The organism is Empedobacter sp. UBA7494 (genome assembly GCF_002478465.1).
Lineage (GTDB): Bacteria > Bacteroidota > Bacteroidia > Flavobacteriales > Weeksellaceae > Empedobacter > Empedobacter falsenii_B.
Genome location: NZ_DLOC01000104.1, coordinates 1 through 84,884 on the forward strand (window position 1 = coordinate 1; position 84,884 = coordinate 84,884).

The following is an 84,884-nucleotide window of genomic DNA, read 5'->3' on the forward strand; positions in this document are numbered from 1 at the left end:
ATCAAAATGCACAACGGGTTTTACTATTAAAGGACAAAGGAACAATTTTCCATGACGCAAGTCAAGGATTTATAGTATTAGGAGAATTCGAGTTTTCTAAAAATGTTACCTTTTCTCATGATAAACTGGGTTTTAATAAGTTTTTAAGATGGGTGAATACTCAATAATTAAGAAAGCTGAATTAGTATTTCTTAAGGAAATTACGGGAGCTTATTCTAAAAGAGTAATAAACAACTAATTCCTTAATTAAATAAACAAATTACTCATTGTAAATTAAGAATAGAAAAACTTATAAATCGGATGAATATCTGAATAATAAAGTTCAAAACTACTAACCATTAAAGGTACTGGATTAATGACTATCGGAACGATGCTTACTGAAACGATGTGTTTTAAATGTTTAAAAAAATAAAGCAATTTTCGAGTTTTGTAGATTATAATTTTATGAGAAGAGAATTAGGAACATCAGTAAAAGAGCAAACAAAAATATCTAAAAAAAGGCAACAGATATATCCGTAATACCATATATTTTCCATTTATGGTAGCTTGTAGATTTAACCCAATAATGAAGGAAGTTTATACCAAAATAAATGAGAAAAATACATCAAAAATGATAGGCCAAGTCAGCAAAAACTGTTAGTTTGAATATATATTTAATGGGAATTATACAATTTTTGATACAGATTATAATAAAATAACCTCAGTAAAAACTGAGGCTACACAAGATTCTTTAACAAAGTAAAACTCCTTTAATTTTTGTAAAGATAAAATTTTGGTCTAAAATAGTTCTTTATTTAAATAGTACCTTTTCTATTGTGTTAAAACATGAAAAGCTTCTTCCAAGTTTTTATATTGTCCTTTAAATTCTTCTATCGACTGATCTGCAATAATTTTTCCTTTATTCAAGAGGATTACACGTGAACAAAGCGCTTCCACTTCTTGCATAATATGAGTAGAGAGAATGACTGTTTTTTCTTTTCCAATTTCTTTAATTACTTCTCTAATTTCAATAATTTGATTTGGATCCAAACCATTTGTAGGCTCATCTAAAATCAAAATTTCTGGACTCGAAATAATCGCTTGCGCCAATCCAACACGTTGTTTATAGCCTTTTGATAATTGATGAATTTTCTTATGTTTTTCTGGTGATAAACCTACTTTTTCAATGACTTCATCAATTTTTGATTTAGGCACATTTCTAATATTTGTTACAAATTCCAAATACTCTCTTACATACATATCCATGTACAATGGATTATTTTCTTGCAAAAATCCAATCAATTTTTTCGATTCAATTGGTTGCGTCGAAACATTAAAATCATTCACAGAAATTTCACCAGAATCTGCATTTATTGCATTGGTAATACTTTTCATCAAAGTAGATTTTCCTGCTCCATTTGGTCCAAGTAAACCAACAACTTCGCCATTATTTATAAAAAACGAAACTTTGTCTAAAGCCACCTGTTCACCGTATTTTTTTACTAAATCTGTAATGATTATTCCCATTTGATGAAAAATTTTCGATAAAATTAGCAAAAAAGATTTTGATAACTGATAAATTATTTTTTAGATTTGTAGAACAATTAGAAAAACGAAATGGCAACATTCAATTATTTTAACGCATTCTTTTTTTACTTTTTTGGATATTATCCAGGAGAGCAGGGACTGCGTTGTCAAAATTGATTGTTAACATTCATAATAAGATAATATAAAGTCCCGCAATTTGTGGGACTTTTTTTGTGGAAAAAAATGAAAGAAAGAGTTGCAATACAAGGTTACATTGGTTCATATCATCACGAAGCTGCCAATAATTATTTAGGAAATGACATCGAAATTGTAGAATGCGACACATTCAAAACTTTAGCAAAGTCACTTGCAAAGGGAAAAGTTGACAAAGCAATCATGGCAATTGAAAACACAATTGCTGGAGCAATTTTACCAAACTATGCGTTGCTAACGAAATACAATCTGAAAGTTGTTGGAGAAATTTATTTATCAATCCAACATCAATTGATGGTCAAAAAAGGAAAAACTTTAGACGATGTAAAAGAAGTTCGTTCGCACCAAATGGCATTGTTACAATGTGATAAGTTCCTTGAAAAACATCCAACATGGCGAGTTGTAAATGATATCGACACCGCATTAACAGCCAAAGATATTGTAGAACAAGATTTGAATGATGTTGCAGCAATTGCGTCGAGAAAAGCGGCAGAAGTATATGAATTAGACATTTTAGCTTCGAGTATTCAGACGTTTCAAGATAATTTTACTCGCTTTTTTGTATTGCAACGCGAGCATAACGATTACGAAGATTTCAACAAAGTTTCGATGCGTTTTTCTGTTCCACACCAGTCTGGTGCTTTGGTTGACGTGTTAAATCAAATTGCAGAATGTGGAATAAATATGGACAAAATACAATCTGTTCCGATTATTGAAAAACCTTGGGAATACTCTTTCCACATTGATATTACGTTCGAGCAAAAAGAACAATATTATGAATTGCTTGGAAAAATTGCACGAAAATTAACGGATTTAGAAATATTAGGCGAATATAAACTGGGGAAAAAATGATAGCAGAAGCCCAACGATTACAAAGTGTTCAAGAATACTATTTCTCGAAAAAATTACAAGAAATAGCGAACATGAAAACCGATATTCCAATCATTTCATTAGGAATTGGAAGTCCAGATTTACAACCTCATCCAGATGTGATCGAGGAATTAATCAAAAGCTCACAAAGCGGAATCAATGGCTATCAGAGTTATCGTGGAGTTCCAGAAATGCGCGAAGCTATGGCAAGTTTTTACAAAAACAAATTTGATGTAGACGCCAATCCTTCAACTGAAATTTTACCATTAATGGGATCTAAAGAAGGAATTATGCATATTTCGATGGCTTTTTTGAATGAAGGTGATAAAGTTTTAATTCCAAATCCTGGTTATCCAACCTATTCATCGGTTACAGAATTAGTTCAAGCAGAACCGTTGTTATACGATTTGAAAAATGAAAATGATTGGCTTCCAGATTTTGATCGGTTAGAAAAACTAGCCGAACAAAAACCCAAAATTATGTGGCTCAATTATCCACATATGCCAACAGGAGCCAAAGCTCCAAAAGATGTTCTTAGAAAATTAGTAGAGTTTGCAAATCGTCACAATATTTTAATCATTAATGATAATCCTTATAGTTTTATTTTGAATGATGAGCCGACAAGTATTTTAGAAATAGATGGTGCTAAAGATGTTTGCATTGAATTGAATTCATTAAGCAAAACCTTTAATATTGCAGGTTGGCGAGTGGGAATGGTGATTGGAAAAGAAAGTTTTATCAATTCTATTCTAAAAGTGAAATCAAATATGGATTCGGGAATGAATTTTGCGATACAAAAAGCCGCGACAAAAGCTCTTTTAGTTGATAATTCTTGGTACGATGAATTAACAAAAATTTACGCAGAAAGACGAAGAATCATTTGGGAAATCGCTGATATTTTAAATGTAAAATATAATCCCAATGCAGTAGGAATGTTTATTTGGGCGAAGCTTCCAGAAGGAAAAGATGATAAAGAATTTATTGATGAAGTTTTATACAATAAAAAAGTATTTATCACTCCAGGAAGTATTTTCGGAAGCAATGGTGAAGGATTTATAAGATTTTCACTTTGCGCACCTGTCGAGAAGTTGATTGAAGTAAAGAAAAGATTAGAAGCATGAAAACAATTTCAGTAATCGGTTTAGGATTAATCGGAGGTTCGTTTGCTTTAGCACTAAAAAAAGTTGGTGTTGCCGAAAAAATAATCGGTGTTGATCAAAATATTGAACATCAAATTCAAGCTTTAGAATTAGGAATTGTGGATGAAATCGCTCCTTTGAATGAAGCACTTTCTCAATCAGATTTAGTAGTGATTGCGGTTCCAATTAATTCAATTCAAAAAGTTTTACCAGAGATTTTAGATCAAATTAATGATAAAACAATTGTAATGGATATGGGATCAACAAAAGCTGGAATTTGTAAAAAAGTTGCAAATCATCCCAAAAGAAAACAATTTGTTGCCACACATCCAATCGCAGGAACGGAAAATTCTGGACCAAAAGCTGCTTTTCCTGAGTTGTTTTTAAACAAAGTTGCGATTTTGTGTGATGTTGAAGAAAGCGAAAAAGAAGCAGTAAAAAAAGTAAGAAAAATTTATCAATCGCTCTGGATGAATGTTAAAACAATGACTTCGGAAGCGCATGATGCGCACATTGCGTACGTTTCTCATCTTTCGCACATTACTTCTTTCGCCTTAGGACAAACAGTTTTGGAAGAAGAAAAGAATGAAGATGCAATTTTTGACATGGCTGGATCTGGTTTCGAATCTACGGTTCGTTTAGCAAAAAGTTCTCCTGATATGTGGACACCAATTTTGATTCAGAATCGAGAAAATTTACTCAATGCTATTGATGCTTATCAAACACAAATTTCGAAAATCAGAAAAATGATCGAAGAAAAAGACGCCGAAGATATTCATCAATATTTAAAAAACACAAACGACATACGTCGAATATTAAATAAATAAAGTCATTCTGAACTTGTTTCAGAATCAAATCAAAAATAAAAGTTGAACTAAATTAAGTTTGACAAGAAAATAGAAATAATTACTCTCAAATAAAATAAATATTAAATCTTAAATTTGTAAATGTTATGGAAAACAATAACTGGATAAAAGAATACGATAAACCAATGATTATCGCTGGACCTTGTAGTGCAGAAAGTGAAAAACAAATGATGACAATCGCTGAAGATTTGGACAAAGATTATGTGCAAGTTTTCCGTGCGGGAATTTGGAAGCCTCGTACTAAACCAAACTGTTTCGAAGGAGTTGGTGCAATCGGATTAAACTGGTTGAAAAAAGTAAAAGACGAATTCGGAATGAAAATCGCAACTGAAATCGCCAATGCAAATCACGCAAAATTAGCGTTAGAATATGATGTTGACGTTTTATGGATTGGTGCTCGTTCTACGGTAAACCCTTTTACAGTACAAGAAATTGCTGAAGCTTTACGTGATACAGATAAAACAGTTTTGGTTAAAAATCCTGTAAATCCAGATTTAGATTTATGGATTGGTGCTTTGGAGCGTTTAGAAGGTCAAGGAATCAAAAACTTAGGTGCTATTCACCGTGGTTTTTCAACGTACAAAAAGACAAAATACCGTAACAATCCACAATGGCAAATTGCATTAGATTTCAAAAACAAATTACCAAACGTGCCAATTATTTGTGACCCATCACACATTTGCGGAAACAGAACAGGATTATTTGATGTTGCACAGCAAGCTTTCAACTTTGAATACAATGGATTGATGATCGAAACGCACAATAATCCTGATGAAGCTTGGTCTGATGCAGCTCAACAAGTAACACCAGCTCGTTTATTAGAAATCTTAAAAGATTTAGAAATTCGTGTTTCTGATGATCCAGATGCAATTTACAAAACTGGAATTCAGAATTTACGTCATCAAATTGATGAATTAGATAATTCTATTTTAGATGCAATTGCTCAACGTATGAAAGTTGCAAACTCTATCGGAGAATTGAAAAAAGAACATAATGTGGCAGTTTTTCAGCCAGATCGTTGGAAACAAATCAAAGATAATTCTGTAAAAGCAGGAGTTTCTTTAGGTTTATCTGAGGATTTTGTTGACAAATTATTGCAAGCAATTCACCAAGAATCTGTTGCGCAACAAAACCAAATTATGGTAAAAAAAGAAGAAAAAATTTAAACAATATTGAAAGGAATTGTCATAAAATCTACTGGTAGTTGGTATCATCTTTTAACCGAAGATGGTGCAACCTATCAGGCAAGAATTAGGGGAAAATTTAGAATAGCCAATATCAAACATACCAATCCAATTGCTGTTGGAGATGAGGTTGAGTTTGAGATTGATAAAGATGATATTGCAGTCATTACAAAAATTCATGATCGCAGAAATTACATCATTCGAAAATCTGTTAATCTATCCAAAAAAACGCACATTATTGCCTCTAACATTGATGTTGCTTTTTTGGTTGTAACGCTTTCTAATCCCAAAACTTCGTTTGGTTTTATTGACCGTTTTTTGATTACTGCCGAAGCTTATCATATTCCTGTTGTAATTTTATTCAACAAGATGGATTCGTACACGGAAGATGAAATGGTTGAGTTAGAAATTTATAAATCAATTTACAATTCTATCGGTTACGAAAGTCTTGATATTTCTGCTGAAACTGGTCTAAATTTAGATCTTGTAAAAAATCGAATGAAAGATAAAGTAAGTTTGGTTTCGGGACATTCTGGTGTTGGAAAATCAACGTTGTTGAATACTTTAAACCCTGATTTGAACCTAAAAACGCACGAAGTTTCTGATTTTAATAGCAAAGGACAACATACCACAACTTTTGCACAGATGTACGAATGGCCTTTTGGAGGTTTTATTATCGATACGCCTGGAATTAAAGAATTTGGTTTGGTTCATATCGACAAAACCGAATTACAAGGTTATTTTCCTGAAATTTTAGATTTAAAACATAATTGTAAATTTGATAATTGTATACATGTTAACGAGCCAAAATGTGCCGTTCGAGATGCAGTAGAAAATGGTGAAATAGCAGTTTCTCGCTACGAAAATTATATCACTTTTTTAGAAGAAGATATTTATACCGAAAAATAATTAAAAGCCATTTCTTTCGAAATGGCTTTTTTATTTTCTCAAATTACGGTTTCACGTAAAAATAATTCAACTTCAAGTTTTATTTTTGTTAAAATTAATTGAATGAGCAATTTATCGGTACAAATCGCTTTAGATTTTGTGGAATGTACAAAGGAACAAAAAGAAAGATTTTTATTGCATTTAGAAGATTTAAATTGGAAACCATTAAATCCAAATAAATTGTGGACTGTTGAATTCGATAATTCTAAAAACAAAGAAAATAAACTAAAAAATATAGAACAAGAAATAATTAATGCAAAACAAATATCGAAGCTCTATGAGCTAGATTATATGATAATTGCAGATGAGGAAATCTATTTTAACCAACTAACTTAAACCTATAACGATTGCTTTCTAAACTTAAATTACAACAAGCGTTATAACACATTTAAAAGATGAGTTGTAACGCTTTTTTATTTGTTAATAATTTCTTAAATTTCAATCAATTTAATACCGATTAAAACAATATTTATGCGAGTGATTTTACAGCGTGTGCAACATGCTTCTGTAATGGTGGATGGAAAAATAACTGGAAAAATAGAAAGTGGAATTTTGACCTTGGTTGGCTTTGAACCTGATGATACGAAGGAAGATTTTGAATGGATTTCGAAAAAAATAATTCAACTTCGAATTTTCAATGATGAAAATGATGTGATGAATTTAGATGTGCAACAAACAAATGGAGATATTTTGGTTGTTTCTCAATTTACGTTACATGCCTCTACGAAAAAAGGAAATCGTCCGTCATATATCAAAGCGTCAAAACCAGCTGTTGCAAACGAACAATATGAAACATTTTTGAACGTTTTAGAATCAAATTTCAAACCTGTACAAAGAGGAATTTTTGGTGCAGATATGAAAGTCGAATTGTTGAATGATGGTCCTGTAACCATTTTTATCGATTCAAAAAATAAAGAATAACTTGATTAATAGATATTGAATGAAACAAACTCTACTTTTTTTAACTTTTTTGATTAGTTCATTTTCTTTTGCGCAAAACTATGCAGTTGATCAGATTCCAGACGATTTGATAAAAGATGCTTATGCTGTTGTGCGCAAAAACGAAGAAAAAATAGAACTTCTCAAAGTTGATGAACTAAAATATACGGAAGACGTTGTCGTAACAGTTTTGACTAAAGCAGGCGATAATTATGTTGGTGCGCAAGCGAATTATGATGCAAATACGAAAATTGACTTATTCGAGGCAACTTTGTATGATGCAAATGGAAAAGAAATTAAAAAATTCAAGACCAAAGATTTTGGTGACCAAAGTTATGTAACAGGTGGACAAATGTACACGGATGATCGCATCAAATATTTAAATTATACTCCAACAAATTATCCTTACACGATAAATTATAAAATTGTTACAACGAACAAAAATACACTTTGGATTCCGCGTTGGTCACCTATACGAGCAGCAAATTTATCAATCGAAAAATCGTCTTATCAATTTGTCAATAAAACATCTTCAACCATTCGATTGAAAGAAGATAATTTTAAAGGTTTTGACATTGCAAAAACAGGAAATAACAATAATTTGAGCTATTCATTAAACAATGTTTTGGCATTTAATGAAGAAGATCAAATGGTTGGAAGTCAAAAAATATTTCCTCGCGCTATTTTAGCTTCAAATCAAATCAATATCGATGGTGTTAAAGGAAATTTTGACAATTGGAATGATTACGGAAAATGGACTTTTGATAATTTAATTCGTACAAAATTAGATTTTACTCCAGCTCAAAAATCTGTTTTTCAAAATATGGTAAAAGAAGCAAAGTCGGATGAAGAAAAAGTTCAGATTTTGTACAAACATTTGCAAAATAAAGTTCGATATATTGGTGTACAACTGGGAATTGGAGGACTTTCGCCTTTTCCGAATTCTTATGTTGAGAGCAAAAGTTATGGCGATTGCAAAGCCTTATCTAATTATATGATTGGAATGTTAGATGCAGTGAATATCAAATCGTATCACACCATATTATTTGCTGGAAATCCAATTGATATTGATGAGCAAATGATGTATCAACAAGGAAATCACATGATTGTTTATATACCTCTAAATGGAAAAGATATTTGGTTAGAAGCAACAAGTCAAACAGCTCCTTATAATTATTTAGGTGATTTTGCAGGAAATAGAAAAGTATTAATTGTTGATGAAAAAGGCGGAAAAATTATTCCTTCACAACAATTCAAAACAGAAGATAATCAATTATTCGTGAATGGAAATGCAACACTTTTAGCAGATGGGACATTAAATTTTGATTTTTCTGAAACTTCCAAAGGTTTGATTTATGAGAATTTTGCAAGATTTAATCAATTAAGCGAGAAAGAACTTGATGTTCGTTTAAAAAATCGATTTTCTTACTTACAAGGAATATCATTCAAAAAGAAAGAATTTAATAATGATTGGAAAAATGCTGTTTTCACTTCAAATTTCGAGTTTTCAGCACCAAATTATGCTAAAATTCAAGGAAATAACATCATTCTGAATATTATTCCAGTGAATAAAGAAGAGACTTCTGTCAAAAAAATGAAAGATAGAAAGTTTGATTTCAACATCGAGACAGGATATGTTGACGAAGTTTCGTATACATTGACACTTCCTTCTGGTTATAAATTACCACAAAAATTTGATGCTATAATTGTGAAATCAGCTTTTGGTGAATATCAATTAGAAATCAATCCAAAAGAAAATAATGCATTCGAAATAAAACGTATTTACAAACAATTTTCAGGAACTTTCTCAAAAGAAAAATACAACGAATATGTAGAATTTAGAAGACAAATTTCGGGTTACGATAACACAAAACTACTTTTAGAAAAATTATAACACTAATATGAAAACAATATTTACGATTGTTGCGACAGTTGCAACCGTTTCGAGTTTTGCTCAAGATGTAAAATTTGGAAAACTATCTAAACAAGATTTCGAGAAAACAAAAAGTACAATTCAAGCTGACGCTCCTGCAGAAGTTTTATATGCTGACGGAAATTATAAAGTTAGTTTTAATACCAATCAAGGCGGTGTTGAGCAAACAAAGAAAGTTTTTTATAGAGTAATTGTTTTTGATAAGGATAAAACACCTGATGATGTTTTAAAAATAGAAATTCCTCTTTACAAAAGCTCAGGATCAGATCAAGATAAATTGATTACTTTAAAAGCGGTTACCTATAACCTTGAAAATGGAAAAATTATTGAACAAAAAGTTGAGAAAAAAGATATTTTCTTAGATAAAGTCCATCGTTTTATGGATAAACAAACGTTTACATTTCCAAATGTAAAAAATGGATCAATCTTAGAATATACATACGAAATTATTTCCCCTTTCTATGGAAATACTGATACGTGGTATTTTCAACAATCGATTCCTGTAGTTACGAGTAATTTCACGATGCAAAATCAAGAATATTTTAATTATCAACAAGATTTAAGAGGTGAATTTGCTCCTAAATTAACAAAAAATTCCAAAGAAGATACTTTTTCAACTACTTCTTTTGGAAACAGAGGTGTTACATCTTTTGGTGGAGATATGGGAAATCAAGGCGCGACATCAAGTAATCATAAATTAAAGATTGATACACAAACTTATTCATTAGTTAATTTACCTTCTTATTCTCGCGAAGCTTATGTGCTTAATCCGAGAAATATGTTAGCAAGTATTCAGTTTGAGTTAGCTTCTTTTGTGGTTCCCGGAAGAACCTCAGAAAATTTTTCTACAACTTGGGAACGTATTGGAAAAGATTTGATGGATCACGAAGAATTTGGTCGACAATTAAATGGAAATAACTTTTTAGATGAAACAGTAAACGCTACAATTGTTGGAAAATCTACAAATATTGAAAAAGCTCAAGCAATTTACAATTATGTAAAAAACAACATGGCTTGGAATGATTATTTAGGTCAATATACAGATAAAGGAATTCGAAAAGCATTTAACGAAAAATCTGGAAATTCAGCGGATATCAATCTTATGTTAACAGCTATGTTGCGTAAAGCTGGATTAGACGCAAATCCAATTGTTTTGAGTACGTTGCAAAATGGTTTAATCAATTATTCGTTTCCTTCACGTAGCAAATTGAATTATGTAATTGTTGGAGCAACAATAGATAATGAATTTTATTTAATGGATGCAACTGATAAAAATGCTCAAATTAATTTATTACCAATTCGAGCAATTAACGATCGTGGATTTATGGTAAATGAAAAAGGAATAAAAGAAGTTCCTCTTCGTAATTCGGTTATGACCAATGATAAAATATCAATTACGGCAGATTTAAAAGCTGATGGAAATTTGAAAGGTTTATTTTCTAATGTTCGTGATAATTATTTTTATATGTTTGATAAAAGTGAAATCGCAGATGATCCAAAAGCGTTTGAAAAAGAATTTGTAGAAGATTACAATTTTGAAATTTCAGAATTTAAAACACAAGATAACAAACAAAATGTAATTCGTCATCAATTCAAATTTGATGATGTAAAAGTAGATGTGGCTGGAAATAAAATATTATTCAATCCATTTTTATTTGTTGCGAATACAAAACATAATTTAAATCTAGATCAACGTAATTACAATATTGAGTTTGGTGCACCAACTACGAATACAAATACAATTAAAATTAAAATTCCAGAAGGTTACAAAGTCGAATCTTTACCAACTGAAAAGCAATTTACAATGCCTGATCAAGCTGGTGGATATGCATATAAAGTAATTGAAAAAGATGGTTTTATTATCGCTCAAGCCCAAAAAGTTATTCCATACAGTATTTTACCTGCACAATACTATAAACCATTGAAAGAATTTTTAACAAATATCATTAATGCAGAAAGTCAGCAAGTGATTTTGGTAAAACAATAAAAAAATATTCTAAACATCGAATAAAGCCAACTCCAAATACGAGTTGGCTTTTTATTTTTGTACCTTTAACTTTTAAAATTTAAAATAAGATGAGCCTTAAACAAGCACAAACAGACGTTGATAATTGGATAAAAGAACATGGTGTTCGTTATTTTAACGAATTAACAAATATGGCACAATTAACTGAAGAGGTAGGAGAAGTTGCACGTATTATTGCGCGTCGTTACGGTGAACAATCGGAGAAAGAATCTGATAAAAACAAAGATCTTGGCGAAGAATTGGCAGATGTTATTTTTGTAGCGCTTTGTTTGGCAAATCAAACAGGTGTTGATTTAGAATCAGCTTTTTACAAAAAATTAGATTATAAAACAAAACGTGACCACGATCGTCATCAAAATAATGATAAATTAAAATAAATATGATTGAAATTTCTGCTCTAAAATCTCCTATAAACAATCAATTAGCCATCACAGGTTCTAAAAGCGAAAGCAATCGTTTGTTGCTATTAAGTCAATTATTTGAGAATGTTTTGACATTAGAAAATGTTTCAAATTCAGAAGATTCTCAATTAATGCAAAAAGCGTTAGCGAACAAAACTGATTTAGTTGATATTCACCACGCGGGAACTGCCATGCGATTTTTAACGGCTTATTTTTCTATTCAAGATGGACGAAAAATAACGTTGACAGGTTCTGAAAGAATGAAACAACGTCCAATAAAAGTTTTGGTTGATGCCTTGAATGAGTTGGGTGCAGAAATTTCGTATCAAGAAAACGAAGGTTATCCACCTTTATCGATTGTTGGAAAAAAAATAACGAAAGATTCTATTACAATCCCTTCTAACATTAGTTCTCAATATATCTCTGCTTTATGTTTGATTGGAACGAAATTAGAAAATGGGTTAACGATTAATTTGGATGGAAAAATTATTTCTATTCCTTATATTCAAATGACAATTCAATTATTGAATAAAGTTGGAATTAATGCAATTTTCGAAGGAAATACAATCAAAATTCCTTTTACTGAAAACATCAAAGCTCAAACTTTACAAGTAGAATCTGATTGGAGTTCAGCTTCATATTATTATAGTTTGATTGCTTTATCGCAGAATTCTGAAATTAAAATCTCAACTTATTTCGAAGATTCTTTACAAGGAGATTCAGCTTTGCAACATATTTATGCAGAAAATTTTGGTGTAATTTCAACTTTTGAAAATGGAGTTTTAACATTGAAAAATGAAGATAATTTCATACCAAAATCTATCATCGAATTAAATTTAATCAATACTCCAGATATTGCACAGACGATTGCTGCAACTTGTGTGGGATTGAAAACAAAATGTCATTTAACTGGTTTAGAAACATTAAAAATCAAGGAAACAGACCGTTTAGTCGCACTCAAAAATGAGTTGGAAAAATTTGGAGCAATTATAACAATTACAAACGATTCATTAACGATAGAAGGTTATAATATTTTTGAAAAAACGCCTACTTTAGCAACATATAACGACCACAGAATGGCAATGTGTATGGTGCCTTTGGCTCAAATTTACCCAATTCGAATTGAGAATGAAATGGTCGTAGAAAAATCTTATCCAACATTTTGGGAAGACTGGAAACAATTAGGTTTTGAAATTAAATCGATTTAAAATATAACTAAAAAATCCACTTAATAAGCGGATTTTTTTGTTATATAAAGTAAGTTTTAGTCAAAATTCTGCATATTTACCAAATTGGCATAAACGCCTTTTTTCTCGATAAGTGAATGATGATTTCCTTGTTCAATAATTTTACCTGCTTCCATTACAACAATTTTATCCGCATTCTGAATTGTTGATAAACGGTGCGCAATAACCAAAGAAGTACGATTTTGCATCATATTATTCAAGGCAACTTGTACCAATTTTTCAGATTTCGTATCCAAAGCAGAAGTCGCTTCATCCAAAACCATAATCGGTGGATTTTTATAAACCGCACGCGCAATACTTAAACGTTGTTTTTGTCCTCCAGAAAGCTTGCTACCTCCCTCTCCTACTGACTCTTGATACTTTTCTGGCATTTTTACAATAAACTCTTCCGCATTTGCAATTTGCGCAGCATATTCTACTTTTTCCAAATTTGGAGATTTATCACCTAATGAAATATTATTAAAAATTGTATCATTAAACAAAATAGAATCTTGTGTAACCAAACCAAATAACAAGCGATAATCATTTAATTTTATATGTTTGATATCAATTCCATCAATCAAAATTTGACCTGATTTCACATCCCAAAAACGAGTAATTAAATTAGCCAAAGTCGATTTTCCAGAACCAGATTGCCCAACTAAAGCAACGGTTTCTCCTTTATTAATTGTTAAATTAAAATTCTCGATCACATTATGTTTTCCATAAGCAAATGTGACATTTCTAAACTCAATTTTATCTTCAAACACATCAATTCCTTTAGCATCTGGAACATCTTTTATCGAAACATCAGCATCTAAAACTTCAAAAATACGTTGTGCAGAAACTTCTCCTTTTTGTACATCTGATAATGCTTTCGAAAAACGTTTAATCGGATCTAATAATGTATAAAATGTTGCGATATAAAAGATGAATTGTGAACCGGTTAAACCATTTCCTTCTAACGATAATTTTCCTCCAAAAAATACAATTAATCCAATTGTAACAGCACCTAAAAATTCACTTGTTGGTGAGGCCAAAGCACGTTTTTTCATTACTTTTTGAAGATATTTTCGATAACGATTAATTGATTCATCAAAACGACCTTTTACTTGATCTTCAGCATTAAAAATTTTGATAATCTTAAGCGAAGAAAGTGTTTCGTCTACATAAGTAATAATGTTAGATAATTCGTCTTGTGCATGAGCTGCAGCTTTTTTCAGACTTTTTCCAATCAACGAAATAATTGTTCCCATTATTGGAAAAACTAAAATAGCGAAAATTGTTAATTGATAACTAACTGTAAACAATACCACAACGAAAACAATAATCATAATTGGCGAACGAACAATCTCTACTATTGAATTTAAGATGTTAGATTCTACTTCGTTTACATCACTTGAAATACGATTAATCATATCTCCTTTTCGTTTTTCAGTAAAATAAGCAACTGGCAAATCAATAATTTTGTTGTGAATATCAACACGTAAATCACGTGTCACACCCGAACGTAAGTCTACCAAACAAGTTTCTGAAAGAAAACTGAAAATATTTCGAAATAAAAATGCAATAATAAATATCACACACGAAATCGCTAACACATAAACTGGTCCTTGAGTTTGAGAAAGCTCATTCATATAATAAGCTGAATAATCTGAAAAAAATTGTTTCAGATTACCCAAATCACCAGAATAAATAGGTTTTGCGATAACTCCAGTTGTTTTTTCACCAAACAAAACACTCAAAATTGGCATCATAAAAGCCAATGCAATTACATTGAAAAGTGCATAGAGTAAATTGAATATAATCGCTGTAACAAACGAAGTTCTATATGGTTTTGCGTATGAGAACGCTCTTTTAGTTAAACTCATTGATGTATTTTAGAAAATCAAAACCTTAGTTTTGAAGCTACAAATTTACGTAAAAAAAATAATGACTATTCTTTTAGAAATAGTCATTATAGAGTAAAATTTTGTGGGTTTGATTACTCAGAGTAACCTTTTCGTTTTTGTTTTGATTTTTATTTAACTCGTTGCCAAGTTTGCGTTCTTCCTACAAGAGAAATCCCGATAAAACCTCTTACGTCTAATTTATCATTTCCGTTAAGAGACATTTTTGCTTTGTATTCCTTTCCACTATTAGGATCAATGATTTTTCCACCATTCCATTCCTTTCCATCTTTTTTAAGACCAGAAAGAATTTGCATTCCTAAAATTGGTTTATTTTTTAATGCGCCTGAACAATCTGTACATTTTGCATCTTCTTTTCCTTTTGTTAAAATCTTAGTGACTTTACCATAAAGTTTTCCATCTTTCTCGAAAATCTCTACGTAAGACTTCGCCTGTTTTGTTTCATCATCAATTGTTTTCCAAGTTCCAATTGGTGATTGCGCGTACATTAAAGATGTCAACATAAAGAATAATCCGAATAAAATTGATTTTTTCATATTTTTATCCTTTAAAATTTATTTCACTAAAATAACTATTTTTTAGTGTAAATAAAACACTATGCTTTATTTTTTATTAAAATAATCTTTTTTAAATACATAAACTCTTTTATAATATTAATTATCAGTCATTTAATTTGATAAATAATTTTAAATAAATAAACATATATTTTATTCATAAAAGTCAAGACAGTGTATTATTATGCTTACATAGCAATAATAAAAGAGAAAGCATTTTTATGGTTTTTGTCATTTTTTCGACAATTTCTTCTTCAAGAATAAAAAAATGAATACATTTGTCTACTATTTTTATAGAGTTTATAGATTGAAGAATGAATCAGCTTACGAAATACAGTTTACCATTTAGAAAACAAGAAGTAGAACCGTTGATAGAATCCATTATTTATGATGAGATTTTTCAACAACCAAATCCTTTGTATAAGAAAGAAGATTTACTCAATCAATTCAATTCTATCTTGTTAAAAATTGTTCCTGAGGAGAAGTCGAATCAAATTAGTTTATACTTTTTTGAACAATTCAAACAACTTAGACAAGAATTAGAAGAACTGATTTTTGTTTTTTATGCAAATGATCCTGCATCTAAATCAGAAATTGAAATCATTTTAGCTTATCCTGGTTTTTTCGCGATTGCAATTCATCGTTTAGCACATATTCTCTATAAATTAAATACGCCAATTCTTCCACGTTTTTTCTCTGAATATGCACATTCTAAAACTGGAATTGATATTCATCCTGGTGCTACAATTGGTAAAAATTTTTATATCGATCATGGTACAGGAATTGTGATTGGAGAAACAACATTGATTGGTGATCATGTAAAAATTTACCAAGGCGTAACATTAGGAGCGTTTTATGTTTCGAAAAATTTGGCTGATAAAAAACGTCATCCAACAATAGAAAACAATGTCACGATTTATGCTGGGGCAACTATTTTGGGAGGAACAACTGTAATTGGAAAAAATTCTGTAATCGGTGGAAATGTTTGGATTACAGAAAGTATAGAAGAAGATTCTGTTGTCTATCAAGAGAATAAACCGCAAATAAAAAAACAAAAAAAAGAACAACATATCAATTATATCATCTAAAACCTTACAACAATGATTTACAATAACGTATTAGAAACTATAGGAAATACACCAATTATTAAACTGAATAAATTATTTCCTAACCATAATGTTTATATTAAAGTAGAAAAACAAAATCCAGGTGGATCAATTAAAGATCGTATTGCTTTAGCAATGATTGAAGATGCGGAAAAAGCTGGAATTTTAAAACCTGGAGGAACAATTATAGAACCTACTTCGGGTAATACAGGAATTGGCTTATCATTTGTTGCAGCTGTAAAAGGTTACAAAATGATTATCACAATGCCAGAATCAATGTCAATTGAGCGTCGAAAAATTATGGAAGCTTATGGTGCTGAATTTGTTTTAACGCCAAAAGAATTAGGAATGAAAGGCGCTATTGCAAAAGCACAAGAATTAGCCGAAAAAATAGAAGGCGCTTGGGTTCCGCAACAATTTGAGAATAGTTCGAATCCGACAGTTCATTATAATACAACTGCAAAAGAAATTCTTTCTGATTTTCCACAAGGAGTAGATTATTTAATCACAGGAGTTGGAACAGGTGGACATCTTTCTGGAATTGGAAAAGCATTGAAAGAAATTAATTCTTCAACAAAAGTTATCGCTGTAGAACCAACCGATTCTCCTGTCATTTCAGGAGGAAATCCTGGTCCACACGCGATTCAAGGAATTGGAGCAGGCTTTATTCCAACTAATTTAGATACTTCAATTGTTGATTCTTCTATTCAAATTACAAAAGAAGAAGCATATGAATTTGCAAAAAAAGTGGCTAAAGTAGAAGGTTTATTTGTTGGAATTTCGACAGGAGCTTCGCTGGCTGCAGTTGCAAAAACATTGAATGAAGTAGACAAAGAAGCAAAAATATTAACTGTCAACTACGATACTGGCGAACGCTATTTATCAGTAGAAGGTTTATTTTAAATACTATAAAAATTTTTAAACGAGAGGAGATGTTGTCAAAATGTCTCCTTTTTTTATTCAATATAGTCAAAAAGTCAGTTTTTAGGTTTTATTTCTACTTTGGTATTTTTTTTGATGAAATACAACAAACAAAACCAATATAAAAAACTAAAAACCAATGGATTTTAATCAATTTACAATAAAGGGTCGTGAGGCGATTCAAGCAGCTCAGCAAATTGCAGTTGCTAAAAAAAATCAAGCAATAGAACCAGCTCATATTTTAGGCGGAATGATAGATGTTGATGAAAACGTATTATCATTAATCTTAGAAAAACAAGGTGTAAAAATGGATATGTTGAAACCAGAGCTGGATTTAGAAATCAATAAATATCCAAAAATTGAAGGTCAACAAGGAAATCATCTTTCCAATTCATCTAACCAAATTTTGCAATCTGCACAAGAAATTGCAAAAGAGATGAACGATGATTTTATCACATTAGAGCATTTATTATTAGGTATAATCAAGAATGTATCACCTGTAAGTCAGTTATTAAAAAATAGAGGTGTTACATTCGACAACACAAAAAAATTAGTAACAGAATTGAGAAACGGAGAAAAAGTAACTTCTGAAAACGCAGAAGGAACATATAATTCATTAAATAAATACGCTAAAAATTTAACAGATTTAGCAAAAGAAGGAAAATTAGATCCTGTAATTGGACGTGACGAAGAAATTCGTCGTGTTTTACAAATTCTATCACGTCGTACAAAAAATAATCCAATCCTTATTGGTGAACCAGGTGTTGGTAAAACCGCTATAGCAGAAGGTTTAGCACATCGTATCATCAATGGAGATGTTCCTGAAAATCTTTTGAATAAACAAATTTTTTCATTGGATATGGGAGCTTTGGTTGCGGGTGCAAAATACAAAGGTGAGTTCGAAGAGCGTTTGAAAGCCGTTGTAAAAGAGGTAACTGCTTCTAATGGAGAAATTATTTTGTTCATTGATGAGATTCACACACTTGTTGGTGCTGGTGGTGGTGGTGAAGGTGCAATGGATGCAGCAAATATCCTAAAACCTGCTTTGGCTCGTGGCGAATTACGTTCGATTGGTGCTACAACTTTGAATGAATATCAAAAATATTTCGAAAAAGATAAAGCTTTAGAGCGTCGTTTCCAGAAAGTAATGGTTGAAGAACCAGATGAAGAATCTGCAATTTCTATTTTGCGTGGAATCAAAGACAAATACGAGCAACACCATAAAATTGGTATTAAAGACGAAGCAATTATTGCGGCTGTAAAATTATCAACACGTTATATTACAGATCGTTTTTTACCAGATAAGGCCATCGATTTGATGGACGAAGCGGCTTCTAAGTTGAGAATGGAAATGAATTCTAAACCAGAAGATTTAGATAAATTAGATCGTAGAATTATTCAATTAGAAATCGAAATTGAAGCGATAAAACGTGAAAATGATGAGAAAAAATTGAATCTTTTGAAAGAAGAATTATCTAATCTTCAAGATGAAAGAAATCAATTGAATTCGAAATGGGAAGCGGAAAGAAATCGTGCCGATGAAGTTCAAGATTTGAGAAAATCTATCGAAAATATCAAATTCGAAATTGAGCGTGCAAAACGTGATTATGATTATGCAAAAGCTTCCAAATTAGAATTTGAAGACTTAGTTAATGCAAAAAATAATTTAGAAGAAGCTGAGCATAATCTTGAACAGAATAAACAAAACAAACTAGTAAAAGAGTTTGTTGATGCAGATGATATTGCAGAAGTTGTATCAAAATGGACTGGAGTTCCAGCTCAGAAAATGATGCAATCTGACCGCGAAAAATTATTGAATTTAGAAAGCGAATTACACAAACGTGTACTTGGACAAGAAGAAGCAATTACGGCTGTTTCTGATGCAATTCGTCGTTCTCGCGCAGGTCTTAGTGACGAAGGAAAACCAATTGGTTCGTTCTTATTCTTAGGTTCGACTGGTGTTGGGAAAACTGAGTTAGCAAAAGCTTTGGCTGAATTTTTATTCGATGATGAAAATGCAATGACTCGTATCGACATGTCCGAATATCAGGAGCGACATGCAGTTTCTCGCTTGGTTGGGGCACCTCCGGGTTACGTTGGTTACGACGAAGGTGGTCAGTTAACAGAAGCAGTTCGTCGTCGTCCTTATTCAGTTATTTTGTTGGACGAAATTGAGAAAGCGCATCCAGATGTTTTCAATATTTTGTTACAAGTTTTGGATGACGGACGTTTGACAGACAACAAAGGTCGTGTGGTTAACTTTAAAAATACGATTATCATTATGACATCGAATTTTGGTTCTCATACGATTTTGGATAAATTCTCGAATATTGACGAAAATAATGTGGCGCAAGTTTATGATGAAACAAAAGATGTCGTTTTTGAGGAATTGAAACAAAACTTTAGACCAGAATTTTTGAATCGTATTGATGAAATTATTTTGTTCCGTCCATTGAGTGAAAATCAAATTTCTGGAATCGTGAATATCTATTTAAGCGGAGTTGCTAAGAAATTAGCACAACGTGATATTACATTAGATATTACGCCAGAAGCTGTCGATTATTTAGCAAGAAAAGGCTACGATCCACAATTCGGAGCACGACCATTGAAACGAGTTATTCAACAAGATGTATTAAATGAACTTTCAAAAGAAATTTTAAAAGGAACAATAAATGATAATGATGCGGTTTTAATCGATTATTTCGAAGAAAAACCTGGAGATAATAAATTAGTTTTCAGAACTAATCAATAAGTATATTACGATTTTATTCATGTGTAAAAAAATCCGCTCGTTGAGCGGATTTTTTTATTTATTCTTTTTATAAAGCGGAACAGTGCTACACGCTTCACCAAACATTAACGAACTTACAATTGGTTGTAAACGTTCAATCAACTGAATATAAGCTGATTCTGGTACAGGTTTGTGAGAGCAACCTTTCACAATTATTTTTCCATCAACATAATCTTCATAAGGCAAATGATCTACAATTTCTGTGTACAAAATCGTATCCAAATCTTGTAAACTTCCATGTACAATTCGTTTCGCAATTGGCGACAAATAGGTTGCGACCAACAAATAAGCCCAAGACGGAACAATCGCATCCGCAGTACACGTTAACGCTACATATTTATCTTGATATTGTGTCCAATCATGATTTTTCAGATTTTCTCTAAAATCCTTTTCTCTAAGAATCAATTCTTCATATAACCAATCTTTCAAGTCAAAAACAACACGATCTCCATCAGGGTAATAATCCTGTAAATCAATTGTTACTAAACTACTATTGGCAACTTTATTTATAATTTCGTCTGACATTTTTCTTTGTTTGAAAGAGTAAATTTACGCAATAAAAAACATTGAAATCTACTCCACTTATAGATTTCTCCTATCTTTGTAAGAAGAAAAATGATTTCCATTGAAATACTATATCATTGCAGGTGAAGCTTCGGGCGATTTGCACGCATCGAACTTAATGAAAAAATTAAAATTAAAAGATCCACAAGCTGAATTCAGATTTTGGGGAGGAGATTTGATGCAAATGCAAGGCGGAACTTTAGTCAAACATTACAGAGATTTGGCGTTTATGGGTTTTGCTGAAGTTGTAATGAATTTAAGAACGATTTTAGGAAATATTTCGGTTGCTAAAAAAGACATCGAAACTTATCAGCCAGATGCAGTTATTTTAGTTGATTATCCTGGTTTTAATCTCAGAATTGCTGAATTTGTAAAAAGTCTTGGAATTAAAGTTTATTATTATATTTCGCCACAAATTTGGGCTTGGAAAACTGGTCGAGTTCATAAAATCAAAAAAGTTGTCGACAAAATGTTTGTGATTCTTCCGTTCGAAGAAGAATTTTATCAACGTTACAATTACAAAGTAGATTTTGTTGGAAATCCATTATTAGACTCGTTGAATAATCTTCCGTCAATTGATGAACAACAATTTAGAAAAGACAATAATTTAGACGAAAGACCAATTATTGCTTTACTTCCTGGAAGTCGAACACAAGAAATTAAAGTCAAATTACCTTTGATGCTTTCAGTGGAAAAAGATTTTCCCGATTATCAATTTGTTGTGGCGGGTGCTCCATCTCAACCAATCGAAAATTATAAAAAAATTGCAGGAAATGATTTGAAAATTGTAGAGAATAAAACCTACGATTTATTGCGCGTTTCTCATGCAGCTTTGGTTACATCAGGAACAGCAACTTTAGAAACTGCTTTACTGAAAGTTCCAGAAGTTGTTTGCTACAAAGGAAATGCAATTTCGTACGAAATCGGAAAACGTGTTGTAAAAAACATTCGTTTTATTTCGTTGGTGAACTTGATTATGGATGAAGAAGTGGTGAAAGAGTTGATTCAATATGATTTAACTTACGAAAATATCAAACGAGAATTAGATTTAATTTTAAATTCTCCTAAACGAGAAAAAATCATGAAAAGCTATGAAGAATTGTATCATAAACTTGGTGGAATTGGTGCTTCAGAAAGAACCGCTTCACTAATTATTGAGGACTTAAAAAAATAATTTAAAAAAAAGTAAAAGTTTGACGCAACCTTTTATTGTTTTTTTAATCTTGTAAGCTATAGATGTCATTCAGATCTAATTATTAAAATGTTTCAGGATTGACTTAATTAAAGTTTACACCTATTCTAACAAAGGTAATCCTCTTGATTTTCAAGGGGATTTCTTATTCTATATGTTAATTTCTTATTCTTTCACGCAACCTTTTCTAAAATCTATATCTTATTTTTATAACGATTAAAACTCATACAATGAAATTAATGAAAAGATTAAGCATGTTTGCTTTGGTAGGTATTTTAGGTTTATCAACATTTAGTTGTTTAAATAATGATGACTCAGATTATATGAATTATGGTTTTTTAGCAACAACGGCAATTAATGTTCATGAAGACTCTATTCAGCCAGTAGGAAAAACTACAAATATTCGAGTAACGTACGAAAAAACAAATTCTTGTCAAAATTTTATTCAATTTAGCTCTTTACAAGGAAGTACAACTTTTAAACACAACATTGGTGTTTATGCAAGTCAAAGTAATGGAAACTGCACGCAAGATACTTCGTACGAAACAAAAACTTTGAAGTTTACACCTAAAGAAGCTGGTGAGTACACATTAAGATTTTGGACGGGAAATAAACCAAATTCAACTGAACCAATTTATGACTCAATTGTGTTAAATATCAAAGAAAAATAAAGTCCAATAAGTTTTGAATAGTGACTCTCTTGAAATTTTAATCAAGCAATGTCAAGAACAAAATAGAAAAGCTCAAGAAGAAATTTATATTGAGTTTTCGTCTGTTTTGTTCTCGATCTGTCTTCGTTATGCCGAAAATCACGAAGATGCGCAAGATATTTTTCAAGAGGGTTTTATTCATATCTTCAATAAAATAAATCAATTCAAGTTCGAAGGATCTTTTGAAGGTTGGATGAAACGGATAATGGTAAATCTTAATTTAGAAAAACTAAAAAAGAAGAATAATTTACCTTTTGAAGATTTCGAAAATCTCATTATAACACAAGAAGATGACGACGAAGTTGAAGAAGATTTTGATTATCAACAGTTGTTAGAAGCCGTTCATAATCTTCCACCACAATATAGGCAAGTTTTTAACCTCTACGTTTTTGAAGAATATTCGCACCAAGAAATTGCAGAAATGCTGACCATTTCGGTTGGAACTTCAAAATCAAACTTATCAAGAGCACGAAATTTATTAAAACAAAAACTCAATCAATTAAAAACTGTCACAAAAGATGAACAAATTTGATCAACATATTAAAGATAAACTCTCGCAACCACAACTTCCTCCTTTGGATGCTTGGAAAAATATTCAAGAGAAATTAGACGAGAAAGAAAAGAAAAAACGCATCATTCCTTTATTTTATTGGATTGGTTCTACAGCAGCGTGTTTAGTTGCGGGAATTTCTATTTATTATTTTAATCAAAATGATGCGGTTAACGTTAATCATACTCCGACTAATGAAGTTGTAAAAACGAAATCGACATCTAAAGAATCCACCAAAAAAGATTGGAATAATATTGAACATACAAATGAAAAGTCTTTTGATAATAAGATTGTTTCTTCTGTAAAAAAATCGACTGAATCAAATCAAAAGATAATTCAAAGTTCAAGTTCATATTTTGAAAATATAATTGGAGAATCATCTTTATTTTCGAATATAATTCCAAATCAAAAAGAAGATAAAACACAAGAATTAGGTAAAACAAGTTCAACTCAAAAAGATAATTTTGTTCAAAATAATTCTATAAATACTCCAAAAAATGAAGTTTCTGAGAAAGAAGTTAAACTTAACATTTTAGAGGAAAAACCATTAGAATTAGTTCTTCAAGAAGAAAAAAAGAAGAAAAAAGAGAAAGTAGAAATCAAACAGAAATCTCCACTTCTGACGATCTCTTCGTACATCAATCCTACAAAAATGTTAGATTCTAAATCTATTTTAGCGGATGAATTTAACGATCATACTATCAAAAACAATTTGACTGTCACTTACGGTGCAAAGATTTCTGTCCGTATAAATGATAAGATAAATGTCCGTTCGGGAATTTCAAAAGTTGAGTTGGAACAAAATACAACCAATATAAATTCGGGAATCAATACAGGTGTTTATGCACTTTCTGCAAACATGCCAAAATCATCGAACAATATCACATATCATTCGAATATTCGAGTTGTAGATGATAATACATCACATACGACAATGACCATGTTGTCTTCTGAAACCAATACTATGGAACAAAAAGTTCATTATATCGAAGTTCCATTAGAAGTTGAATATAAATTGGCAAGTTTTGATAAATTCAATATTCTAGCAATAGCGGGAGGAAGTTATTATGCTGTAACGAAAAATTCTATTTCATTGGCTGATACTAATACAAGATCAAATTATAAATTAGGCGAAGCAAATAACTTAAATAATTCGAGTTATAGCGCTAACGCAGGGGTTAAGTTAGAATATAATTTATCAAATAAATCAAGTATAAATTTGGAACCAAATTATAGATATATGCTAAATCCATTGAAAAATGTAGATGCTAAAAATCCTTCTTTATTAGGATTGAATTTAGGTTTTTCAATTAAATTTTAACAAAAAAAAACGAAGATTATTCTTCGCCTTTGTTATTGTTTAGTTTGATTAGAATTGTATTATTTTCTTCAGTCATTTCCACTTTAGCTTCCTCAAAAGTTGGCTCACGCAAAATAGGATCTAAATTCTTAGAAAAACCATACGGTTCTTTACGCACACCCAAAAAACTTTTATCAAGCTGTTTATTATTGTTCGTATCCAAATACACTTTTACCGCATAAAATGTTGGCTCAATATCTTTAAAAAACGTTTCATACTTGTCTATATCAGCAACTGGAACGTACAATTTTTTGAATGCATTTTGACCTTTTGTATAATTTTCTACATTTCTATAAAACTCTATAGCCAAATTTCCTTTCATTTTCTTAAGGTTTGTGATTGATAGTTTTACATCGATTTGAGCCATTGCCATTTGAGTAAAAAATAACACAATTAATATAAGAATCTTCTTCATTTTTTTTATTTTTTTAATCAATTCATTTACAAATAATTAAAACCTGCTATTTGTAAAAAAATTTATAAATTATTAGGATGAAAAAGTATCTCTTTTTTACCCTAACAATTTGTTTCTCAATCGGAATAATTTTATCCGAATTATTAATTCCTGCTACAAATTTACGAATTATATTTTTTTCATTAATTACTTTACTTTTTATCTCTTTGTTAAAAAATAATAATCGTCAAAATATAATCACTTTTTTAGGTATTTCGATGATTTTAGGCTATTATATTCATCAAAATTATAATAGACATTCAAAAATTGATTTCGAATCTGTTTCGAAAATTCATTTACTAAAAGTCGTTTATAGTTCTAATTCTACCGAAAAATATACCAATTACGTTGTAAAAGATATTGAAACGACTGAGCAAATTTTACTTCATATCAAACCTCAACAACAAATTTTATATCCCAATGATGAAATCATAATTTTAGGAGAAAAAAGAGAAATCCAAAAACCGTTAAATCCATATCAATTTGATTATAAACGTTTCTTAAACAGAAAACGAATTTATTCTCAAATCTTTACAAATGAAATTATTTCTATTCACAAAGAAGGAAATGGATTTCGAAATTGGGTTGCCAAATCGAAAGTCAAGATTCGAAAAGAACTAACAGAACAAGGTTATTCCCTTGAAAGTAGAGCGATTATTTCGTCTATGCTTTTGGGTGATAGAACGGAGCTCTCGCAAGAACTCAATCAAAGTTATGTAGCAACAGGAGTTGTGCATATTTTATCCATTTCTGGTTTACATGTGATGATGATTTACATGATTTTACAATTCATTTTACAACCATTATTAAAGCTAAAACAAGGTCGGAAAATTAGAATAATTATTAGCTTAATATTTATCTGGATCTTTGCTTTTTATGTCGAATTACAACCGCCAGTTTTTCGTTCTGCGTTGATGATTACCATTTATTATATTAGCGAATTACTCAACCGACCAAAAAATATTTTCCACACACTTTCACTTTCTGCTTTTATCATTCTAGTTTTTCAACCTAATTATTTGTTTGATGTTGGCTTTCAATTGAGTTTTTCAGCGGTCTTTTTCATTGTTTGGCTCAATCCAATTTTTGAGTATTATTGGAAAGTTAAAAATAGTTTCCTGAAGAAAATCAAGATTATGATTGAAACAAGTTTATCTGCTCAATTAGGAACTTTACCAATTTCGGTCTTGTATTTTAATCAATTTTCAGGATTGTTTTTATTTGGAAATTTAGTCTTGATTCCTGCTTCCTTTTTTATGATTTGTGGCGGTATAATTAGCATTCTTCTCATCATTTTTGATCTTAATATTCCAATCTATACGTGGATTTTCAATCATTTTATTTATTATTCAAATCAATATATTTATTGGTTAGCAAACTTCAAGTTTATTGCGAAAGATGTTTACATCAGTTTATTTACCGCGATTTTGATTGGCGTTATTTTATATGCATCGAAACCTTTATTCCTAAAAAAATCTAAACTAGCATTATTTGTTTGTTTAATTTCTTTATTTCTAATGGAATCTGAACGATATTATCAAGTTTATCAACTCAATCATTCGAATGAATTAATTGTTTTTAATCAATACAAGAATAGTATTATCGGCATAAGAAATCAACGAAGTTTAGCAATTCTAAGCGAAAATCCTTTGGATGAAAAAACATATAATTTTACTATCAAACCTTATAAAATCCACGAAAGAATAAAAGATGTTAGTTTCTACTCTTATGATTCTAACTTTAAACATCAACATTTTATCAAACATCCAAATTCTATTGAAACGAAGTCATTTAACCTTTTATTAAATGAAGAACATTCTGATACTCCTTTTTATGTGTTAATTCATCAATCGAAGTTTTATTCTTTCGAAAATAATGAAAATTTAAAAAGGGTAATTGCTGATGCCAGCAACTACCCTTCTATTGTTAGAGAACTTGAAGAAACTTCTGATTCTGTTTTATGGAAAACCTCTCAACAAGGTTATTTCTCGATTAAATTTTGATATCGTTTATGAAATCTGTTGAATTACGATAGCCCAAAACAATTTTGTTAACATCTCCTTTTCCGTTCATCAAAACAGTTGCAGGATAGCTCAATTGTCCGTTTGTAAAGGCATACGCCATGTAATTCGCTTTAGCAGGTGCAATATAGGTGTACTGAATTCCCATAAATTTTACCATATCCTTTGTTTCCGCATCAAATTTTACCGCAATGTAATTTTTGTTTACATAATCTGCGACTTTATTATCTGTAAAAGTTTCTTTGTCCAAACGCTTACAGAATCCACACCAAGTTGTATAAAAATTAATCAATACAGGTTTTTCTGGATGTGCTTTCATTTCCTTTGTTGCTTCGTCTAATGATAACCATTTAATTTCTTGTCCAAAAAGAAATGATGATAAAATTAGGGCAGCGATTGCTAAGCTTGATTTCATAAATTTCAATCTTTATTATTTAACTCCGTGCATCAATTTTTTCATGACTGGATTTAATGCGATAACGATTAAACCTGCTACAATTGGTACAATTGTAAAGATTAAGAAGAAAGTTGATAACGAATATTCTTTGGTAATATTTTCGATTTGACCTCCTAAAATGGCTGCCAATTTGTTACCAATTGCAATTGCAAGGTACCACATTCCGAACATAAATGCAATCATACGTGCTGGAACTAATTTCGATACGTACGAAAGTCCAACTGGAGATAAGCAGAGTTCGCCCAATGTATGGAATAAATAAGCTAATACTAACCAGATGATAGAAACTCTAACACCTTCTGAAATTCCGTAAGAACCGAAAGCTAAGAATCCGAATCCGATTGCCATAATGATTAATCCTAAACCATATTTTACAGAAGCTGATGGGTTGTATTTAGAATCCCAAACACGAGAAACTAACGAAGCTAATGCAATGATGAAGAAAGAGTTTAATGTAGAGAACCAAGAAACGGTAATTTCTACTTGAGAATCTTTAATCTCTGCTACTTTCGCAGGAACAACTTCAGATGGTTTATTTTGATTTTTATATTCAGTATCTAATTTCACTAAACTTTCTGGAGAGACTAATACAAATTTATCTCCTTCTTTGTGAATATTAATATCAGATCCTTTTGTTAAAGCGTCTTGAGAAGCTAAATTAATTGTTTCAGTTACAATTTTATCTGTAGAGTTTGCCACATAAGAAGCCGTAACTGGTGTTTTATCAAAAACAGGTTGTCCTTCTTCGTTCATCACTTGTTTACCAGCGTCGTCTAATTTAGCCGTTTCAATTGCTTGGTAAGAAACATCGTAAGAGTGAGAAGTCCAGTTATAGTTTAACATCCAAATTGCAGCAGCCCAAATTCCTAAGAAAGTAAACGCTAAAACAACATTAGATAAAGCCGCTTTTTTAAATGTTTGTTTTGCTAATAAAATCAATACATACGAGATGAACAATAATGGAACAACTGTTAATAATGTATTGAAAACGTTGAATGCCATTGCAGCACCTCCAATTAAGTTACGTTCTGTATTATCACGCGCAAAGATTACTAATGATGTAGCTCCTTGTTCGAAAGACATCCAGAAGAAGATAACGAAGAAAGCAAAAATAATTACCGCAATCATACGATCACGAACCACTTTTGTATAATTTGCCAAACGACGAATTACCACAAAGAAGAACAAGAATAATGCTACTAAAATAACGACATTTTGTCCTGATAATCCTCCGATAGAGAATGGGAATAAGTTAATTCCACCAATTGCATTTAACGGATCATTGAACGCATATCCTAATCCTAAAAGCGTCATAATAACGATCAATACTTGATCTAATACTGTAAAAGGATTTGGTTTTTCTCCTGGTTCGTATTTTGGTGTATCATCATCAGCAGTAATTTGATTTCCTGTTTTTGAAGGAACCTCACCGATATACCCAAATAATGGTTTTGCTAACCAGAACTGTAATGTTCCTAATAACATGAAGATTCCAGCTAAACCAAATCCCCAGTGCCATCCTACTTTTTCTGCTAAGAATCCACACAACATCATTCCGAAGAATGCACCAGCGTTAACTCCCATGTAGAAAATTGTATAAGCACCATCCTTTTTCTCAGGAAAGTCTTTGTACATTTCTGATAAGATAGATGTCATATTTGGTTTAAAGAATCCTGTTCCAATAACCAAACACGCCAATCCTAAATATAAAAAGATAGGTGTATCAAAAGCCATGAATGCATGACCAAGAGTCATAATAATCGCACCAATTACAACTGCCCATCTATAACCTATGTATTTATCGGCAATAATACCTCCAAAGATGGGCGTAATGTATAATAACATTGCGTATGTTCCATATAAAGCAGTTGCTTTTTCTATAGACCATTCCCAACCTGGATTTAACCCAATAACTGCAGCTGTTAAAAACTGAATTAATAAAACGCGCATTCCGTAGAATGAAAAACGCTCCCACATCTCTGTAAAGAAAAGCACGAACAACCCTGACGGATGCCCAAGTACTTTTGAATCAAAGAAATTTTCTGATTTTGAACTCATGTTTGTTTGTTAAAAGTATTTCTTAAAAGTTATTTTACGTCTTGCATTAATTTGCGAATTAATGGGGATAAAGCGATTAATAATACACCTGCAATTAAAGCGTATATTCCCAAATCTTTGTAGCCATCAGTATAGGCAATCAATTTTGACATTAAAGTTCCTCCTGTATTTGCTTCAGACATTTCTGCTCCAATTTTCCCTGCAAAAAACTGACCAAAAGCACTTGCTAAAAACCACATCCCCATCATCATTCCAAATAGTTTTTGAGGAGATAGCTTCGTAATAATTGACATACCGATTGGACCTAAACATAACTCTCCTAGAGTAATTACTAGCCAAGTAAAAGTGAATAAATTAAGAGATGATTGTCCTGTATCGTTTACAAAGAATCGTAAAGAATAAAATAAAAAGAATCCTAATGATAAGAATAAAAACCCTATTCCGAATTTAATAATTGTATTAGGTTCTATTTTCTTTTTAGCTAACCATATCCATAACAATCCTGCTAATGGACTTACTATGATTATAAAAAATGAATTAGCACTATTATTAATAATATTTGGATCAATTTCGAAGAATAGTAAATTATGTACTAAGTTATCTTTTGCGAAAAGAGATAAAGAACCTCCACTTTGTTCATAAATAACATTAAAAATCAAATACATAACAATAAAAATAAAAGCTGCTAAAACTTTTTTCTTATAACTATTATTTAATTTTAATATCTCGAATCCTAAATACAAAAGCGCAGCAATACCAATTCCGTACATAAAATAATCAGTTAAATCACTTCTATGAATTAAGAAATATATTAAAGGTAATATAACTATTGCACCAACGTAAACAGCTGTTTCTTTAAAAGTCCTTTTTTGTATACTATCTTTTTCTAATGGAGTGTTTCCTATAGGTTCTAAACTTTTTTTAGTAGCAAAATAAGTTATCAAACCAATCACCATTACAATTGCTGCTGCTAAGAAACATAAACTCCAAGAGTAATATTTTCCCAAATAAACACACAAAGCACCTCCTAAAAGACCTCCTATATTTATTCCGGCATAAAACATTCCATAACCTGCATCACGTCTTACATCTCCTTCTTTATACAATTCACCTACCATTGATGATATATTGGGTTTAAAAAAACCTGTTCCTATAATGGTGCAGGTAATTCCTACATAAAACATTGTATGAGGATCATAGGCAATGATTAAATTTCCGATGACCATAAAAAGACCTCCAAAAACTAAAGACTTTTTGAAACCTAATATTTTATCAGCGAAAATACCTCCAATAAATGTAAATGCATAAATAAATGCTTGTATTGCGCCATATTTCAAATTAGCATCTTTTTCTAAAAGACCTAGTTGGTCTGTCATAAAAATTGCTAAAACACCTCTCATACCGTAGAAACAAAAACGTTCCCACATTTCTATCGTAAACAAATACCAAAGCTGTTTGGGATATTTTCCTTCAAAGTTTTGTATTTGATCCAACGTTAATTTTTGACTCATGATTTTTTAACTATGCACTAATATATCCTTTAGATTTTATTAGCAATCAACGAAAGTAAAAAAAACCTCCGACAATGCAGAGGTTTTTTTTATTTAATGTATGATTTTTGTCAATTTGAATAATGTTTCATCTTATTCATTGGCGTATTCTAATAAATACAGCTTTTTTCTTACAAATTCTTCTTGATAAAGTTTGTCATTTTACGGTAAAGCTGAATACGCGTGTTTCCACCATAAATCCCGTGATCTTTATCTGTATAAATGGCCATATCAAAATCTTTGTTCGCTTGTACCAAAGCTTCTGATAATTCGAATGTGTTTTGTGGATGCACATTATCATCAGCAGAACCAGAAATTAATAAGAAATTACCTTTCAACTCGTTTGCATAATTAATTGGTGAATTGTCATCATAACCAGATGCATTTTCTTCTGGTGTACGCATAAAACGCTCTGTATAAACAGAGTCATAATAACGCCAGTTTGTTACAGGAGCAACAGCAATCGCCGCTTTGAACACATCATTTCCTTTGAATAATACATTCGAAGCCATGAATCCTCCATAAGACCAACCCCAAATTCCGATACGAGATTTGTCCACATAAGGTAATTTACCAATTTCTTTTGCCGCAGCAATTTGATCTTCTACCTCATATTTTCCTAATTGTAAATACGTTTGCTTCTTGAAATCTTCTCCTTTGTATCCCGTTCCACGACCGTCAACACAGAAAACGATATAACCTTCTTGTGCCAACATCATGTGCCAATAATCATTTGAGTTGAAATACGCATTATTTACATTCTGAGAACCTGGTCCAGAATATTGATACATCAAAACTGGATATTTTTTGGTTGGATCAAAGTTTTTTGGTTTGATTACGTAAGCATTTAATTCGTTTCCTGCTGTCGTTTTCAACACAAATAATTCTTTTGTTCCAATATTATCTGTAGTCAATTTATCTTTTAAAGAAGTATTGTCAACGATAACACCCAAATCTTTTCCAGATTTAGATTCAACCAAACTAATTGTTTTTGGAGTTGTTGTATTCGAAAAAGTATTAATGAAATACGTAAAATTCTTACTGAAAGCAGCCGAATTTGTTCCATTATTTTTCGTCAACATTGTTGTTTTCTTACCATCTAAACTAACCGAAGAAATTTGTCTTTCTGTCGAAATACGTTTTCCATTATTTGAGTTTGATTGATAATAAAGTGTTTTATTACCAGGATTATACCCATAGTAATTCGTTACCTCCCAATCTCCTTTCGTCACTTGGTTAATTAGCTTTCCGCTATCTGCATAATGGTAAATATGGTTATTTCCATCGCGCTCAGAAGTCCATAAGAACGAATTATCTGCTAAAAATTCTAATGTTAAATTATCCGTTTCTATCCACGCTTTATTTGTTTCAGTAAATAATTTATTTACTTTTTTCGTGTTGATATCATAAAACGAAACATCTACATTATTTTGATGACGGTTAGACGTTACAACCGTTAATAAATTCGCTTTTGAAGAGAACTTAATTTTCGGAATGTAATAATTCTGAACTCCGCCTAAATTAACATTTGCAGTTGAGTTATTCTTCGTATCAAAAACATGTAACGAAACTTCCGAATTGTCTTGTCCTGCTTTTGGATATTTGTAACGTAATTCTTGTGGATAAAGATTATTGTGGTAAATCGGAATATTAATTTCTTTGACTTTCGATTCGTCAAAACGAACATAAGCCAAAGACGTTCCATCAGCATTCCAATCAAAATTTCTTACGAAACCAAACTCTTCTTCATAAACCCAATCGTTGATCCCGTTGATAATATTATTCTTTTTACCATCCGTTGTAACTTGAATTACCTTGTTCGATTTTAAGTCTTGAATGTATAAATTATTCTCAAAAGCAAAAGCTACCTTAGAAGCATCTGGCGAAAACAAAGGCTCTTGAATTCCTTTTCCATCAAATAACAATACTTTCGATTTTGTTTGTGTATCATACACTTCAAACTTTGCTGTAAACGAATGGCGATAAATTTGGTGCGAATTAGTTTGCAATAAAACGTAACGCTCATCAGAACTAAATTCATAACCTTCAAACTTTCCAGGAACGACAACTACATCAGAAGTCTGACCTTTTTTCAATGTCGATTCATACGAACGTTTTACCAATCCGTCTTTTGTCAGAATAGTATAATTTTCTCCATCGTTCAATGAGTTCACACCGTACAAAGAATTTTCGCGGTATTTTCCGCCATATATCCCTTCAATGGTTATTTGTTGTGCATAAGAATAAGCACCCATCGCAAGGATAGCCAAACTTAAAATAAATTTTTTCATATTAATTTTCTAATCATGTGAGTTCAAACAATCAAATATAAACAATTCTATTTTCTCAAATAACACATTTCCTCGAATAATCCATTATAATCGTTCATATAAACGAAAAACTCTTCACTATTTTATATTTTAAACAATTTACAGATAATCGTATTTCATCATTTTTATCAAGAATATTATTAATTCAATCAAAACAATTTAAAATAATCAAATATTTGTAATATAATCATTTAAACAATACAAATTACATTTTTCACAAAAAGTGACCACAAATGTCCGGTTTTGTCCACATTTGTCCACTTCTGTCCTCCAGTATTTTTATCAACAATATGTTTTAGTTAATTGAAACTCCTATACAAACCTCTGTATATCTATGTTTCACATCATATCGAAAAATAGCTCATTTTACTCTTGTTCGACCATCGTTCGACCTTTGTTCGACCGTCCTTCGACGAACTTGCGGAAAAATGCACCTTTGCGAGGACAATGGTCGAAGAACGGTCGAAGAAAACACGAATAAACTCTGTAGAGAGTTATAAAAAAAATAATAACGTTGCAGTAAAAAATTAGTACGAAAGAAAAATAATTTTGTCTGATATGAATACCTTCACTCAACGATTAAATGCTTCTTTCAGAGCATTTTAAATTACAAACTTGTTTATTCAAAACTGCACTCTCACAATATCAAAGTTTTAAGCCATTTAAAAGAGGTGTATAATAATCATTATGTTTAGTAGAAGTTACTTTTCGTATATGTTGATCTTAATTATATATAAAACAATTATGTTTAATAACTGATTTTTGGCTATCACTAATAATGTATATAAAACCTTTGATAATGATTACGTCTGTTCAACTTTTATAATACTAGTACTTATAGGAATTAAATCATTTTAAAAAAAAACATAATAAAAAAACACCTAAAAACACTATTGAAAAACTATAATTAGTTAATCAATTACACATAAATTGTTTATACTTGATATCAACTAATATTTTTCTAACTCCAAGACATGTATTAATATAAACATTTATAATCAACTAAGTTATTTTTGTCTATTATTTAATTTGCTTTTTTTACAATTATTTTATTTTTTTTTATTTTATTTGTTATTATTAACAAATTATTATGAATTAAAATGAAAAAGACCTATCTTACTGTAGCGTTCTTTACGCTATTAACATCTATCTCTTTTATTTCATGTCAAGATGATATTAACTCTTCTGATATTGAAAATAAAAAAAACACGTTATCTAAAGTTGATTTAGGTGTTGATAATAATAAATTAAATAAAGGACTTGATAATAGACAGTATGCTGTTAAGAAGAATGAAGGGTTGATTGCTACATATCAATCTCCTGCAGGAGTACATGAAAGAAAGTTAAATTGGTAAATATATATATCCCAAAGCTTCGGTTTTGGGTTTTTTATTATGAATAAAATATTATTATTTTTAATTCCTATAACTATTTTCTCTCAAAAACCTTTTGAAGATTTAGGAAATTATAAGAAACTAGGTTTACAATTTACTCCAACAGTTTATTCTAAAGCAATAAGTGAGCCTACAATTGGAAATAGAACAATAGAAGGTCTCAATACTTTTTCCTATAAATTTGGTTTGGTTTATACTATAAATCCAAAAGATAAAATTTCGGCAAGGATAGGATTGTCTACAGAAAGTATTCCTTCATACAAAATTATACATGAAATAAAAAAAGGAGATGTCCCTAAAGAATTTGAATGGCTTGAAGGAGAAGAACAAACTAAAAGCTGGAAGAATTTTTCTTATTTAAATATCCCTGTCACAGCTGAATATAAGATCAGATTAAATGATAAATTTATTTTATCATTTGGTTTAGGAACAGAATTAATGTTTTATAAAAGCACTTTTATTGAGTATGTCTATTCTTATACAGATGAAACCAAGAATGAACGTACTGAGATTTTTGGCTTAAGATTAAACAATGATAAAAACACAAGTTTCACTCCTACATTACGCTTAAGTCCAAGTATATACTGGAAAAATAAAATTACATTAATTCAACTTGGATTAATTTATAAAAATGATTTTAGAAATTATTTAGAGGGAGAATATATCTATGATAATTTAGAGAATAATCCTACTTCACGTGGAAAAGTAAAAATACCTGGAGATTATATTGGATTAGAATTAAATGTTTTTCTAAAGAAAAGTAAAAAAAGATTAAAATAATATATATGAAAAAAACTTTACTTTTTTTTGCAATTTTCTTTATAAGTTTCTTGCAAGCACAATTAAAACCTGTTATGATTAATGATAACCTAAGTATACTAAATAGAGATGAATCTTGGGATGAAACTGCTGTTTATCATAAGGGATATATATACTATGGATTAATGCATGAAGGCAAAATAATAAGGGTAAATACAAAAATCAATAGTTCTCCTATAGAAATTATATTAGATAACACTCCTTATGTATCTGATATTAGTGTAGTAGGAGATAAACTATATTTTTCACAATTTTCAGATGCTACATTTAAACCAAACACAGGGAAAATTTCTGTGTTAAATTTGGAAAACAATCAATTGACAGTTGTAAGAAATAACTTACAATACCCTCAACTTTTTGCAATTAATAATGATGAATTGTATATAATTGAAAGTCAAATATCGAATGTGATTGATGAAAACGATTTTGAATATAATAGAGGTGATTTTTACATACATGATTTAGTGAAAAACACTAAAACATTGATACAAAGTTATGATTATGTACATGACTTAATAATGAAAGAAAACGAAATTTATTTATCTGAACATGTCGTAATTGGAGATGAAATAGAAGATAGTAAAATATGGAAATATGATACTGAAAAATTTAATAGAACATTAATTCAGAACAGGTATATTTATTCAAATAATATTTCAATAAAGGATGATAAATTATTCGCAGATTTTGAAAATTATTCATATTTATCTTATTTAGATTTAAAAATCACGAATAGTAATCCGAATATAATTGTTAATGAGCCTTTTATTTATAAAGGAGATGATACATATATAACAAATATTATCCCTTCCGATGATGATGAAAACGTCTATGTTTTAGCTCGCTACGAACTTTACAAAGAAGGAGAAGAGTTGGATTATAAGAAAATCTTGTTTAAAGTTGATTTAAGTAAATTAGCTATTTCAGATGTTAATAAAAATAATATTCATTTATTTCCAAATCCTGTAGTTAATCTACTTTCTGTTTCTAATCTTTCAAAAAGAACACGATATACAATTTATGATTTATTAGGAAAAACAATATTAAAAGGAAGTACCAAACAAGATATTGATGTTTCTAATTTAACAAAAGGAATTTATATACTTAAATTAGAAAATAAATACACACAAAAATTTATTAAAAAATAGTTGATATTATTTTAAATCTATAACACCTTTTATGTTAAGTAAAAGGTGTTTTTTATATTTTAGAATATCAATTTTGAAGTGGATATTTTCTTCAAAAAGTTATAGTACAATAACTAATTCTATATTTATTGTGTTTAACCAAATCCTCTACTCTACTAAATCGTTAAAAATTAATCAAAAAACAGAAGAAGTATCTTATAACATTCAAAACGTTTGTACTTTTGTCTTATAAAAAAATATCCAATATGAAGCATCAAGCAGTAGAAGGTTTTTCGAAATTATCGAAAGAAGGAAAAATTGAATGGGTTGTCAATGAATATTTGAATGGTGATGAATCTGCCATCAAAGTATTGAAACAATATTGGAATGATGATGCAGATTTACAAAAACTGCACGACGAGTTTTCAGAAAATACAGTTTCTAATTTCTATATGCCGTTTGGTTTAGCACCAAACTTTTTAATCAACGACGAATTATATGCCATTCCTATGGCTGTTGAAGAGTCGTCTGTTGTTGCTGCAGCTTCTAAGGCTGCAAAGTTTTGGCAAACACGTGGTGGTTTCAAAACAACTATTTTATCCACAACAAAATTAGGTCACGTTCATTTTATGTACGAAGGTGACAAAGAAAAGTTGCAAAATGCATTTGAAACAACGATTAAAAATCAATTAATCGAAACGACAAATGATATCACAAAAAACATGCGTGCGCGTGGTGGTGGTATTTTAGCTTTGGAATTAATTGATAAAACTGCTGATTTAGAAAACTATTATCAAATAAAAGCGTCTTTCGAAACAATGGATTCGATGGGTGCAAACTTTATCAATTCTTGTTTAGAGCAATTTGCCAAAACATTACGCAACGAGATAGAAGCTGATTCTACTTTTACAGATGATGAAAAAGATTCTGTTCAAATCGTGATGTGTATTTTATCGAATTATACGCCAGATTGTATTGTTCGTGCAGAGGTTTCTTGTCCTGTTGAGCAATTAGCAGAAGGAAATGTAACGTCAGAAGAGTTTGTAGAAAAGTTTTCGCGCGCTGTTCGCATTGCAGAAATAGAACCATATCGTGCAACAACACACAACAAAGGAATTATGAACGGAATTGATGCGGTTGTGATTGCAACAGGTAACGATTTCCGTGCTGTAGAAGCTTGTGCGCATACATATGCGGCGAAAGATGGACAGTATTCTTCATTAACGCATTGCGAAGTGAAAGATGGAATTTTCCGTTTTTGGATTGATTTACCAACTGCGCTTGGTACAATTGGTGGATTGACAGCTTTGCATCCGTTAGTAAAATTAGCAATGGGAATTCTTGGGAAACCGAATGCTAAAGAATTGATGGGATTTGTTGCTGTTGCTGGTTTAGCGCAAAACTTTGGTGCATTACGTTCTTTGGTTACAACTGGAATTCAGAAAGGTCACATGAAAATGCACTTAATGAATATCTTGAATCAGTTAGAAGCAACTGTAGAAGAAAAGAAATATTTTGTCAATTATTTTAAAGATAAAACGGTTTCTCATCACAATGTTATCGAAGAGTTTTGCAGATTACGTGGTGTAAAAAATGTAGAAGAGATCAAAAAAGAGAAATAAAAATGAACTTTTTAAAATCAAACTTATTCATAATAGTATTTGTAATGATAAATTATTGTCAAGCACAAATAGCAAAAACTTGTGATGATTTTAAGAATATAATTGTAATTGATAAAATTTCAGATAATCAATATTCTAAAATAGTATTTGATAAGAAATATCACACAGAATTTACATCAGAAAATAAATCTGAATATATTAAATCTAAGATTGATTACAATAAAGTAAATCCGTGTGTTATTACTTTAGAAATTATTGAAGTTACAGATAAAAATTTTCCTTTTCCAATAGGAGAAAAAATGATTTTAGAATTAACGAATTTCGAAAATGATAATATTTCTTACGTTGCAAAAGTTAGAGATATTGAGCATCATGGAGTTTATAAAGTGTTATCTAAATTAGATTAAATATTTTATTCATGCGAATTTGGTCTGTTCATCCGAAATATCTCGATGCAAAAGGAATTGTAGCACTTTGGCGCGAAACGCTTTTGGCAAAAAATGTTTTGGAAGGCAATACAAAAGGTTATAAAAATCATCCGCAATTAACTCGTTTCAAAGCAATTGAAAAACCGCTTGAAGCGATTAATCAATATTTAGCAGAAGTTTGGGACGAAGCCACAAGACGAGGATATAATTTTGACCGAAATAAAATTGATTCTGATTTTACAAAGATTAAAATTGAGGTTACAACAGGTCAAATGCAATATGAATTCAACCATTTATTAAAGAAGTTAGAACAAAGAGATCCTGAGCGATTCAAACAATTTGAAAACCTTAAAATGGTTGATTGCGCGGAGATTTTTGAAGTAAAAGAAGGAGAGATAGAAAAATGGGAGATCATTTCTTAGAAGAATATTTTGCGAAAGCAAAAGAAAAACAACGCGAACACAAAAAGTTTTTGGAGAAGTTGAAGAAGAAACCGCCTAAAAACTTGGATCAGAAAATGGAAGAAATTCACGAAGATGTTTTCAATCGTATTGATTGTCTTTCTTGCGCGAATTGTTGCAAAACAACTGGTCCACTTTTTACACAAAAAGATATTGAGCGTTTAGCGCATGTTTTTCGAATCAAACCAAGTCAATTTATTGATAAATATTTACGAATTGATGAAGATAACGACTACGTTTTGCAGCAAGTTCCTTGTCCGTTTTTGGATAGTGAAAATTATTGTTTGGTTTACGAAGATCGCCCGAAAGCTTGCCGTGAATATCCACATACAGATCGCAAAAAGTTTTATCAAATTAATCATCTTACCATAAAAAACACACTAATTTGTCCTGCGACTTACGAAGTTGTAGAACAAATGCAGAAAGAAATAAAAGTATAAATGGAAACACCTCTAAAAATAATCGCATTTATTATGTTGATATTTCCGACAATTTATCAAGGAATTGCTGGATTTAGAACCAAAGATGCTACTGTTGTAAAAAAAATTGCTTGGCGCGCCGTTTTGATGCAAATCATGGGAACGCTTTTGGCTTATTTTATCTTCATAAAAATTGGTCAAGACAAACAAGTTGCCATTTATGTTGGCTTTATGTTTTTTACGTCGCTTGCAATTTTAGTCCTAATACAAAACATTTTGATTTACTTAAAAAATAATAGTAATAATTAAAACGTCGCTCTATGAGCGACGTTTTTTAATTTATAATTGGGTTTCTATCATTTTGATTTTATCAGAATCTGAATTGGATTTTAGAACATATAAATAATCATCTTCAAAATTGAAGATAAATATTCTTTGATTTACATTCTCAAGTATTTGAAACATATTCGTAATGTCAGAAAAAGTATTTTTATTATTTAGTTTGAATTTTACTCCAGATTTTTCAATATTATTTTTTTGCAGTTTTTGAATTAATTCAGCATAATAAACTGCATCTGTTTTATTATAATTCACTTTTAAAAATGTTGAATCGTATTTGTATACAGGATCCCTCCAGTAATAATATATTTGATAAAGAGAGTTATCTTCTTGTTTATCTATTTTTGGAGCTGTACTTAAATAATAAGTTCTTTGAGATAATTCTTTTCTTTCTCTAATAATTTTTACAATACAAAATATAGACAACACAATTAATATTGTCCATCTTATCGCAACATCAGCTTTTATAGTTGATTTTTCGATACCCATTAAGCCAATAAATTAACGTATTGTTCTGCTTTTTCGGTTAGTTTAGTTTTTACTTGATCATAATTTGAATCAAAAAAACTTCGTAATCTGAACTTTGATTTTTTGGTTTGAATAGTTAGAATTTGATTGCGATTCAAGCGAAAAATATCTTCTTCTTCGTACAAATAATAAATTGCTCGATATGGAATTTCATCTTTTTTGAAAATTGTTCTGATTTCGAACGTTTCTTCTTTTAACGTAAATAAGGTCAAATTAAACGTTAAATCATATAAAATTGACATCGATGCAAGTAAAGAAATCATGAAAACGCCAATGCGCAAAAAAGGTTCGTCTATCCAAAAATTTCCTCCAAACCAAAAAGCTTTGACAAACGTAAAGTTAATCATCATTAATAATAGAAAAATGATGACGAGAAGAAGTGTATGCCAACTAAGTTTAGATTTTACCATCTGCTTGGATTTGTACTAATTTACAATTTTTTGAACAGATTTAGAAAATTTTTCTACAAATAAAAAACCTCAGATAAATCTGAGGTTCATTATATTTTAAAAATGTTATGTTATAAAATTTCAATACTAAAACTATGATTGAGATATTTCTTATATTCCAAGATTTATGCCAAACTGAATCATTTTACGATTATCGAATGTGTTATCTTTAAAATAGTTGTTCAAATCTTTTCTAACAAAGACATCAATCAATCCTAAACCAATTGTTATTTCGGCTCCGTAAATAAAATTATTCACATTATAGTTTCCACGTTCTTTGTTGCGAACACCATCTCCTTTGTAAATATTATTCGATGATAACAACGTTCCTCCATACATATACGCTGCGATATAGTGTTTTCCTTGCGGACGATATGCAAAATCTTCGGTAATATTTTTGACTTTCGAAAAGTTGTATTTAAATCCAACCGGAACCATAAAATAAGCCGAACGCAATTTCGATTTATCTAACGATTTATCACTTTTTACCAAACCAACATTTCCATTTTCATCACGATTAAAGCGCATATCATCGTCGATGCGATACGTTCTCCACGAAAATAACCCTCCTGCCAAAAAGTTAACAGGACTTGTTAACGATAATTGTCTTTCGTACATTAAACCTGCTGTTAAATTGCTCGAAAACTTCTCATGTTTGTTCAATTCTTCGTCTTTTTTTCCTGTAAACGCCATGTATCCAAAAGAAGCATAACCGTTAATTTGATTCGCAATTCGGTAACGTTTCGTCACATCTTGTTTCGTTTTTGGCGTAATTGGATCTTCGCCGTTCATAATCGAAAATGCAACTTGTTGTTTGATGATATCATCTAAATTGAAATTTACCTCCTGAATACGATCATTTATCGTTCCCGAATACACGCTCGCAATCGCTTCTTTCTTCGCTGTAGCCTCAGAAGCATTCAGTTTTCCTTCTGTTAATTCTTTGTCAACTGCCGCAATTTTCTTTTCCATTGCAGATTTTTCTTCCTGAACAATTTGACGAATCACTAACGTAAATTCGCTGATGCGATCTTTTACAATTGGACTGATTTTTTCTTCATTTTTATCATTCAAATCAAATGTAAATTTTTGAGCATATAGTGATGTAGCTGATAAGCATAATAATCCTGCTACGATAAGTTTTTTTATCATAATCTTGCTAATTTAGGGATATTAATGTTTTATTTGAAGCCGATAGAAACCACGCGCGATTGGTTTGACTCCTTTAGATTTTCTTTATTTTCGATCGAATACAACAACATATTTGGATCTACAAAATTCTTCTTCTTTTTGTTCACTTTTACAGAATCTAATGTTGTGTTAGCTGCAATATTTTTCTTTGGTTGAGCTTCTGATTTTAACTCTTCTTTCTTCTCTACAATAGCTTCTTTCTTCGTTGGAAAAGCCATTTCAACTTGTTGAGATTCTTCGTTTATTGCCACTTGAACTTTACCATGTTGAATTGGTTTCTTCTCTTCTTGCGTCTGAATTTCAACTTCTTTTTTAGAAGAATCAATCTTTTCATTATTTGCTAAAATCGATTCTGAAGAATGAACTGTATTAGAATCTGATTGAATTTCTTGCGGATTATTTTGTTCCTGATGATTTACAAATTCTTTTGGTCGATCATCTTTCGATTGATTCGAGAATAAATAAATTGATGTAGAAACCGTAAATAACGCCACAACCGCAGCAGACAACCACCATTTAAAATTTGATTTTTGTGGTGATGGAGCGACATCCATACGAGCTTGAATTCTGTCCCACGCATCATGAGAAGGATTCAATTCACGATTTTCTAAATCGTCTTTTATATAGTTTGATATTTTATCGTTGTTTTTCATTTGTCATTTTCTTTTTACTTAGAACAATTTCTTTCAGTTTTGCCTTTGCTCGAAACAATTGCGTTTTGCTGGTCGACACCGAAATATTCAGCATTTCTGAAATTTCTTGATGCGAATAATCTTCGAGAATATGAAGATTAAACACCAATCGATAAGGTTCTGAAAGTTGATCTAACACCTCTTGCACATTAAAATTTAACCACGTTTCCTCTACTTCTTCATCCGCTTCATCATAATTAGAAACTCTTACATCATCAACATAAATCAATGTTTTATTTGCACGTAAAAAAGTTAAACATTCGTTGACCATGATTCGACGCATCCAACCTTCGAAACTTCCTTTATTTTGAAATTTTTCGATATGATTAAAAACTTTACAAAAACCATTAATCATACAATCTTCTGCATAATGCATGTCTTCGATATAGCTTCTACAAACGCTCAACATCTTTTTGGAGCTTTGTTCGTAGAGTTCTTTTTGCGCCAAAGCATCGTTCTTTTTTAGTCGATCGACTAAAATTTCTTCTTTACTTTTTCGATTTAGTACAAATAATTTCACGTGTGTTAATTGCTTTCTTACTTAATAGACTCAAGGTTTGTAAAAAGGTTACAGAAAATTAAACATTTTTTTTGAAATGATTTGATATAGAAGGAAAAAAGCTCGCAATTAGCGAGCTTTTTAATCATATTTATCTAAAATAAATTTATTTCTGAAACGAATCTTTATTCAATTCGTATAATATTTTAAGACCTTTTATTGTGTGTAAACGATCATCAATATCAATTTTATCTGTCAACGATTTGTAAACACCGCCAACTCCTCCTGTCGAAATCACATAACATTGTTCTCCTTCTTCGGCATTGATACGATCAATCATTCCTTCGACCATACTCAAAAAGCCATAAACCATTCCTGATTGCATGCAAGATTCTGTATCAGATCCTAAAACAGTTTTAGGCGCTTTCAGTTCTACTGTTGGTAATTGAGCCGTTTCTCCTACCAATGAATTTAAGGCAGTTATAATTCCAGGAGCAATCACTACTCCACCGACATTTGCCGATTCGTCAATCCCTAAAAAAGTTAACGCAGTTCCAAAATCAATGACAATTTTTTTACCTTGATAATTTTGATAATGTGCAGCCACTGCATTCGCATACAAATCTGTTCCCATTTGGTTTGACTTATGCTTGATTGCTGATGGTGTATTACGATCCACAACCATTGGTTTGAACTTGTGAATTTTTTGTAAAGCAATCTTAACACTTGCTGTAAGTGGTGGAACAACCGAACCAATCACAATATCTGTAATATCATATTTCTCAATTCCGAAAGGTTCGTACATGTTCGAGAATTTTGCAAAAAATTCGTATTCGGTACGATAAGGTTTTGAATTGATTGTCCATGTAATAATCTCCGTTTCACTTTTGAAAACCGCGAAACGAAGATTAGTATTTCCAATATTTACTGCTAATAACATTATTTTGTAAATACGTTATTTTTATCATTTACATCTGCCAAACGTTTTGTTGGATCGATGGTAACTTGTTTAACTTCTTTTGAAACTTTAACGTCATATGTTGGTTTTGTCCAGAACCAATCTTCTAAAATCGTTCTTTTAGCACCTTGATATTCCACTAAATTTTCTGCTGGTTTTTCTCCACGCATTTCACGTAAAGGAATGTAAAATAATTCTTTCGAACCATCTGTATATTCAACCAATAAATCTATCGGCATTGCAAAATCTGATTTATTTGCAATTGTGATTGTATTTCCGTTTACAGCTTCTACAGCGTAATCAATTTTGCGTGTTGTATTGATAAATAAGTTGAAGTACCATTTAAGATTAATTCCAGAAACTTCTTCTGCCACACGTTTGAAATCGTTACCAGAAGGATGTTTGAATTTCCATTGTTTATAGAATCCTAAAAATGTTTTGTTCAAATTATCATTCCCAATAATATAACCCAATTGAATTGCTAAAACTTGACCTTTGTAGTAAGCTTCCAAAGAATATGCATAGTTGGTGTTGTAATAATCTGCCAATAAACTTGCAGGTTCTTCTTTTCCTGAAAGTGCTAAACTAATATATCCTTTGTAAGCATCTGGATTTGGATTAGAAGGCATTACTTTTAATTTATCTACCACATTAAGGTGTGCCATTTGCTCTATATATGATGTAAAACCTTCGTCGAACCATTCGTTGTACGTTTCATTGATTCCAAACAATTGTTGGTACCAAGAGTGCGCTGCTTCGTGGAAAATTGTACCGATTAAACTATTTAAATTACTTCCTCCAGCAATTAAAGTTGCAGTACCATATTCCATACCTCCATCACCACCTTGAATAATTGAATACGTTTTCCAAGGATATTCACCAAAATGTTCAGAATTATAATCGAAGAAACCTAATGCATAAGGCATCGCTTGTCTCCACGCAGAAGATTTATCATTGTCTTGATAAACTAAATAAACATCTACGCCATGTTTAGATTTTTCGTGCTCCACAATAAACTCTTTATCTGCAGCCCAAACAAAATCGTGAATATTTTCAGCTTTGAAATTCCAAGCTACTTTACCATTTTTTGCTTTGATTGTCGGATTTTTCACATAACCTTTTACATTATTTGGATTTTGTAATTCTCCTGATGCTCCCACAACATAATCTTTATCGATGTTAATTGTGACATTAAAATTACCAAAAGGAGCAAAAAATTCGCGACCAACATATTCATCTAAATGCCAACCTTCTGGATCGAATTCTGCCATTTTTGGATACCATTGCGCCATAGAAAATTCTACACCATCTTTCGAATTACGTCCAGAACGACGAATTTGTTCAGGAACTTGCGCATTCCAAACCATATCGAAAGTAGAAGTTTGTCCTTCTGCAATTGGTTTTGCTAACGTAACTTCTAAGATTGTTCCATCAACTTTATACGAAACGGCTTTACCGTCTTGCTTAAGAGAAGTCACTTTTTGGTAACCAATTTGATCTGGTTTTAATTCAGAAATACGGCTAACATATTTAGGATTTTCTTTTGTTCCAACATTCGTTGCCATTCTTTTATCAGGATCTGGAATGTTTTGCAAACGATTATCCATCATACTTCCTGGTTGAAAAGCATTAAAATACAAATGAAAATAAACTTTATTCAGGCTTTGTCCCGAATTGTTCGTGTATTTCAATTGCATTTTTCCATCGTATTGATATGCTTTTTCTTTCATATCAACATCAATCTTATAATCTACCTTTTGTTGCCAATATCCTTTGCGTTGCGCAAAAGCAAATTGTACCAAACAAAGGCAAATTAGTAAAGTAAATTTTCTCATTTCTAACTAATCATTAAACTTTAATCTCTCAAAAATACGAAAAAGCTTGAAATGGTTACTGATAATAAAAATATTATGAGCTACATTTAAAACATCTAACTTATAATATATTTTAAATGAATAAAATTTATCTTGAATCAAAATCATTTACTTACCCAGATGAAATCGAAAGAAAGCAATATTCAGAAAAGTAAAAAAAATTCGAAACCATAGAAGTTGAGTATATACATACTTTAATTTCGATGCACAACTATAAGCTAACATTTGAAGAAGCTCAAAATTTAGAAGATATTAATTGGTGGTATAATTGTTTTATTAATAGATTAAATAAACTATCTCAGAGTCATTTATATCTAATCACTCATTATAACAGAAGTAGAAAAAATGAAAATTTATTCATTGATAAATATCTTTTTGAATATTATAATGAAATTTTCTATTACTATTATTATTCTGTAAGAGATATTATTGCTCAACTTATTAACGAAATAGAAGATTTAAAAATAAAGGAAAATGATATCTATATTAATAAATTGATTCCTAAAATTAAAGATAAAAATCTTAGAAAAGATTTTTCAAATTTTTGTACAAAAACTAATGAATCATATAAAGTTATCAGGAATGCTTTTAATCATAGGTTTTCACCAGATATAAATGATAATAGGTCTAAAATAACTGATTTAAAAAAAGATAATGTGTACGAATTTAGTTTTCCTAAATCTAATAAAATATCAAATAAAGAGTTTTATGAGGATACAGAACTTTTAATGAATGAATTACATAAACTAATTACAACATTGAATAGACAAATTCATAAAAGATATTCCTTTATGAAATAATTTGTTAATTAAATATACTAAAAAAAGCTCGTGTCAAGTACTTGACACGAGCTTTTAAATAATAAATAATAAAAAACTATATAATAATCATTCTACAATTACCACATTGGCGTTTGCAAAAACGAAGATAATATTCCTGGAAAAATTCCCATCACAATTAAGATAACCATTCCGATGATTAAAAGGAAATTTGTTAATCCGTCTTGTGTTTTTAATTTGTTTTTCCCTTTTTTGAAATACATATAATTGATGATTTTGAAGTAATAATACATACTCAAAACTGCCATTACCAATGCAATTACTATCAAAAATAGGTTTTTATCGTTTGTTCCTCCAATACTCAATGCCATAAATTTAGCGAAGAAACCTCCTGTTAATGGAATACCTGCTAACGAAATCAAAGAAATTGTCATCGCTGCTGCTAAAACTGGATTTGCTTTCCCTAAACCAATGAAACTTTCAAATTTTGGATTTTTTAATTGATCAATCGTATAAAAAATAATGAAATTCGCAACCGAATAAGCGATCGTATAGAACATCAAAGCCTCTTTAGAAGCTGAATTGATGTTGAACAAAACAAATAACATGAAACCTGCTTGCGCGATTGATGAATAAGCCATCAAACGTTTGACAGATTTTTGAGAAACTGCTCCGAAGTTTCCGATAAATAACGTCAAAATGATGATTGACGCAAATAATAAACGGTAATATTCGGCATATTCTACATTTGTTGGGAATGATTTTAAGACTAAAATAAATCCTAAAAACGATCCTCCTTTGATGATTGTCGACATAAACGATGTAAACACAGTTGGTGTTCCGTCGTAAACGTCTGGTGTCCATGCGTGGAAAGGAGCTGCAGAAACTTTGAAACAAAATGCAAAGATGATTAGACACCATCCTGCGTAATAAATTGTTTCGAAATCTTTGTTATAGTTCACCAATTGATCAACCATAAAAGTTCCTGTTGCGCCATACAAAAATGTTACACCCAACATCAAAATTCCTGTTGAGAAAGCTCCCATCAAGAAATATTTTACAGAAGCCTCTGTACTTTTAAGACTTTCTTTGTTTGTTCCTGCAATAATGTACATTGGAATTGACATTAATTCGATTCCTAAGAACATAATTACCAAGTTGTGGAATTGTGCTAGAACTGCGATTCCAACGAAAGAGAAGAAAATTAAGGCATAATATTCCGCCACATGTTTTCCTACTTTTCCAAACGAATCTTTGTTCAACAATAAGTAAAAAATTGCCAATCCCGCCAATGCGATAAAGAACGAAACGCCGTAAAGCGACTGTCCAATCATGTTATCGAATTTTCCTGCGAACATTGAGCAACCTTTCAAATCGAAAATTCCTCCTACAATCATTCCGAAAAACAGAACAACAGAAAGTATATTTAAGGCACGATTATTTTTGATGTAGAATCCACTAAACATCAAAATAATACCTGAAAGTGCTGATAAAATAATCGTATTCATATCTATTTATTCAAAAATGATTAATGTGCTAATAAATTAAAAATTGGTGTTGGATAAACTCCTAAAATAATCACGATGATTGCGATTACTGATAAAACTGCAATTGGTCCAAAACCTCCTTTTTGAGCATCTTTTTGTTTGATGTTTTTCACTTCTCCAAACAATAATGCGCTTGATAATCTCAACGTATAAACAGCAGATAAAATAACACCTAAACAAGCTACTACACATAAAACTGGATTGTGTGTAAATAATGCTGAAAGCATCATAAACTCTCCAATGAATGAGCTTGTCAATGGTAATGCTACGTTTGCTAAACCGAATATCATGAATAAGATAGATAATGTTGGATCAACTTTTGCTAAACCACCAATCGATTTGATGTCTGTCAAATCATATTTTCTTTCCATAATATCTACACATAACCATAATCCTAAAACAACTAAACCATGTGAAAACATTTGGAAATAAGCTCCTGCTACACCATTTGCTAATTCAGAAAATAATGACACAAAAATTAAAGCTAAGTGAGCAATCGAGCTATATGCAATAATTTTCTTCACATTTTTTGCACTCAAAGCTATTAACGAGGCATAAACTAATCCGAAAATTGCTAAATAAGTAATGTATTTGAACAATTCTGAAATCGTTGGAAACATTCCCAAATACCAAGTAACCACTGCAAATAATCCCATTTTCGCCATCAAAGCTGAAAGTACAACTGTTAATGGAGTTGGTGATGTTTTATAGATTGTTGGTTGCCATGTATGAAATGGAAAGATTGGAATTTTAATCACAAAAGCGATTAAGAATAACAATGCCAACGCTGTGTTTGTTGAATAATGCGGTCCTGTAACTTGTACAACATCTGTTAATAAAAATGATGCTGGTTGTAAGAAAAATCCGATGTAAATAATTCCTCCTAACATAAACATCGATCCTAAAATCGTATATAAGAAGAATGTCATATTTGCGCGAATTTTGTCTTTTCCAATTCCAAATAATCCGATTAAGAAATAAACTGGAATTAAGACAACTTCCCAGAAGAAATAGAATAAAATTAAATCTTCTGCTAAGAAAACTCCGTTTAATCCTGCTAAAGTGATTAACAATAATCCATAGAATGTATTGCTATATTTTTGTTTTGTTGTTGATAAATAAACAAAAAGAGCTAAGTAAGTAAGGTTAGTTAATAGAATCATTAATCCTCCCAAACCTTGAGCATTTAACGCGAAATAAGTTTTAACGCTGTTGAAATTGAACCATTGTGTTTGAAACGTTAACTCGTTGTTTCCACCTTTGCAAGTGATAAACAAGTACAACGCCAACAACGCTCCACCAACGAATGCTCCTAACCATCTTTGTGGTTTTTGACCTTGCATTAATAGCATAAAAACTCCTACTATTAATGGTAAAATGATAAATAAAGATAAAAGCATTACTAACCTATTTTGAAATTAAATACCCCATAAAAAAGATTGCGATACCTGCCACGATTCCTACAACCATTAGCATAATATAGAATCCTACATTTCCGTTTTGTAGCTGACGTACATTTTTTGATGCGCGACCAGAAACAGTTCCAACTCCTAAAACAAAAGCTGCAATTCCTGCTTTTTCTACATATTTTTTCAAGACATCACCCAACTCGAACAATGGTTTTACAATTGCATTGTCATATAACTCGTCGATGTACCATTTGTCTTCAAAGAATTTTGCAATTCCTGTTGCTTCACCATCTACATGGTTTGTGTATTTCTTGATTGCATAATAAATTGCACCAAGTACACAAAGTAATAAAGCTCCCATCATCATCCATTCTGTTGCATGAGAAACATGATGAGCTTCTCCGATTGATACAACTCCACTTAAGAAAGTTTGAAGTTTATGTCCGTCTTGCATAAACAACGCTGGAATTCCGATATAACCTGCAAAAACAGAAAGAACTGCTAAGATGATTAATGGAATTGTCATTGCAGCTGGACTTTCATGCGGATGAGCTTCTTTATCTCTTAAATCTCCTAAGAAAGTCATTGCATATAAACGGAACATATAGAATGCTGTCATCACAGAAACGATAAATCCGATTCCGTAAACAACTGGATTAGAAACAAACATTCCTAATAACATTTCGTCTTTCGAGAAGAAACCTGATAATCCTGGAATACCAGCGATTGCCAAACATCCAATCAAGAAAGTGATATGTGTAATTTTCATGTATTTGCTCAAACCTCCCATTTTGCGCATATCTTGCTCGTGGTGCATTCCGTGAATAACAGAACCTACTCCTAAGAATAATAATGCTTTGAAAAATGCGTGCGTCATTACATGGAAAACTGCTGCGATATACGCTCCAGATCCAATTGCTGCAAACATTAATCCTAATTGAGAAACTGTAGAATAAGCCAATACTTTTTTGATATCATTTTGGCGCATTGCAATAGTTGCAGTAACAAAAGCTGTTGCAATTCCTACGTACTGAATAACTTGTAATGTGATTGGCGCTGCCGAAAATAATTCGTTGCAACGTGTAATCATAAAAATACCTGCCGTTACCATTGTTGCAGCGTGAATAAGTGCTGAAACTGGTGTTGGTCCTGCCATTGCGTCTGGTAACCAAGTGAATAATGGTAATTGAGCCGATTTACCTGTTGCTGCTAAGAATAACAATAATGTGATTCCTGTCAAGACAAAACCTGTAAATGCAGATGGATCAATTGCTAATTGGCTGAATACTTTTACATATTCTAACGTTCCAAATTCTTTGAAAATCCAAAACATCGCCAATAAGAATCCAACATCTCCGATACGGTTCATGATGAAAGCTTTCTTCGCTGCTTTGATATATTCTGGATTTGTAAACCAAAAACCAATTAACAAGAATGAACAAAGTCCTACTCCTTCCCATCCAATAAACATCATTACAAAATTGTTTCCCATTACAAGAATCAACATGAAGAAGATGAATAAATTTAGGTAAGAAAAGAATTTTGCAAATCCTTTGTCTTCGCTCATGTAAGCCGAGCTATACACGTGAATTAAAAATCCAACTCCTGTAATAATTAACAAAAACAAACTCGTTAATGCATCAATTTGAAATGCAAACGGAACTTGTAAAGTTGGAATATTGATAATATCAAATGCCTTAAAAATTAATGGCTGTGCATCTGCTCCTGATGGAACTGACATAAAAACCATGATTGATAAAATGAAACTTGCCAAAACTGCTCCAATTCCAATGAAAGTCACTAAGCTTTTAGAAAGTACATTTCGTCCTAAACCGTTAATCAAAAATCCGATGAATGGAATCAAAGGAATTAACCATATATACTGCTCCATTCTTAACCTTTTAAACGATTTAACACATTAATATCTACCGAGTATACTTTGCGGAACAATAAAATTATCACTGATAATCCTACAGCAACCTCAGCCGCAGCCACAACCATAATAAAGAATACTAAAAGTTGTGCATCTGTTCCTTTTTCTAATGCTGGATTTGCGTGATAGTGCATTTTTGAGAACGCTACTAGCAACAAATTCACAGAATTTAACATCAATTCTATACACATAAAAATGACAATTGCGTTACGACGAATCATTACGCCAGCCATTCCTATTCCGAATAGGATTAATGATAAAGTAATATAATAACTGATTGGTAACATCTTTTACTTTTTATATTTAATCCAATAATTCTTCGTCCTTTTTCGATAACATCACCGCTCCAATCATTGCAGAAATAAACAAAATACTGCTCAACTCGAATGGTAAAACATATTCTGAATACAACAATGATCCTAAGTTATGAATCAATCCTAAATCACCTGTTCCCATTTCTACAGCTGTGTTTGCAGAAGTTTGATTTTGTGAGAAAATACCAATTGTCAAGGCAACAAATAACAAGGAGATTAAACTCGCTGCTAATATTTTTGCTGGTCGACCAAATGATTTCTTTTCACTATTCAAGTTCATCAACATCACCACGAATAAGAACAATACCATAATTGCTCCAGCATAGACAATGACGTTTACAATTGCCAAAAACTGTGCGTTTAGCAATACATAATGTCCGCTGATGCAGAAGAATGTTACGATTAAATATAAAATGGAATGTACAGGGTTTTTACTGAACACCATTAGTAGCGCACTTAACACCGTTAAGCTCGACAAAACATAGAATAAAATGATAGGTAATTCCATTAATTTGTAGCTTTTTTCGGGATTAATAAATCTTCTTTCGAATAGATAAAGTTTTGACGTTTGAAACTTGCTGGAGGAACTGTTTGCGATAAATAAACAGCATCTTTTGGACAAGCTTCTTCACAGAATCCACAGAAAATACAACGTAACATGTTAATTTCATATTTCGCTGCATATTTTTCTTCGCGGTAAAGATTTTCTTCGCCAGGAAGTCTTTCTGCCGCTTCCATTGTAATCGCTTCTGCTGGACAAGCCAAAGCACAAAGTCCACAAGCTGTACAATTTTCGCGATCTTCTTCGTCTCTATTCAAAACGTGTAATCCTCTAAATACAGGACTAAACGGTCTTTGTTTTTCTGGATAACTAATTGTTGCTTTCTTCGAAAAGAAGTGCTTCAATGTAATCATCAACCCTTTTGCGATAGAAATCAAATAGATACTTTCCCAAAAAGTAAGGGGTTTACGTTCTACTTGTTTTACTCTATTTGTAATTGGTTTCATACTTTTAATGATTTTGATGATTCTACTTGTTTAATAATAAAATCACTAAGCCTGTAATTAACATATTGATTAATGCTAAAGGCAATAATTTTTTCCAACCTAAATCCATTAATTGGTCATATCTGAAACGAGGAATCGTCCAACGCACCCACATATAGAAGAAGATGAAGAAACAAGCTTTACCGAATAATGAAAGGAAATTAAGAATTGCCGTTCCATTCACTCCGATAGAGTTTACTAATGTTGCATCGTCTACAAATGGGATATCGTATCCACCAAAATATAAGGTAGAAATTACCACAGAACTGATAAACATGTTGATGTATTCTGCAAATAAGAAGAATCCCATCTTCATCGAAGAATATTCTGAGTGATAACCTCCAATTAACTCATTTTCTGCTTCTGGTAAATCGAACGGAGTACGGTTAGTTTCTGCGAACGAACACACCAAGAAAATAATAAATCCTAATGGTTGTAATAAGATAAACCACGCATGCTCTTGTTGATAATGTACAATATCACTCAATTTTAAAGAACCTGTCATCATCAAAATGGTGATTAACACGATTCCCATTGGTAATTCGTACGAAATAATCTGCGAAGCTGCACGCAAACCTCCCATTAAAGAGTACTTGTTGTTTGATGCCCAAGCACCAATCATAATTCCATAAACACCTAAACTTAATACACCTAAAATGTATAAAAATCCGATGTTAACATCTGCAATTTGAGGAACAACTACACGATCTCCAATCTCGAAAGCTGTCGACCATGGAATAACTGCACCTGTCATACAAGCTACAATCATTGCCAAAGATGGACCTAAGATGAATAAAAATTTATTCGAATCTTTTGGTGTAATTTCCTCTTTCGAGAATAATTTTAAACCATCGGCAAGTGGTTGTAATAAACCAAAAATACCTGCACGGTTTGGTCCGATACGATCTTGTAAGAATGCTGCAACTTTACGCTCAGCCCAAGTAGAGTACATGGCAACAACTAATGCAAAACCAATCATTACGCCTACTAAAGCTAACTTTTCTAATGCATCAGCAATAAATTCTTCTGTCATTTTGTTAATTTTATTTACGAATGATTAATCTTTAAAATCTTTACTTGTTGCTGGTCCATCAATTTTAGATAAATCACGATTTGGTTCATTTACTTCTGAAACCGAGTGAATATCTAATAAAATTTTTGGATCGCGTTTGATCACTTTCGGAAGTGTTTCTTTTGGCTCCACTTTATTCTCAAAGTAATGACCTTGACGAACAACAGAATCTTTAGAAATTTCTGATGGTTTTTCTAACGTCCAATCGTTGATATCTTTTTTATCGAAACGACATGTGTTACAAATCCAATCTTTTACTTCGTTAAATTCATCTTTACGAGCTGTTACACGGAAAACTTCATTTCCACGGAACCACACTTGTGCTTTACCAGAACAAGTCGGGCAATCGCGATGCGCATCAACTGGTTTCAAGAACCAAACACGATTTTTGAAACGGAATGTTTTATCTGTTAATGCACCTACTGGACAAACATCAATAATATTTCCGATGAATTCGTTATCTAAACTTTTGTTGATATGCGTTGAAATTTCAGCGTGATCTCCACGATTCATTACGCCATGCTCACGACAACCTGTGATTTGATCTGCAGTTTTTACACAACGATAACATAAAATGCATCGGTTCATGTTTAACTGAATATTTGGACCTAAATCTTCTTTTGGGAATGTACGACGATCAAATTCGTAACGCGTTGCTTCTGCTCCGTGCTCGTAACTTAAATCTTGTAACTTACATTCTCCTGCCTGATCACACACTGGACAATCTAAAGGGTGATTGATTAATAATAATTCAACAATCCCTTTACGAGCCTCAACTGTACGCTCAGATGTTTTATTGCCTACAACCATTCCGTCCATAACTGTTGTACGACAAGACGGAACCAATTTTGGCATTGGACGAGGATCTGCTTCACTACCTTTTGATACTTCTACCAAACACGTTCTACAGTTTCCTCCTGTATTTTCTAATTTACCGTAGTAACACATCGCTGGAGGTGCTACTTCTTTACCAATCATACGAGCGGCTTGAAGGATCGTTGTTCCCGCAGGTACTTCAATCGTTTCGTTATCGATGGTAACTTTAAATAATGGTGTTTCTTCTGCCATCTTCGTATTAATTTGCGGTTTCTTTAATTTCGATTGGATCAGCATAATGTGCTAAACCAAAATTACGCGTCAAACATTCTTCTGGATTATTAATATGCCATTCGAACTCATCACGGAAGTGACGAATTGCCGCTGCAACTGGCCAAGCCGCTGCATCACCTAATGGGCAAATTGTATTTCCTTCGATTTTACGTTGCACATCCCATAACAATTCGATATCAGACATTTTTCCTTTTCCTTCATCGATTCGTTTCAAGATTTTCTCCATCCAACCAGTTCCTTCGCGACAAGGTGAACATTGACCACATGATTCGTGACGATAGAAACGAGCTAATGTATAGGTATGATAAACAACGTCTTGATCTTCATCTAACACAATAAATCCTCCAGACCCCATCATTGTTCCTGTTTGGAAACCTCCTTCTGATAAACTTTCATAATTCATATAACGAGGTTTACCTTCGGCAGTTTTTAACAATAAGTTTGCTGGTACAATTGGCACAGAACTTCCTCCAGGAATACATGCTTTAAGGCGTTTTCCGTTTGGAATTCCTCCACAATATTCGTCTGAATAGATAAATTCTTCAACCGTGATTGTCATATCAATTTCATAAACACCTGGTTTATTAATATTTCCGCAAGCTGAAATTAATTTAGTTCCTGTAGAACGACCAACTCCAATTTTAGAATATGCTTCTCCTCCAATTTCAATAATTGGAACAATCGCTGCAATTGTTTCTACATTGTTTACAACCGTTGGTCTTCCCCACAATCCTTTAACAGCTGGGAAAGGAGGTTTTAGACGTGGATTTCCACGCTTACCTTCTAACGATTCTAACAATGCCGTTTCTTCACCACAGATGTAAGCTCCACCACCACGTTGAACATAAATTTCTAAATCGAAACCTGTTCCTTGAATGTTTTTACCTAACCAACCTGCAGCTTTTGCTTCATCGATTGCTTCTTTTAAAATTTCTGCAACCCACGCATATTCTCCACGGATATAAATAAATGATGTATTAGAACCTAAACAGAATGATGAAATCAAAACTCCTTCAATTAATAAATGAGGAATATATTCCATCAAGAAACGGTCTTTGAACGTTCCTGGTTCAGATTCGTCCGCGTTTACCACTAAGTGTCTTGGAACACCTTCTGGCTTTGCCAAAAAGCTCCATTTCATTCCAGTTGGAAAACCTGCACCACCACGACCTCTTAAACCAGAAGTTTTTACTTCTTCTAAGATTTCATCAGTTGTCATTTTAAATGCTTTCTCAGCATTTGCATAACCTCCGTTTTCGCGGTAAGCTTGGTAATGACGAATACCTGGAACATCAATATTTTTTAACAGTAATTTTTGTCCCATTATGCTAATTTTTTCAATTCCTCGATTAATTCGTCTACTTTCTCGATCGTTAAATTCTCACGATACGTTTTTCCTAACTGTAACATTGGCGCGTAACCACATGCTCCTAAACATTCGGCTGGTTTTAATGTAAATAAACCATCTGCCGAAGTTCCTCCAGCTTCGATATTTAATTTTGTTTTGATGTGCTCGATAATTTTGTCTGAACCTCTTAACATACAAGGTCCTGTTTGACAAACTTCTAACACAAATTTCCCTACAGGATTTAAGTTAAACATCGAATAAAATGAAGCTACTTCGTAAACTTCAACTGGTAAAATATTCAATACTTCTGCAACATAATCTAAATGAGGTGTGTCTAACCAACCACCGAACTCAGCTTGTGCCACATGAAGCAAAGGAATCAATGCACTTTGTTTTTTATCCTCTGGATAACGTGCAATGATTTTATCTACTTTTTGTTGTGTCTCTTCTGAAAATTGAATTGCCATTTTTAATAATTTTTATTAAGCATCTAATTCACCAGCGATCAAATTCAAACTACTCATTGTAATAATGGCATCTGAAATCATTGATCCTTCGATCAATTCTGGATAAGCTTGATAATAAATGAAACAAGGTCTACGGAAATGTAAACGATATGGCGAACGTCCACCATCAGAAACGAAATAATAACCCAACTCACCATTTGCAGCTTCGATTGAATTATAAATTTCTCCTTTTGGCATATCTACCTCTCCCATAATAATTTTGAAGTGATAGATTAACGCTTCCATTTTTGTGTAAACATCTTTCTTTAGTGGTAAATAGAAGTCTGGAGCATCAGCATGATATTGCGTTGCTTCTTCTCCTTCTAATGCATCAATCTTTGCAATTGCTTGTTTGATGATGCTTAAACTTTGCCACATTTCTTGACCACGAACTAAGAATCTATCGTAGCAATCTCCCGTTGTACCAACTGGAATATCGAATTCGAATTCTTCGTAACGAGAATATGGTTTCGCTACACGAACATCATAATCTACACCTGCTGCACGTAAATTTGGTCCTGTGAAACCATAATTTAATGCACGCTCAGCCGAAATTCCTCCAACTCCTTGTGTACGATCCATAAAAATTCGGTTACGTAAAAATAAGTTTTCAAACTCTGTTAAGACATCTGGAAACTCTCTCACGAAACGATGGATTTTTGTCCAAGCAACCTCAGAAAAATCACGTTCGAAACCACCGATACGACCAATATTTGTTGTTAAACGAGAACCACAAATTTCTTCGTAAATCTCATAAATCAACTCACGATATTTCATCATATAAAGGAATCCTGTAAATGCTCCTGTATCAACACCCATAATCGAGTTACATACGATATGATCTGCCATACGAGCCAATTCCATAATGATAACACGCAAATAAGAAACACGTTTTGGAACTTCAATTCCAACGAATTTCTCAACTGTCATGTGCCAACCTAAGTTATTTAACGGCGCCGAACAATAGTTCAATCGGTCAGTTAAAGGTGTAATTTGGTACAAAGGTTTGCGTTCTGCAATTTTCTCAAAAGCACGATGAATATACCCAACTGTAGGAACCGCAGATTTGATGATTTCACCATCAATCTCTAAAATATTTTGAAATACCCCATGTGTTGCAGGATGCGTAGGTCCTAAGTTTAAGGTAATTGTGCTTTTTTCTAACGAACCATCTGGAAGATCAAGATGCTTTAATTTTTTAGTTTTCTCTTTTCCCATGGTTAATTTGCTTTTACATTAAAACCTCCATAATTGAAATCACCACCTCGACCAAACATATCGTCGTCTTTGTCTTTACGTGTTTGATCCTCTAATGGGAACTCTTTGCGTAATGGATGATAATCCATTTCTGGAACATTCATGACACGAATTAAATTTGGATGTCCTACAAAATCAACTCCATAGAAATCATACGCTTCGCGCTCTAACCAGTTAGCTGTTTCGAATAATTTAGTTGCTGTAAAAATCGAAGGTTTTTCGATTGATAAAGCAAATTTTAATCGAACGTCAACTCCCTCGTATAGATTATAAACTAAATAGGTTACAACCAATTCTTCTCCAACATTATTAGGATAATGAATCGCTGTTAAATCCTTCAAAAATTTGAAAGATAATTGCTCATCATCATATAAATATTGTAAAATCTTTAGATTGAAATCTTTGTTCGCATATAAAGTCAATACACCGAAATGCTCTTCGTATCCGTATATATTTTCTTGAAACTTCTGAACCAAACGGTCTTTTATAAATGAATTGTCCATTATTTCAACTTATTTAATTCCATAACTTGCTAAAAGTTGTTGATATTCTTCGCTACTTCTACGACGAACACTTTCGCTCTCTACCAACTCCTGAATACGCATTACACCATCGATAATTGCTTCTGGACGAGGCGGACAACCTGGCACATAAACGTCGACTGGAATTACTTCATCAATTCCTTGTAAAACCGAATATGTATCAAAAATTCCTCCCGAGCTCGCACAAGCTCCAACAGCAATTACCCAACGAGGTTCTGCCATTTGGATATAAACTTGCTTCAGAACTGGCGCCATTTTTTTAGAAATTGTACCCATTACCATCAACAAATCGCACTGACGAGGCGTAAAAGCCAAACGTTCAGATCCAAAACGTGCCAAATCGTATGTCGAACCCATAGTCGCCATAAACTCAATTCCGCAACAACTTGTCGCAAATGGTAAAGGCCAAATAGAGTTTTTACGCGCTAATCCAACTACTTTTGATAGTTGCATCGCCATAAAACCTTCACCTTCAAAACCTCCTGGAGACTCTACAATCTTCACATTGGTATTGTGTGTTACTGGTCTTTTATTATGAATCATTATACTATTATTTTAGAATTTTAATCGCTCTATTTTTCCCAATTAAGAGCTCCTTTTTTGCGTACATACAAGTACATCACAAAGAATAATCCAACGAATGTTACAACTGCTGCAAAACCTTCCCAACCTAATTCTTTAAAATTCGCTGCATATGGGTAAAAAAAGATTACCTCTACATCGAATAACACGAATAAAATGGCTACTAAGAAGTACTTAATTGCAAATGGCTGTCTTGCATTTCCAACTTTCTCAATCCCAGACTCGAAATTCTCTAATTTTTCGTCTGTCTTTCTCGATGGCCCAAGAAAATGTGTCGCAACGATAGTACCCGCTACAAACGCAAAAGCAACCACAAAAAGAATGAGAATAGGAATATAACTTGATGCTGTTTCCATAACTATTTTTCCAACTAATATTTTATCGATAAAAATAATAATAAAATATCATATTATTTATGTAAATTAGTTTTCAGTAAGTTGTAGTTCTTTATGTGATAAATTATATATTATTTATCTATATCGGAAGTTTGATGATTGAATAAAAAAAGGAGAACTAACAACTTGGTCAATTCTCCCTATGTATTTTATTAGATTACTAATTAAAACTTAAAAAAGTTAATGAATTAATAAATTTTGTAGACCTTGTAGTGCTTCATGCACAGTTTTAATATGTTCAAATCGTACTAACAATGTTGGGTACTCTTCTCCTTTTTTGGATGATTTTTCCTTAAAACTGATGTTTTTAGGGTTATTTTTAACGTAATTTAAAATTAATCTAAATTCATCTGACTGATAAAATTCGCTTTGTGGTTTATTAATAAAATAAGCCAATAAAACACCATTTTTCATCACCAAACGTTCGAAACCTAATTTTTTACTGATCCATTTCAGTTGAATTGATTCCAATAAATTTTCGGCTTCAATTGGTAATTTTCCAAAGCGGTCAATCAAATTATTTTTAAACGTTTGTAATTCTGTTTCAGTTTCGACATCAGCTAATTCTTTGTACAGCAATAAACGCTCTTCCGAACTTTCAATGTATTCGTCTGGGAACATAATTTGTAAATCCGAATCAATTTGCACATCCGATACATACGATTTTACTTCTTCCGATTTTTGATCTTCAAACAAATCTTTGAAATCCGTTTCTTTCAATTCTTCAATCGCTTCATTCAAGATTTTTTGATACGTTTCGAATCCAATATCCATCATAAATCCTGTTTGTTCAGCACCTAAAAGATTTCCAGCTCCACGAATTTCTAAATCTTTCATCGCAATATTGAATCCAGATCCTAAATCAGAAAACTGCTCAATTGCTTGCAAACGTTTACGCGCTTCGTCCGTTAAAACCGAAAGTGGTGGTGCAACCAAATAACAAAACGCTTTGCGATTACTACGACCAACACGTCCACGCATTTGATGCAAATCTGCCAAACCGAAATTCTGCGCATCATTAATTAAAATTGTATTCGCATTTGGAACATCTAAACCAGATTCGATAATCGTTGTTGACACAAAAACATCATATCGACCATCAATAAAATCGAGTAAAACGGCTTCTAATTCTTTCCCATCCATTTGTCCATGACCAATCGCCACACGCGCATCAGGAACTAATCGTTGTACCATTCCAGCAATGTCTTTCAACGATTGCACACGATTGTGAATGATATAAACTTGTCCACCACGTTGCATTTCATACATAATCGCATCACGGAAAATCTCTTCATTAAAACCAACCAATTGCGTATCGACAGGTTGTCTATTTGGTGGAGGAGTTTTGATGACCGATAAATCACGCGCAGCCATCAACGAGAATTGAAGTGTACGCGGAATTGGCGTCGCTGTCAACGTTAATGTATCAATATTTTCGCGAAGTGTTTTCAATTTATCTTTTACACCAACACCAAATTTATGCTCTTCATCCACAATTAATAATCCTAAATCTTTGTATTCAATTTTTGGATTAACCAATTGATGCGTTCCTATCACAATATCAACTTGACCAGATTTTAAACCATCTAAAACAGCTTTTTTCTTTGCTCCTGTTACAAATCGATTGAGATAAACAACTTTCACAGGCAAATCTCTCAAACGTTCTGAAAACGTCTTGAAATGTTGAAAAGCTAAAATCGTTGTTGGCACTAAAACAGCAACTTGCTTTCCATCTACCGCAGCTTTCATCGCAGCACGAATCGCAACTTCCGTTTTTCCGAAACCTACATCACCACAAACCAAACGATCCATTGGGCGTTCAGATTCCATATCCGCTTTTACATCTTGCGTCGCTTTGTACTGATCGGGCGTATCTTCATAAATAAAAGATGCTTCCAACTCATTTTGTAAATACGTATCAGGCGAATACGCAAAACCTTTTCTGGCACGGCGTTTCGCATATAATTTAATCAAATCGAAAGCAATTTCTTTTACTTTAGCTTTGGTTTTATTCTTTAAATTTTTCCAAGCTGGCGAACCAAGTTTCGAGATTTTTGGCTCAGCGCCATCTTTTCCTCTAAACTTCGCTATTTTATGCAATGAATGAATGTTAACGTACAGAATATCATTATTTTGATAAATCAATTTGATTGATTCTTGCGTTACACCATTATTATTCAATCGTACCAAACCTGCAAATTTTCCGATCCCATAATCGATATGAGTCACAAAATCACCAACTTGCAACGAATTGATTTCCTTTAGCGTAATCGCTTCTTTTTTGGAAAATGAATTTCGAAGATTAAATTTATGATATCGACCAAAAATCTGATGATCCGTATAACATGTTAATTTGATTTCTTCGTCAATGAAACCTTGATAAATAGAACCCAAAACTGGAATGTAAGAAACTTCTTTTCCAATATCATCAAAGATTTCTTCGAAACGTTTGATTTGATTTTCATTGGAGCAAATCAGTGCATTTTTGAAACCCTCGGCTTTATGTTCATTCAAATCATCAATTAGTAATTCGAATTGCTTGTTAAAACTTGGTTGAGGTTTGAATGGTGATTCTATTTCTTCAACTGTTTCAAAATAAGATTTCATCGAACATTCAATAACTCCAAAAGATGAAATTTGTTGAAGAAATGCATTTTCATTTAAAAATAATTGATTCGGTTCCGCTTGTTTAATTTCTCCTTTCAATTCTGAAAAAGCAACTTCCGCTTGTTCAAAATTCTTGGTAATTTGTTTCGCTAAAACTGAAATATTTTTGGCGATGATTAAACTATCTTTCGAAATATATTCTAAGAAACTTTCTCTTTTTTCATTAATCGATTTACTTTCAAGATTCGGAATAATCGTAATTTCTTTGGTCGTTGCAATAGACAATTGATTCTCGATATCAAACGTTCTGATGGTTTCCACCTCATCACCAAACAACGAAATACGATAAGGATGCTCATTCGAAAACGAAAAAACATCTATAATTCCTCCACGAATCGAGAATTCTCCCGGCTCAGAAACAAAATCAACACGATGAAAATTATAAGAAGATAAAACTTCTGTCAAGAAATCAATCCCCAAATCATTTCCAACCTTTACTTTAAGCGTATTTGTAGAAAGCGCTTTTTTTGTTACCACTTTTTCAGACAACGCTTCTGCGTACGTCACCACAATTTTTGGTCGTTTAGAATGCGATAACACATTTAAAACCTCCGTTCTGATAACAACATTCGCATTATTTACTTCCTCAATTTCGTAAGGACGCTTATAAGAAGACGGAAAAAATAAGATTTGTTCTTTATCAAACAAAGTTTCCAAATCATTCAACACATAAGCCGCTTCTTCTTTGTCATCAAAAATTAGAATCGTAGGACGCGCAACACGATCATATAAATGACCCGTTAAAATGCTCAATCCTGAACCTAAAAAACCTTTGATATTGACTTTATGCTGTGGATTATTTTTAAAATTGACAATAAGCTTCTGTACGAAATCTGAAGAATCGTATAAGCTAAAAACGTTGTGAATAGTTTTCTGTTCCAAAGTTTTGCAAATATAAAATTTTATAAACTTATTTTTAAACAATCTTCAAAAAAAGCAATGTTAAAATACGAATTTTCAATTAATGAAAATTTTTCGGAAAATTTATAAAAAAAGTTTAGCTAAGTTAAAAAAATTAATCCTAGCTTTGATTTATCAAAAAAAGAAAATGAAATTAGTTCACAACATTATTAACTTGATTATTTTAGTCATTCTTATTCCAAGGAGTGGTAATTAGTTGTGTACGTACAAAATAACAATTAAAGCCACTTCATAACGAGGTGGCTTTTTTTATGGATAAAAATTAATTAAACAATATTATGCAAAACAATTTCGTCATTATTATCATTATTATTTTAGTCTTGGTCTTACGATTAGGAAAGGTGGTTTTATGACGAATTTTTTGAACGATTTTTTATGAGCCACCTTTATTCAGGGTGGCTTTTTTTATGTTTTTAATACAAACAAATGTCAAATAAACAGTGATGAAAAACAACAACGAAACACTAAACAAACACAGCCGAACCGTAACGCAAGATGACACTTTACCCGCGTCACAAGCGATGTTACATGGGATTGGCCTAACTAACGAAGACCTAAAAAAACCACTAATCGGAATTGCAAGTATGGGGTACGATGGAAATACTTGCAATATGCATCTGAATCAATTTGCACAGTTGGTACAAGACGGAATGAAAGCCGAAAACCTAATCGGATTGAAGTTCAATACTATCGGAATTAGCGATGGAATTACTAACGGAACTTCTGGAATGCGTTACTCTTTGGTAAGTAGAGAAATCATCGCAGATTCTATCGAAACTGTTTGTGCAGGCCACTTTTACGATGGCGTAATCACAATACCAGGTTGTGATAAAAACATGCCTGGATCGATTATGGCAATGGGACGCCTGAACCGTCCTTCGATCATGATTTATGGTGGAACGATTGCTCCGGGACACTACAAAGAAGAGGAATTAAACATTGTTTCTGCATTCGAAGCATTAGGTAAAAAATTAAACGGAAATCTTGATGACAAAGATTTTTGTGGAATCATTCAGAATGCTTGTCCTGGCCCAGGTGCTTGTGGCGGAATGTACACAGCAAATACAATGGCAGCGGCGATTGAAGCAATGGGAATGAGTTTACCTTATTCATCTTCTTATCCTGCTCTTAGTCAAGAAAAGAAAAACGAATGTACAACTGCGGCGCATTATCTAAGAATTTTATTAGAAAAAGATATTAAACCAAGTAATATCATCACGAAGAATTCTTTAGAAAATGCCATCAAAACGATTGTTGTTTTAGGCGGAAGTACAAATGCTGTTTTGCACTTATTAGCAATTGCGGCTACAATGAACATCGAATTATCATTGGATGATATACAAGCAATAAACGATAAAACACCAGTAATAGCAGACTTAAAACCTAGTGGAAAATACTTGATGGAACATTTGAGTAAAGTTGGAGGAGTTCCTGCTGTTTTAAAATATATGTTACAAGAAGGATTAATCGATGGAAGTTGTTTAACGGTTACTGGAAAAACATTAGCAGAAAATTTAGAGTCAGTTCCTGATTTAGATTTCTCGAAACAAAATATTATTCGTCCATTATCTAATCCCGTAAAAGAAACTGGACACTTACAAATGCTTTACGGAAACCTTGCTCCAGGCGGATCAGTGTCAAAAATTTCTGGAAAAGAAGGTTTCTATTTCAAAGGAAAAGCTCAAGTTTTTAATAGCGAAGTTGAAGTTTTAAAAGCAATCGAAGATTTACAAATCAAAGCTGGAAGCGTTATCGTCATTCGAAATGAAGGTCCAAAAGGAGGTCCTGGAATGCCAGAAATGCTGAAACCAACCTCTGCCATCATCGGCGCTGGATTGGGAGATAAAGTCGCTTTAATTACTGATGGACGATTTAGTGGCGGAACGCACGGATTTGTCGTCGGTCACATCACACCAGAAGCTTTTGAAGGAGGTCCAATCGCATTAGTCAAAAATGATGACCTCATAGAAATTGACATCAACAAAAATGAATTAAACCTTTTGGTTGATGAAAAAACATTAGAAAATCGAAAAAATAACTGGAAACAACCCGCATTAAAAGTAAAAAATGGAGTCTTATACAAATACGCAAAGCAAGTCGGAAACGCTTCAGAAGGATGTCTTACTGACCAATAAACCAACTCAAATTTCAGGTTCACAAGCGATTATTAATGCTTTATTATCCGAAGGAGTGACAACAGTTTTCGGATACCCTGGTGGCGCAATTATGCCTATTTATGATGCTTTGTATGATTACAAAGATAAATTAGAACACATTTTAGTTCGTCATGAACAAGGTGGTATTCATGCTGCGCAAGGTTATGCAAGAACTTCAGGAAAAGTAGGTGTAGCTTTTGCTACGAGTGGGCCAGGCGCAACGAATTTAGTAACCGGAATTGCTGATGCCATGATTGATAGTAATCCTATCGTATGTATCACAGGACAAGTTTTCGCTTCTCTTTTAGGAACGGATGCTTTTCAGGAAACTGATGTTATCAACATTACTAATCCCATCACAAAGTGGAATTATCAAATTACTGATGCAGAAGAAATCAATGATGTTTTAGCAAAAGCTTTTCATATCGCACGCTCTGGAAGACCAGGACCTGTATTAATTGACATTACAAAAAATGCTCAAATACAACTTATCGAAAAGAAAAAGTATGAGAAATGCTCACATGTTCGTAGTTATAGACCTGAGCCAGAAATAAGAACTGAATATGTAAAAGCTGCCGCAGAACTTATTAATCAAGCTAAAAAACCATTTGCTATTATTGGTCAAGGAATTCTACTTGGAAAGGCTGAACAAGAATTAAAAGATTTCTTAGAAAAATCTGGAATTCCTGTAGCAACAACTCTGATGGGATTGAGTTCTTTAGATACAGATCATCCGCAATATGTTGGTTTATTAGGAATGCATGGAAATTATGCGCCGAATGTCAAAACAAATGATTGCGATGTATTGATTGCCATAGGAATGAGGTTTGATGATCGCGTAACTGGACGTTTGGATAAATATGCAAAGCAAGCGAAAGTGATTCATCTTGATATTGATCCAGCAGAAATTGGTAAAAATGTAAAAGTTGCAGTTCCTGTTTGGGGTGATTGCAAGAAAACACTTCCGTTATTAACAAATTTTATTGATCCTAATAATCATTCAGAATGGTTAAAAGAATTTAGAAATCTCGAAAAAGAAGAACGTACAGAAGTTATTGATAAAGAATTTCATCCAACAACTGATGTGATGTCTATGGCTGAGGTTATTAACACATTAAACGAGTTAACAAATGGAGAAGCAGTTATTGTGACAGACGTTGGGCAACATCAAATGTCGGCTTGTCGTTATGCTAAATTCAAAGATTCTAAACTTTTGGTTACATCTGGCGGACTAGGAACTATGGGATTTGGTTTACCTGCTGCAATTGGAGCATGGTACGGAGCACCAGAAAAAGACATCATCATGGTTTGTGGAGATGGAGGTTTCCAAATGACGTTACAAGAAATGGGAACGATTATGCAATTCGGAGCTAAAGTAAAAATGTTAATCCTAAACAATAGCTTCCTTGGAATGGTGCGTCAATGGCAAGAATTATTCAACGACAAACGCTATTCTTTCGTAAATATTACAAGTCCAGATTTTGTAGCGCTTGCAAAAGCATATCAAATAGAAGGTCAAAAAATAGAGGCGAGAAATGACTTGAAAAATGCATTAAAAGAAATGTTAGAACACGATGGTTCTTATCTTTTAGAAATTATGGTAGGAAAAGAAAATAATGTTTTTCCTATGGTAGAACAAGGTACAAGTGTTTCTGAAATTAGATTAAAATAAATGATTATGGACTCAAAACAAGAATATACAATTACGTTATATACAGAAAATTCCATAGGAATTTTGGGAAGAGTTGCAGGAATTTTTACTCGACGAAAAATTAATATTGAAAGTTTAAGCACTTCTCCATCAGAAATAGAAAATGTACACCGATTTACAATTGTGATTGAAGAATCTGAAGAAGTCGTTCGAAAACTTTGTATGCAAATCGAGAAGCAAATCGATGTTCTTAAAGCTTATTTCAATAATAATGATGAATTAATCTGGCAAGAACAAGCTTTATACAAAGTGCCAACGAATATTATTGCTGAAAAGGCATACGTAGAACGTTTATTGCGTCAATATGGTGCAAATACAGTTGTGATTCGCAATGATTATACGGTTTTTGAAACAGCTGGTCATCGTGAAGAAATTGATAATCTAACACAAGAATTAACGAAATATGGCTTAATAGAATTTGTTCGAGGAGCCAGAATAGCGATTATCAAAGCAAGTGCTGGTTTCCATGAAAAATTATTACAATTCGAGAAAGATGAACCATCAAAAGAGGTAATCGAAAATGAATTCCTAAACGAAGGAAACTCAGTTTTCACAATGTAAAGACAAACAATTCATCAAATAATTTTATTAAAAAACACAAAAATGACTAATTACTTTAATTCTCTATCATTAAGAGATCAATTATATCAACTAGGACAAGCAGAATTTCTAAATAACTCTGAATTCACAAAAGGTACAGAAGCTTTAAAAGGCAAAAAAATTGTAATTGTAGGTTGCGGTGCTCAAGGTTTAAACCAAGGATTAAACTTACGCGATAGTGGTTTAGATGTTTCGTACGCGTTACGCAAAGAGGCTATTGAACAACAAAGAGATTCTTGGAAAAATGCAACAAGTCATAATTTTACAATTGGTACTTTCGAAGAATTAATCCCAAATGCTGATGTTGTCGCGAATTTAACGCCAGACAAACAACATACACAAGTTGTTAACACTATTCAACCTCTTATAAAAGAAGGCGCTACACTTTTATATTCTCATGGATTCAATATCGTAGAAGAAGGTGTGCAAATTCGTAAAGATATTACAGTAATCATGGTTGCACCAAAATGCCCTGGTTCAGAAGTTCGAGCAGAATATTTAAGAGGATTTGGAGTTCCAACTTTAATTGCCGTTCACCCAGAAAATGATCCTGAAGGAAAAGGTCTTGAGCAAGCAAAAGCATATTGTGCAGGAACTGGTGGTCATAGAGCAGGTGTTTTAAAATCATCATTTGTTGCGGAAGTAAAATCAGATTTAATGGGAGAACAAACCATTTTATGTGGTCTTTTACAAACAGGTTCTATTCTTTCTTTCGAGAAAATGGTTGAAAATGGAATTGATGCTGGTTATGCTGCAAAATTGGTTCAGTATGGTGTGGAAGTAATTACCGAAGCCTTAAAACATGGTGGAGTTAGCGGTATGATGGATAGATTAAGCAATCCTGCTAAAGTGAAAGCTTTTGAATTATCAGAAGAACTAAAAGACATTATGCGTCCATTATTTCAAAAACATCAAGATGATATTATTTCGGGAGAGTTTAGTAAAACAATGATGGAAGATTGGGCGAATGATGACAAAAACTTATTAAAATGGAGAGCTGAAACTGGTGAAACTGCTTTTGAAAAAACACCAGCTGGCGACGCAAATATTAAAGAACAAGAATATTTTAACAACTATACATTAATGGTTGCTTTTGTTCGTGCTGGAGTTGAATTAGCTTTTGAAACAATGGTAGAAGCTGGAATTAAACCTGAATCTGCTTATTATGAATCATTACACGAAACGCCGCTAATTGCAAACACAATTGCGCGTAAAAAATTATTCGAAATGAATCGTGTGATTTCTGATACAGCAGAATATGGTTGTTATCTTTTCGATCAAGCTTGTAAACCTTTGTTAAAAGATTTCATGGCAAAAGTAAACGTAGACGTTGTCGGTAAAAATTACAACAAAGGAAAAGACAATGCGGTTGATAATGCGACATTGGTACATATAAATGATATTTTACGTAATCATCCTGTCGAAACTGTAGGAAAAAAACTTCGTAAAGCAATGACTGCTATGAAAACGATAAAAACGGTCTAGTCAAAGATCAATATTACAAAAAAAGTTAACAGAACTAACAAAGAGTGAATTATGGCAAATGGACTTAGAAATGAAAAAACTGAGACCTTAGGCGTTTCGCTTGACGAAGTAAACTTAGCACAAATGAATTTGAAAGGAGTTGCCAAAAACACTCCTTTCGATTTCAATGAAAATTTAAGTCGTCAATTTGAAGCGAATGTCTATCTAAAACGAGAAGATTTACAAGTCGTCCGTTCGTACAAATTACGTGGTGCTTATAATAAAATCGTTCAGTTATCAGAACAAGAAAAAAATAATGGTGTGATCTGCGCAAGTGCAGGAAATCATGCACAAGGTGTGGCGTATTCGTGTCAACAATTAAACATTAAAGGTAAAATTGTGATGCCAACCACGACACCTCAACAAAAAATAAAACAAGTAAAATGGTTTGGGAAAGATCAAATCGAAATCATTTTACATGGCGATACATTTGATGATGCATCGGCTTTTGCACATCAATTATCGCAAGAAGGAAATATTACATTTATTCATCCTTTTGATGACGAAAAAGTAATTGCAGGACAAGGAACAGTTGCATTAGAAATTTTGAATCAATGCGATCAACCAATCGATTATATTTTCGTACCAATTGGTGGTGGAGGTTTAGCATCTGGCGTTATTTCTGTGATGAAAACACTTAGTCCAAACACCAAAATTATTGGTGTAGAACCGAGTGGTGCAGCAAGTATGGCAGAAGCTATTAAACAAAAACAATCTGTTGCATTAGCGAAGATTGATCCTTTTGTGGACGGTGCAGCTGTAAAAAAAGCAGGCGAAAAAACCTATAAAATCTGTGCAGAAGGTTTAGAAACAACTTGCGCAGTTCCGGAAGGAAAAGTTTGTTCGAGCATTTTGCGTTTGTACAATGAAGACGCAATTGTTGTAGAACCAGCAGGCGCTTTGAGTGTTTCGGCTTTAGATTTTTTCAAGGAAGAAATCAAAGGAAAAAATGTGGTTTGCGTGCTTAGCGGAAGCAACAACGACATTACGAGAATGGAAGAAATAAAAGAAAGAAGTTTGCAATATGAAGGTTTGAAACATTATTTCATTATCAATTTTCCTCAACGTGCTGGTGCTTTAAAAGAATTAGTGAACGAAGTTTTAGGTGAAAATGATGACATCACCTATTTTCAATACACGCAAAAAAACAACAAAGAAACAGGTCCAGCAGTTGTTGGCATTGAATTAGACAAAAAAGAAGATTTAGATGGTTTAATTTTTAGATTAGAAAATCATCATTTCGACTATCAATATCTTAATACAGACAACACACTTTTTTCGTTAATGATTGGATAATTTTTCCATCATTAATATATTATTCAAAAAAAGCAAAGCTTCTATTTAGTTAGAAACTTTGCTTTTTAATTTATTAATTATTCAACAACCAATTTTTCAACTCATCAAAATTATTGTTCATTTCAACTTTATTCGATTGTTTCGATTTCAATTCTTCGACTTCTTTTGGATAGACAATTTTATCTTGTATTTCTTTTGGAAAAACTTCAGGAAATTTACACGGATGCGCTGTCGATAAAAACACCACTAACTCTTTTTCATCTTGCTTTTTCGCTTGGTATTCCTTCGCCGCCAACCACGCAATCGACGTATGCGGACAAGCAATATAATTGTATTCTTGATTAATTTCTACAATTGCATTTTTCGTTTCAACATCAGAATAAGCTTTTGAAATCATTTTTGATTTTAATTGCTCCACATCTTGCTCAAAAAATTCCATCACACGAACCCAATTACTCGGATTTCCAACATCCATTGCATTCGATAACGTTTGCACAGAAGATTTTGGTTGATAATTTTCAGTTTTTAAAAATGATGGAACTGTATCATTCGCATTTGTAGCTGCAACAAATTGTTCCACTTCCAATCCTAATTTTGAAGCCAAAATACCAGCCGTAATATTCCCGAAATTTCCACTCGGAACGACAAAAGAAACTTTCTCAAAACCTTTTCTTTTTGCTTGAGAAAATGCTTCAAAATAATAGAAAGATTGTGGAATTAAGCGAGCAATATTAATCGAATTTGCTGAGGTTAAGTTTAGATTTTTCATTAAATCTTTGTCTAAAAAAGCTTGCTTTACCAAGGCTTGACAATCATCAAAAGTTCCGTCAATTTCTATCGCACGAATATTTTTTCCGTTCGCTGTTAATTGCAATTCTTGTATCGGCGACACTTTTCCTTTTGGATACAAAATCGTTACTCGCGTTCCTTCTACTCCCAGAAAACCGAGTGCTACAGCGCCTCCTGTATCACCAGAAGTTGCGACCAAAACATCTAATAATTGATTATCTTTATTCGAATAATATGCCATCACGCGACTCATAAATCTCGCTCCAAAATCTTTGAACGCAAAAGAAGGTCCGTGAAACAATTCCAAAACAGCTAAATCATCTTCTAAAAACACCAAAGGCGCAGGAAAATTGATTACCTCATCAATCAAATTATTAATAGTTTCTTCAGAAAAATCATCTTTTAATAAATGATTTGTAACCTTTTTCGCAATCTCTTGAAATGAATAATTTTCAATCGAATTGATCCATTCATCATCTATTTTTTGTAACGACAAAGGCATATACAATCCTTTATCTTCTGGCAAAGATTGAAAAACGGCTTGTTTAAAATCGACTCTATTATTATGATTATTTGTACTATATAATTTCATTTTTAGTGTTTTATGTAAGGTCCTTGTTGATTAATTTTAGAGACAAATGATAAATGTTCAATTTCTTTTATTGTCAGGAAATCATTTAATTTTTGTTCGATATTTTCTGCATCCAATTTACTTTTAGATAACGCCATAACTGATGGTCCAGAACCAGAAATCCCAAACGTTAATGCCTTATTTTCGAGCGAAATACTTTTCATTTCATTAAAATATGGAATCAATAAAGAACGATTTGGTTCGATAATATCATCTTGCATCGAACGACCAATTTCTTCGTAATCATTTTCATAAAGCGCCGCAACCAAACTTGCAATATTCCCCCATTGCTTTATTGCTTTACTCAATTGCACTTTATCTTTAATTAATTTGCGCGCATCCTTTGTTGGCACTTCTACTTTTGAGTAAATTAACGTCACATATAAATTTTCTGGAACAGGCAAAGAACGCACCAAAAGCGGCTCGTAAGAAGGAATCAACGTAATTCCACCAAACAATGATGGCGCAACATTATCCGCATGAGCAGCGCCACAAGCCAATCGTTCGCCTTCCATACAATAAGGTAAAAGATCATTTTTAGAAAGTGGTTTTCCTAATAATTCATTTAATGCAAAAAGCCCAGCAACTGTACTCGCCGCACTAGATCCTAAACCACTTCCAATTGGCATTTTTTTGTGTAATTCTATCGATAATCCAAAAGAATCTTGTAAACCTAAATCACAAAATAATTTCCATGCCGAATGAGAAACTGTATTCTTCATTGCATCCAAAGGTAATTTTCCTTCATCACCTGTAATTGTTAGAATTTGGATTCCTAATTTTTCTGTCTTTTTCATGATTACCTCATCACCTGGATAATCCACCGCAAAGCCCAAAATATCATATCCACAAATCATATTCGCAACTGTTGCAGGAGCAAAAACGTGTACTTTTTCTAAAAACTTCGCTTGATCAAGCTTATATTTATTTTCGATTATTTGATTCATCTTTTATCGTATTGAACTTATGTTAACTAAATCTGCAAAAACGCCAGCCGCCGTAACTTCCGCGCCAGCTCCAGGACCTTTCACAACCAAAGGACGTTCCTTGTAACGAGCAGTTGTAAAAGAAATAATATTATCGCTTCCTGACAAGGCATAAAACGGATGTTGATTGTCAACCAATTCTAACGAAATGGATATTTTTCCATCTTCTAAAATCCCGATGTAACGAATCACTTTCTGCTCCGCTTCTGCTTGATATTTTATCTTTTCGAAATAATCATTTTCGTTGACTAATTTTCTATAAAAATCTTCTACAGTTGCAGCTTCTAGACAAGATTTTGGCAAAATAGAATCAATTTTCACATCTGCTGCCTCCACTTCGTAACCATTATCACGAGCAAGAATCAACATTTTTCGCATAAAATCTATTCCGCTCAAATCATCTCGAGGATCTGGCTCTGTATAACCTAATTCTTGCGCTTTTTTTACAACTTCGGCAAATGTATTTTCACCTTTAAAATGATTGAAGATATACGAAATTGTCTCTGATAAAATCGCTTCAATTTTTAGGATTTGATCTCCACTCATTCGTAGATCTTTCAACACACTAATAATTGGTAAACCTGCTCCTACATTTGTTTCGTAAAGAAAATCAATCCCATATTTTCGAGCCGTTTCTTTCAAGTTTTTATAGTCTTGATAAGAAGACGAATTCGCAATTTTATTACATGTTACAACCGAAATGCTGCTTTCAAAAATTTGTTTGTAATAATTTGGCAAATCAGAACTCGCTGTATTATCAACAAAAACACAATTTGGTAAATTATACTGTTTCATTTTATGGATAAACTCATTCAAATCAGCTGGTGAAGAAGAATTTTCTAATTCATTTTTCCAATTCGATAAATTGATTCCGTTTTCATCAAACATCATTTTTTTTGAATTTGATAATCCGACCAATTTTATCTCGATATCATTATTTTTTGCTAAAAAATCTTTCTGTTTTTCTAATTGATTTAAAAATGTCGAACCAATATTTCCTACACCAACATTGAAAACATGAATTGTTTTTTTCAAATGATTAAAAAACGCATCATGTACCGCATTTAAAGCTTTCGATAAATCATTTTCATTAATCACAACCGAAATATTATACTCCGAAGAACCTTGCGCAATTGCTCTAACATTGATTCCATTTCGTCCCAACGCATAAAATAACTTTCCCGAAACACCAACCGTTTTCTTCATGTTTTCTCCAACAATTGCAATAATTCCAAGATTTTCTTCAACCTCAATTGGTTCCAACCATTTTGCTGCAATTTCTAAACAAAACTCTTCTTCAATTAATTGTTTCGCTTTTTCGACTTCATTATGATGAATCGCAAGCGTGATACTGTGCTCTGACGAAGATTGCGTAATCAACACAATGTTGATATGATGTTGCGCTAAAAGTGAAAAAAGTTTCCCACTAAAGCCCAATTTTCCGACTAAACCACTTCCTTTTATATTGACTAACGCAATATCTTTGATCGACGAAATTCCTTTGATTGGAAAATCTGTTGGTTGAGAATGAAACTGAATTTTTGTTCCTTCGAAATCTGGCTGAAATGTATTTTTAATTAAAATCGGAATTCGAAGTTTAAAAGCAGGAGCCATTGTAGGTGGATAAATCACTTTTGCACCGAAATACGACAATTCCATCGCTTCTGTATAGGATAAATTCTCTAACGAAAAAGCTTTGTTTACAAAACGAGGATCAGCCGTCATCATTCCATTAACATCTGTCCAAATTTCAATTTGTTCTGCATGTAAAGCCGCACCAATCAAAGCCGCAGTGTAATCAGAACCTCCTCTTCCCAAAGTTGTGACTCGCCCTTCTTCATTAGCAGCAATAAATCCTGTTACAACTAATAATTTATCCGAATAATCTTTTGCTAATTGTTGAATATTCTGAAATGATTTTTCCTCGATAACATTCGCTTGACCAAAATTATGATCTGTCACAATATAATCTGACGCATTAACAGCAAATGAATCTCCAACATGTTCTTGCATTACTTTTGCGATTAATAAAGCGCTACATCTTTCACCGAAACTCAAAATCAGATCTTTTGTTTGCAGACTTAATTCTTTCAAAATTTCTACTCCTTCTAATAATGCTTCCAACTCATTCATCAACAATTTCAATTTTGTTAAAATCGGATTTTGATTTGGCACATCGATTAAAGATTTTACAATTTCGAAATGTTTTTCTTGAAAAAGTTTTAAATCATTTTCATCAAAACTTCCTGATGAAGCTTCTTCGGACATTTTGGTTAATAAATTGGTCAAACCAGAAATAGCAGACACAACCAAAATAATCGAGTTATTTTGTTGCCTTTCTTGTTTAACAATTTCTACGACCGCGCGGATACTTTCTACCGATCCGACTGATGTTCCTCCGAATTTTAAAACTTTCATAATTTAAATTTTGATCATAAAAAAAGCATCTTCCTTTTGAGAAGATGCTTTTGCATTATTTTTTTAGAATTAAATACATAACAAGACTCCTCTAAGTGTGAACACTAGAAGTCGTCGTAATTGAAATAATTGTATTTAATCCGTTTTGTTTCATTATTGATAACGAATATACAAACTTTTTCAATAAATCATTACGTATTTATTATTTTTTTATATTTATTTCACCGAATCCTTTTTAACAGCCAAAGAATCTGACTGAGCAACTATAGGTTTTACATCACTTGCATAGCCAACAACAATTCCGTCTAACTTATCAATTTTTCTTACTTTAAAAGTTTCTGTTCCTTCTGCTCCTTTAAAAGATACTTTATAAACTGCTTCATAAACTGTTTTATCACCATCTTCAAGAGGCGTCATTTTCTCAAAGTTGTAGACATCAACTGGTCCATATTGTTTAACCACCGCATTCAAATCATCCACATTTACGCCTTCTACTTTGGAAAAAAGTGAATCTGGCTTATCTGCTCTGTATTTGTAAACATCTAAAACGGCTTCTTTCACCTTATAATCTGGCAAATCTGATTTTTTATTACATGCTGTTAAAGCCAAAATACCGCCAACCATAAGTAATGCACTTGCTTTCATAATTCCTATTTTTTTGTGTTAATTGATTATAACTAATGTAAAAATAAATAAGATGAAAAACAAGTATTTTTATTGAAATCAAATAGATAGAAACAAAAAAGTCGATTCTGTTATAGAATCGACTTTTGAATATCTTTTATTGTAAAATGAATTTTACACTTCAAAATTCACATAAAAACCTTCGTGACCTCGAACATTGAAAACGGTATTGTCTTCAAAAATCAAGTATTGACCTTTTATTCCTTTCAAAACACCTTTTATTTCTGGCGTTTTTTTCAAGTTTAATGATTTTACTTTTTCTGGATAAGATAAAACTGGATAGTCTAACTTCCAAACTTCTGGCTCATCAACCAAAAATTGTTGAAAATCTGGATTCACTTCATTTCTGATTTCGTGATACTTTTCGAACAAATTAATTTCTGGCACATCGTTTTTCAACATTCTTTGCCAATTTGTTTTATCAGCAATAACATTTTTCAACGAAACCTCTATCATTCCAGCTTCGTAACGATTATCCGTTCGCGCAATAATAATAGCTTCTGAAGCTCCTTGATCGATCCAACGTGTCGGCACTTGCGTTAAACGAGTTACACCAACTTTTATTCCTGATGAATTTGCCAAATACACAATATGCGGTTGCAATTCGAATTTCGTTTCAAACTCTAAATCACGTTGCACAATTCCCAAATGTGCCGTAGAAAGTTCTGGATTGATGATACTTGGATTAGCTTCTGGTATTGTAAAAAAACAATCTTTACAATATCCCATCTGATAAATCTCTTTGTCCTCGTGACAGTTTAAACATTCGTAGTGATCAAAGTTAATCTTGATTTTTTTTCCTAACAATTGATTCATAACAATAAAATCATTCTTGAAATTCCAATAATAATTGATTGGCATTCCATTTTCAGTTGTCATTTTACGAATTTGTCCTTCAAACTGCATCTTCCTAAAAAAGTTTAATTAATTTTGTGTAAATCTACAAAACTTTTAGCGGATGGGAATAGTCAATAAGATTATGGAAATTATGATGCGTAGCCGAATGAATATCATCGAGGAAAGTATCAAAAATCCAGTTGGTACGCAAGAACGTGTGTTATTTGAGAATATCAAAAAAGCCAAATCGACTATTTACGGAAAAGAATTTCATTTTGACGAAATCAAAACGACACATAAATATCAAGAGCAAGTCCCTGCGGTACATTACGAGGATTTTCAACCTTATATTGAATTAGCAAGAAAAGGAGAGAAAGATGTTACTTGGTATGGAAAAATAAAATGGTTTGCGAAATCTTCTGGAACAACAAATGCCAAAAGTAAATTTATTCCGATTAGTAATGAATCCTTAGAAGATTGTCACTACGCAGCAGGAAAAACAATGTTTGCATTGTACTTAAACGCTTATCCCGAAACGGATATTTTTATGCACAAAAACTTAAGAATTGGTGGAAGTAGTGAACTTTATCAAAAATATGATACGCGTTTTGGTGATTTGTCAGCTATTCTGATTGATAATTTACCTTTTTATGCTGAGATGAAAAATATTCCGAATCGTGAGATTTCTTTAATGTCTGATTGGAATGTGAAGATGAATGCGATTATCAATGCAACAAAAAATGAAGATGTTGGTTCTTTAACTGGCGTTCCTTCATGGATGTTAGTTGTGTTGAATAAATTATTATCCGAAACTGGAAAGAATTATTTGGACGAATTATGGCCAAATCTCGAAGTGTTTTTTCATGGTGGAATTAGCTTCAAACCTTATGCAGAAAATTATAATTTAATTACTCAGAAAAAATTAAATTATTTCGAATTATATAATGCTTCCGAAGGTTTTTTTGGAATTCAGGATCAATTAAATAGTAAAGAGTTGTTGTTATTATTAGACAACGGAATTTTTTACGAATTTATTCCAATGGAAGAATTTGGTTCAGAAGCTCAACGATTTTTAACGATTAAAGAAGTTGAAGTTGGTAAAAATTACGCCATGGTAATTACAACAAATGGTGGTTTATGGCGTTATATTATTGGTGATACGGTTCGATTTACCTCAACTAATCCACACAGAATTGTTGTTTCTGGACGAACAAAACATTATATCAATGCATTTGGCGAAGAATTGATGATAGAAAATGCAGAAGAAGCTTTGAAACGTGCTTGTATGCAAACAAATTCAATTGTTTCTGAATATAGTGCTGGTCCAATTTTTATGCAAGGAAAAGAAAAAGGCGCTCACGAATGGATGATAGAGTTTGATAAAGAGCCTGAAAATTTTGAGCAATTTATTGATTGTTTAGATAAAGGTTTGCAAGAAGTTAATTCCGATTACGAAGCAAAACGTTACAATAATATGACACTTAATCGACCGATTGTACACAAAGCACGCACAAAATTATTCATCGAATGGATGGCTTCAAGAGGTAAATTAGGTGGACAAAATAAAGTTCCTCGTTTATCAAATACAAGAGACTTTATTGAACCATTAATTGAATTAAATAATCGATCATAATAAAAAAGAGAATCAATATGATTCTCTTTTTTTGGTTTAAAATAAATAGGATAATTACCTCGAAACAAGTAAATTTACTATTAAGAGAAAAAATACCTATTAATGCGAAGTACGAATTTATCTGAACTTAAATTCCACCAAATTGTGGAAAATAAGTTTCAAATTTACAACAGTCTCTTTATGAGTCTTCCCTACGAAAAAATGCAAAACATCGGATCATTGATTCCGTTTTTGTATGATGAAAGTCAAAAAGGTTTACCCGAAGGTAAATCACCAAATGAAATCATCAACAATTTTTTTGAGAAATACACTGATTTAAAAACCGAACAAGAGCAAATCGATTTGATGTTTCGAATGATACAATACATCGAGCGACAAGTTGTTTTGTTTGATAGTATCGAAGATGCTGCATTTCCGTCATTACATTCCGAAAATGAAAAAGGAAGTTTGGAAAGCATTTATCATATTGCACAAGCGCAAGGTAAAATGGAGCAAGTAAAAACCAGAATCGAAGATTTTGTAACAAGAGTTGTTTTTACAGCCCATCCAACGCAGTTTTATCCAACAAATGTTCAACAAATTATTCAAGATTTACGCGACGCAATTCAACAAGATTCGGTAAGTAAAATTGATTTATTGTTGCAACAATTAGGAAAAACACCTTTTATCAACGAAGAAAAACCAACTCCTTACGATGAAGCTGTTTCTATTATTTATTATTTGAGAAATGTATATTATCAAACAATTGGACGATTATACAACGAAATCAACCAATTGTTTTTTACAGAAAGTGAACCTCTAAAATCTCCTGTTATTCAATTAGGTTTTTGGCCTGGAGGCGATCGCGATGGAAATCCGTTTGTAACAGCAGAAATTACATGGAAAGTTGCAAGTTTATTGCGTACAAGTATCTTAAAAAATTATTACAATCATCTTAAAATTGTTCAACGTAGATTAACATTCAAGCATGTTACAGAACCTTTAAAAGCGTTGAGTAATTTGATTTACGAAAATATGTTCAATGAAAATGGAACAATTACAATTGATGAAATCAAAACGCGCTTACAAACGATTCGTACAATTTTAATTGAACAACACAATGGTGTTTTCTTAGATATTTTAGATGATTTTATCACACGTGTTGATATTTTCGGATTGCATTTTGCTTCTTTGGATATTCGTCAAGATTCGCGTGTTCATCAAAAAGTGATTAACCGAATTGTTGAAAAATATACTGGAATTAATCTGAAAGATTTAAGCGAAGCAGAACAAATCGAATTGTTAATAAATCCGTCTTTTACAGCTAAACCAGAAGATTTTGAAGATGATATTGTGATTGATACAATCAAAAATGTTTATCAATTAAAAAAAATTCAGCAACGAAATGGTGAATTAGGTGTTAACCGATACATTATTTCAAATTCTGAAACCATTTTCGATGTTTTAAATGTTTATGCTTTATTCAAATTTTGTGGTTATCAAGACGATGAAATTAAGTTTGATATCATGCCACTTTTCGAGACGATTAGAGGTTTAGATGGTGCTGAAAATACGATGAATAAATTGTATAATTTACCTATTTATGCGCAACATTTAGAACGTAGAAAACAACGTCAATCGATTATGTTAGGTTTTTCGGACGGAACAAAAGATGGTGGTTACATCAAAGCGAATTGGGAAATTTATCGTACCAAAGAAATCCTTTCGAATGTTTCGGATAAAAATCAAATCGAAGTTATTTTCTTTGACGGTCGTGGTGGACCTCCTGCGCGTGGTGGTGGAAAAACGCACGAATTTTACGCTTCTCAAGGGAAAACAATTGCGAATCACGAAATTCAAATTACAATTCAAGGACAAACAATTACGTCGAATTATGGAACAATGCCGCAGGCAAAATATAATTTTGAACAATTGTACACAGCTGGTATTATTTCGGATGTTTTCTCGACAAGCACAAGTCAGATTTCGCCAGATGAGCGAATTTTGATTGATAAATTAGCCACAATTAGTTATCAGAAATACGAAGATTTGAAAGCGCATCCTTCATTTTTACCTTATTTAGAAAATATGAGTACGCTTAACTATTATGGAAAAACGAATATCGGAAGCCGTCCGAGTAAACGAGGTGGTGATAAAAAATTAGAGTTCGATGATTTGCGTGCTATTCCATTTGTGGGTTCTTGGAGTCAATTAAAACAAAATGTTCCGGGATATTTTGGTGTTGGAACAGCTATAAATGAATTGAAAAAACAAGGTCATTTAGAGGATGTAAAAGATTTATTCAAGAATTCGAGCTTCTTCAAAACATTGATCCAGAATAGTATGATGTCGATGGAAAAAACTTATTTTCCATTAACATCTTATATGAAAAATGATCCTGAATATGGTGAATTTTGGAATATTTTGCACGATGAATTTGAATTATCAAAAGCATTATGTTTAGAAATTTCGGGTTACACAGAATTGATGCAAGACGAACCATTGAACAAATCTTCGGTACAAATGCGCGAAAAAATTGTGTTACCATTATTAACGATTCAACAATTTGCGTTGAACAAAATTCATCATGAAAGTGAGTTCAAATCAATCTATGAGCAAATTGTGATGCGTTCGTTATTCGGAAATATTAATGCGAGTCGAAATTCGGCTTAATTTTCAGAATATCTTAATACCTTCGCAACGATGGAAAAGATTATTTTAGGGATTGATCCTGGAACAATGGTGATGGGTTTTGGTTTGATTGAAGTCAAAAATAAAAAAATAAAGTTGATTACTTTAGACGAATTGTTGTTGCATAAACTTCCGAACCAGCAAACGAAATTGAAAAAGATTTTCGAAAAAACTTTAGCCATTATCGATCAATATCATCCTGATGAATTAGCCATTGAAGCGCAGTTTTTTGGCGTTAATGTTCAGTCTATGTTAAAACTTGGACGTGCGCAAGGTGTTTGTATAGCCGCTTGTTTGCATCGCGATATGCCTGTGGTAGAATATGCGCCAAAAAAAATTAAGATGGCGATTACCGGAAACGGAAATGCCTCGAAGGAGCAAGTTGCGGGCATGTTACAACATTTACTTGGATTGAAAGAAATTCCAAAACGTTTGGATGCCACAGATGGTCTTGCCGTTGCGGTTTGTCATTATCTAAATTCGGGTAAAACAACTGGGACGTCAAATTCATATTCGAGTTGGGATGCCTTTGTAAAAAATAATCCGAATCGAACAAAATAAAATATATTTGTAGTAGAATTAGCAACCTAATTCGTAAAACATAAAACACATCAAATGAAAAAATATTTAATCGCTGCTTCAGTTTGTGCAACAGTTTTCTCTTCAGTGTTATTTTCTTGTAAAGATTCGACTGGAAAAAACAATACTGCAATCACTGAAATTGTTTCGAAAATTGAACAAAATAAATACAAAATTGGCGACAAAATCGATATTCCTTTAACTAATTTAGATGGAATTACGAAAGTTGTTGTTTCGGTGGATGGACAAGAAGTTCCTGCTGATTTTACGATTGACGGAAAAACAATTGGATTAGGAAATCATACGGTTAATTTGAAATTCTTCAAAGGAGAAGAAGAAACAAATTCGCGCGATTTTACGTTTGTGGTTTATGCAAATGAGCCGGCTGCGCAATGGAATTATGAAATTGTAGGAACTTATCCACATAATCCAGATTATTTTACGCAAGGTTTTTATTTCAAAAACGGAAATATTTTCGAAGGAACTGGACTTCGCGGAGGAAAAACACGTTTGATTGAATATAAATTGGGGGCAACTGAACCTACAAAATTATATCAAATCAAAGACGATGTTTTTGGAGAAGGAATTACAGAACTGAATGGTTTTATTTATCAATTAACATGGCAAGATCGTGTGATTTATAAATATGATTTAAACTTTAATCAAGTTGAAAAATTTGATATGCCAGCTCAAATTATCGAAGGTTGGGGAATTACAACAATTGGAAAAGAATTGGCCATAACAGAAGGTTCTCAACGTATTCATTTCTTTGATGAAAACTTTAATTATCTAAGAACTGTTCAAGCTTTTGACAGTCAACAACCATATAGTTATTTGAATGAAATTGAATACCACGATGGTTTAATTTATGCAAATGTTTACCTAAAATCTGGACATGCAGATAACAGTAATATTGTGGTAATTGATCCGCAAACTGGCGCTGTAAAAGTAGAGTTTAACTTCGCTGAATTGAAAGGAAAACAAGGAAATCCGCAAGCACAAGAATTGAACGGAATCGCTTTCAAAGACAACGGAAATATGTTATTAACAGGTAAAAACTGGGATAAAATATTTGAAATTAAGATTAAGAAATAATTTCCTTAACACATAAAAAAGCAAAAAGCTCGACCTGCAAAATCGAGCTTTTCTTTTTCAAAAATCATCTAAAAAATTATAAGTAAAAATTTATGGTTATGAAAGATCCTATAACCAAAATTGATCTTTCCAATCTGTGTTAGTTAAAAGTGAATTAAATTGTTCTTTAATTACTTTTAACTTTTTTTGTGTTGCATTTTTCTCAAATTCAGGAAACATTTGTTTCTCCTCAAATCTGATGTGCAAATCCAATTCTTCTTCGATATAAATCAAACTTTTCATCGGATTTTTTGCATCTATTTTGAACAAGCGTCTCAAACGTCTATGTTCTTTCAATGCTCTTTTTACCAAGTAATGATCTTCATCTAAAAGCGAAAACAAGTAATTTTCTTCTATCTCAAATTTTTTGAATAATACTTTTTCCCCATACCAATTTACATAATCAACAATTCGTTGAATATCGACTCCTTTATCTATTCCAGCACGAATATTCCAACAAAAAAATAATGTTTTATGATGCCTTTCGCACGCTTCATTTAGATTTACTGTTACAGTATAACTCATCTGAGAAGCAGTTGTTTGAGGAAGTTCTATTAATAGGTTCATTGTTATAATTTTTCAATTCGGATAATCAGATATTTTTATCTTATTTTTAATCAAATTTTTTTAATGCTTAAGAAAAGCAATTCCTTTCTCTAGATCATCAATCAAATTAAACATCGATGTCTTTTCTAGCATACCTCGCAAATCATTACGAATTGCAAAAACACGGCTATGTAAAGCACAAGGTTTGTTAGTATCGCATTCTACTAAACCTAAAATGCAACTATGATAAAGACCATCTCCGTCAATCGCTTTGATGATATTCACTAATTTGATATCTTCTAAATGCGCTGCATCCATTTGGAAACCTCCCATTTTTCCTTTGACAGATGAAATCACATTTGCTTTCACTAATTGTTGAAGAATTTTGGCTGTGTAAGCTTCTGGAGAATTAATCGAATTTGCAATTTGTTTTAAATTGACTCTCTTTCCTTCTACAGATTCTTGTGCAATAAACACACAAGCCTTAATTCCATATTCGCACGCTTTAGAAAACATTAATTTCTTTTATTCATTATAAATTATGAAGCAAATATACAACTAATTTTAATTCGGACTGTAATCTTCCCCTTGTTAAGAACACTTAAAAGTAGAGTTTTTATTTAATATTATTGTATTATTATTTTGATTAATTTGAAATGTTGGAAAATCATTAGGATTTTTG

The 84,884-nt window shown here is 32.0% G+C and carries 75 protein-coding genes; 37 read left to right on the forward strand and 38 right to left on the reverse strand.

Going from position 1 to position 84,884, the window contains the following annotated elements:
- Positions 1-810 precede the first annotated feature (810 nt).
- Positions 811-1,506 carry an ABC transporter ATP-binding protein gene (locus tag B4E95_RS12520; protein WP_291091804.1) on the reverse strand — a complete coding sequence of 232 codons (696 nt, stop codon included), beginning with the start codon at positions 1,504-1,506 and terminating at the stop codon, positions 811-813.
- A gap of 243 nt (positions 1,507-1,749) precedes the next feature.
- Here B4E95_RS12520 and B4E95_RS12525 point away from each other — a divergent pair, with 243 nt between their 5' ends.
- From B4E95_RS12525 to B4E95_RS12575, 11 genes are all read left to right on the forward strand, one after another.
- Entirely contained in the window at positions 1,750-2,571 is an 822-nt protein-coding gene (locus B4E95_RS12525; protein WP_291061255.1) for a prephenate dehydratase, read from the forward strand.
- Positions 2,568-3,710, forward strand: a complete 1,143-nt coding sequence (locus tag B4E95_RS12530; RefSeq protein WP_291091806.1) for a pyridoxal phosphate-dependent aminotransferase — start codon at positions 2,568-2,570, stop codon at positions 3,708-3,710. The genes B4E95_RS12525 and B4E95_RS12530 overlap by 4 nt, the downstream gene beginning before the upstream one ends.
- Positions 3,707-4,555 (forward strand): prephenate dehydrogenase, encoded by an 849-nt coding sequence (locus B4E95_RS12535; protein WP_291091807.1) that lies wholly within the window; start codon positions 3,707-3,709, stop codon positions 4,553-4,555. Before B4E95_RS12530 ends, B4E95_RS12535 begins: the two co-directional genes overlap by 4 nt.
- Positions 4,556-4,680: 125 nt before the next feature.
- On the forward strand, positions 4,681-5,760 hold the full coding sequence (locus B4E95_RS12540; protein ID WP_115002148.1) for a bifunctional 3-deoxy-7-phosphoheptulonate synthase/chorismate mutase type II: 1,080 nt from the start codon (positions 4,681-4,683) through the stop codon (positions 5,758-5,760).
- A gap of 6 nt (positions 5,761-5,766) precedes the next feature.
- On the forward strand, positions 5,767-6,687 hold the full coding sequence (rsgA, locus tag B4E95_RS12545) for a ribosome small subunit-dependent GTPase A (protein WP_291091809.1): 921 nt from the start codon (positions 5,767-5,769) through the stop codon (positions 6,685-6,687).
- Positions 6,688-6,789: 102 nt separating this feature from the next.
- Positions 6,790-7,062, forward strand: a complete 273-nt coding sequence (locus B4E95_RS12550) for a hypothetical protein (RefSeq protein WP_291091810.1) — start codon at positions 6,790-6,792, stop codon at positions 7,060-7,062.
- Positions 7,063-7,197: 135 nt separating this feature from the next.
- Positions 7,198-7,647, forward strand: coding sequence for a D-aminoacyl-tRNA deacylase (gene dtd / locus B4E95_RS12555; protein WP_291091811.1), 450 nt, complete (start codon positions 7,198-7,200; stop codon positions 7,645-7,647).
- A gap of 19 nt (positions 7,648-7,666) precedes the next feature.
- A complete protein-coding gene (locus B4E95_RS12560; RefSeq protein WP_291059784.1) occupies positions 7,667-9,559 on the forward strand; it encodes a DUF3857 domain-containing protein in 1,893 nt (630 codons plus the stop codon).
- 7 nt (positions 9,560-9,566) lie between these two features.
- Complete coding sequence (locus B4E95_RS12565) at positions 9,567-11,585, forward strand: DUF3857 domain-containing protein (RefSeq protein ID WP_286494954.1); 2,019 nt, start codon at positions 9,567-9,569, stop codon at positions 11,583-11,585.
- A gap of 89 nt (positions 11,586-11,674) precedes the next feature.
- Complete coding sequence (locus B4E95_RS12570; protein WP_038333238.1) at positions 11,675-12,001, forward strand: nucleotide pyrophosphohydrolase; 327 nt, start codon at positions 11,675-11,677, stop codon at positions 11,999-12,001.
- 2 nt (positions 12,002-12,003) lie between these two features.
- The gene (locus B4E95_RS12575) at positions 12,004-13,233 is read left to right on the forward strand and encodes a 3-phosphoshikimate 1-carboxyvinyltransferase (RefSeq protein ID WP_291061242.1); all 1,230 of its coding nucleotides are present in this window, start codon (positions 12,004-12,006) and stop codon (positions 13,231-13,233) included.
- Between the two features lie 56 nt (positions 13,234-13,289).
- On the opposite strand, the gene B4E95_RS12580 is transcribed toward B4E95_RS12575, so the two are convergent.
- Entirely contained in the window at positions 13,290-15,122 is a 1,833-nt protein-coding gene (locus B4E95_RS12580) for an ABC transporter ATP-binding protein (RefSeq protein WP_291091813.1), read from the reverse strand.
- 149 nt (positions 15,123-15,271) lie between these two features.
- Entirely contained in the window at positions 15,272-15,697 is a 426-nt protein-coding gene (locus tag B4E95_RS12585) for a DUF2147 domain-containing protein (protein WP_038333244.1), read from the reverse strand.
- Between the two features lie 332 nt (positions 15,698-16,029).
- Between B4E95_RS12585 and epsC the strand changes: the two genes are divergently transcribed.
- The 3 genes from epsC (at position 16,030) to clpB (ending at position 20,494) form a co-directional block, all read left to right on the forward strand.
- Positions 16,030-16,803 (forward strand): serine O-acetyltransferase EpsC, encoded by a 774-nt coding sequence (gene epsC / locus B4E95_RS12590; protein WP_291091815.1) that lies wholly within the window; start codon positions 16,030-16,032, stop codon positions 16,801-16,803.
- Between the two features lie 12 nt (positions 16,804-16,815).
- Entirely contained in the window at positions 16,816-17,724 is a 909-nt protein-coding gene (gene cysK, locus B4E95_RS12595; protein ID WP_291091816.1) for a cysteine synthase A, read from the forward strand.
- Positions 17,725-17,881: 157 nt separating this feature from the next.
- A complete protein-coding gene (gene clpB / locus B4E95_RS12600) occupies positions 17,882-20,494 on the forward strand; it encodes an ATP-dependent chaperone ClpB (RefSeq protein WP_291091817.1) in 2,613 nt (870 codons plus the stop codon).
- A 54-nt stretch (positions 20,495-20,548) separates the two neighbouring features.
- Here clpB and B4E95_RS12605 read toward each other — a convergent pair whose 3' ends face one another.
- Positions 20,549-21,058 carry a DUF2480 family protein gene (locus B4E95_RS12605; protein ID WP_291091818.1) on the reverse strand — a complete coding sequence of 170 codons (510 nt, stop codon included), beginning with the start codon at positions 21,056-21,058 and terminating at the stop codon, positions 20,549-20,551.
- 100 nt (positions 21,059-21,158) lie between these two features.
- On the opposite strand from B4E95_RS12605, the gene lpxB reads away from it, so the two are divergent.
- From lpxB to B4E95_RS12625, 4 genes are all read left to right on the forward strand, one after another.
- The gene (gene lpxB, locus B4E95_RS12610) at positions 21,159-22,271 is read left to right on the forward strand and encodes a lipid-A-disaccharide synthase (protein ID WP_291091819.1); all 1,113 of its coding nucleotides are present in this window, start codon (positions 21,159-21,161) and stop codon (positions 22,269-22,271) included.
- 248 nt (positions 22,272-22,519) lie between these two features.
- On the forward strand, positions 22,520-22,960 hold the full coding sequence (locus B4E95_RS12615) for a hypothetical protein (protein WP_291091820.1): 441 nt from the start codon (positions 22,520-22,522) through the stop codon (positions 22,958-22,960).
- Between the two features lie 13 nt (positions 22,961-22,973).
- Positions 22,974-23,531 carry an RNA polymerase sigma factor gene (locus B4E95_RS12620; protein ID WP_291091822.1) on the forward strand — a complete coding sequence of 186 codons (558 nt, stop codon included), beginning with the start codon at positions 22,974-22,976 and terminating at the stop codon, positions 23,529-23,531.
- Entirely contained in the window at positions 23,518-24,870 is a 1,353-nt protein-coding gene (locus B4E95_RS12625; protein ID WP_291091824.1) for a hypothetical protein, read from the forward strand. The genes B4E95_RS12620 and B4E95_RS12625 overlap by 14 nt, the downstream gene beginning before the upstream one ends.
- 16 nt (positions 24,871-24,886) lie before the next feature.
- On the opposite strand, the gene B4E95_RS12630 is transcribed toward B4E95_RS12625, so the two are convergent.
- Positions 24,887-25,324, reverse strand: a complete 438-nt coding sequence (locus tag B4E95_RS12630; protein WP_291091825.1) for a DUF2141 domain-containing protein — start codon at positions 25,322-25,324, stop codon at positions 24,887-24,889.
- A 77-nt stretch (positions 25,325-25,401) separates the two neighbouring features.
- Between B4E95_RS12630 and B4E95_RS12635 the strand changes: the two genes are divergently transcribed.
- The gene (locus B4E95_RS12635; RefSeq protein WP_291091827.1) at positions 25,402-27,366 is read left to right on the forward strand and encodes a ComEC/Rec2 family competence protein; all 1,965 of its coding nucleotides are present in this window, start codon (positions 25,402-25,404) and stop codon (positions 27,364-27,366) included.
- On the opposite strand, the gene B4E95_RS12640 is transcribed toward B4E95_RS12635, so the two are convergent.
- From B4E95_RS12640 to B4E95_RS12655, 4 genes are all read right to left on the reverse strand, one after another.
- The gene (locus tag B4E95_RS12640) at positions 27,356-27,799 is read right to left on the reverse strand and encodes a thioredoxin family protein (protein WP_291069059.1); all 444 of its coding nucleotides are present in this window, start codon (positions 27,797-27,799) and stop codon (positions 27,356-27,358) included. The two genes, B4E95_RS12635 and B4E95_RS12640, sit on opposite strands and share 11 nt — an antisense overlap.
- 15 nt (positions 27,800-27,814) lie before the next feature.
- Positions 27,815-29,899: a peptide MFS transporter gene (locus tag B4E95_RS12645; RefSeq protein ID WP_291051849.1), complete on the reverse strand. Its 2,085-nt coding sequence runs from the start codon at positions 29,897-29,899 to the stop codon at positions 27,815-27,817.
- Positions 29,900-29,928: 29 nt separating this feature from the next.
- Positions 29,929-31,410: a peptide MFS transporter gene (locus B4E95_RS12650; protein WP_291059789.1), complete on the reverse strand. Its 1,482-nt coding sequence runs from the start codon at positions 31,408-31,410 to the stop codon at positions 29,929-29,931.
- A gap of 170 nt (positions 31,411-31,580) precedes the next feature.
- Positions 31,581-33,740 (reverse strand): S9 family peptidase, encoded by a 2,160-nt coding sequence (locus B4E95_RS12655; protein WP_291091828.1) that lies wholly within the window; start codon positions 33,738-33,740, stop codon positions 31,581-31,583.
- 1,139 nt (positions 33,741-34,879) lie between these two features.
- On the opposite strand from B4E95_RS12655, the gene B4E95_RS12660 reads away from it, so the two are divergent.
- From B4E95_RS12660 to B4E95_RS12695, 8 genes are all read left to right on the forward strand, one after another.
- Positions 34,880-35,134, forward strand: a complete 255-nt coding sequence (locus B4E95_RS12660; RefSeq protein WP_291091830.1) for a hypothetical protein — start codon at positions 34,880-34,882, stop codon at positions 35,132-35,134.
- Positions 35,135-35,173: 39 nt separating this feature from the next.
- Complete coding sequence (locus tag B4E95_RS12665) at positions 35,174-35,953, forward strand: hypothetical protein (protein ID WP_291091831.1); 780 nt, start codon at positions 35,174-35,176, stop codon at positions 35,951-35,953.
- 5 nt (positions 35,954-35,958) lie between these two features.
- Positions 35,959-37,140 carry a T9SS type A sorting domain-containing protein gene (locus tag B4E95_RS12670; RefSeq protein WP_291091833.1) on the forward strand — a complete coding sequence of 394 codons (1,182 nt, stop codon included), beginning with the start codon at positions 35,959-35,961 and terminating at the stop codon, positions 37,138-37,140.
- A 245-nt stretch (positions 37,141-37,385) separates the two neighbouring features.
- Entirely contained in the window at positions 37,386-38,741 is a 1,356-nt protein-coding gene (locus B4E95_RS12675) for a hydroxymethylglutaryl-CoA reductase, degradative (RefSeq protein ID WP_291091835.1), read from the forward strand.
- Positions 38,742-38,785: 44 nt separating this feature from the next.
- Positions 38,786-39,148, forward strand: coding sequence for a hypothetical protein (locus B4E95_RS12680; RefSeq protein ID WP_286494965.1), 363 nt, complete (start codon positions 38,786-38,788; stop codon positions 39,146-39,148).
- An 11-nt stretch (positions 39,149-39,159) separates the two neighbouring features.
- A complete protein-coding gene (locus B4E95_RS12685) occupies positions 39,160-39,591 on the forward strand; it encodes a pyrimidine dimer DNA glycosylase/endonuclease V (protein ID WP_171623749.1) in 432 nt (143 codons plus the stop codon).
- Positions 39,573-40,070: a YkgJ family cysteine cluster protein gene (locus B4E95_RS12690; RefSeq protein ID WP_171623750.1), complete on the forward strand. Its 498-nt coding sequence runs from the start codon at positions 39,573-39,575 to the stop codon at positions 40,068-40,070. The genes B4E95_RS12685 and B4E95_RS12690 overlap by 19 nt, the downstream gene beginning before the upstream one ends.
- Positions 40,071-40,358, forward strand: coding sequence for a hypothetical protein (locus tag B4E95_RS12695; protein WP_125348911.1), 288 nt, complete (start codon positions 40,071-40,073; stop codon positions 40,356-40,358).
- A gap of 30 nt (positions 40,359-40,388) precedes the next feature.
- Here the strand turns inward: B4E95_RS12695 and B4E95_RS12700 are convergent, their stop codons facing one another.
- The 7 genes from B4E95_RS12700 to B4E95_RS12730 all read right to left on the reverse strand — a co-directional run bounded on the left by B4E95_RS12700 (position 40,389) and on the right by B4E95_RS12730 (position 46,540).
- Positions 40,389-40,877: a hypothetical protein gene (locus B4E95_RS12700; protein ID WP_221854702.1), complete on the reverse strand. Its 489-nt coding sequence runs from the start codon at positions 40,875-40,877 to the stop codon at positions 40,389-40,391.
- Positions 40,877-41,326: a hypothetical protein gene (locus B4E95_RS12705; protein WP_291091839.1), complete on the reverse strand. Its 450-nt coding sequence runs from the start codon at positions 41,324-41,326 to the stop codon at positions 40,877-40,879. Before B4E95_RS12705 ends, B4E95_RS12700 begins: the two co-directional genes overlap by 1 nt.
- 150 nt (positions 41,327-41,476) lie before the next feature.
- A complete protein-coding gene (locus B4E95_RS12710; protein ID WP_291091841.1) occupies positions 41,477-42,517 on the reverse strand; it encodes a PorT family protein in 1,041 nt (346 codons plus the stop codon).
- Between the two features lie 29 nt (positions 42,518-42,546).
- A complete protein-coding gene (locus B4E95_RS12715; protein ID WP_291091843.1) occupies positions 42,547-43,209 on the reverse strand; it encodes a hypothetical protein in 663 nt (220 codons plus the stop codon).
- Positions 43,193-43,768 (reverse strand): RNA polymerase sigma factor, encoded by a 576-nt coding sequence (locus tag B4E95_RS12720; RefSeq protein WP_115002302.1) that lies wholly within the window; start codon positions 43,766-43,768, stop codon positions 43,193-43,195. Before B4E95_RS12720 ends, B4E95_RS12715 begins: the two co-directional genes overlap by 17 nt.
- A 145-nt stretch (positions 43,769-43,913) precedes the next feature.
- A complete protein-coding gene (locus B4E95_RS12725) occupies positions 43,914-44,687 on the reverse strand; it encodes a type III pantothenate kinase (RefSeq protein ID WP_280036254.1) in 774 nt (257 codons plus the stop codon).
- Entirely contained in the window at positions 44,687-46,540 is a 1,854-nt protein-coding gene (locus tag B4E95_RS12730) for a M1 family metallopeptidase (protein WP_291091844.1), read from the reverse strand. Before B4E95_RS12730 ends, B4E95_RS12725 begins: the two co-directional genes overlap by 1 nt.
- Before the next feature lie 242 nt (positions 46,541-46,782).
- Between B4E95_RS12730 and B4E95_RS12735 the strand changes: the two genes are divergently transcribed.
- Entirely contained in the window at positions 46,783-47,379 is a 597-nt protein-coding gene (locus B4E95_RS12735) for a Cthe_2314 family HEPN domain-containing protein (RefSeq protein ID WP_291091846.1), read from the forward strand.
- A 98-nt stretch (positions 47,380-47,477) separates the two neighbouring features.
- On the opposite strand, the gene B4E95_RS12740 is transcribed toward B4E95_RS12735, so the two are convergent.
- From B4E95_RS12740 to mfd, 15 genes are all read right to left on the reverse strand, one after another.
- On the reverse strand, positions 47,478-48,866 hold the full coding sequence (locus B4E95_RS12740; RefSeq protein ID WP_291091848.1) for an NADH-quinone oxidoreductase subunit N: 1,389 nt from the start codon (positions 48,864-48,866) through the stop codon (positions 47,478-47,480).
- A 20-nt stretch (positions 48,867-48,886) separates the two neighbouring features.
- Positions 48,887-50,305: a complex I subunit 4 family protein gene (locus tag B4E95_RS12745; RefSeq protein ID WP_291091850.1), complete on the reverse strand. Its 1,419-nt coding sequence runs from the start codon at positions 50,303-50,305 to the stop codon at positions 48,887-48,889.
- A 7-nt stretch (positions 50,306-50,312) separates the two neighbouring features.
- Positions 50,313-52,205 carry an NADH-quinone oxidoreductase subunit L gene (gene nuoL / locus B4E95_RS12750; RefSeq protein WP_291091852.1) on the reverse strand — a complete coding sequence of 631 codons (1,893 nt, stop codon included), beginning with the start codon at positions 52,203-52,205 and terminating at the stop codon, positions 50,313-50,315.
- Positions 52,206-52,207: 2 nt separating this feature from the next.
- Positions 52,208-52,534 (reverse strand): NADH-quinone oxidoreductase subunit NuoK, encoded by a 327-nt coding sequence (nuoK, locus tag B4E95_RS12755; RefSeq protein ID WP_026357457.1) that lies wholly within the window; start codon positions 52,532-52,534, stop codon positions 52,208-52,210.
- A gap of 16 nt (positions 52,535-52,550) precedes the next feature.
- Positions 52,551-53,069: an NADH-quinone oxidoreductase subunit J gene (locus B4E95_RS12760; RefSeq protein WP_115002291.1), complete on the reverse strand. Its 519-nt coding sequence runs from the start codon at positions 53,067-53,069 to the stop codon at positions 52,551-52,553.
- Positions 53,069-53,569 (reverse strand): NADH-quinone oxidoreductase subunit NuoI, encoded by a 501-nt coding sequence (nuoI, locus tag B4E95_RS12765; protein WP_038333352.1) that lies wholly within the window; start codon positions 53,567-53,569, stop codon positions 53,069-53,071. The genes B4E95_RS12760 and nuoI overlap by 1 nt, the downstream gene beginning before the upstream one ends.
- A gap of 22 nt (positions 53,570-53,591) precedes the next feature.
- Entirely contained in the window at positions 53,592-54,641 is a 1,050-nt protein-coding gene (nuoH, locus tag B4E95_RS12770) for an NADH-quinone oxidoreductase subunit NuoH (protein WP_038333358.1), read from the reverse strand.
- A gap of 24 nt (positions 54,642-54,665) precedes the next feature.
- Positions 54,666-55,748, reverse strand: a complete 1,083-nt coding sequence (locus tag B4E95_RS12775) for a 2Fe-2S iron-sulfur cluster-binding protein (protein ID WP_038333449.1) — start codon at positions 55,746-55,748, stop codon at positions 54,666-54,668.
- 7 nt (positions 55,749-55,755) lie between these two features.
- The gene (nuoF, locus tag B4E95_RS12780) at positions 55,756-57,114 is read right to left on the reverse strand and encodes an NADH-quinone oxidoreductase subunit NuoF (protein WP_291091854.1); all 1,359 of its coding nucleotides are present in this window, start codon (positions 57,112-57,114) and stop codon (positions 55,756-55,758) included.
- Positions 57,114-57,605, reverse strand: coding sequence for a complex I 24 kDa subunit family protein (nuoE, locus tag B4E95_RS12785; RefSeq protein ID WP_038333366.1), 492 nt, complete (start codon positions 57,603-57,605; stop codon positions 57,114-57,116). Before nuoE ends, nuoF begins: the two co-directional genes overlap by 1 nt.
- 15 nt (positions 57,606-57,620) lie before the next feature.
- A complete protein-coding gene (locus B4E95_RS12790; protein ID WP_038333370.1) occupies positions 57,621-58,862 on the reverse strand; it encodes an NADH-quinone oxidoreductase subunit D in 1,242 nt (413 codons plus the stop codon).
- A 2-nt stretch (positions 58,863-58,864) separates the two neighbouring features.
- Positions 58,865-59,404, reverse strand: a complete 540-nt coding sequence (locus B4E95_RS12795) for an NADH-quinone oxidoreductase subunit C (RefSeq protein ID WP_291091856.1) — start codon at positions 59,402-59,404, stop codon at positions 58,865-58,867.
- 9 nt (positions 59,405-59,413) lie between these two features.
- A complete protein-coding gene (locus B4E95_RS12800) occupies positions 59,414-59,986 on the reverse strand; it encodes an NADH-quinone oxidoreductase subunit B (protein WP_038333376.1) in 573 nt (190 codons plus the stop codon).
- Between the two features lie 29 nt (positions 59,987-60,015).
- Entirely contained in the window at positions 60,016-60,381 is a 366-nt protein-coding gene (locus B4E95_RS12805) for an NADH-quinone oxidoreductase subunit A (protein WP_291050611.1), read from the reverse strand.
- A 219-nt stretch (positions 60,382-60,600) separates the two neighbouring features.
- Complete coding sequence (mfd, locus tag B4E95_RS12810) at positions 60,601-63,969, reverse strand: transcription-repair coupling factor (RefSeq protein ID WP_291091858.1); 3,369 nt, start codon at positions 63,967-63,969, stop codon at positions 60,601-60,603.
- Between the two features lie 482 nt (positions 63,970-64,451).
- On the opposite strand from mfd, the gene ilvD reads away from it, so the two are divergent.
- The 5 genes from ilvD to ilvA are packed head-to-tail and all read left to right on the forward strand — an operon-like array spanning position 64,452 to position 71,295.
- The gene (gene ilvD, locus B4E95_RS12815) at positions 64,452-66,143 is read left to right on the forward strand and encodes a dihydroxy-acid dehydratase (protein WP_291091860.1); all 1,692 of its coding nucleotides are present in this window, start codon (positions 64,452-64,454) and stop codon (positions 66,141-66,143) included.
- Entirely contained in the window at positions 66,076-67,836 is a 1,761-nt protein-coding gene (gene ilvB, locus B4E95_RS12820; RefSeq protein WP_291091862.1) for a biosynthetic-type acetolactate synthase large subunit, read from the forward strand. The genes ilvD and ilvB overlap by 68 nt, the downstream gene beginning before the upstream one ends.
- Positions 67,837-67,842: 6 nt before the next feature.
- Complete coding sequence (gene ilvN / locus B4E95_RS12825; RefSeq protein WP_038333453.1) at positions 67,843-68,436, forward strand: acetolactate synthase small subunit; 594 nt, start codon at positions 67,843-67,845, stop codon at positions 68,434-68,436.
- A 42-nt stretch (positions 68,437-68,478) separates the two neighbouring features.
- Positions 68,479-69,960: a ketol-acid reductoisomerase gene (ilvC, locus tag B4E95_RS12830; RefSeq protein ID WP_291091864.1), complete on the forward strand. Its 1,482-nt coding sequence runs from the start codon at positions 68,479-68,481 to the stop codon at positions 69,958-69,960.
- Positions 69,961-70,011: 51 nt separating this feature from the next.
- Positions 70,012-71,295, forward strand: a complete 1,284-nt coding sequence (ilvA, locus tag B4E95_RS12835) for a threonine ammonia-lyase IlvA (protein WP_286477335.1) — start codon at positions 70,012-70,014, stop codon at positions 71,293-71,295.
- A gap of 73 nt (positions 71,296-71,368) precedes the next feature.
- Here the strand turns inward: ilvA and thrC are convergent, their stop codons facing one another.
- From thrC to B4E95_RS12860, 5 genes are all read right to left on the reverse strand, one after another.
- A complete protein-coding gene (gene thrC / locus B4E95_RS12840; protein WP_291091866.1) occupies positions 71,369-72,676 on the reverse strand; it encodes a threonine synthase in 1,308 nt (435 codons plus the stop codon).
- 2 nt (positions 72,677-72,678) lie between these two features.
- Complete coding sequence (locus tag B4E95_RS12845; RefSeq protein WP_291091868.1) at positions 72,679-73,662, reverse strand: homoserine kinase; 984 nt, start codon at positions 73,660-73,662, stop codon at positions 72,679-72,681.
- Positions 73,663-73,665: 3 nt separating this feature from the next.
- Positions 73,666-76,119, reverse strand: coding sequence for a bifunctional aspartate kinase/homoserine dehydrogenase I (gene thrA, locus B4E95_RS12850; protein WP_291091870.1), 2,454 nt, complete (start codon positions 76,117-76,119; stop codon positions 73,666-73,668).
- 216 nt (positions 76,120-76,335) lie between these two features.
- Complete coding sequence (locus B4E95_RS12855; RefSeq protein WP_125348889.1) at positions 76,336-76,764, reverse strand: hypothetical protein; 429 nt, start codon at positions 76,762-76,764, stop codon at positions 76,336-76,338.
- Between the two features lie 153 nt (positions 76,765-76,917).
- Positions 76,918-77,709 (reverse strand): DUF2797 domain-containing protein, encoded by a 792-nt coding sequence (locus B4E95_RS12860; RefSeq protein WP_291091872.1) that lies wholly within the window; start codon positions 77,707-77,709, stop codon positions 76,918-76,920.
- Between the two features lie 52 nt (positions 77,710-77,761).
- On the opposite strand from B4E95_RS12860, the gene B4E95_RS12865 reads away from it, so the two are divergent.
- The 4 genes from B4E95_RS12865 (at position 77,762) to B4E95_RS12880 (ending at position 83,617) form a co-directional block, all read left to right on the forward strand.
- Positions 77,762-79,273 carry a GH3 auxin-responsive promoter family protein gene (locus B4E95_RS12865; protein ID WP_291091874.1) on the forward strand — a complete coding sequence of 504 codons (1,512 nt, stop codon included), beginning with the start codon at positions 77,762-77,764 and terminating at the stop codon, positions 79,271-79,273.
- A gap of 180 nt (positions 79,274-79,453) precedes the next feature.
- A complete protein-coding gene (locus tag B4E95_RS12870; RefSeq protein ID WP_286494982.1) occupies positions 79,454-81,925 on the forward strand; it encodes a phosphoenolpyruvate carboxylase in 2,472 nt (823 codons plus the stop codon).
- Between the two features lie 30 nt (positions 81,926-81,955).
- Positions 81,956-82,504: a crossover junction endodeoxyribonuclease RuvC gene (gene ruvC / locus B4E95_RS12875; RefSeq protein ID WP_291091876.1), complete on the forward strand. Its 549-nt coding sequence runs from the start codon at positions 81,956-81,958 to the stop codon at positions 82,502-82,504.
- Positions 82,505-82,558: 54 nt separating this feature from the next.
- Positions 82,559-83,617, forward strand: a complete 1,059-nt coding sequence (locus tag B4E95_RS12880; protein ID WP_291091878.1) for a glutaminyl-peptide cyclotransferase — start codon at positions 82,559-82,561, stop codon at positions 83,615-83,617.
- A 108-nt stretch (positions 83,618-83,725) separates the two neighbouring features.
- Here the strand turns inward: B4E95_RS12880 and B4E95_RS12885 are convergent, their stop codons facing one another.
- Positions 83,726-84,223: a hemerythrin domain-containing protein gene (locus B4E95_RS12885; RefSeq protein WP_221854727.1), complete on the reverse strand. Its 498-nt coding sequence runs from the start codon at positions 84,221-84,223 to the stop codon at positions 83,726-83,728.
- A 60-nt stretch (positions 84,224-84,283) separates the two neighbouring features.
- The gene (locus B4E95_RS12890) at positions 84,284-84,718 is read right to left on the reverse strand and encodes an RrF2 family transcriptional regulator (protein WP_286494986.1); all 435 of its coding nucleotides are present in this window, start codon (positions 84,716-84,718) and stop codon (positions 84,284-84,286) included.
- Positions 84,719-84,884 lie beyond the last annotated feature (166 nt).

Bases quoted from the DNA above. Each gene is read 5' to 3' on its own strand.
- B4E95_RS12520 (WP_291091804.1), bottom strand. From the start codon at position 1,506: ATGGGAATAATCATTACAGATTTAGTAAAAAAATACGGTGAACAGGTG.
- B4E95_RS12525 (WP_291061255.1), top strand. From the start codon at position 1,750: ATGAAAGAAAGAGTTGCAATACAAGGTTACATTGGTTCATATCATCAC.
- B4E95_RS12530 (WP_291091806.1), top strand. From the start codon at position 2,568: ATGATAGCAGAAGCCCAACGATTACAAAGTGTTCAAGAATACTATTTC.
- B4E95_RS12535 (WP_291091807.1), top strand. From the start codon at position 3,707: ATGAAAACAATTTCAGTAATCGGTTTAGGATTAATCGGAGGTTCGTTT.
- B4E95_RS12540 (WP_115002148.1), top strand. From the start codon at position 4,681: ATGGAAAACAATAACTGGATAAAAGAATACGATAAACCAATGATTATC.
- B4E95_RS12550 (WP_291091810.1), top strand. From the start codon at position 6,790: ATGAGCAATTTATCGGTACAAATCGCTTTAGATTTTGTGGAATGTACA.
- dtd (WP_291091811.1), top strand. From the start codon at position 7,198: ATGCGAGTGATTTTACAGCGTGTGCAACATGCTTCTGTAATGGTGGAT.
- B4E95_RS12560 (WP_291059784.1), top strand. From the start codon at position 7,667: ATGAAACAAACTCTACTTTTTTTAACTTTTTTGATTAGTTCATTTTCT.
- B4E95_RS12565 (WP_286494954.1), top strand. From the start codon at position 9,567: ATGAAAACAATATTTACGATTGTTGCGACAGTTGCAACCGTTTCGAGT.
- B4E95_RS12570 (WP_038333238.1), top strand. From the start codon at position 11,675: ATGAGCCTTAAACAAGCACAAACAGACGTTGATAATTGGATAAAAGAA.
- B4E95_RS12575 (WP_291061242.1), top strand. From the start codon at position 12,004: ATGATTGAAATTTCTGCTCTAAAATCTCCTATAAACAATCAATTAGCC.
- B4E95_RS12580 (WP_291091813.1), bottom strand. From the start codon at position 15,122: ATGAGTTTAACTAAAAGAGCGTTCTCATACGCAAAACCATATAGAACT.
- B4E95_RS12585 (WP_038333244.1), bottom strand. From the start codon at position 15,697: ATGAAAAAATCAATTTTATTCGGATTATTCTTTATGTTGACATCTTTA.
- epsC (WP_291091815.1), top strand. From the start codon at position 16,030: ATGAATCAGCTTACGAAATACAGTTTACCATTTAGAAAACAAGAAGTA.
- cysK (WP_291091816.1), top strand. From the start codon at position 16,816: ATGATTTACAATAACGTATTAGAAACTATAGGAAATACACCAATTATT.
- clpB (WP_291091817.1), top strand. From the start codon at position 17,882: ATGGATTTTAATCAATTTACAATAAAGGGTCGTGAGGCGATTCAAGCA.
- B4E95_RS12605 (WP_291091818.1), bottom strand. From the start codon at position 21,058: ATGTCAGACGAAATTATAAATAAAGTTGCCAATAGTAGTTTAGTAACA.
- B4E95_RS12615 (WP_291091820.1), top strand. From the start codon at position 22,520: ATGAAATTAATGAAAAGATTAAGCATGTTTGCTTTGGTAGGTATTTTA.
- B4E95_RS12625 (WP_291091824.1), top strand. From the start codon at position 23,518: ATGAACAAATTTGATCAACATATTAAAGATAAACTCTCGCAACCACAA.
- B4E95_RS12630 (WP_291091825.1), bottom strand. From the start codon at position 25,324: ATGAAGAAGATTCTTATATTAATTGTGTTATTTTTTACTCAAATGGCA.
- B4E95_RS12635 (WP_291091827.1), top strand. From the start codon at position 25,402: ATGAAAAAGTATCTCTTTTTTACCCTAACAATTTGTTTCTCAATCGGA.
- B4E95_RS12640 (WP_291069059.1), bottom strand. From the start codon at position 27,799: ATGAAATCAAGCTTAGCAATCGCTGCCCTAATTTTATCATCATTTCTT.
- B4E95_RS12645 (WP_291051849.1), bottom strand. From the start codon at position 29,899: ATGAGTTCAAAATCAGAAAATTTCTTTGATTCAAAAGTACTTGGGCAT.
- B4E95_RS12650 (WP_291059789.1), bottom strand. From the start codon at position 31,410: ATGAGTCAAAAATTAACGTTGGATCAAATACAAAACTTTGAAGGAAAA.
- B4E95_RS12655 (WP_291091828.1), bottom strand. From the start codon at position 33,740: ATGAAAAAATTTATTTTAAGTTTGGCTATCCTTGCGATGGGTGCTTAT.
- B4E95_RS12660 (WP_291091830.1), top strand. From the start codon at position 34,880: ATGAAAAAGACCTATCTTACTGTAGCGTTCTTTACGCTATTAACATCT.
- B4E95_RS12665 (WP_291091831.1), top strand. From the start codon at position 35,174: ATGAATAAAATATTATTATTTTTAATTCCTATAACTATTTTCTCTCAA.
- B4E95_RS12670 (WP_291091833.1), top strand. From the start codon at position 35,959: ATGAAAAAAACTTTACTTTTTTTTGCAATTTTCTTTATAAGTTTCTTG.
- B4E95_RS12675 (WP_291091835.1), top strand. From the start codon at position 37,386: ATGAAGCATCAAGCAGTAGAAGGTTTTTCGAAATTATCGAAAGAAGGA.
- B4E95_RS12680 (WP_286494965.1), top strand. From the start codon at position 38,786: ATGATAAATTATTGTCAAGCACAAATAGCAAAAACTTGTGATGATTTT.
- B4E95_RS12685 (WP_171623749.1), top strand. From the start codon at position 39,160: ATGCGAATTTGGTCTGTTCATCCGAAATATCTCGATGCAAAAGGAATT.
- B4E95_RS12690 (WP_171623750.1), top strand. From the start codon at position 39,573: ATGGGAGATCATTTCTTAGAAGAATATTTTGCGAAAGCAAAAGAAAAA.
- B4E95_RS12695 (WP_125348911.1), top strand. From the start codon at position 40,071: ATGGAAACACCTCTAAAAATAATCGCATTTATTATGTTGATATTTCCG.
- B4E95_RS12700 (WP_221854702.1), bottom strand. From the start codon at position 40,877: ATGGGTATCGAAAAATCAACTATAAAAGCTGATGTTGCGATAAGATGG.
- B4E95_RS12705 (WP_291091839.1), bottom strand. From the start codon at position 41,326: ATGGTAAAATCTAAACTTAGTTGGCATACACTTCTTCTCGTCATCATT.
- B4E95_RS12710 (WP_291091841.1), bottom strand. From the start codon at position 42,517: ATGATAAAAAAACTTATCGTAGCAGGATTATTATGCTTATCAGCTACA.
- B4E95_RS12715 (WP_291091843.1), bottom strand. From the start codon at position 43,209: ATGAAAAACAACGATAAAATATCAAACTATATAAAAGACGATTTAGAA.
- B4E95_RS12725 (WP_280036254.1), bottom strand. From the start codon at position 44,687: ATGTTATTAGCAGTAAATATTGGAAATACTAATCTTCGTTTCGCGGTT.
- B4E95_RS12730 (WP_291091844.1), bottom strand. From the start codon at position 46,540: ATGAGAAAATTTACTTTACTAATTTGCCTTTGTTTGGTACAATTTGCT.
- B4E95_RS12735 (WP_291091846.1), top strand. From the start codon at position 46,783: ATGCACAACTATAAGCTAACATTTGAAGAAGCTCAAAATTTAGAAGAT.
- B4E95_RS12740 (WP_291091848.1), bottom strand. From the start codon at position 48,866: ATGAATACGATTATTTTATCAGCACTTTCAGGTATTATTTTGATGTTT.
- B4E95_RS12745 (WP_291091850.1), bottom strand. From the start codon at position 50,305: ATGCTTTTATCTTTATTTATCATTTTACCATTAATAGTAGGAGTTTTT.
- nuoL (WP_291091852.1), bottom strand. From the start codon at position 52,205: ATGGAGCAGTATATATGGTTAATTCCTTTGATTCCATTCATCGGATTT.
- nuoK (WP_026357457.1), bottom strand. From the start codon at position 52,534: ATGTTACCAATCAGTTATTATATTACTTTATCATTAATCCTATTCGGA.
- B4E95_RS12760 (WP_115002291.1), bottom strand. From the start codon at position 53,069: ATGGAATTACCTATCATTTTATTCTATGTTTTGTCGAGCTTAACGGTG.
- nuoI (WP_038333352.1), bottom strand. From the start codon at position 53,569: ATGAAACCAATTACAAATAGAGTAAAACAAGTAGAACGTAAACCCCTT.
- nuoH (WP_038333358.1), bottom strand. From the start codon at position 54,641: ATGACAGAAGAATTTATTGCTGATGCATTAGAAAAGTTAGCTTTAGTA.
- B4E95_RS12775 (WP_038333449.1), bottom strand. From the start codon at position 55,748: ATGGCAGAAGAAACACCATTATTTAAAGTTACCATCGATAACGAAACG.
- nuoF (WP_291091854.1), bottom strand. From the start codon at position 57,114: ATGGGACAAAAATTACTGTTAAAAAATATTGATGTTCCAGGTATTCGT.
- nuoE (WP_038333366.1), bottom strand. From the start codon at position 57,605: ATGGCAATTCAATTTTCAGAAGAGACACAACAAAAAGTAGATAAAATC.
- B4E95_RS12790 (WP_038333370.1), bottom strand. From the start codon at position 58,862: ATGGGAAAAGAGAAAACTAAAAAATTAAAGCATCTTGATCTTCCAGAT.
- B4E95_RS12795 (WP_291091856.1), bottom strand. From the start codon at position 59,404: ATGGACAATTCATTTATAAAAGACCGTTTGGTTCAGAAGTTTCAAGAA.
- B4E95_RS12800 (WP_038333376.1), bottom strand. From the start codon at position 59,986: ATGATTCATAATAAAAGACCAGTAACACACAATACCAATGTGAAGATT.
- B4E95_RS12805 (WP_291050611.1), bottom strand. From the start codon at position 60,381: ATGGAAACAGCATCAAGTTATATTCCTATTCTCATTCTTTTTGTGGTT.
- ilvD (WP_291091860.1), top strand. From the start codon at position 64,452: ATGAAAAACAACAACGAAACACTAAACAAACACAGCCGAACCGTAACG.
- ilvB (WP_291091862.1), top strand. From the start codon at position 66,076: ATGGAGTCTTATACAAATACGCAAAGCAAGTCGGAAACGCTTCAGAAG.
- ilvN (WP_038333453.1), top strand. From the start codon at position 67,843: ATGGACTCAAAACAAGAATATACAATTACGTTATATACAGAAAATTCC.
- ilvC (WP_291091864.1), top strand. From the start codon at position 68,479: ATGACTAATTACTTTAATTCTCTATCATTAAGAGATCAATTATATCAA.
- ilvA (WP_286477335.1), top strand. From the start codon at position 70,012: ATGGCAAATGGACTTAGAAATGAAAAAACTGAGACCTTAGGCGTTTCG.
- thrC (WP_291091866.1), bottom strand. From the start codon at position 72,676: ATGAAATTATATAGTACAAATAATCATAATAATAGAGTCGATTTTAAA.
- B4E95_RS12845 (WP_291091868.1), bottom strand. From the start codon at position 73,662: ATGAATCAAATAATCGAAAATAAATATAAGCTTGATCAAGCGAAGTTT.
- thrA (WP_291091870.1), bottom strand. From the start codon at position 76,119: ATGAAAGTTTTAAAATTCGGAGGAACATCAGTCGGATCGGTAGAAAGT.
- B4E95_RS12855 (WP_125348889.1), bottom strand. From the start codon at position 76,764: ATGAAAGCAAGTGCATTACTTATGGTTGGCGGTATTTTGGCTTTAACA.
- B4E95_RS12860 (WP_291091872.1), bottom strand. From the start codon at position 77,709: ATGCAGTTTGAAGGACAAATTCGTAAAATGACAACTGAAAATGGAATG.
- B4E95_RS12865 (WP_291091874.1), top strand. From the start codon at position 77,762: ATGGGAATAGTCAATAAGATTATGGAAATTATGATGCGTAGCCGAATG.
- B4E95_RS12870 (WP_286494982.1), top strand. From the start codon at position 79,454: ATGAGTCTTCCCTACGAAAAAATGCAAAACATCGGATCATTGATTCCG.
- ruvC (WP_291091876.1), top strand. From the start codon at position 81,956: ATGGAAAAGATTATTTTAGGGATTGATCCTGGAACAATGGTGATGGGT.
- B4E95_RS12880 (WP_291091878.1), top strand. From the start codon at position 82,559: ATGAAAAAATATTTAATCGCTGCTTCAGTTTGTGCAACAGTTTTCTCT.
- B4E95_RS12885 (WP_221854727.1), bottom strand. From the start codon at position 84,223: ATGAACCTATTAATAGAACTTCCTCAAACAACTGCTTCTCAGATGAGT.
- B4E95_RS12890 (WP_286494986.1), bottom strand. From the start codon at position 84,718: ATGTTTTCTAAAGCGTGCGAATATGGAATTAAGGCTTGTGTGTTTATT.